The following is a 115,343-nucleotide window of genomic DNA, read 5'->3' as shown; positions in this document are numbered from 1 at the left end:
GGCCGGGCCCTTGCCCGCGCCGAGGCCGAACGCGCCGCCGTCCGCCGGGGCCTGGCCGGCGCCCGGGCCGAGCGCGCGGCGCTGGGCGGCCTCGGCCTCCTCCTGCGCGCGCTTCAGCGGGTTGCCGCTCTTGCGCTTGCCCTTGGCCTGCGGGGCCTTCTTGGCGGACTTCTTCCCGCCGCCGCCCATGCCCGGGATCCCCGGCATGCCGGGAACGCCCTTGCCGGAGGCCATCGCGGACATCATCTTGCGGGCCTCGAAGAACCGCTCGACGAGGTTCTTCACCTCGCCGACCTGGACACCGGAGCCCTTGGCGATGCGGGCCCGGCGGGAGCCGTTGATCAGCTCCGGCTCGGCGCGCTCGGTCGGGGTCATCGACTTGATGATCGCGCCGACCCGGTTGACGTCCTTGTCGTCGATGTTGTTGATCTGGTCCCGGATCTGGCCCATGCCGGGCAGCATGCCGAGCAGCTTGGAGATCGAGCCCATCTTCTGGACCTGCTCCAGCTGGGACAGGAAGTCGTCCAGGGTGAACTGCTTCGGGCCGCCGCGCAGCTTGGCGGCGATCTTCTCCGCCTCGGCCTGCGAGAAGGTCTGCTCGGCCTTCTCGATCAGCGAGAGGACGTCACCCATGCCGAGGATGCGCGAGGCCATCCGGTCCGGGTGGAAGGCGTCGAAGTCGTCGACCTTCTCGCCGTTGGAGGCGAACATGATCTGCCGGCCGGTGACGTGCGCGACCGACAGGGCCGCACCGCCGCGGGCGTCGCCGTCGAGCTTGGAAAGCACCACACCGGTGAAGTCGACGCCGTCGAGGAAGGCCTGCGCGGTGGTGACCGCGTCCTGGCCGATCATCGCGTCGACGACGAACAGGACCTCGTCCGGGTTCACCGCGGCGCGGATGTCGGCGGCCTGCTGCATCAGCTCGGCGTCGATGCCCAGGCGGCCGGCGGTGTCGACGACGACGACGTCGTACTGCTTCTGCTTGGCGTACTCGATCGAGTCCTTGGCCACCTGCACCGGGTCGCCGACGCCGTTGCCCGGCTGCGGGCCGTAGAAGGCCACGCCGGCGCGCTCGGCGACCACCTGGAGCTGGTTGACCGCGTTGGGGCGCTGGAGGTCGCAGGCGACCAGCAGCGGGGTGTGCTTCTGCTGCTTCAGCCAGTGGCCGAGCTTGCCCGCGAGGGTGGTCTTACCGGCGCCCTGGAGGCCGGCGAGCATGATCACCGTCGGGCCGCTCTTGGCGAACCGCACCCGGCGGGTCTCGCCACCGAGGATCGCGATGAGCTCCTCGTTGACGATCTTGATGATCTGCTGCGCCGGGTTCAGCGCACCGGAGACCTCGGCACCGAGCGCCCGCTCCTTGACCTGCTTGATGAAGGCCCGGACGACCGGCAGCGCGACGTCCGCCTCCAGCAGCGCGATGCGGATCTCGCGGGCGGTGGCGTCGATGTCCGCCTCGCTCAGGCGGCCCTTGCCCCGGAGGTTCTTGAACGTCGCTGCGAGGCGATCGGAAAGGGTGTCGAACACGTCGTCGCGGGTCCTCTGCGGCATCGGTATCGGTACGGTCGTCGCCCCCCAGGGTATCCGGCCGCCCCGGGTACGGTCTCCACCCCCGTGCGGAACCCGTCTCCGCGGCCCCCGCCCGGGTCCCGTCCACGGCCCCGGGCCCGGCCCGGACCGGCGCTCGGACCGGCCCGGACCGGCCCGCTCAGCCCAGCGCGGCCCGGACCGCCGCCGCCACCTCGCCGGCCCGCCCGGCGGTCAGCGGGCGGCCCGCCTCGTCGGTCAGGTAGAACGAGTCGACGGCCTCCGCGCCCAGCGTGGAGACGTGCGCGGTGCGCACCCGGACGCCCGCCCCGTCCAGCGCCCGGCCGATCCGGTGCAGCAGCCCGGGGGCGTCGTGCGCGCGGACCTCCAGCACGGTCGCGGTCGCCGAGGCCACCGCGGGCGCCACCGCGACCAGCGGCGGCGGGGTGGGGATGCCCCGGCGGCGCGGGGCGGCGGCGTCCCGCTCGGCGAGGCGGCGGGCGACGTCCAGCGAGCCGTCCAGCGCCCGGCGCAGGTCGGCCCGCAGCCGGGCCGCCTCGGGCAGCTCGCCGTACTCGGCCGCCACCCGCCAGGACAGCAGCAGCACCGGCCCGGCGCCCACCGGGTCCAGCTCGCGCAGCCCGGCCGAGCGGACGGCCAGCCGGTGCAGCGCGAGCACCCCGGCGGCGGTGCCGAGCAGCCCGGGACGGTTCGGGACCGCCAGGTTCAGCTCGACGCCCATCGGCTCGGTGCCCGGCTCCGCCCCCTCCGCCCGGGCCAGCAGCGACAGCGCCGGCTGCCCGGTCCGGGCGGCCTCGACCGCGAGCCGCTCCTGCTCGGCGGTCGGCGCCGCCTCCACCGGCGGGACGGCCGCCCCGGCCAGCCGGTCCGCCACCCGGGCCACCAGGCCGTCCACCAGCGAGGCCCGCCAGCCGCTCCACGCGGCCGGGCCGGTGGCCAGCGCGTCCGCCTCGGTGAGCGCGTGCAGCAGCTCCAGCTCCGGCACGGTGGTGACCACCTTGGTGATCGCCTCGACGGTGGCCGGGTCGTCCGGATCGCGCCGGGTCGCGGTGTCCACCAGGGTCAGGTGGTGGCGGACCAGCACCGCCAGGGTCTCGGTGTCCTCGGGGCCGAAGCCCATCCGGGGGCCGAGGTCGCGGACGATCACCTCGCCGGCCTCGCTGTGGTCCCCCGGCCAGCCCTTGCCGATGTCGTGCAGCAGCGCGGCGACCAGCAGCAGGTCCGGCCGGGCCACCCGGCGGGTCATCGCGGCGGCCCGCACCGCCGTCTCCACCAGGTGCCGGTCCACCGTCCAGCGGTGCACCGCGTTGCGCTGCGGACGGCAGCGCACCCGTTCCCAGTCCGGCAGCAGCCGGCGGACCAGCCCCTCCGCCTCCAGGGCCTCCCACACCGGGACGGCCGACTCCCCCGCACCCAGCAGGGTGACCAGCTGCTCGCGCGCCTCGTCCGGCCAGGGCACCGGCAGCGGACGGCACTCGGCGGCCAGCCGGCGCACCGTGGCGTACGAGACGGTCAGCCCGTTCTGCGCGGCGGCCGCCGCGGCGCGCAGCGGCAGCACCGGGTCGGCGGCCGGGCGGGCGCCCTGGGCGAGCACCGCCTCGCCGTCCTGCTCGACCACGCCCTCGGCGAGCGGCCGCCGCTCGACCGCGCCCCGGGCCACCGCGCCGGTGCCGCGTCCGGCGCCGGCGAACGGGATGCCCAGCCGGCGCACCCGCCGGCCCCGGTCGCCGCGGGCCGCGAGCACCCGGTCCACCGCCCGCCAGGTGACGTCACCCGCGTACGCGATGGTGCGGGCGGCCTCGTAGACCTGGCGCAGCAGGGTGTCGGCGTCCAGCACCCCGAGCCGCTCGGCGACCTGGTCCTGGTCCTGGAGGCTGAGCCGGTCGGTGGCCCGGCCGGTGGCCAGGTGGAGGGCGTCGCGCACGTCGGCCAGCCGCTGGGTGGCGGCGTCCAGGCCGTCCCGGGGCGCGTCGGCCAGCCAGGTGGCGGCGATCGCATCCAGCGCCACGACGTCGCGCAGGCCGCCGCGGGCCTCCTTGAGGTCGGGTTCCAGCAGGAAGGACAGCTCACCGTGCCGCTCGGCCCGCTCGCGGCACAGCTCGCGCAGCTCGGGGAGGCGCGCGGGGGCGCTCGCGCGCCAGTCAGTGAGCACCGCGGAGCGCAGCGCGTCGGTGAGCGCCCGGTCCCCGGCGAGGTGGCGGGCGTCCAGCAGGCCGAGCTGGGCCTTGAGGTCGGCGGCGGCGACCGAGCGGGCCTCCGCGACGGTGCGCACCGCGTGGTCGAGCTTGGCGCCCGAGTCCCAGACCGGGTACCAGATCCGCTCGGGCAGCTCCCGGGCGATCGGGCCGTCGTGCAGCAGCAGGACGTCCAGGTCGCTGCGCGGGGACAGCTCGCCGCGCCCGTAGCCGCCGACCGCGACCAGCGCGACGCCGGGCGGGGCTCCGGCGGCCGCGAGCAGCCCGGCCAGCCAGTCGTCGGTGAGCCGGGCCAGCGCCCGGCGGCGGGGTCGGCCGCCCGGGCCGGGGCCGGCGAGCAGCGCGGCCCGGGCGGCGGAGTGGCCGGAGGGGTCGGAGGGGTCGGAGGGGTCGGCGGGGGCGGTCTCGGTGGTCATGCGCATGGGTCCCGTCCGTCGTGCTGGTGAACCGTCCTGCTGGTGGGCCGTCCCACGGGGTGGAGCGGCCGGGGTGTGGCGGCCGGGTGTGAACGGAAGGCGGGCGCACCGTTCGGCCGGCCGGACGACGCCGGTACGCCGTCGGGCGGACCCGCACCCTCCGGGGTGAACGGGCCCGCCGTCCGGTGCGGGGTGTCGGCTGTTCGGGCTACCGGGCCAGGGCTGCCGGGCTACAGGGCGTCCGGGCCGCGCTCGCCGGTGCGGACCCGTACCGCGGTGTCGACCGGCACGCTCCACACCTTGCCGTCGCCGATCTTCCCGGTCCGGGCCGCCTTCACCAGGACGTCGATCAGGTCCTCGGCGTCCTCGTCCTCGACCAGGACCTCGATCCTGACCTTCGGCACGAGGTCCACGGTGTACTCGGCCCCCCGGTAGACCTCGGTGTGGCCGCGCTGGCGGCCGTAGCCGCTGGCCTCGGTGACGGTCAGGCCGTGCACCCCGAAGGCCTGCAGCGCGGCCTTCACCTCGTCGAGACGGTACGGCTTGATCACGGCGGTGATGAGCTTCATCGGGCGTCGACCTCGGTCTTCTTCTCGGCGGGCTTCACGGCGGACCCGGTGGTGGCGGGCCGCTCGGCGGCGGGCGTCGCGGCGACCGGCTCCGCGGCGGCGGGCCGCTCGGCGGCGGACGTCGCGGCAGCGGCGGCCAGGCCCGGGAGGGCCCGGGCCAGACCCGCCCCCACGGCGCTGAAATCGTAGGCGGACTCGGCGTGTTCGGCCTGGTCGATGCCGGCCACCTCGACCTCCGCGGCGACCCGGAAGCCGATCAGCCGGTCGACCGCCTTGGCCAGCAGCCAGGACAGCACGAAGGAGTACGCCGCGACCACCGCCACGCCCATCGCCTGCTTGCCCAGCTGCCCGATCCCGCCCCCGTAGAACAGGCCCTTGACCTCCTGGCCGACCCCGCCGGTGGCGAACAGGCCGACCAGCAGCGAGCCGACCGCCCCGCCGACCGCGTGCACGCCCACCACGTCGAGCGAGTCGTCGAAGCCCCAGCGGTACTTGAGCGACACGGCGGCGCAGCAGACCGCGCCCGCGACCAGCCCGATCGCCACCGCGCCGAGCGGGCTGACCGAGCCGCAGGCCGGGGTGATCGCGACCAGTCCGGCCACCGCGCCGGAGGCGGCGCCCAGCGTGGTGAAGGCGCCGTGCTTGAACCTCTCGTAGACCAGCCAGCCGACCAGGGCCGCTCCGGTGGCGACCTGGGTGTTGACCATCGCCATCGCGGCGACGCCGTTGGCGGCCAGCGCCGAGCCCGCGTTGAACCCGAACCAGCCGAACCAGAGCAGCCCCGAGCCGAGCATCACCAGCGGCAGGCTGTGCGGGCGCATCGGGTCCTTCTTGAAGCCGATCCGCTTGCCCAGCACCAGGCAGAGCGCGAGCCCGGCGACGCCCGCGTTGATGTGCACGGCGGTGCCGCCGGCGAAGTCGATCACGCCGTTGCGGTCGCCCAGCCAGCCGCCCCGGCCGCCGTCGAAGAAGAAGACCCAGTGCGCGACCGGGAAGTAGACGATCGTCACCCAGAGCGCGATGAACAGCCCCCAGGCGGCGAATCTCGCCCGGTCCGCGACGGCGCCGCTGATCAGCGCCGGGGTGATGACCGCGAACATCAGCTGGAAGAGCGCGAAGGCGGTGACCGGGATGGTGCCGGTCAGCTCGTTGAGGCCGAGACCGCGCATCCCGAGGTGGTCCAGGTCGCCGATCAGGCCGGCGAAGGAGTCGGACCCGAAGCTGAGCGAGTAGCCGTAGAGGACCCACAGCACGCTGACGATGCCGAGCGAGAGGAAGCTCATCGCCAGCATGTTCAGCGTGCTCTTGGCCCTGACCATGCCCCCGTAGAAGAAGGCCAGCCCTGGGGTCATCAGCATGACCAGGGCCGCACTGATGAGTACGAAGGCGGTGTCGCCCGCGCTGAAGCCGTCCGGCATCGGCGTCTCCTCTGCGTCCAGGCCGATCCGCACCCGGGGACCCGTCCCGTGGTGTCACCCGGGGTGTCGGCGTTGAGGAGGAGCGTGCCGAAGGCTGGTTTCGGCCAGTGCGGCCGGTTGTTTCACCGCCGTGACGCGTGCGACGCGCGGGTTACGGCTGCGTGAACCACTGCCGCCACCGCCGCGGCCGCCACCGGCGCCGGACAGGCCACCGACCGTGGCGGCGGCGGCCGCCACGGTCGGTGGAGCTTTCCTCGGAGGGCCCCGGCCGGGCCGGTCAGACCACCGAGACGAACTCCGGGATGTCCTGGACCACCCGCTCCTTGAGCCGGCTCACCGCGTCCACGCCCTTGAACCGGGCCGCCGCGGCTTCCGTGGTCTTGCGCACCCGGGAGTTCAGCCGCTCCGAGCGCACCTTGGTGGCGATGTCCACCGCCTGCTCGGCCATCACCGCGGCCTGCTCGGCCTCCTTCTGCAACAGGTGGACGCTGGCCATGCCGATCAGGTTGAAGGCGTACGAGCGCACGTGGTCGGCGTCCTGGCGGAACAGGTCGACCGCGCGCTCCATCACCGGCGCGGACATCGAGGCGTAGAGCTCGGAGTTGTCCGAGTGGTACGCGAGGTCACGGAAGGAGTGCGCGTTCTCGGCGTTCAGCTCGGCCGGCGAGAAGAACTTCAGCCAGTCCGGATCCTGGTCCCCGTCCCGGATGTCGGTGAAGGTGTCCTCGGCCAGCCGGACCGCCCGGGCGCAGCGGTTGACCTCGCCGATGGTGGCGTAGGCGCGCGCCTCCATCGCGTACAGCAGGGACTGCTGGCGCGGGGTGGCGGCGTCGCGGCTGCCGTACTGGGCGAGGTGGATGAGCTCCAGGGCGTCCTCGCCCCGGTTGAGGTGGATCATCTGGCGGCTCATGTCGGTGAGGATCAGCGCGCCGAACGGGCGGTCGCCGGCCTCCTTGGCCGCGTGCAGGGCGAGCACGTAGTACTTCTGCGCGCTCGGGTGCATCCCGACGTCGTACGACATCCACCCGGCCAGGTGGGCGAGTTCGGCGGTGAGCCGGAACAGCCGCTTGGTGGTGTCCTCGCTGTACGTCTCCTGGAGCAGGTCGGTGACCTCGTGCAGCTGGCCGACGACGGCCTTGCGGCGCAGCCCGCCGCCGTTCTGCGCGTCCCACTGCCGGAACATGACCGTGGTCTGCTCGAGCAGTTCGAGCTCGGGTTCGGAGAGCCGGCCGGTGAACGCCTCGCCGCCGTTGGCCGCGGTGAGGATCGGGGTGGGCACGCCGGTCGGGCCGGGGGCGAGCCAGCGCTGCATCGGCTCGATCAGCGCGGCGCCCGCGGTCAGCGCCAGCGAGGTGCCGAGGAAGCCCCGGCGGTTGAGCATGAGGTCGCTGCGGGAGTAGTCGCTGATCAGCTGGACGGTCTGCGGGCCGCTCCACGGCAGGTCGACGCCGCCGCCCACGGTCGAGACCGGGATCGCGGCGCGCAGGCCGAGGTCCTCGATCGAGACCACCGAGCCGAACCGTTCGGAGAAGAGTTCCGACATGATCTTGGGGATCGGCTCGCGGGGCTGCTCGCCGTCGAGCCAGCGGCGCACCCGCGAGGTGTCGGTGGACACGTGGTGGGCACCGATCTGCCGGGCCCGGCGGTTGACCTGGCGGGCCAACTCGCCCTTGGACCAGCCGCTGCGGGCGAACCACGTGGTCAGCTTCTCATTCGGTTGCTTCTCTGCCATGGGTAACGTCCCCATCCCGCCCGGCCCCTAGCGGGGCCCCCGATCGTGACCGCCCGACGGTTGCGGGCTCTTGCCAGACGTGCCGTACCTGAGGTGCTGCCGTGCCGCGGAGCTGCCGGACCCGCGGCACCCTCGCACTGGTGTGCCATCGTTACGGACGATCCGTCAGATTCCCAACTCCCGCTCCTCGACGGCCCGGGACGGACTCCTCGACGACATCCGCCTGCTGAACGTAGTGCCCCGCGAGGGGCCGGTGGGAGCGGCCCTGGCGAAACGCCACCTTTCGCCACCCCCAGGAGTGAACCGAAGCCCGGGGGCACACGCTTCACTTAGGGAGTCCCGACGGCCCGGCATATGCGGGCCGCCAAGTCCCCCGGTGCATCCCGGAGGACCCGGCGGAATCCGCAACCCCCCGCAGCCACACGCGAGTTCACCGTCCACTCGGGACGGCGGCAGTCTCACGAACACGACGATCCGGCATCGGCGCCGCCCCCACAAGGCGGCGCCCGAGGCGCACCGGCGGAACAGGCGCACATCGCGCGCTGCGCGCCGCCACCGCACTACGCACCACGCAGCTGACAATCAACACACAGTCACCGTCCCGTAACCATCGGCAACGAGAACCTGTTGGGGGAGGCATGGACAACCTGTTCGGCGAACTTCGACTGGGGCACCTGCGGCTGGCACCGCTGGGCGCGCGCCGCCGCACCAAGGTCACCGCGTCCCAGGCCGCCGCGGAGTACACCGGCCGCTGGGGCTGGGCGGTCACGACCGGCGACCCGGTCACCGGCACCCCGGCCACCGGCGCCACCACCCCGACCCGCTGTCCCTGCGGCTCCCCCCGCTGCGCCGCGCCCGGCCTGCACCCCGTGCCGGGCGGCGGCGGAGGGGCCCGCGCCGCCCGCGCCGACGGCTCGGTGCTGTTCCCCACCGGCCGCGCCTTCGACGTGCTGGACGTCCCCGAGCAGGCCGGCCTCCAGGCGCTGGTCCGGCTGGAGCGGATGGGCACCCAGGTCGGCCCGGTGCTCGCCGCCCCCACCGGCCGGCTCCAGTTCCTGGTCGCCGCCGGCACCGCCCGGCGCCTGCCCGACCTGCTGTACCGGATGGGCTGGGACGACGCCGCGCTCGACCTGACCTGCCACGGCGAGGGCAGCTACGTCGCCGCTCCGCCCACCGTCCTCGACGGCCTCGGCCCGGTCCGCTGGCTGCGCCGCCCCACCCGCGACAACGCGGGCTGCCCGCCGGAGGCCCGGCTGCTGCTCGGCACCCTCGCCTACGCCTGCCACCGCAGCCGGGAGCGCACCGCCGAGCCGGCCTGGCTGGCCTCCTGACCCGCCCGCCCATCCGCCGGGGCGCACCGACCCACCCGGTCTCGGGTACGCGAAAGGGCCCGCCCCCGGCAGGGAGCGGGCCCTTCGCACGCCCTTCGTGCGCGGGGTGCGTCAGTCCCCGATCAGCGCGTCCACGAACGCCCCCGGCTCGAACGGAGCCAGGTCGTCCGCGCCCTCGCCCAGGCCGATCAGCTTGACCGGTACGCCCAGCTCGCGCTGGACCGCGACCACGATGCCGCCCTTGGCGGTGCCGTCCAGCTTGGTCAGCACGATGCCGGTGATGTCGACCACCTCGGCGAACACCCGGGCCTGGATCAGGCCGTTCTGGCCGGTGGTGGCGTCCAGCACCAGCAGCACCTCGTCCACCGGGCCGTGCTTCTCGACGACCCGCTTGACCTTGCCCAGCTCGTCCATCAGGCCGGTCTTGGTGTGCAGACGGCCGGCGGTGTCGACCAGCACGGTGTCCACGCCCTCGGCGATGCCCTCCTTGACCGCGTCGAAGGCGATCGAGGCCGGGTCGCCGCCCTCCGGGCCGCGCACGGTGCGCGCCCCGACCCGCTCGCCCCAGGTCTGGAGCTGGTCGGCGGCGGCGGCACGGAAGGTGTCGGCGGCGCCGAGCACCACCTTGCGGCCGTCGGCGACCAGGACGCGGGCCAGCTTGCCGGTGGTGGTGGTCTTGCCGACGCCGTTGACGCCGACCACCAGGACCACCGCCGGGCCCTCCTCGTGCTTGGTGGAGCGCACGGCGCGGTCGGAGTCCTTGCCGACCAGCTCGACCAGCTCCTCGCGCAGCAGCGCGCGCAGCTCGTCGGGCGTCCGGGTGCCGAGCACCTTCACCCGGGTGCGCAGCCGCTCGACCAGCTCCTGGGTGGGGGCGACGCCGACGTCCGCGGTGAGCAGCGTCTCCTCGATCTCCTCCCAGGTGTCCTCGTCCAGGTGCTCCCGGGAGAGCAGCGAGAGCAGGCCCTTGCCGAGCGAGTTCTGCGAGCGGGAGAGCCGCGAGCGCAGCCGGACCAGCCGGCCGGCGGTGGGCTCGGGGACCTCGACGGCGGGCGCCGCCTCGGCCTCGGCGGGCGCGACCTCGACGGCCTCGGGGGCCTCGGGGGCCTCTGCCTCCGCCGGGAGTTCCACCTCCTCGATGGTGCGGCGGGGTGCCTCGGTCGGCGGCGCGGACTCCTCGCCGACCTGGGGCTCCTGCGGGGTGGGCTTCGGCGCCGTGATGACCGGCGCCTGCGACTTCGGGGGCAGCTGCTGGCGTCGTCTGCCGGAAACGACGAGGCCCGCGATCGCGCCGACGGCGAGCACGGCGATGACTACGGCAAGAATCACGTATTCCATAACCGCTCCAGTATCCGTGACCGGAGCCCGGATGGACCGCCGCCGCTCTACACCGATGCGGTTCGCGCGGTCCGGGGCGGCCGTTCCCGGTGCGCCTCGCGCAGCCGCTGGCTGATCACCTGCGAGATGCCGTCGCCCTTCATGGTCACGCCGTAGAGGGCGTCGGCCGACTCCATGGTGAGCTTCTGGTGGGTGATCACGATCAGCTGGGAGCTCTCCCGCAGCTCCTCCATGATCCCGATCAGCCGGCGCAGGTTGGTCTCGTCCAGCGCCGCCTCCACCTCGTCCATCACGTAGAACGGGCTGGGCCGGGCCTTGAAGATCGCCACCAGCAGCGCCACCGCGGTCAGCGAGCGCTCGCCGCCGGACAGCAGCGACAGCCGCTTGACCTTCTTGCCCGGTGGGCGGGCCTCCACCTCGACCCCGGTGGTGAGCATGTCGTCCGGATCGGTCAGCACCAGCCGGCCCTCCCCGCCCGGGAAGAGCCGGGCGAAGACGCTCTCGAACTGGGCGGCGGTGTCGTGGTACGCCGAGGTGAACAGCTGCTCGACCCGCTGGTCCACGTCCCGGACGATGTCCAGCAGGTCGCGCCGGCTGCGCTTGAGGTCGTCCAGCTGCTCGCCGAGGAACCGGTGGCGCTCCTCCAGCGCGGTGAACTCCTCCAGCGCCAGCGGGTTGACCTTGCCGAGCTGCTGGTACGCCTTCTCGGCCGCCCGCAGCCGCTTCTCCTGCTCGGCCCGGACGTACGGGTACGGCTCCCCCGGCTCTCCGCCGTCCTCGGGCGCGGACGGCGGGACGGGCTGGTCCGGGCCGTACGCGGCGATCAGCTCGCCGCCGTCGATGCCGAACTCCTCCAGCGCGCGGGCTTCCAGCTGCTCGATCCGCAGCCGCTTCTCGGCGCGCAGCACCTCGTCCCGGTGCCCGGCGTCGACCAGCTTGTCCAGCTCCTCCTTGAGCCCGCGGCCGTGTTCCCGGTGCTCGCGCAGCTCGTGCTCGCGCTCGGTGCGCGCCTGTTCGACGGCCGCCCGCCCGGCGTCCGCGCGGGCCAGCGACACCTCCAGGCAGGCCAGCAGCTGCCGGGCGCCCGCCGCGACGGCGTTCGCCACCGTGGCGTCGTGCTCGGCGCGCCGGCGGCGCTCGGCGGCCCGGGCGCGCGCCTCGCGCTCGGCGCGGGCGGCCCGGTCCAGCTGGTCGGCCCGGCCGGTCAGGGCGCGGACCCGCTCCTCGTGGGTGCGCACCGCGAGCCGGGCCTCCAGTTCGGCCTGCCGGGCGGCGCCGGCAGCCTCGGCCAGCCGCTGCTGCTCGGCGGTGTCCGGCTCGTCCTCCCCCGCCTGCGCCGACTCCTCGGCGGCGGCCAGGCGCCGCGCCAACTCCTCGGCACTGTCGAGCAGTTCGGTCAGTCCCTGCTCGGCGCGCGCGGCGGCGGCCGACAGCCGCCCGGCCTCCGCGGCGGCGGCCCGGGCCTGCCCGCCGAGCCGGCCGAGCGCCCCGGCGACCTGGGCCCGCTCCCGCTCCTCCTGCCGTCGCTGCTCGGCCAGTCGCTCCACCTCGGCGGCCGACTCGCGCCGCCGCTCGGCGAGTTCGGCCAGCCGCTCGGCCGACTCGGCGCAGCGGGCGGTGAGTTCACCGATCGCCCGGGCCGCCTCGTCCACCGCCGCCTGGGTCTCCAGCAGGCTCGGCGCGCCGCCGGAGCCGCCCTGGGCGAAGCCGGCGCCGAGCCGGTCCCCGTCGGCGGTGACGGCGCAGAGCCCGGGGTGCGAGTCGACCAGCCGCAGCGCCCAGTCGAGGTCGGCGACCACCGCCACCCCGGCCAGCAGCCGCCGGACGGAACCGATCAACTCGGCCGGTCCGTCGACCAGTTCGGCCGCCCACCGGGCGCCGTCCGGCAGCCCCCCGGCCGTCTCCGCCAGGTCGGCGACACCGGCGATCAGCAGCGCGGCCCGGCCGGCCTCCTCGGCCCGCAGCAGCCGCACCGCCCCGGCGGCGGCGGACGGCGAGTCGACGGCCACCGCGTCGGCCGCCGCACCGAGCGCCGCGGCGAGCGGCACCTCGTACCCGGCCTCGATCCGCAGCAGCGCGGCCGCCGGGCCGAGCAGTCCGCCCAGTCGCTCCCCCGCGTCGAGCAGCGCGCCGGTGCCGTCCTTGCGGCGCAGCCCGAGCGAGAGCGCCTCGTGCCGCGCGGTCAGCCCGGCCCGCTCGCGCTCGGCGGCGCCCGCCGTCTCCCGGGCCGCGGCGAGCTCCGCCTCGACGGCGGCCAGCCGCTCGCGCGCCCGCTGGTACCCGGCCTCGGCCTGTTCGTCGTCCCCCGCCAGGCCGTCCACCTGCCGCTGGAGTTCGTCCAGTTCGCCCTGGGCGGCCTCGGCGCGCAGCAGCGCCTCGTCCCTGGCCTCGGTGAGCCGGCCGGTCTCGGCCTGCGCCGCGGCGGCCTTGGAGCCGGCGGCGGCGGCCTGTCCCTGGAGCCGGGCCAGGCCCTCCCGGCGGTCGGCGATCGCCCGGGCGGCGTCCCGCAGCCGGCGCTCCTCGGCGGCCAGCTCCCGCTCCACGCCGTCCTTGCGCTCGACCGCCTCGGCCAGCGCGTACCGCGCCTCCTCCAGTGCCTCGGTCAGCGCGGCCTCCTCCTCGCGGACCCGTTCGGCCTCCCGTTCCAGCTCCTCCGGGTCGCGCCCGCGCCGCTCCTCGCCCCGGCCCCCGGCGACGGCGTGCCGGGCGCGGGCCTCGGCCAGCCCGATGGTGCCGCGGGTGCGCTCGGCGAGCGCGGAGAGCCGGTACCAGGTCTGCCGGGCGGTCTCCAGGCCGGGCCCGAGCTGCTGGACCTGCGCCTCCAGGACGCGTTCGCGCTGCACCGCGCGGGCCAGCTCCTGTTCGACGGTGGTACGGCGCAGCCGCAGCGCCAGTTCGTCCGCGATCTCGGCCTCGACCGCCCGGCGGAGCGTGCACAGGTCGTCGGCGAGCAGCCGCAGCCGGGCGTCGCGCAGGTCGGCCTGGATGCCGGCGGCCCGGCGGGCGATCCGGGCCTGTCGGCCGAGCGGTCCGAGCTGGCGGCGCAGTTCCGCCACCAGGTCCTGGACCCGGTTGAGGTTGGCCTGCATCGCGTCCAGCTTCCGCAGCGCCTTCTCCTTGCGCTTGCGGTGCTTGAGGACGCCGGCCGCCTCCTCGATGAAGGCGCGGCGGCCCATCGGGTCGGCGTGCAGGACGGAGTCCAGTTGCCCCTGCCCGACGATGACGTGCATCTCGCGGCCGATGCCGGAGTCGGAGAGCAGTTCCTGGATGTCCAGCAGGCGGCAGGTCTCGCCGTTGAGGGCGTACTCGCTGCCGCCGTTGCGGAACATGGTCCGGGTGATCGTCACCTCGGAGTAGTCGATCGGCAGGGCGCCGTCACCGTTGTCGATGGTGAGGCTGACCTCGGCCCGGCCGAGCGGGGCGCGCCCGCTGGTCCCGGCGAAGATGACGTCCTCCATCTTGCCGCCGCGCAGCGACTTGGCCCCCTGCTCGCCCATCACCCAGGACAGCGCGTCGACCACGTTCGACTTGCCGGAGCCGTTCGGACCGACGACGCAGGTGATGCCGGGCTCGAAGCGCAGGGTGGTGCTGGAGGCGAAGGACTTGAACCCGCGCAGCGTCAGGCTCTTCAGGTGCACGCGGCCGATCCCCTCTGTCGCTCACGACGGGAACCGACTGTATCGGGAGTCCGACACGACGAAGGGACGCCACATCCGGGCGTCCCTTGCAAGCTGCGTCCCTTGCGGGGCGGCTCAGTGCACAGCGGCGTCGATCTGCGAGGACCGGGCGGGACTCAGGTGAGAGCCGGCTCCCGCTGATCCAGATCGATGCTGTTGAGCAGCGAGTGCTCGCCAGCGACAGCGGTCAGTGCGTCGTTCTCAGCCTGCATCCGAAGGAGCTCGGCTTCAAGATCCTGGACGCGCTGCTGAAGCCGTCGCATCTCGGAGAGCATTCGCGGGTCGGGGCCGCCGACGTACCCGAGAAGCGCCTTTGCCATGATGAATGGTCCTCCACGCTGAGTGACCGAACCGGAACGGTCCAGGTCTAGGGGGAAGGGGGACGCACGCGCGGCGCGCCACCCGAAGTGCTGGCTGGGCACTACGGCACAACCACCGTGAGCTGGGCTCACGAGGGCATGCGCCTACCGGGAGAACGCGGTCGTGTGCGCGGGCTTCCAGCGTCTCACCAAAGACGGAAAGGGTCAACACGATCACCGCACGCTACCGCGCCCCTGTCACCTGCCCGGCGGTGTCGTCACGCCTGGGGGGTTCCGGGACGGGTCCACCACGTGCTCGTGGATCATCGTTCGATGCGGAGTCAACCACGAGTCTGCCCGGATGGCAACCTCGTGACACCGCCGGTTCCCGATCTTTTCGCGGAAGCCCGCGCGGCGGGCCGCCGGTGGGGCGCCGACAGGTGTCCTCCGGGCCGGCCCGGAGGCGGTTCAGCGGATCTCGAAACCCTCGTAACCGGCACCGACGGCCGTCCAGATCTCGGTGACCCCGCTGACGTTCCCCGGGGTCCCCGGCCCGCGCAGCCGGGCCAGCAGCTGTTCGCAGTCGGGGGCGAGCCCCTCGGCCACCACCTGCACCCGGCCGTCACCCAGATTGCTGGCGTAGCCGGTCAGTCCGATCTCCAGCGCCCGCGCCCTGGTCCACCAGCGGAAGCCGACCTGCTGGACCTTCCCTCGGACCCAGGCGGTCACCCGGACCGGTTCCTCACTGTGGGCGTCGCGACCGTGCATGCCCCGACCCTAGGACACGCCCCGACCGCCCGCGCGCCCGACCGCCCGACCGCCCGACCGCCCGACCGCCCGACCGCCCGGAGGAACGGGAGCGGCCCCGCCGGAGCACCGGCGGGGCCGCTGGGCGGACGGTCGGGCCGGCGGACTACCAGTCCCCGCCGCCGAAGTCGCCGCCACCGCCGAAGTCGCCACCGCCACCGAAGTCGCCGCCACCGAACCCGCCGAAGTCGCCACCGTTGAAGTCCGCGCCGGTGAAGTCACCGCCCTCGTTCTGGTCCTGGTAGCCGTGGCCACCGTCCATCATCGGCGCGGCCGCGTAGGCCGGGGAGCTCATCACCGAGCCGAGCATGGTGCCGACCAGCAGGGCCGGCAGCAGCCCGCCGCCGAAGCCGCCGTAGTAGCCGCCCGCGTACGGGGCGTACGCCGGGCCGGCGTTCCAGTACGGCTGCGGGCCGTGCTCGGTGTCCACGGTGCGGACGGCCGGGTCGAGGCCGGCCGCCACCCGGTCCGCGTCGGCCTGGCAGACCGGCACGGAACGGGCCGAGCCGCCCGCCGGGGACCAGTCCACGTCCTTGACGGACGGGCCGTGCCGCGGGTCCATGAAGCACGGGGGACGGCGCTCGGGCAGCGGGCTCTTGTCCCGCCGGGCGCTCAGGGTGGCCAGCGCGAACCGGCCGTCCTCGATCGCCTCGGTGACCTGCTTGACGTCCTCCGGCCGCTTGGCCTCGTCCATCAGCCGCTTGGACTTCTCGTACGAGTCCAGGGCGTGGGTGTAGTCGGTGCGCTGGGCGTCGTCGGCGTCGGCCGCGGCCGGGTTGAAGTCGAGCCGGTCCAGCTCCTCGCCGAAGGCGGTGATGTCCTCGTCCACCACCCGGCGCAGCTGCTCCAGCTCGGCCCGGGCTTGCTCCTCCTTGCGCTTCTTGGCGCGGCGGAAGAGCAGGAAGACACCGGCGCCGGCCAGCGCGACCAGCACCACCGGGACGACCACCCAGGCGATCGAGGTGCTGTGGTTGACGCCGGTGCCCTTGGTCTGCGGGGCGGCCTGGTCGACGAACTCGTTCAGGGTGGCGTTGATGTCGCCGTTGTTCGAGCGGAAGGCCGCGCCGGCGATCCGCTCCGGGAGGCCGGCGCCCAGCGCGCCCCGGTCGGCCCGGGCGGTGAACTGGTCACCGCGCCAGACCGCGTACACCCCGTCGATGCCGACCTTGGTGCGGAGGTCCTTGAAGACCGTGTCCTTGGCATAGGAGGGCGAGTCGGGGACCACCGCGACGAAGATCGGCTTGTCGTCCTCGTCGATCTTCTTGGTCAGGGCGTCGGCCTGGGCCTGGCTGAAGCGGCCCGTCATCGCCGGGTCGACGTAGACCTGGCCCTTCTTCAGGGTGGCCGCGGCATCGCTCAGCCCGGCCGCCGAGGCCGCCGGCGCCAGCAGGAGCAGCAGCCCGAGCAGCGCCGCCACCAGGGCCAGCGGCCCGGCGCCCCGGGAAGGTCGTGCAAGGGTTCTCATGCCCCCGACGCTACCGCGACCGGCCCCCGAGCACGCCATACCCTTCGCATACTGGTGTTGACAAGGGTCCCCGCCGACCGCCGGGGCCGCTCCCCTCCTCGGGGATGATGTTTCCCCCGGCCATCCCTGAACCGGGAACCGCCCGGGAACCACGGAAGGCCCCCGGACGTACGTTCCGGCAGGCCCGGCCCGGTTCCGGGGTACTCCGGGGGGCGTGCCGACCGTACCGTGCGAACCGGCATAGTGGTCCCGGACCACCGGTCCCATTGCCTTTTCTTTACTCAGCCCGTTCCTGACCCAACTCCCGATCGGAGCGCTCGGTGATCATCGGCCTCGTCACCGCCGTGGCGGCATCCGCCTGCTACGGCACCGGCTCGGTCCTCCAGGCCGTCGGCTCCCGCCGCTCCGCCCGGGAGGAGGCGGCCAAGGGCGCCACCAGCTCGACCACCGAGCACGGCGGCCCGAGCCTCTCCTCGACCGCGAAGGCCGCCGTCACCTGGGAGTTCATCCTCGGCACGGTGCTCGACCTGATCGGTTTCGGGCTCGGCGCGCTGGCCGCCCGGCTGCTGCCGCTGTTCCTCTCCCAGACCATCATCAGCGCCAACCTGGTGATCACCGCGGTGCTCAGCATCAAGCTGCTGGGCATCCGCCTCAAGCAGCTGGAGTGGGCCTCGATCGCGGTGCTCTGCTCGGCGCTGGTGCTGCTGGCCGTGTCGGCCGGGCCGGAGGGCGGCCACCACGCGGCGATGTCCTTCCACTGGTTGCTGCTGATCGTCACCACCGTGCTGTTGGTCGGCGGCAGCCTGGTGGTGCGGCGGATGGGCGCCAACGGCGCGATCGTCGCCGGTCTGCTCTCCGGCCTCGGCTTCGGCGCCCTGGGCGTGGGGGTGCGCGTCCTCAACGGCATCGAGCCGTTCGACCTCGGCTCGCTGCTCACCGACCCGGCGCTCTACGCGGTCCTGGTCGGCGGCATCGGCGGCATGTACATCCACACCGTGGCGCTCCAGATCGGCTCGGTGAACGGCGCGACCGCCGCCCTGGTGGTCGGCGAGACGGTGCTGCCCGGCGCGGCCGGCGTGCTCTGGCTCGGGGACTCCACCAAGGCCGGCCTCGGCTGGCTCGGCGTGATCGGCTTCCTGCTGGCGGTGGTCGCCGCGGTGGGGGTCGCCTACTTCGGCCAGGACACCCACGGCACCCCCGGGGAGGCGTCCGCGGAGGAGCCCGAACTCGCCCGCAAGTAGCCCTGGGTGCGGCCCGTGGGTCCCCGTCGGATTCCGGAGGGGCCCACGGGCCGCACCCTGTCTCAGGCCCCGCCGCGGGTGCGCGGCACGGGCTGGCAGCGGGGGCAGAAGTAGCTGGAGCGGTTCATCCAGGCCGCCCGACGGATGGGGGTGCCGCAGCGGCGGCAGGGCTCCTGCTCGCGGCCGTAGGCGTCGAGGTCCCGGGAGAAGTAGCCGCTCTCGCCGTTCACGTTGACGTAGAGGCTGTCGAAGCTGGTCCCGCCGACGGCGAGCGCCGCGGTCATCACGTCCCGGGCGTTGGCCAGCAGCAGCAGGGCCTGCGGGCGGGTGAGCGTCGCGGTCGGACGGTCGTAGTGCAGCTTCGAGCGCCACAGCGCCTCGTCGGCGTAGATGTTGCCGACGCCGCTGATCAGGGTCTGGTCGAGCAGGGCGCGCTTGACGGTGGTCCGCCTGGCGCGCAGCGCGGCCGCGAAGGCGGGGTCGTCGAAGCGGGGGTCGAGCGGGTCGCGGGCGATGTGCGCGATGGAGACCGGGGTGCCCTCCGGGTCCCCGTCCTCGGCCTCCTCGACCGCCAGGCCGCCGAAGGTCCGCTGGTCGACGAAGCGCAGTTCGCGCCCGCCGTCGGCGAAGCGCAGCCGCACCCGCAGGTGCTTCTCGTCGGGGACGGACGGGTCCTGGACGAGCAGCTGGCCGCTCATCCCGAGGTGGCCGATCAGCGAGAACCCCGCCCCGGTACCGGCCAGCGGCACCCACAGGTACTTGCCGCGCCGCTGCGCGGTGCCGAGGGTGGTGCCGTTCAGCCGGGCCGCGAAGTCCGCCGCGCCGGCCGGCTGGCGGCGCACCGCGCGCGGGTGCAGCACCTGGACGTCGGCGACGGTCCGTCCGGCCACCCAGTTGGCCAGACCACGGCGGACGACCTCGACCTCGGGAAGTTCGGGCACGGGAACACGCCTCCTGCTCGGTAAGGATCAGCAGGAGTGAAGGCTACTCGGACGCGTCGTTGCCCGGTGGGGTGCCCACCGGGCCCGCGCTACGCCCCGGCGGGCAGCCGGTCGGCGTACTTCTCCTTGATCGCGCGCCAGGCGCTCTCGGCGGCCTTCTGCTCGGCTTCCTTCTTCGAGCGGCCGACGCCGCTGCCGAAGTCCTCGCCGGCCACCCGGGCCGCTGCGGTGAAGGTCTTCTCGTGGTCCGGACCGGACTCCATGACCACGTACTCCGGCACTCCGATGCCCACCGAGGCGGTGAGCTCCTGGAGGCTGGTCTTCCAGTCCAGGCCGGCGCCCAGCTGAGAGGACTCCTCGATCAGCGGGTCGAACAGCCGGTGGACGAACTCGGTGGCCGCGTCCAGTCCCTGGTCCAGGTAGACGGCGCCGATCACGGCCTCGACGGTGTCGGCGAGGATCGACGACTTGTCGCGGCCGCCGGTACCCTCCTCGCCCTTGCCGAGGCGGATGAACGCGCCGAGTTCCAGGCCGCGGCCGACGTCCGCGAGCGCGCGGGAGTTGACCACCGCGGCGCGCAGCTTGGCGAGCGTGCCCTCCGGGACGTCCGGGTGGACGCGGTAGAGGGTGTCCGTCACCACCAGGCCCAGCACCGAGTCGCCGAGGAACTCCAGGCGCTCGTTGGTGGGCAGCCCGCCGTTCTCGTACGCGTACGAGCGGTGGGTCAGGGCACGTACCAGAAGGGCGCGCTCGAGTGTGTACCCGAGGCGCCCTTCCAGGACGTCGTATTCGGTCGAAGCCGGCCCGCCGGCCTTGCCACCGCCTGAAGAGGAACCCTTCGGGGCGGGGGACGCCTTGCGGGTGGAGTTACCGTCCGACATCGATCCGTACACCCCGCCGATCAGACCGAGAGGACCTGGCGACGGTTGTACGTGCCGCAGCTCGGGCACGCGATGTGGCCGAGCTTCGGCTCGTGGCAGCGGTCGCACGCCACGAGGGCCGGAACGACGGCCTTCCAGTTGGAACGGCGGTGGCGCGTGTTGCTGCGCGACATCTTCCGCTTCGGAACAGCCACGGCTACTTCTCCTGGTTCTCGGCGAGACCCTCACGGGTGTCGCTGTTCTTGGATCCGTCACCCTCGTCGCCGGGGGCGGCGGAGAGTCCCTGCAGAGCCGCCCACCGGGGGTCGACGGCATCGTGGTGGTGCGCCGGGTCGTCACTCAGGCGCGCTCCGCACTCGGAACACAGGCCCAGGCAGTCTTCCTGGCACACCGGCTGCAACGGCAGTGCGAGCACCACCGCGTCACGCAGCACCGGCCGGAGGTCGAAGAAGTCGCCCTCCAGACGGTAAGTCTCTTCTTCCGAGTCCTCGTCGAGGTCCTCGGCCCCGGCGGTCCGGGCGCGGTGGCGCTCGTCGGACTCCGGGTAGTAGTACAGCTCCTGGAAGTCCACGTCGAGGTCGAACTCGACGGGCTCCAGGCACCGGACGCACTCGCCCTCGACGTGGGTCTCGGCGGTGCCGGTGACCAGCACGCCCTCGACCACGGACTCCAGGCGGAGCTCCAGCTCGATCGGGCTCTTCTCCGGCACGCCGATCACGTCGATGATCCCGAAGCCCTCAGGGGCCTCCAGGGTCCGGCTCACCTTGCGCATCGAGCCCGGGCGACGTCCGAGCTCGTGCGTGTCGAACACGAGGGGGTCGCGGTGGTCGAGGCGGTTCACGGTGTCCTGACTTCCATGGGGAATCTTCGATTGCGTCTCCGTCCGGACGGCGTTGCGCGGGCAAGCCGACAGCCGGACAGGGAGAGGCCGGAGTGGTCAGACTACCGGAGTCTCCCGCCAGGCCCAACTTCGGTCCCGTCAGGAGACTCCCCGACGTGCTGCTCAGCGCCCGCCGAGCTCCCGCAGCCTGGTCATGTCGATCATGCTGGTGTCGAAGAAGCTGGTCTCGTCCAGGCCCTGGGCCTGCCCCTGCCCCTGCTGGCCCTGGCCCTGCCCCTGCTGCTGATGCGGCACGGCCGGCGGGGTGGCGGGCGGCTGGGGGTAGGTGTAGCCGTCGTACGACTGCGTGGCGTAGGCCGGCGGCTGCTGCTGCTCGGGATAGCCGTAGCCGCCCTGCTGCTGGTCCGGGTAGCCCTGCTGCTGGTAGCCGCCCTGCTGCTGGCCCCACTGGGTGTTGTACGGGTCCCCCTGGCCGGCCGGGTCGTAGCCGCCGCCGTACACCTCGGCGTACTGCCCGCCCTGCTGCTGGGCGGCCGCGTACTGGTCGGCGCCGGGGGCCTGCCAGCCCGCCGCGGCCGGGGTCTGCTCCGGCCAGGTCTGCTGCTGCGGGACGTCCTCGCGGTACCAGGCGATGTCCGCGCCGTCGGCGTCGTGGGCGAAGCCCGCCGCCACCGCCTCGGCCCGCTCCTTGGCCTCCTGGGCCTGGTCGGCGGCGGCCAGGTAGGCGCCCAGCTCGTCGATGGGCCGCTTGCCGAGCAGCTTGTCGCGGCCCTTGCCGACCGCCTCCAGAGTGGCGCCGAGCACGTTCTCCAGGGTGGCGAGCTTCACATCGACGTACTCGTCGACCTCGGGGCTCGGGCTGATCCGCTGCGGGCGGAACTCCTCGCCGTCGGTCTCGCCGTCGGCCTCGGTCTCGAAGACGCTGGAGTCGCCGCGCAGCTTGGTGCGCCCGCGGCCGACCGCGCCGAGCGTCTTGGTCAGCACGACCTCGAAGTTGGCGAGCTTGCTGTCCACGTAGTCGTCGGCCTCGGCCAGCTTGGCGTCGACCTCGGCGCGCGCCTCGGCGAGGATCCGGTCGGCCTGGGCCCGGGCCTGGCGGACCACCTCGGTGTCCGAGATCAGCGAGCCGCGCTCGGCGTGCGCGCCCTGGATGATCCGCTCGGCCTCGGCCTGGGCGCCGGCCACCACCTGCTCGTGGTCGGCCATCACCGACTGGGCCTGGGCGAGTTCGGCGGGCAGGGCCGACCTGAGGTCGTTCAGCAGGCCGATCAGCTCGGCCCGGTTCACCACGCAGGAGGCCGACATCGGCATCGAGCGGGCGTTCTCGACCGCCGCCACGATCTCGTCGACCTTGTTCTGCACGTCCACGGGGCTTCGTCTTTCCGTGTGCCGCCGACGGTCCGGCGGAGGCAGGCCCGACGCGGTGGACCTCACCGCGGGGCAGGAATACAGACTGTACGGCCAGTGCGCTGCGGGGTCACAACGCCCGAGCCGAACCGGTCTCCCGCCCCCGGGACAATCCATGACGAACCGGCAGAAAGGGACAGGCAGCGGACTACTGCTGGGCCTTGCGCTCCGCGATCCGCTCGACCAGCCGGCGGTGCACCGTCTCCGGCAGCAGGTGCGAGACGTCGCCGCCGTACGAGGCGACCTCCTTGACCAGCGTCGAGGAGAGGAAGCTGTACGTCGGCGAGGTCGGCAGGAAGAGCGTCTCGACGCCGGTCAGGCCGTGGTTCATCTGGGCCATCTGCAGCTCGTAGTCGAAGTCGCTGACCGCGCGCAGGCCCTTGACGATGGCCGGGATGTCCCGCTCGCGGCAGAAGTCCACCAGCAGGCCGAGGTGCGCCTCGACCACCACGTTCCCGTACTGGGCGGTGGTCTCCTCGATCAGCTCGATCCGCTCCTCGACGGTGAACATGCCCTGCTTGTTGCGGTTGATCGCCACCGCGACGTGCACGACGTCGTACAGCTTCGAGGCCCGCTCGATGATGTCGAGGTGGCCGTTGGTGATCGGGTCGAACGATCCGGGACAGACGGCTCGGCGCATGGCGTTTGTGCTCCCTCGTGGGGTGACGACTGCAGCGGGCCGCGGCCCGCTATTCCTGCTCACCGGCCGCGGCGGCGGCGCGACCGTACCAGAGCGTGCCCTCGCCGTAGCGGCGGGAGCGCAGCCCCTCGAAACCCTCGGGCCAGTCGAACTCGCCGCCACGGGTGCTGCGCTCCACGGTGACGAGTGCGTCCTCCGCGAGCCAGCCCGTGGCCAGGAGTGTGATCAGCATCTCGCGCAGTTCCGCGTCCGTCACGGCGTACGGCGGGTCGAGGAACACCAGGTCGTACGGGGTCTGCGGAGGCGGGCCGACGATCACCTTCTCCGCCCTGGCGGCCCGCACCTCGGCCCCCGGCAGGCCGATCGTCCGGACGTTCTCCCGGATCACCCGGGCCGCCTGGCCGTCCGCCTCGACCAGCAGGACGTGCTCGGCGCCGCGCGACAGCGCCTCCAGCCCGACCGCGCCCGATCCGCCGAACAGGTCCAGCATCCGGGCCCCGTGCACGGTGCCGCGCAGCGCCTCCAGGGTGGAGAACATCGCCTCACGGGCCTTGTCGGAGGTCGGTCGGGTGCCCCGGCCGGGCGGTACGGCCAGCCGGCGGCCACCGGCCGCCCCGGCGATCACGCGGGTCATGGTGGTGGAACGTCCTTTCGTCGCTGCCCGACCACGCTATCCCGCCCCGAGCCGAAGGGGCGCGCCGGTGTCGAGAGGGAGAAGCGAGGGAGCGAGGAACGAACGAGGGAGCGCCGACCGTCGGCACCGGGCCGGAGCGCCCCGGAGGCGAGCGGGCGAGTCACAGCCCCGAGCCGAAGGGGTGCGCCGGTGTCGAGAGGGAGAAGCGAGGGAGCGAGGAACGAGCGAGGGAGCGCCGACCGTCGGCACCGGGCCGGAGCGCCCCGGAGGCGAGCGGGCGAGTCACAGCCCCGAGCCGAAGGGGTGCGCCGGTGCCGAGAGGGAGAAGCGAGGGAGCGCCGGCGGGTCACAGCCGCGGCCCGGCGGGATGCTCCCGCCGGGCCGCGTGCTCGCACTCGGGTGGTCAGCTCGCCTCGGAGCCCGCCGCCGGGGCCGGGGTGCCCGCGCCGAGCAGGGCCGGCGAGGCGTAGCGGGACCAGGACAGGCAGCCGTCGGGCGGGCAGAACTCGGGGCGGCGCGGGTCGTGCCCGAGCTCGCGCAGCTTGGTCCGGACGGAGTCGGGCGTGCGGCCGAAGCGGGCGGCGATCCGGGCGATGGTCTCGCCGTCGTGGAAGCGCCGGACCAGTTCCTCCTCGTGCTGCGGCACCCAGGGGGCGCCGTGGCCGGGGTACAGCTCGCGCAGCACGTCGCGGTCGGGGATGGGCTCGGAGACATCGGCGACGATCGCCAGCGCCCGCAGCGCGCGGTTGAGCGCGATCCGCAGCGAGGCGACGTCCTCGACCGGCAGGCGGAGCTTGCCCGAGGCGAGCGGCGCGGCGGCCGCCCCCTCGCGCCAGCCGGTCAGGGTGAGGGTGACCTCGCGGTCGTCGTCGCTGGCGAGTTCGATCCGGAAGACCTTGTCGCCCAGCGGGAGCTCGTTGAGATGACGGAATGCCATGGCTTGACCCCCAAGTGTCGTGCCAGGTACGCACCTTGGGGGTGCGCCCTGAACACCTTCATTCTCTCCCGGGGGTCTGACAATCCGACCTGTCCGGGACCGCTCAGCCCTTCTCCATGTAGGCCGCGCGGTCCTCGTCGAGCAGGCTCTCCAACGCGGTGCGCAGCTCCGGGTGGGCGGCCAGCTCCGGGTCCTCGGCGACCAGCCGGGTGGCCTCGGTGCGGGCGGTGAGGATGACCTCCTCGTCCTCCAGCACCGAGAGCACCTTGAGCGAGGACTTCACCCCGGACTGGGCCTGGCCCAGCACGTCGCCCTCGCGGCGCTGTTCGAGGTCGATCCGGGACAGCTCGAAGCCGTCCAGGGTGCCCGCCACCGCGTCCAGCCGGGCCCTTGCGGCGCTGCCCCCGGGCATCTCGCTGACCAGCAGGCACAGGCCCGCCGCGCTGCCGCGGCCGACCCGGCCGCGCAGCTGGTGGAGCTGGGAGACGCCGAAGCGGTCGGCGTCCATGATGACCATCGCGGTGGAGTTGGGGACGTTGACGCCGACCTCGATGACCGTGGTGGCGACCAGCACGTCCACCTCGCCGGCCGCGAACCGGCGCATCACCTCGTCCTTGGCGTCCGGCGCGAGCCGGCCGTGCAGGATCTCCACCCGCAGGCCGCTCAGCGGGCCCTCGACCAGCTTCTCGGCCGTCTCCACCACCGAGAGCGGAGGCCGCCGTTCGTCGCTCTCGGCGCCCGCGTCGGCGACCTCCTCGAAGCCGTCCTCGGCGGCCCTGCGGCGCTTCTTCTTCGGGTCCGCGGCGGGCTCCTCGTCCCCGATCCGGGGGCAGACCACGTACGCCTGGTGGCCCTTGGCGACCTCCTCGCGGACCCTTTCCCAGGCCCGGGTGAGGAAGTTGGGCTTCTCCAGCGCCGGGACGACGTGGGTGGAGATCGGCGAGCGGCCGGCCGGCAGCTGGTCCAGGACGGAGGTCTCCAGGTCCCCGAAGACCGTCATCGCGACGGTGCGCGGGATCGGGGTGGCCGTCATCACCAGCAGGTGCGGCGGCTGTTCGCCCTTGGCGCGCAGCGCGTCCCGCTGCTCGACGCCGAAGCGGTGCTGCTCGTCCACCACGACCAGCCCGAGGTCCTGGAACTGGACCTTGTCCTCGATCAGCGCATGGGTGCCGATGGCGATCCCGGCGTCCCCGCAGGCCATGTCGAGCAGCGCCTGGCGGCGGGCGGCGACGCCCATCGAGCCGGTCAGCAGCACCACCCGGGTGCCGAGGTCGGAGCCGCCGATCATGCCGCCCTCGGCGAGGTCCCCCATCATCTCGACGATCGAGCGGTGGTGCTGCTGGGCGAGCACCTCGGTGGGCGCCAGCAGCACCGCCTGGCCGCCCGCGTCCACCACGGCGAGCATGGCGCGCAACGCGACCAGGGTCTTCCCGGAGCCGACCTCGCCCTGGAGCAGCCGGTGCATCGGGTGGTCGGTGGCGAGGTCGGCGGCGATCTCGGCGGAGACCTTCCGCTGGCCCTCGGTGAGGGTGAACGGCAGCCGGGCGTCGAAGGCGTCCAGCAGGCCGCCCTCGCGGGCCCGGCGCGGCTTGGCGGGCAGGGCGGAGTCGGCGGCCCGGCGCTGCGCGAGGGCGACCTGGAGCACGAAGGCCTCGTCCCAGCGCAGCCGGCTCTGGGCGCGCTCGCGGTCGGCGTGGCCGCGCGGGCGGTGGATCAGCTCCAGCGCCTCGGGCAGCGGGATCAGGTCGTGCCGCTCGCGCAGTTCGGCGGGCAGCGGTTCGCCGACGTCGCCGAGGTGCTTGGTGAGCGCGGTCTCGATGCAGATCGACAGCTTCCAGCTGGGCATCTGCGCGCTGGCGCCGTACACCGGGATGAGCCGGCCGGCGAACTGCTTCGCGGCGTCCGACCCGGCGTCCTCGTCGAGCAGCTGGTAGTCCGGCGAGACCAGCTGGCGGGTCCGGTTGAAGACCCCGACCTTGCCGGCGAACAGGCCCTGGGCGCCGGCCCTGAGCTCCTTCTGCCGCCAGCCCTGGTTGAAGAAGACCAGCGAGAGCCGGCTGCGGCCGTCGGTGACGACGACCTCCAGCCGGTCGCCCTTGCGGCCGCGGAACGGGATCAGGGTGACCTTCTCGATCCGGGCCAGCACGGTGACGTGCTCGTCGACCTCCAGCTCGTCCAGGCTGGTGAGCTGGCCGCGTTCGACGTAGCGGCGCGGGTAGTGGTGCAGCAGGTCCCCGACCGTGCGCAGCTTGAGGCTGTCGGCGAGCACCTTCGCGGTGCGGTCGCCGACGAGCTTGGTCAGTGGTTCATCGAGAGCGCCCATCAGGCCCCTGTTTACACCAAGGCACCGACGAACCGGTTCCACTCCACCCCGATGGGACGGACCGGCCCTACTCCACCCCGATGAGCAGCGGCGCCGGTTCCTGTCCGCCGTGGAAGACCACCGCGTCCACCTCGGGCCGCCGGTGCCGGACGTGGGCGACCAGCCGGTCGGCGAGTTCCTCGTCGGCGCCCTCGCCGAGGACGAGGGTGACGAGCTCGCCGCCCGCCCCCAGCATCCGGTCCAGCACGCTCTCGCCGACCTCGGCGAGGCCGGTGCCGATCACCGCGACGTCGCCGTCGATCAGCCCGAGCACGTCCCCGGCCTGGCAGACCCCGGCCATCGTCCAGGACTCCCCCTCGGCGACGGCCAGTTCGGCGTACCGGGTGGCCCCGGCGGCGGAGGTCATGGCGACCACGTCCTCGTCGAAGCGGCGGCCGCCCTCGTGCACCGCGAGCGCCGCCAGCCCCTGCACCGGCGAGCGGGTGGGCAGGACGGCGATCCGCACCCCCTCCTCGCGCAGCTGGTCGGCGGCGGCCCCGGCGGCGGCGCGCAGCTCGGGGTCGTTGAGCAGCAGGACGACCTCGTGGGCGGCCGAGCGGCGCACCGCGGCGGCGAGTTCGGCGCTGGACGGCGGGCGGTCCGGGTCGGCGTGCAGGACGAGGGAGCCGGCCTGCTCGCAGAGCTCGGCCAGGCCCCCGCCGGAGACCACCGAGAGCACCGCGCGGGCCCGGTCCTCGCGCTCGCCGGTCTCGGCGGCGGTGCCGGCCCGGGCCGCGGCCTCGGCGAAGTGGGTGATCCGGATCTGGTGCGGGCGGCCGGCCCCGACCCCGGCCTCCACGGCGGCGCCCGCGTCGTCCACGTGGACGTGCACGTTCCACAGGCCGTCGCCACCGCCGATCACCAGGGAGTCGCCGAGCCCGGCGAGCCGCTCGCGCAGCGCGGGCAGCGCCTCGTCGGGGGCGTCCAGCAGGTAGATGACCTCGAAGGCGGGGTGGCCGGGGCCGGGCGGCCTGAGGTGGGTCTCGCAGCTCTCGACGGCCCGGACGTCCCCGCGCAGCGCGACCGGCCCCATCGGCTGCTGTCCGGCGACGGCGTCGGCGAGCGCGCCGAGGACGGCCACCAGGCCGCGCCCGCCGGCGTCCACCACCCCGTTCTCGGCCAGGACGGCGAGCTGCTCGGGGGTGTGCCGCAGCGCGTCCCGGGCGGCCCGGTAGGCGGTGTCGGCGACCTGCGCGAGCCCGTCCCCGGCGCGGACGGCCTCCCGGGCGGCGACCCGGGCGACGGTCAGCAGGGTGCCCTCGACGGGCTCCGCGACGGCCTGGTAGGCGGAGTCGGCGGCCCGTTGCAGGGCGGCCCGCAGCTGTTCGGCGCCTCCGCCCTCGGCCAGCGTCTCGGCGGTGCCGCGCAGCCACTGGGCGAGGATCACCCCGGAGTTCCCGCGGGCGCCGACCAGCGCGCCGCGGGCCATCGCCCGGACCGTGTCGGCCAGCCCGGGGGCCGGGTCGACGGTGGGGTCGGCGAAGCGGCTCTCCACCTCGGCGGCGGCGGACTCGACGGTCAGGTAGAGGTTGGTGCCGGTGTCGCCGTCCGGGACGGGATAGACGTTGAGCGCGTCGATCTCCTCGCGGGCCTGGCCGAGCGCGCGCAGGGCGAGCTGGCACCAGGTGCGCACGGCCGGGGCGTCGAGCGTGTGCAGCACCAGGTCTCCTCCGGATGTGACGCCGCGGTCGCCCGAGGGGCAGCGGCACATTGCGGGGCCGACGGCGAGGGGTGATACCGGCAGGTTATCGGGGGCCGGGGAGGGCCGTCCGGACCGGCGACCGGAGCGATCACTCGGCCGGTCATGGTAGTTTCGTGGGACGGAAGCAAGCGTTGTATGCTCTTCCGGTTGCCTGGAACCGTCCAGGCTCACCCCCCTTGACCGGTCTGGTTCACGTGAGTGTTCCGGTGGCTGAGCGGGGTTTTCGAAAGTATCTGATCTGAAGTCTTGGAGTGACTCCTGTGGCTGCCAACTGCGACGTCTGCGGCAAGGGGCCGGGCTTCGGCAACAGCATCTCCCACTCTCACCGCCGTACCCCCCGTCGTTGGAACCCCAACATCCAGACGGTGCGCGCTGTGATTGGGCGGACGCCGAAGCGGCTCAACGTCTGCACCTCGTGCATCAAGGCCGGTAAGGTCTCGCGCTGACGCGCAGACCGGCAAGCCGGTCCTCCAGTGAGCCGGTTCATCCTCGGATGAACCGGCTTCGCTGTTTCCGTGGCCGGCTACGCCGCTTTCCGGACTCACCAGTGGTGGGCGGACTCCTCCCAGGAGCCCGCCCACCACTGTTCTTCCCGGCCCTCCGGCCTTCCGGCCGTGCGGCGCCGGTGGCCGCTCAGCGCCAGCGCCAGGCGTGGTCGACCGGGCCGATGCCGGCGCCCAGGGCGAAGCCCCCGGCGATCGCGCCGGTGACGTACTCCTTGGCCGAGGCCACGGCCCGCGGCAGCGGCTCGCCCTTGGCCAGGCCGGCCGCGATCGCGCTGGCCAGGGTGCAGCCGGTGCCGTGGGTGTGCCGGTTGTCGTAGCGCGGCGCCCGGAACCAGTGCACCTCGTCCGGCCCGCCGTACAGCAGGTCGGCGGCCTCGCCCGGCAGGTGGCCGCCCTTGACCAGCGCCCAGCGCGGCCCGAGGTCGACCAGCGCCCTGGCGGCGTCCAGCATCTGCGACTCGTCCTCGACGGTCAGCCCGGTGAGCTGGGTCACCTCGTGGAGGTTGGGGGTGGCCAGGGTGGCGACCGGCAGCAGCTTCTCCCGGACGGTGGCGACGGCCTCGGCGACCAGCAGCGCGTCCCCGTGCTTGGAGACCCCGACCGGGTCGACCACCACCGGGGCGTCCACCCCGGCGAGCAGTTCGGCGACGGTCTCGACGAGTTCGACCGAGGCGAGCATGCCGGTCTTCACGGCCTGCACCCCGATGTCGTCCACCACGCTGCGGAACTGCGCCCGGACGGCTTCGGCGGGCAGTTCCCAGTAGCCCTGGACGCCGAGCGAGTTCTGCGCGGTGACGGCGGTGATCACGCTCATGCCGTGGACGCCGAGGGCGAGCATCGCCTTGAGGTCGGCCTGGATGCCGGCGCCGCCGCCGGAGTCGGAGCCGGCGACGGTGAGCACGCGGGGAGGTGCGGTGGTGGACATGGTCCCCAACCTACCCGCGGTGGTTCAGAGCACCGCCTCGGACTCCACCCAGCGGTCCCGCGGCACCGTCTTCAGCCGGGTCACCGCGTCGCCGATCGGCAGCAGTTCGATGCCGGTCCGGCGCAGCGCGGTGAAGTGCCCGAACGCCCCCTGGTGGACGGCCTCCACCGCGTGCCAGCCGAACCGGGTGGCGAGCACCCGGTCCCGGGCGGTCGGGGTGCCGCCGCGCTGGACGTGGCCGAGGATGACCGGGCGGGCCTCCTTGCCGAGCAGGTTCTCCAGCTCGTGGGCGAGCCGGTTGCCGATCCCGCCGAACGTCCGGTGGCCGTACTGGTCGACCTCGCCGTGGTCGAAGCGCATGGTGCCGGGCACCGGGGAGGCGCCCTCGGCGACGGCGATGATGGCGAACTTCTTGCCGCGCGCGAAGCGGTCCTCGATTATCCGGGCCACCGCCTCGATGTCGAAGGGCTTCTCCGGGATCAGGATGCCGTGCGCACCGCCCGCCATGCCCGCGGTGAGGGTGATCCAGCCGGTGTGCCGTCCCATCAACTCGACCACCATGACGCGCTGGTGGGACTCGGCGGTGGTCTTCAGCCGGTCGATCGCCTCGGTCGCGACGTGCACCGCGGTGTCGAAGCCGAAGGTCACGTCGGTGGCGGCGATGTCGTTGTCGATGGTCTTCGGCACCCCGACCACGGGCAGTCCGGCGTCGCTGAACAGCTTGGCGGCGGTCAGCGTCCCCTCGCCGCCGATCGCGATCAGCGCGTCGATGCCGATCTCCCGGGCCAGCGCCTTGGCGTTCTCCACCGCCCAGGCGATCCGGTCCCGCCGCACCCGGGCCGAGCCCAGGACGGTGCCGCCGAGGGTGAGCAGGCCGGTGACGTCGTCGTGGGTGACCGTCCTGGCACGGCCCTCGATCAGCCCGAGGAAGCCGTCCAGGATGCCGACGATCTCGTCCCCGTGGACGTCGGTGCCCCGGTGCACCACCGAGCGGATCACCGCGTTGAGGCCGGGGCAGTCGCCGCCGCTGGTCAGTACACCGATGCGCATGTCTGGTGTGCTCCCGCTCGCAGGGTTCGGACCACCCGCGTCGGACGGGCGGGGCCGGGATGCCGCAAAGCCTACGCACAACGCACCCGCGACGCCCGTCCCCCGCACGCACCGGAGCGTCACGCGCCGCCCGCCGTACGGGGATCCGCGCGGGCCGCGCGCTACTCGGCGAAGTGGTCCCAGCCGCCGACCCGGTCCCAGGGTGCGCCGTCGACCGTCACCCGGCCGCCGCGGCTGCCCGTCGGGCGGCCGGTCACCTCACCCACCACCCGCCAGCGGGCCGGGAGTTGGACCCCGCGCGGGAAGGTGGCCACGATCGCGTGGTCCTCGCCGCCGGAGAGCACCCAGACCAACGGGTCCACTCCGACCGCCTGGCCGATGTCGGCCATCTGCGCCGGGACGTCGAAGTCGGCGGCCTTGAGGTCGATGTCCACCTCGCTGGCCCGGGCCACGTGGCCGAGGTCGGCGACCAGCCCGTCGCTCACGTCGATCATCGAGGTCGCGCCCAACTCGGCCGCCGCCGGGCCCGCGTGGTACGGCGGTTCGGGCCGGCGGTGCGCCTCGACGAAGGCGCGCGGGGAGCGGAAGCCGCGCTGGAGGACGGTGAGGCCGGCGGCCGACCAGCCGAGCCAGCCGGTCACCGCGACCACGTCGCCGACCTGCGCGCCGGCGCGTGTCACCGCCGCACGCCCCTGGAGGTCGCCGAGCGCCGTGATGGCGAGCGTGACGGTGTCGCCGCGCACCACGTCGCCGCCGACCACCGTCGCCCCGGCCACCTGGCACTCGTCGCGCAGCCCGTCCATCAACTCGGTGGCCCAGGTGGTCGGCAGGTCCGCGGGGGCGACCAGGCCGAGCAGTATGGCGGTCGGCACCGCCCCCATCGCGGCCACGTCGGCGAGGTTCTGGGCGGCGGCCTTGCGGCCCACGTCGTAGGCGGTGGACCAGTCCCGGCGGAAGTGCCGGTTCTCGATCAGGACGTCCGTGGTCGCCACCACCCGGCCGTCCGGAGCCCGCACCACCGCGGCGTCGTCACCCGGGCCGAGGTCGACCGCGTCGGTGAGCGGTACCCGGGCGGTCAGCTCCCTGATGAGGCCGAACTCGCCGAGCTCGCCCACGGTCCCCTGCATCTGCCGTCCTCTCGCGTTTCCATCCGGTTGGGCCCCCGTCGCGCTCCCCCGCGCGCAGCGTACGCCCTTCCGGGGCCCCGGGGTCTCCCCTCCCCGGCCCGCTGCGCGGTAGCGTGGTGATCAGACTGCCGGTGAGCCCGTCCCACCCACGCGCCTGACCCGGGCGATCACGGCGGCGATCCCCTAACCGCCCGCCGGGAGGTCCCCGTGGTACAGGCATACATCCTGATCCAGACCGAGGTCGGGAAGGCCACCGCCGTGGCCCGGACCATCTCCGAGATCCCCGGCGTGCTCAGCGCCGAGGACGTCACCGGTCCCTACGACGTGATCGTCAAGGCCGAGGCCGAGACGGTGGACGAGCTGGGCCGCATGGTGGTGGCCCGGGTCCAGAAGGTCGAGGGCATCACCCGCACCCTCACCTGCCCCGTGGTGCACCTCTGAGTCGGCGCACCGGTAAGTCCCGGGCGCCAGGGCCCCGGTTACCATCGGCGGGTGGCCAGAGAACTGCGCGTCCCCAAGGCGCTCACCGCCCTGCCGGCCCCGGTCCGCTGGCTGGCCCTGCCCGTCGCGCTGACCTGCACGGTCGTGGTGCTGCTCGGCAGCTGGGGCCCGGCCGACCCGAAGGTCGAGGTCCCGCGGCCGAGCGGCCGGGCGGCCGGGTACTGCCGGGCGCTCGCCGCCGCGCTGCCCGCCGAACTGCTCGGGCAGGCCCGCCGGGACCCGTCGCCCGCCTCGCCGTACGTGGCCGCCTGGGGCGGTTCGCCCCGGACGGTGCTGCGCTGCGGCATCGACCGGCCGGAGGAGCTGGACGGCGACCACGCCGCGGACTGGTCCCCGAGCGTCGACGACGTCACCTGGTGGTCGCAGAAGCTCGCCGACGGCGGCTACCGCTTCGTGACGACCATGCGTGCCGCCTACGTCGAGGTGACCGTCCCGGCCGGGGCCGCGCGGAACCCCTTCGATCCGGCGGCCGCCCTGAGCGGCGCGGTCAAGGCCAACGTCCCTGGCTGAGCCGGGCGTCGGCCACCGGCGACGTACCGAGGGCGGGCCGGGAGCTTCCCGGCCCGCCCTCCGTCGCAGTGCCCGTCAGCGCAGTCCGGTCGAGCGCCGCAGCGCCGTCCCGAGCAGCCGGTCGATCAGTTCCGGGTACGAGACGCCGCTGGCCTCCCACATCTTCGGGTAGGCCGAGATCGGGGTGAAGCCGGGCATGGTGTTGATCTCGTTGATCATCCAGGTGCCGTCCTCCAGCAGGAAGAAGTCCACCCGGGCCAGGCCCTCGCAGCCGAGCGCCTCGAAGGCCTCGACCGCCTGGCGCTGGATCTCGGCGAGCTCCCCGGCGGTCAGGTCCGCGGGGATCCTCACGTCCGAGGAGTCGATGTACTTGGCCTCGAAGTCGTAGAAGTCGAAGCCGTCGCCGACCAGGATCTCGCCGGCCACGCTGGCCCGCGGGCCGTCCTCGAACTCCAGCACCCCGCACTCGATCTCGCGGCCGGTGACGCCCGCCTCGATGATCAGCTTGGGGTCGTGCCGACGGGCCTCCTCGATCGCGGCGTCGAGGTCGGCCAGGTCCTTCACCTTGGTGATGCCGATGCTGGAGCCGGCCCGGCAGGGCTTCACGAACAGCGGCAGGCCCAGCTCGGCGGCCCGCTCGCGCACCGCCGCGCGGCCCGCCTCGGACTCCCACTCGCGCGGTCGCACGATGGTGTAGCGGCCGACGTCCAGACCGTGCGAGGCCAGGATCCGCTTGGCGAACTCCTTGTCCATGCCGGCCGCGCTGGCCAGCACGCCGTTGCCGACGTACGGGACGCCGGAGAGCTCCAGCAGGCCCTGGAGCGTGCCGTCCTCGCCCCACGGGCCGTGCAGCAGCGGGAACACCACGTCGACCTCGCCGAGCGCCTTGGGGGCGCTGCCCGGCTCGGTCAGGACCACCTCGCGGTTGCCCGGGGCGACCGGCAGCGCGACCTGGCCGTCGACGCCCTCGGCGACGTGCGCCACGTCCGGCAGCCTGCCGTCGGTGATGGCCATCCGGGCCGGCTCGTCGCTGGTCAGCGCCCAGCGGCCCTCGTGCGTGATGCCGATCGGCAGCACGTCGTACTTGTCGCGGTCGATCGCCCTGAGCACACTGCCCGCGGTGGAGACCGAGATCGCGTGCTCGGAGCTGCGCCCGCCGAAGACCAGCGCGACGCGCGGCTTCCGGTCAGGCCGGTTCGGGGAGGTCTGTTCGATGCTCATATCGGGTTTGAGACTACCGTGCGGGATGTTTCCGGAAAGTCAGCGGCGCCGGGCAACCGGCCGTGCGCCGCCCGGTCCGGTCGGCCCGCGACCCGCCGGACTCAGCGCCGCTCCGCCTTCGCCGAACGCGACATCAGCGCCCGCAGCACCTCCTGGGTCGGCCGCCCGTTGTGCACCACGTCCACCACGGCCTCGACGATCGGCATGTCGACCCCGCTGCGCCGGGCCAGGTCCAGCACCGACTCGCAGGACTTGACGCCCTCGGCGGTCTGCCGGGTGGCCGCGATGGTCTCCGCCAGCGACATGCCCCGGCCCAGGTTCATGCCGAAGGTGTTGTTGCGCGACAGCGGCGAGGAGCAGGTGGCCACCAGGTCGCCCATCCCGGCGAGGCCCGCGAAGGTGTGCGGGTCCGCGCCCAGCACCTCGCCGAGCCGGGTGGTCTCGGCCAGCCCGCGGGTGATCAGGGTCGCCTTGGTGTTGTCGCCGAGCCCCATGCCGGCCGCCATGCCGACCGCCAGGCCGATCACGTTCTTGACCGCGCCGCCGAGTTCGCAGCCCACCACGTCGGTGTTGGTGTACGGCCGGAAGTACGGCGTGTGGCAGGCCGCCTGGAGCCGCTTGGCGACCGCCTCGTCCGAGCAGGCGACCACGCTGGCCGCGGGCTGCCGGTTGGCGATCTCCTTGGCCAGGTTGGGCCCGCTGACCACCGCGACGCGCTCCGGACCGACCCCGGTGACCTCGTCGATCACCTCGCTCATCCGCTTGGCGGTGCCGAGTTCGATGCCCTTCATCAGGCTCACCAGCACGGTCTGCGGCTCGATCAGCGGCGTCCAGGCGGCCAGGTTGTCGCGCAGCGTCTGCGAGGGCACCACCAGCACCGCGAAGTCGGCGCCGGCCAGCGCCTCGGCGGCGTCGGTGGTGGCCCGCACGGTGTCGGGCAGCCGGACGCCGGGCAGGTAGTCCGGGTTCTCGTGGGTGGAGTTGACGGCGTCCACCAGCTCCTGGCGGCGGGCCCACAGCACGACCTCGCAGCCCGCGTCGGCGAGCACCATCGCGAACGCGGTGCCCCAGGAGCCGGTCCCCATCACGGCGCAGCGGGTCACTTGCCGGCCTCCTCGGTGCCCTTGCCCCGCTCGCCCTTGGCGTGCCGGCGCTCGGCCAGCGCGGCGGCGGCCCGCTCCCGGGCGGCCCTGCGCATGTCGTAGCGCTCGGCCGGCGGCTCCTCGCCCCGGACCTCGGCCAGCACGGCGGTGATCGCCGCCATGATGTCCTCGGTCGCGTCGGCGAGCACCTGGGCGGTGAGCTCCTGCCCCCGGTACCTGCTCAGGTCCACCGCGGGCCCGGCCGCGACCGTGACCCGGTGCCGCGGGAAGAGGTTGAACCTGCCCTTCCCGAAACCGGGCCGGCCGTACGGCGGGATGATCTCGTGGGCGCCCCAGTGCGCCACCGGGATGACCGGCGCACCGGTCATCAGCGCGACCCGGGCGACCCCGCTCTTGCCGGTCATCGGCCACAGGTCCGGGTCCCGGGTGAGCGTGCCCTCCGGGTAGAACTGCACGCACTGGCCGCCGTTGACCGCGTCGATCGCGGCCCGGAACGCCTGCGCGGCGTCGGTGGACTCGCGGAACACCGGAATCTGGCCGGTCTTGCGCAGCATGAATCCGATGAAGGGGATCGAGAACAGCGAGGACTTGCCGAGAATCCGCGGCGGACGTCCGCTGTTGTACTGCCAGTGCGCGTAGATCACCGGATCGATGATCGAATTGTGGTTCACCGCGGCGATGAAGCCGCCGTTCTTCGGAATGTGCTCCCAGCCCCGCCAGTCGGGCTTCACCAGGGCGGTTGTCACCGGTTTCACCAGCACGGCCGCGAAGCGGTACCAGATGCCGTAGTCGGCGTTGCCGAACTTGGCGTACGAGCGGCGGGCCACCCCAGCTCCTTCTCATCCGATGCGGCACGGATTACCGCGGTCATGCGTCCCGGCGCCGCGCACCGTGTCGAACGGTGCCCGGGCCACGGGCGCGGAACAGTGTCGCCCGCCCGCTCACCGGCTGTCGAGCAACCGCGCCAACCCGCCCGGCGGGCGTGATCAAACGCACGTCCGCACAGCTCGGACGGCCTGGCGAGGGCTCCGGCACCGGCGACACAATGACGCCGATGACCCAGGACACCGTACGCCCCAGCGGGCCCGTCGCGCCCCCCGCACCCACGGCCGGCTGGTCGCTGGTGCTTCCGCTCAAGCCGCTCGCCCTGGCCAAGAGCAGACTGGCCCCGTACGCCGGGCCGCACCGGGCTGACCTGGCACTGTCCTTCGCCCTCGACACCGTCACCGCCGCCCTGGCCACCCCGGGCGTCGACCGGGTCCTGGTGGTCACCCGCGATGCCGCGGCCGGCGCCCGGCTGGCCGCGCTGGGCGCCCTGGTGGTCGCCGACGAGCCCGGCGGCGGCCTCAACCGGGCGCTGGCGCACGGCGCCGCGAGCGCCCTGGCGCTGGCTCCGCGGTCCCCGCTGGCGGCGCTCTCGGCGGACCTCCCGGCGCTGCGCGCGGCCGAACTGGCCCGGGTGCTGGGCGCGGTGCCCCCGGACGGCCGGGCCTTCCTGGCGGACTCCCCCGGCCTCGGCACCACCCTGCTCGCCTGCGCCCCGGGCCGCCCGCTCTCCCCCGCCTTCGGGGACGGCTCGCGGGCCCGGCACGCGGCCGGCGGGGCGCTCGAACTGCGGCTCGCGGACGTGGAGTCGGTGCGCCGGGACGTGGACACCGGGACGGACCTCGACGAGGCCGCGGCGCTCGGCCTCGGCCCGCACACCAGCACGCTGTTCGCCCGCCTGAGCCTGTCCTGAGCCTGTCCGGAACTCGTCCTGAGCGCGTCCTGAGCCCGCCCCGGCCCGACCTCGGCCTGCTCCCCGGTCCGGACCGGCCCGCTCGCTATGCTGCTCGCATGCAGGCCACCGCGTTCACCTTCGACCCCGCCACCCGGGCCGGCTCCGTGCTGCTCGACGACGGGACCCCGGTGCCGTTCGACGCGGCCGCCTTCGACGCCGGGGGCCTGCGGCTGCTGCGCCCCGGCCAGCGGGTGCGGATCCGCACCGAGGGCGCCGGCGAGGCCCGCCGGGTGGTCTTCGTGACGCTGCAGACCTTCCCCGATCCCGCCGAGGGCTGACGGCCCACCCGCGCCGCGCCGTACGGGCCCGCCCCCGCACCGCCGCGCGCCGTCGAATCCTGACTAAGCGCCCGGAAATCGAAAGAGCCGCGGCGACCGGTCTCCGTGAATTCACGGGAGGGGGTGCCGCGGCTCTGTGCCGAAGGCCGTCCTGGGACGGTCGCGCGGGGACCTTACTTGGCAGAGGTCTTGCGCGCGGTGGTCTTGCGGGTGGCGGTCTTCTTCGCCGGCGCCGTCTTCTTGGCCGTGGCGGTCGCCTTCTTGGCGGTGGCCGTGGTCTTCTTGGCGGCGGCCGTGGTGGTCGCCTTCTTCGCCGCGGCCGTCTTCTTGGTCGCGGCGGCCTTGGTCGCGGTCGCCGTGGTCTTCTTGGCGGCGGTGGTCTTCGCGGCCGTGGTCTTCGCGGCGCTCTTCTTGGCGGTGGCCGTGGTCTTCTTGGCGGCGGCCGGGGTGGCCGTCTTCTTGGCGGCGGCCGTGGTCGCCGTCTTCTTGGCGGCGGCCTTCTTGGTGGCCGGAGCGGCGGCGGCAGCGGCGGAGCGCTTGGTGGCGGCGCGCTTGGCGGCCGGGGTGGCGGCGACGCCGCTCTTGCCCGGGGTGAGGGAGCCCTTGGGGGCCTTCTTCACCGAGGGGCCTTCCTTCGGCAGCTTCTTGCTGCCGCTGACCAGGTCCTTGAAGCCCTGGCCGGGACGGAAGCGCGGGACCGAGGTCTTCTTGACCTTGACCCGCTCGCCGGTCTGCGGGTTGCGGGCGAAGCGCGCGGAGCGCTCCACCTTCTCGAAGGTGCCGAACCCGGTGACCGAAACCCGGTCACCGGCCACAACGGCACGGACCATGGTGTCGAGCACTGCGTCGACGGCCTCTGCGGCAGCCTTGCGACCGCCCAGCTGCTCGGCCACCGCTTCGACAAGCTGAGCCTTGTTCACGTCTTCCCCTTCGGAAACGGGCGCCGGATGATTCCATCCGTTCTTTTCGCACGTTAGGTATGTATCTGCGGACTTTCAATTACCAAACGCGCGAATCACCCTAGTGTCGCAATGGATTTGCGCGTCGGCGACCTCAGTCGAGCGGCGGGGGCCCCTCGTCGAGGTCATGTACAAAGCGACTCAACCGCCTTGCCGCCTCCGGAAGATCGCGCTTGGCGGCCTCGGTGACGATGAGGAGTTGACGGGTGAGAGCGGTCTTTGCATCGGCAGACACGTTCAGCGCATGCACGCGGTCGTGAGCTTGCTTCAACCGCTCGGCCACGAGCGCGTAGAGCGCTGCGACTTCCTGGTCGTCCGGCCCCTCAGCTGGCGCGGAGGTGACGTCCGGCCGATCGTCAATTCGGCGTTCGGATGGCCGGCCCATGGAGTCCTCAGCCGCGGGTTCGCCGCCCGCGTACGGAGGTTCATGGTGCCGGTGCATGTACTGATTGTGCCATCTACCCGCAGTTGTACTTGCGCGGGGCCCTCTTCCGCAAAGCCAAATGGGCAATCCGGGGCGGCCCCCGGCGCTAACTCGTGCTCCGGAACGACGGATGGCCCGGCCCCCCCGAGGGGGGCGCGGGCCATCCGGCGGATCGTCAGAATGCTTGTTCTGAAGGGAACTCAGGGGACGGGCAGAGTACGGGGCTTGAACGCCGGACGGGTCGCCTCGAAGGCCGCGATGTCGGCCTCGTTCCGCAGCGTGATGCTGATGTCGTCCAGGCCGTTGAGCAGCCGCCACCGGACGTTGTCGTCCAGTTCGAAGGCCGCCGTGACGCCCTCGGCACGCACTTCGCGCGCCTCCAGGTCGACGGTGATCTCGGCCGAGGGGTCACTCTCAGTGATCACCCAGAGCCGCTCGACGGTCTCCTGCGGCAGGACGACCGTCAGCAGGCCGTTCTTCAGGGAGTTGCCCCGGAAGATGTCGGCGAAGCGCGACGAGATGACCGCGTGGAAGCCGTAGTTCTGGAGCGCCCAGACGGCGTGCTCCCGGGAGGACCCGGTACCGAACTCGGGGCCGGCCACCAGGACCGTGGCGCCCTGCCGCTCGGGCCGGTTGAGGATGAACGACTCGTCCTTGCGCCAGGCCTCGAACAGGCCGCCCTCGAAACCGGATCGGGTGACCTTCTTGAGCCAGTGGGCGGGGATGATCTGGTCGGTGTCCACGTTGCTGCGGCGCAGCGGGACGGCCCGGCCGGTGTGGGTGGTGAACTTCTCCATGGCTCAGGCCTCCACGGCAGCGACGTCGGCGGTCAGGTCGGCGGGGGCCGCGAGACGGCCCAGGACGGCGGTCGCGGCGGCGACCTGCGGGGAGACCAGGTGGGTGCGGCCGCCCTTGCCCTGCCGGCCCTCGAAGTTGCGGTTCGAGGTGGAGGCGCAGCGCTCCCCGGGGGCGAGCTGGTCGGGGTTCATGCCCAGGCACATCGAGCAGCCCGCGTGGCGCCACTCGGCGCCGGCCGCGGTGAACACCTTGTCCAGGCCCTCCTCGACGGCCTGGAGGGCGACCCGGACGGACCCGGGGACCACCAGCATCCGTACGCCGTCGGCGATCCGGCGGCCCTCCACGACGGCCGCGGCGGCCCGCAGGTCCTCGATCCGGCCGTTGGTGCAGGAGCCGACGAAGACCGCGTCGACCTTCACCTCGCGCAGCGGGGTGCCGGCCTCCAGGCCCATGTACGTCAGGGCGTTCTCGGCGGCCAGGCGCTCCTGCGGGTCGGCGAAGGAGGCCGGGTCCGGCACGTTCGCGCCCAGCGGGGCACCCTGGCCGGGGTTGGTGCCCCAGGTGACGAACGGGGTCAGCTCGCTCGCGTCGATGAAGATCTCGTGGTCGAAGACCGCGTCCTCGTCGGTGCCCAGGGTCTTCCAGTACGCGACGGCGGCGTCCCAGTCCTCGCCCTTCGGGGCGTGCGGGCGGCCCTCCAGGTACGCGAAGGTGGTCTCGTCCGGGGCGATCATGCCGGCCCGGGCGCCGGCCTCGATCGACATGTTGCAGACGGTCATCCGGGCCTCCATGGACAGGCTCCGGATCGCCGAACCGCGGTACTCCAGGACGTAGCCCTGGCCGCCGCCGGTGCCGATCTTCGTGATGACGGCCAGGATCAGGTCCTTGGCGGTGACGCCCTCGGGCAGTTCGCCCTCGACGGTGACCGCCATCGTCCGGAACGGCGCCAGCGGCAGGGTCTGGGTGGCCAGCACGTGCTCGACCTGGCTGGTGCCGATGCCGAACGCCAGCGCGCCGAAGGCGCCGTGGGTCGAGGTGTGGGAGTCACCGCAGACCACGGTCATGCCGGGCTGGGTCAGGCCGAGCTGGGGGCCGACGACGTGCACGACGCCCTGCTCGACGTCGCCGAGCGAGTGGATCCGGACGCCGAACTCGGCGGCGTTCCTGCGCAGGGTCTCCAGCTGCACCTTGGAGACCGGGTCGGCGATCGGCTTGTCGATGTCCAGGGTGGGGGTGTTGTGGTCCTCGGTGGCGATCGTCAGGTCGGTGCGGCGGACCGTGCGGCCGGCCAGCCGCAGCCCGTCGAAGGCCTGCGGGCTGGTGACCTCGTGGAGCAGGTGCAGGTCGATGAAGAGGAGGTCGGGTTCGCCCTCCGCACGCCGCACGACGTGGTCGTCCCAGACCTTCTCTGCGAGTGTCCGTCCCATCGGATTCCCTCCAGCCGGCCGCGTTGCCGGCCTTCTCGTGTGTCGAGGTCAAAGCGTGTGCGCCGCCCTGAGACTCCCGGGCCGCTCCCGTCCAGGGTGGCGCTTTTCGCCGGAGATTGAACTTGTGTCTCGCGGAGTGAGACCGCAGTCTTAGCGCATGGACAGCGCGGGGGCGGTGCAAGGGCCGGCGCAGGAGCGGTGCAAGGGCCGGCGCAGGGGCAGTGCGGGGACGGCGCCGGCCCCCGGCCGACCGCTCCCGCAGCAGGCCCCGGGAACGCCGAAAGGGCCCCACCCGCGACCGGGTGGGGCCCTTTCGAGGACCTTCGACGCAAAACGAAAAAGACCCCGGAACCGGGGTCTTTCCATTTTCTGGCTGGGGTACCAGGACTCGAACCTAGACTAAATGAACCAGAATCACTCGTGCTGCCAATTACACCATACCCCAACACAAAGCAAGGGCCGATGGGCGAGCCCACCGGCTTCCTGCTCTGAAGTACCCCCGACCGGATTCGAACCGGCGCTACTGCCGTGAGAGGGCAGCGTGCTAGGCCGCTACACAACGGGGGCTTCCTGGCGATCCCTTGCGGGACCAGTACCCCCGACCGGATTCGAACCGGCGCTACTGCCGTGAGAGGGCAGCGTGCTAGGCCGCTACACAACGGGGGCTTTCCAGGTGATCCCTTGCGGGACCAGTACCCCCGACCGGATTCGAACCGGCGCTACTGCCGTGAGAGGGCAGCGTGCTAGGCCGCTACACAACGGGGGCTTGATCTTCTTTTGTGTGCCGTACTGACGTACTGCGCTGGGGTACCAGGACTCGAACCTAGACTAAATGAACCAGAATCACTCGTGCTGCCAATTACACCATACCCCACCAGAGTTGAGCCCCTGCGGGCCTTCCTCAGGCGTTGCGCCTCTCGGTCGGTCCCTTCCGAGGGGCTTTCGCTCCCTCGTCCGTTCCCTCCCGGGCGGCGCAGAAAGAACATTACCCGACGTCGGCCCAGGCTCCAAAATCGATAACCCCAGGCAGCGGCCGGGGGGCCCGCGGGTGACGTCCGGGTACGCCGCGGGCCCGGCACGAAGCCGGGCCCGCGGCCTGCTCGGCGGCCCGCTCAGGCGGCCGGCAGGGCGTCCAGGGCGGCCCGCAGCCTGCGCAGCGTCTCCGGGCGTCCCAGCAGCTCCATGGACTCGAACAGCGGCGGGGAGACCCGGCGGCCGGTGACGGCCACCCGCAGCGGCGTGAAGGCGAACTTGGGCTTGATGCCCAGCCCGTCCACCAGCGCCTCCCGCAGCGCCGCCTGGATCGGCTCCGGGGTGAAGTCCGCGAGCTCCTCCAGCGCCTTGATGCTGGCCTCCAGCACCGGGCGGGCGTCCGCGGTGAGCACCTTGGCCGCGTCGTCCGGGTCCAGGGCGAACTTCTCCGGCGCCACGAACAGGAAGCCGGCCATGTTCACGATCTCGCTCAGCACGACCATCCGCTCCTGGGTGAGCGGCGCCACCTTGGCGAGCAGGTCCAGCTGCTCGGCGGTGGGCTCGGCCGGCAGCAGCTCGGCACCCTGGAGGAACGGCACCAGGCGGCGGACGAAGTCCTCCGGGGCCAGCCGGCGGACGTGCTCGGCGTTGATCGCCTCGCACTTCTTCAGGTCGAAGCGGGCCGGGTTGGCGTTCACCTTGGTGACGTCGAAGGCGGCGACCATCTCGTCCATGTCGAACAGGTCGCGGTCGTCGGTCAGCGACCAGCCCAGCAGGGACAGGTAGTTGAGCAGGCCCTCGCGGATGAAGCCGCGCTCGCGGTACATGTTGAGCGAGGACTGCGGGTCGCGCTTGGAGAGCTTCTTGTTGCCCTCCCCCATCACGTACGGCAGGTGGCCGAAGCGCGGGGTGGTGCCGTTGCCGACGCCGATCTCGGCGAGCGCGGCGTACAGCGCGATCTGCCGCGGGGTGGAGGACAGCAGGTCCTCGCCGCGCAGCACGTGGGTGATGCCCATCAGGGCGTCGTCCACCGGGTTGACCAGGGTGTACAGCGGGGCGCCGTTGGCCCGGACGATGCCGTAGTCCGGCACGTTCTCGGGCTCGAAGGTGAGCGTGCCGCGGACCAGGTCGTCGAAGCTGATGGTCTTGTCGGGCATCCGGAAGCGCAGGATCGGCTCGCGCTTCTCCAGCTTGTAGACCGCCACCTGCTCGTCCGTCAGCTCACGGCAGTGGCCGTCGTAGCCGGAGGGCTTGCCGGCCGCGCGGGCGGCCTCCCGGCGGGCGTCCAGCTCCTCGGTGGAGCAGTAGCAGTGGTAGGCGTGGCCGGCCTCGTGGAGGCGGCGGGCGACATCGGCGTAGATGTCCATCCGCTGCGACTGGCGGTACGGCGCGTGCGGCCCGCCGACCTCCGGGCCCTCGTCCCAGTCCAGGCCGAGCCAGCTCATGGCGTCGAGCAGCTGGTCGTACGACTCCTCGGAGTCGCGGGCGGAGTCGGTGTCCTCGATCCGGAAGACCAGCGTGCCGCCGTTGTGGCGGGCGTAGGCCCAGTTGAAGAGGGCCGTGCGGACCATCCCCACGTGGGGGTTGCCGGTCGGGGACGGACAGAAGCGAACCCGGACGGCCGGGTCAGTGTTAGCCACGCTTGATCACCTTGTTGGTGAGAGTGCCGATGCCTTCGATGGAGACGGCGACCTCGTCGCCGACGTTGAGCGGGCCCACCCCTGCGGGCGTGCCGGTGAGGATGACGTCGCCGGGCAGCAGCGTCATGGCCTCGGAGATGTGGACGATCAGCTCGGCGACCGAGCGGATCATCAGGGAGGTGCGGCCGGTCTGGCGGAGCTCGCCGTTGACCGTGCAGGTGATCGCGAGGTCGCCCGGGTCGAGGTCGGTCTCGATCCACGGGCCCAGCGGGCAGGCCGTGTCGAAGCCCTTGGCCCGGGCCCACTGGCCCTCGCGCTGCTGGACGTCCCGGGCGGTGACGTCGTTGGCGCAGGTGTAGCCGAGGATCACCTCGGGCACCCGGTCCAGCGGCACCTCGCGGCACATCCGGCCGATCACCACGGCGAGTTCCGCCTCGTGGTGGACGTCCGAGGAGAACGGCGGGTAGGCGATGCTCTCGGTCGGGCCGATCACCGAGGTGGACGGCTTGAAGAAGGTGAGCGGGACGTCCGGGACGTCGTTGCCCAGCTCCGCCGCGTGCGCCGCGTAGTTGCGGCCGACCGCCACGATCTTGTTCGGGAGCATCGGGCTGAGCAGCCGGACGTCCTGGAAGCGGTAACTCTCACCGGTGGGCTGGGGCTGGCCGAACGGGTGGCCGGCCAGCGCGTGGACGACCAGCGAGTCGGGCTGGGAAGGGTCTCCCTCCACCACGCCGAAGGAGACGCTGCCGGCGGCAGGGCTCCCTTCCCGGACGGAAAACCTGGCAATGCGCACGGCTGGGCTACCCCTCGCTTCGTCGGCCGCCCGGGGCGCGCCCGGGCGCTGGTGGGGGCGCCGCCCGCAGTGGGCGCGGCCCCGTCAATCGGCCTCCAGGCTATCGCGTGGGGCCCCGGCTGACCGCTTTGCCCCTGTTCAGGACGGTCGGGGCGAATACGCGCCCTCCCACTCGCAGCGCCCCGGAGGGCGGCGTGGTACACCCCCGCGCCGGTGCCGAGAGGGAGAAGCGAGGAACGAGCGAGGGAGCGCCGACCGTCGGCACCGGGCCGGAGCGCCCCGGAGGCGAGCGGGCGAGTCACAGCGGGCGAGTCACAGCGGGCGCCGCCGCCACCGGTGTGTGACGACGGCGCCCTCGGTGGAACGCTGCGGGGTCAGTCCCGCACGACGACGACCGGGGCCACCATCAGCTGGGTGCGGCGCGGGTTGGCGGTGGCGGCCGGCAGCTCGGTGCCGTAGGTCACGACGTCCTCGGGCTTGCGGGCGCCCGGGATCTTGCTGAAGTCCTCGACCGAGGCCAGCGTCGTCCGGCGCGGGTTCGCCGTGGGGCGGCAGGACAGCGTGGACTTGGTGGCGTTCTTCGCCTGGGACATCGAGAGCACCTCGTGGTCATGGGCCGGGCTGATCGCGGCGGATCGGCACCGGCCTGATGGATTCCGATTGATTCGGAGGGGTTCTGGGCAGGCTGATCGGGGCCGTGCTCCGGAGACAGCCAGGTTACGAGATCTCATTCCACAGAGACCGTGACCAAAGCTACACATTGGGCTGTGATTTTGCTCACAAAATACAGAGCAAAGCGCAGATATCCGACATATCGCCGCACCGGGATTTTCCGACATTCCGCCGATAAGGGGCATTCCGTAAGGTCTGTGACTCTTCCCGACCCCCGGCCCGCTTGGCATGTCTCCGGCGAGTGTCCGAAAAGGGCGGTATTCCGGTCCGGTTACCGCACAGTCCGTAAGATCGCGCAAGCGGTCGGTAGCGCCGGGGGCCTGGTTCCTGCGGCCCTTGTTGGGATTCCCCGGCTGTGCTGGAATGCGACGGACCGTGGGTAGGGAGTGGTCCACCCCGGTGCCCGCTCTCCCGGACCGGCCGGGGTGCGGATGGAAACTCGACACCGTCCAGGCCGTGGCGACGCGGCGGGACGCCCGGTCCAGAGGTTGCGACGCCAGTGCAGGGACGTTTCAAAAGGGGTAGCGGCGCCGCGGGAAACCCGGAGTCGCGTGAGCCTGTGGCAGCCCCTCAACAGGCGGCGGCCCCCGGCGGCCCGGCCGAGCCTGTGACACCCGAGGCCCCCGGCCGTCCGGAGGAGGACGGCCAGGAGCGCAAGACCGCCCGGGACAAACTCCGGACGTCCCTGACCCGGCGCCGCGCCACCGGTCTGAACCGGCTCGCGATGCGCAACTGGCGCATCCGGACCCGTCTGATCGCGCTGCTCGCCCTCCCCGTGATGGTCTCGCTGGTCCTCGGTGGCCTGCGCATCCAGAGCTCGATGGAGAACTCGCAGCAACTCGCCCAGATGGCCAACCTGTCGGACCTGGCCAAGAAGGCGACCAACCTCGCGGACGCGCTCCAGACCGAGCGCGACATCAGCGCCGGCCCGATCACCCACGACCCGACCGCCCCGCTGGACGACGACATCGTCGCGGCGCGCAAGTCCACCGACGACCTGAGCCGCACCTTCACCGCGTCCTCCGACAAGTTCGAGAACCTCGAACTGTCCGGCGGCAAGGCGCTGTTGCTCCAGATCCGCAAGGACCTGAACTCGATCGCGGACACCCGCAGCCTGCCGTACCAGAACAACCAGAACATCCAGTCGACGATCACCGCCTACGACGTGATCATCCGCGACCTGCTGTCCATCACCCAGGACATCGCGCTCGCGTCGAACAACAAGGACCTGGTCGTCTCCACCCGCGCGCTCCAGCAGTTCTCGCTGGCGAAGAACGCGACCTCGCAGCAGCGGGCCCTGATCAGCGCCGCGCTCGCCAACCCGAAGACCCCCGACCTCAGCCCCAGCGACGAGTCCTTCGGTATCCGTCTGCGCAGCTCGTACGACAACGCGATCGCGAGCTTCAACAACATCTACACCGCGCACGACCTGGACAACCTTCGCAGCCAGCTGAGCTACAACTCGGTGGTCGCCGACGCCGACCGCTACGCCTCCACGATCCTCACCCAGAGCGGCATCCGCCAGACCGAGGCGGTCAGCTACAAGGACTGGTTCGAGAAGGCCAGCGCCAAGATCACCGCCGAGCGCCGGATCGAGTCCAAGCTCATCGAGAACCTGGACGGCAAGGCCCAGGACCTCCAGGCCCAGGCCGACGCCGACGCCCTGATCATCGGTGTCGCGGTCGCCCTGGTGCTGCTCGTCGCCCTCGGTGGCGCCGGTCTGATCGCCCGCTCGATGGTGCGCTCGCTGACCCGCCTCCAGGCCGCGGCCGAGGACGTCGCCGAGCGCCGTCTGCCCGAGCTGGTCAAGACCCTCTCCGAGGCCGACCCGCACGACGTCGACACCACGGTGGAGCCGGTCGCCGTCGACTCCACCGACGAGATCGGCCACGTGGCCCACGCGTTCGACATGGTGCACAGCGAGGCCGTCCGCCTCGCCGCCGAGCAGGCCCTCCTGCGCGGCAACATCAACGCGATGTTCACCAACCTCTCGCGCCGCAGCCAGGGCCTCATCCAGCGCCAGCTGTCGCTCATCTCCGAGTTGGAGAGCCGCGAGGCGGACCCGGACCAGCTGGCCAACCTCTTCAAGCTGGACCACCTCGCGACCCGCATGCGCCGCAACGGCGAGAACCTCCTCGTCCTCGCCGGTGAGGACCCGGGCCGCCGCTGGACCCGTCCCGTCCCGCTGGTCGACGTGCTCCGCGCCGCCGCCTCCGAGGTGGAGCAGTACGAGCGCATCGAACTCGCCGCCGTGCCGTCGGCCGAGGTCGCCGGCCGCGTCGTCAACGACCTCGTCCACCTGCTCGCCGAGCTGCTGGAGAACGCCACCTCGTTCTCCAGCCCGCAGACCCGCGTCCGGGTCACCGGCCACGCGCTGCCGGACGGCCGCGTGCTGGTCGAGATCCACGACACCGGCATCGGCCTGAGCCCCGACGACCTCGCCGAGATCAACGAGCGCCTCGCCAACCCGCCGACGGTGGACGTCTCCGTCTCCCGCCGCATGGGCCTGTTCGTGGTCGGCCGCCTGTCGCTGCGCCACGGCATCCGGATCCAGCTGCGCCCCAGCGACTCCGGCGGCACCACCGCGCTGGTCATGCTCCCGGTGGACGTCACCAACTCCGGCGACCGCCGCGGCTCCGGCCCGGCCGGTTCCGCCCAGGGCAAGCAGCAGCGCGGGGCCGCCCCGACGCCGCGCCAGCAGCGCCAGATGCCGGCCGGCCGCCAGGGCGGTCAGGCCGCGCTCGGCCAGGGCCCGGCGGCCGGTGCCCCGCAGGGCGGCCGTCCGCAGCTCGGTCAGGGCGGTCCGGGCCAGGGCGGTCCGGCCGCCTCCGGTCCGCAGGCTGGCCCGGGTGCGCCCGGCGGCGGTCTGCCGACCCGCCAGGTCGGCAAGTCGCTGCGGGAGAACCCCGTCGTCCCGCAGGGCGGCGGTCAGCAGGGCCAGGGCCGCAAGCCCGCCCAGCCGCAGCAGCAGCCGGCCCCGCAGCAGCAGCCCCAGCAGCAGGCTCCGCAGCAGTCCCAGCAGGGTGGTCTGCCGCAGCGCGCCCCGGGCCGCCAGGGCCCGCCGCAGAGCGGCCCGAACGGCCTGCCCCGCCGCGGCCGTCAGCAGCAGCCCGGCCAGCCCGGTCAGCCGCAGGCCGGTCAGCCCCAGCCGGGCCGACCCGGCCAGGAGCGGCCGCGTCCCGCCGGCGGGTTCGACGGCGGTCCGGGTGCCCGGACCGGCGAGCAGCCCCAGCACGGCCGCCCCGGTGGTCCCGGCGCGCCGCAGCAGGGCGCCCGTCCGGGCAACCGTCCGCAGGACGGCCTGCCGCAGCGCCGTCCGGCCCCGCAGGGCCCCGGCGCCCCCGGCCGTCCCGCGGCCCAGGGCCCGCGCGGTCCGCAGCGCCCCGGCCCGGACGCCCCACAGCGCGACCGCCAGCCCCAGCCGCTGCCGCCGCAGGCCCAGCAGCAGCCCCAGCCGCTGCCGTCGGCCGAACCGGCGCCGGTCGAGAGCACCCAGCAGTTCGCCCGCCCGCGCTTCGAGGCCAGCCAGATCGACCCGCGCGACCCGCTGGGCCTCGGCCTGGTCGAGCCGGTGCTGCCGAACGTGCCGAACCCGCCGCGTCCGGAGCCGGTGCGTCAGGAGCAGGCCCCGCAGCAGCGGCAGCCGCTGCCGCACCAGGAGCCGATGGCGCTGCCGACCGGCCCGTCCGAGGCCGGCGGTCCGCAGGGCGCCGGTGAGCAGCCGTGGTACCCGCAGGCCGAGGGCCAGTACCAGGTGCGGCCGCAGTCGTACCAGCCGCGCCGCCCGGGCACCTCCGCGCCGGAGTTCCAGCAGCCGGCCCCGGAGCAGCGGGCTCCGCAGCAGGCCCACCAGCAGCCGCAGGCCCACCAACCGGAGCCGCAGCAGCAGGGCCAGCCGCAGCCGGGTACCGGCGACGCACCGTGGCGTCCGTCCGCGAACGACGAGCGCTGGCGCCGGGCCGAGCAGGTCCGCGAGCCCTCGACCAGCGGTGTCACCATGTCGGGCCTGCCCCGGCGGACCCCGCAGGCCAACCTGGTCTCCGGCACCGCCGAGGCCTCGCCGCTGACCGGTCCGCAGGTCTCCCGGGCCCCTGAGGAGGTCCGCGGCCGGCTGACCAACCTGCGCCGCGGCATCCAGCAGGGCCGGCGTGCCGGGGCCGAACAGGCCGCCAACCAGCCGGGCTTCCAGCATGGTGCCCAGCAGCCCGGATTCGATAGTTTCGGTGGCCGGAGCGACGGCAACGGCGCAGATCACCAGGAGCGTTGAGTTGAACCAGATGAGCCAGGCCGCACAGAACCTGAACTGGCTGGTCACCAACTTCGTGGACAACACCCCCGGGGTGTCCCACACCGTGGTGGTCTCCGCCGATGGCCTCCTGCTGTGCATGTCCGAGGGCTTCCCCCGGGACCGTGCCGACCAGCTCGCCGCCGTCGCCTCCGGCCTCACCTCGCTGACCAACGGGGCGAGCCGGATCTTCGAGGGCGGCGAGGTCAACCAGACCGTGGTCGAGATGGAACGGGGCTTCCTGTTCCTGATGGCCGTCAGCGACGGCTCGTCACTCGCCGTCCTGGCCGCGCCGGACTCCGACATCGGTCTGGTGGGTTACGAGATGGCGTTGCTCGTCGACCGCGCCGGTGCCGTCCTCACCCCCGCTCTCCGCGCGGAACTCCAGGGCAGTCTCCTGCACTGAGCCGGGCCCCGGGCGGATCCGCCCACCCGTCCCACCTGCCTCGCCGGGTCCGACCCGACCGGACCCGGCGCGACCCCCTCAGCTACCCTCAGGCAGCTGATCCCGCCTCAGCTGGCACCGCCCCAGCTGGAACCGGCTGCTCAAGGCTGCAGCACTAGGAGGACCCATGACCCCGCCCTCGACACCCGCCGGCTCGTACGGCAACGGGTACGGCAGCGGCTACGGCGGGCAGCAGTCCGACGGCTACGAGCAGCAGCCGCTGGTCCGCCCGTACGCGATGACCGGTGGCCGGACCCGTCCCCGGTACCAGCTCGCCATCGAGGCCCTGATCTCCACCACCGGCTCGGCCGACCGGACCACCGGGCTGCTGCCCGAGCACGCCCGGATCGTCGGCCTCTGCCGCGAGGTCAAGTCCATCGCGGAGATCTCCGCACTGGCAGGCGTGCCGCTCGGTGTCGCCCGCATCCTCGTCGCCGACCTTGCCGAGGCCGGTCTCGTCGCCATCCACCAGCCCGCCGCCGCGGGCGAGTCGGGCGGAACGCCCGATGTCACGCTGCTCGAAAGGGTCCTCAGTGGACTTCGCAAGCTCTAACGCGGCCGCCCCCACCCGCGCCACCACCTCCGCGAAGATCGTCGTCGCGGGCGGCTTCGGCGTCGGCAAGACCACGCTCGTCGGCGCCGTCTCCGAGATCAACCCCCTGCGCACCGAAGCCGTCATGACCTCGGCCTCCGCCGGCATCGACGACCTCAGCCACGTCTCCGGCAAGACGACCACCACCGTCGCCATGGACTTCGGCCGCATCACCCTCGACGAAGACCTCATCCTCTACCTCTTCGGCACCCCCGGACAGGACCGCTTCTGGTTCATGTGGGACGACCTCGTCCGCGGCGCCATCGGAGCCATCGTCCTCGTCGACACCCGCCGCCTCGCCGACTGCTTCCCCGCCCTCGACTACTTCGAGAACAGCGGACTGCCCTTCGTCGTCGCCCTCAACGGCTTCGACGGACACCAGCCCCACACCCCCGACGAAGTCCGCGAAGCACTCCAACTCGGCGCCGACACCCCCGTCATCACCCTCGACGCCCGCCGCCGCGACAGCGCCAAGAGCGCCCTCATCACCCTCGTCGAACACGCCCTCCTCGCCCGACTCCGCTGAACGGGAACCACGGGTCCACGAGCAGCCGCACAGCCCCGGCGGCCCGTCCCGACGACGGGCCGCCGGGGCCGCGGCGCTTACCGGCCGGTGTCCTCCGGGGGCCCCGCGCAAGACCCGTGTATAAGCAGCGGATAACAGTTCGGTAGGCATTTTGTGATCAACAATGACTCAGCGTGGCGAAACAGCGCCACTCAGCGCCAGGTGACCACGGTTTTGCTCCGTCATGTCGGTGATTGTCCGGATTGTGCCGACGCGGGTGCCGGACGGCGGCTGTTTGTCCCCCATCCCTGCACGTGCTGAAATTCCAGCTACCCCTGGATGTCTCCTGCGCCGGCCCGTCCGGCGGCCAGATCGGAGCCCCGGGGTAGCGCTGGATTGATCCATGGCCGGCAGTCGGCCGAGAGGTAGTTGTCGAGTGAGGCGTAAGCAGCAACCCGCCCCGCAGCGGCGCTCCGAGCCCCGCCAGAGCGAGCCGAACGGTACCCCGGGGGACCCGGCCGGGTTCTCCGCGTTCACTCCCACCGAGGAACGCGGCCCGACCCCCGTCCCGGCCGCCGGGCCCCGGCCCGCGCCCACGACGCCCCGCAGCGGCGGCTCGTCGGGCGACGACGGCGGCTCCAGCCGGTACGACTTCCTCCGCCCGCGCAACTGGCGCGTGCCGACCCGCCTGATCGCGATCCTGCTGATCCCCGTGATCATCAGTCTCGTCTTCGGCGGTCTGCGCGTGAACACCTCGGTCGACGGCTACATCAAGGCCTCCCGCGCCGAGAAGACCGCGGAGCTGGCCAAGGCGGCGACCGAACTCGCCGAGGCGCTGGAGAACGAGCGCGACAAGACGCTCATACCCCTGCTGACCAAGCAGGACCCGAACAACGAGGTCACCAAGCGCCGCAACGACACCGACGCCGCGCTGAAGGCCTACAACGCCGCCTACGAGGCCTCCGACAAGTCCGGCGAGCTGCCCCGCCGCCACGACGCCTTCCAGTCCCTGGTCGTCGACCTGCCGCACCTGCGGGCCAACGCGTACGGACCCGAGCTGTTCATCAGCGCGACCGCCAATGCCTATTCGACGATGTTCGCGCCGCTGCTGGCCTACGACAACTCGGTCGGCCTGGGCTCCACCAACGCCACCAGCAAGGGCCGCGCGATCTACGCGATGTCGCTGGCCAAGGCGTCCGCCTCGACCCAGCGCTCGCTGATGCTGAGCCTGCTGGTCGGCATCGCCCAGAACGGCACCACCCGGTACGAGAACGTCGACGCGACCCAGCAGATCGTGCTCGCGGAGAAGCTGGAGCAGGTCTCCCTCAACGAGTTCAAGACCGGTAGCGCCCCCGAGGACGCCAAGAAGTACTCGGACGCGCAGGTCGCCCTGGCCACCTCCCAGGAGCGCTCGGCCTACAAGATGCCCAACGGCGCGGCGCCCACCATGCAGGGCCTGCTGGCCCTGGCCGCCTCGTACAGCCAGGCCGCCTCGGAGGGCCAGCTGAAGGGCAAGGCCGCCGCCGACGCCGCGTTCGCCGAGGCGAAGAGCGCCGGTCTGACCCCGGACAACTGGAACCAGGCCGCCAACACCCACATCCAGGCCCTGCGGAACACCGAGGTCGCGCTGCTGGAGGACGTCCTCACCGACTCCCGCGCCCTGAAGGACAACGCGCTCTACGACGCCATCCTCAACACGATCATCGTCGTCGCGGCGCTGATCCTGGCCGGTCTGCTCACCGGCTACGTGGCCCGCTCGATGATCCTCGGCATGCGCACCCTGCGCAGCGCCGCCCTGGAGATCGCCGACCACCGCCTGCCGGACCTGGTCGAGAAGCTCTCCAAGACCGACCCCGACCGGGTCGACACCTCGGTGACCCCGATCCCGCTGCACGGCAAGGACGAGATCGGCGAGGTCGCCCGGGCGTTCGACCAGGTCCACCAGCAGGCCGTGGCGCTCGCCGCCGAGCAGGCCCTGCTGCGAGGGAACGTCAACGCGATCTTCACCAACCTGTCGCGCCGCAGCCAGAGCCTGATCCAGCGCCAGCTGGCGCTGATCACCGACCTGGAGAACAACGAGGCCGACCCGGACCAGCTGGAGAACCTCTTCAAGCTGGACCACCTCGCCACCCGCATGCGCCGCAACGGTGAGAACCTCCTCGTCCTCGCGGGCGAGGAGGCCGGCCGCCGCTGGAACACCCCGGTCCCGCTGGTCGACGTGCTCCGCGCCGCCGCCTCCGAGGTGGAGCAGTACGAGCGCGTCGAGCTCTCCGGCATCCCGGAGGTCGAGGTCGTCGGCGCCGCCGTGACCGACCTCGTCCACCTGCTCGCCGAGCTGCTGGAGAACGCCACCTCGTTCTCCAGCCCGCAGACCCGGGTGCTGGTCAACGCCACCCGCCTGCCGGACGGCCGGGTGCTGGTCGAGATCCACGACAAGGGCATCGGCCTCACCGCCGAGGACTTCGCGGAGATCAACGAGAAGCTGGCCGAGCCGCCCACGGTGGACGCCACCATCTCCCGCCGCATGGGCCTGTTCGTGGTCGGCCGGCTGTCCCAGCGGCACGACGTCCGCGTCCAGCTCCGCCCCTCCGGCGAGTCCGCCGGCACCACCTCGCTGGTCATGCTCCCGCCGTTCGTCACCCAGTCGGGTCCGGCGCCGGAGCCCGACGAGCAGTTCACCGTCTCCCGGATCTTCGCCGAGCAGGAGCCGACCGCCGAGTGGGCGCCGGACTCCCGTGCCCGCAGCGCGGCCGAGCTCGGCTTCGACGACCACCTCACCGGCGCCGGCAACGCCGGCTCCAGCGGGTTCAGCCCGGCCCTGGAGGCCGTCCAGCGCTCGCAGCGCCTCGACCAGGTCCGCCGCGCGGCCCTGGAGAGCGGCCCGCACACGCCGGTGGTGGACGCCGAGGTCGAGGAGGACTACCAGCAGGGCTACGACCAGTACGCCCCGCAGGGCTACGAGCAGCAGCAGGGCTACGCCGACGACCAGTACGGCTACGACCAGGGCGGCTACCAGCAGGACGAGTACGCCCAGGACGGCTACGACCAGTACGCCCAGCAGGGCTACGACCAGCAGCAGGGGTTCGCCGACGACCAGTACGGCTACGACCAGGGCGGCTACCGGCAGGACGAGTACGCCGACCAGTACGGTCGGCCCGCCGAGGAGTCCCCGGCCGGCCACCCGTACTCCCCGGAGCCGCCCGCGCTGCCCGCCGCCGAGGCGCCGCACACCACCCTGCCGTCCGGGCTGCCGCAGCGCCGCCCCGGCGAGCAGCTGGCCGGCGGCGGCCTCCCCGCCGCTCCGGCCGGCGGCAGCCCGGCCGGCGACAGCCCGAACTGGTTCGCCGGCGCCAAGGACACCTCCTCGACGCCTTCGAACCAGCGCGGCCACGACGTGTCCTCGCTCGGCGGATACGGCCCGACCGGCCCGACCGCCAGCCCCTGGCAGTCGCCGAACGACGGCGACTGGCAGCGGGCCGAGCAGCTGCGCGAGCCCACCTCCGGCGGCACCACCGGCTCCGGTCTGCCGCGCCGCGTGCCCAAGCAGAACCTGGTGCCCGGCAACGCCAAGTCCACCTCGCAGGACGGGCCGCAGGTCTCCCGCAGCCCGGAGGAGGTCCGTGGCCGCCTCACCAACCTGCGCCGCGGCGTGGAGCAGGGCCGCAGCGCCGGTAACACCGGAAGCTTCCGGATCGACCCCGATCAGGTAGACCAGTCCGGCAACGGACAGAACCGGAGCACCGATCTCTTCGGCGGCTCGAACCACCAGGAGCGTTGAGTTGACTCAGATGAGCCAGGCCGCACAGAACCTGAACTGGCTGATCACCAATTTCGTGGACAACACCCCCGGGGTGTCCCACACCGTGGTGGTCTCCGCGGACGGCCTCCTGCTGTGCATGTCCGAGGGCTTCCCGCGCGACCGTGCCGACCAGCTCGCCGCCGTCGCCTCCGGCCTCACCTCCCTCACCTCCGGCGCCAGCCGGATCTTCGAGGGCGGCGAGGTCAACCAGACCGTCGTCGAGATGGAGCGGGGCTTCCTGTTCCTGATGGCCGTCAGCGACGGCTCGGCGCTCGCCGTCCTGGCCGCGCCGGACTCCGACATCGGCCTCGTCGGCTACGAGATGGCCCTGCTCGTCGACCGCGCCGGCGCCGTCCTCACCCCCGCTCTCCGCGCGGAACTCCAGGGCAGTCTCCTGCACTGACGGTTCGTCGGATACCGTCCAGGTATTCGAAGTACCTCCGCGTCCTTCCCGGGCCCGCTTCGGCGGGCTCGGGTTCGGACGTTGTACGGCCTTCGCACCACCGGCTCCGGACCTGCGCCGAAGCTCGCACCGCACCGCCGCACCCTGTGAGGAGAGGAACCGTGACACCGCCCGACGACCGCAGCGGCCAGTACGGCGTTCCGTACCCTGGCACAGGCCATGACGCCTTCGGAGCACCCGGCGTCGGCCACGGTCAGCAGTACGGCCGGCACCAGTACGGACAGCCCCAGAACCCGTACCCCCGGCCCGAGGAGCAGTACGGCCAGTACGACCAGTACGCCCGGCAGCCCTCGTACGGCGCCCCGGCACCCGGCTACCCGGCCCCGGCGCCCGAGCCGGCCCCCGGCTACCTGCCCGCCCAGGAGCCCGGCCACGTCGAGGAGTTCGAGGACGAACCCGACTCCGGCCCGCTGATCCGCCCGTTCGCGATGACCGGTGGCCGGACCCGGCCGCGCTACGAACTCGCGCTGGAGGCCCTGGTCTCCGCCGACGTCGACCCGCAGCGCCTGGCCACCCTGCTCCCCGAGCACCAGCGGATCTGCACGCTGTGCACGGAGGTCAAATCCGTCGCCGAGGTGTCGGCGCTGCTCTCCCTTCCCCTGGGGGTGGCCCGCATCCTCGTGGCCGACCTGGCCGAGGCCGGCCTGGTCGCCATCCACCAGCCCGCTTCCGGCGGCGAATCCGGAAACCAGCCCGACGTCACGCTGCTCGAAAGGGTCCTCAGTGGACTTCGCAAGCTCTAACGCGGCCGCCCCCACCCGCGCCACCACCTCCGCGAAGATCGTCGTCGCGGGCGGCTTCGGCGTCGGCAAGACCACGCTCGTCGGCGCCGTCTCCGAGATCAACCCCCTGCGCACCGAAGCCGTCATGACCTCGGCCTCCGCCGGCATCGACGACCTCAGCCACGTCTCCGGCAAGACGACCACCACCGTCGCCATGGACTTCGGCCGCATCACCCTCGACGAAGACCTCATCCTCTACCTCTTCGGCACCCCCGGACAGGACCGCTTCTGGTTCATGTGGGACGACCTCGTCCGCGGCGCCATCGGAGCCATCGTCCTCGTCGACACCCGCCGCCTCGCCGACTGCTTCCCCGCCCTCGACTACTTCGAGAACAGCGGACTGCCCTTCGTCGTCGCCCTCAACGGCTTCGACGGACACCAGCCCCACACCCCCGACGAAGTCCGCGAAGCACTCCAACTCGGCGCCGACACCCCCGTCATCACCCTCGACGCCCGCCGCCGCGACAGCGCCAAGAGCGCCCTCATCACCCTCGTCGAACACGCCCTCCTCGCCCGACTCCGCTGAACGGGAACCACGCCGGGCGGCACCGGACGGGGAGCGTCCCGGAACCGGGCGCGCGAATAGCAGTGGCCCGCGGGACCTCGGGCGAGGTCCCGCGGGCCACCGGCGTGCCGGGCGCCGGCTACTCGGTGGGCTCCAGGCCGGCCCGGATCAGGCCGTAGGTGTACGCGTCCTCCAGCGCCAGCCAGGAGGCGGCGACCACGTTGTCCGCCACGCCCACCGTCGACCAGGTGGCGACGCCGTCGGTGGACTCGATCAGCACCCGGGTCTTGGAGCCGGTGCCGTGCTGGCCCTCCAGGATGCGGACCTTGTAGTCCACCAGCTCGAAGGTGGCCAGCGGCGGGTAGATGCCCTCCAGGGCCGTGCGCAGCGCCTGGTCCAGGGCGTTGACCGGGCCGTTGCCCTCGCCGGTGGCGATCCGGCGCTCGCCCTTGGCCCACAGCTTCACGGTGGCCTCGTTGCCCGTGAAGCCCTTCGGGCCCTGCTCGCTGATGGTCCGCCAGGACTCCAGGGTGTAGAAGCGGTCCCGGCGGCCGCGCACCTCGTCGCGCAGGAGCAGCTCGAAGGAGGCGTCGGCGGACTCGTAGGTGTAGCCGAGGTTCTCCTGCTCCTTCACCTTGGCCACCACCCGGCCGGCCAGGTCCCGGTCGCTGGAGAGGTCGTAGCCGAGCTCCTTGCCCTTGAGCTCGACGGAGGCCCGGCCGGCCATGTCGGAGACCAGCATCCGCATGGTGTTGCCGACCCGCTCGGGGTCGATGTGCTGGTACAGGTCCGGGTCGACCTTGATCGCCGAGGCGTGCAGGCCCGCCTTGTGGGCGAAGGCCGAGAAGCCGACGTACGGCTGGTGGGTGGAGGGGGCCAGGTTGACCAGCTCGGCGATCGCGTGCGAGATCCGGGTCATCTCGGCCAGCCGGCCCGCGGGCAGCACCCGGCGGTCGTACTTGATCTCCAGCGCGCCGACCACCGGGAACAGGTTGGCGTTGCCGACCCGCTCGCCGTAGCCGTTGGCGGTGCACTGCACGTGGGTCGCCCCGGCGTCCACCGCGGCCAGGGTGTTGGCCACCGCGCAGCCGGTGTCGTCCTGGGCGTGGATGCCCAGCCGGGCGCCCGTCCGGGCGAGCACGTCGGCGACGGTCTCCCGGACGCCGGCCGGCAGCATCCCGCCGTTGGTGTCGCAGAGCACCACCACGTCCGCGCCGGCCCGGTGCGCGGTGCGGACCACCGACACGGCGTACTCGGGGTTCGCCCGGTACCCGTCGAAGAAGTGCTCGCAGTCGATGAACACCCGCCGGCCCTTGGAGCGCAGGAACTCGACGCTGTCCCGGACCATCTCCAGGTTCTCGTCCAGGGTGGTGCGCAGCGCGAGCTCCACGTGCCGGTCGTGCGCCTTGGCCACCAGGGTGATCACCGGGGCGCCGGAGGCGACCAGCGCGGCCAGCTGCGGGTCGTCCGCCGCCTTGCCGCCGGCCCGGCGGGTGGCGCCGAAGGCGACCAGCTGGGCGTGCTCCAGCTCCAGTTCGGCGGCGGCGCGGGCGAAGAACTCGGTGTCGCGCGGGTTGGCTCCGGGCCAGCCGCCCTCGATGAAGCCGACCCCGAACTCGTCCAGGTGCCGGGCGATGGCCAGCTTGTCCGCCACCGTCAGGTTGATGCCCTCCCGCTGTGCTCCGTCGCGCAGCGTGGTGTCGAACACGTGGAAACTGTCGTCGGTACGGGTGACCTCGGTCATGACCCCTGGTTCTCCGTTTCGGGGAGGTTGGTACTGCTCTGCCGGACTTTCCGTCCCGGCTCCACTGTCCAGGATCCCGCGCGCGGTCCCGGTGTCCCCGAGCCCCTCGTGAGGGCCCTCGGCCGGTCCGGGAGAAACAAAAAGACCCCTCGCGGGTGCGAGAGGTCTGCGCGCGGGTCTGGACGCTCGTGGTCGCTCCGCATCGGGTCGTGCGGGAAGCGGTCACTGCGGACCGGCGCGCCTGCCGCTAATAATCAGCGAAAGCGAGGACACGCTCGCAGTCTGGCACAGCCGCCCGGGATCCGGCCCGCCCGTCTCGGGATGCGGAACGGCTCGGACGAGGCGACCGGTCGACGGCCCGAAGAACGCTTCGGGGGTACGGTCCGGGCGCCCCGGTCGCGGGGCGCCCGGACCTCGTCATCAGACGATCTTGTGCAGCCAGTGGTGGGTGTCCGGGGTCTGGCCGCCCTGGATCGACAGCAGCGCCTTGCGCAGCTCCATGGTGACCGGGCCGGGCTCGCCGGTGCCGACGGTCCAGTCCGCGGCGGCGGACTTCACCGAGCCGACCGGGGTGATGACGGCGGCGGTGCCGCAGGCGAAGACCTCGGTGAGGGTGCCGTCGGCGTTGGCCTGCTGCCACTCGTCGGTGGAGATCCGGCGCTCCTCGACCGCGTAGCCGAGGTCGGCGGCCAGCTGGAGCAGCGAGTCGCGGGTGATGCCGGGCAGCAGGGCGCCGGACAGCTCCGGAGTGACGATCTTCGCGTCCCTGCCCTCGCCGAAGACGAAGTACAGGTTCATGCCGCCCATCTCCTCGACCCACCGGTGCTCGGCGGCGTCGAGCCAGACCACCTGGTCGCAGCCCTTCTCGGCGGCCTGGGCCTGGGCGACCAGCGAGGCGGCGTAGTTGCCGGCGCACTTGGCGGCGCCGGTGCCGCCGGGCGCGGCCCGGACGTACTCCTTGGACAGCCAGACCGAGACCGGCTTGATGCCGCCCTGGAAGTAGGCGCCGGCCGGCGAGGCGATGATCATGAAGAGGTAGGAGTTGGCCGGGCGGACGCCCAGGCCGACCTCGGTGGCGAACATGAACGGGCGCAGGTAGAGGCTCTGCTCCGGCTCGTTCGGCACCCAGTCCTGCTCCTGGCGGACCAGCAGCTCGACGGCCTCGACGAAGGCCTCCACCGGCAGCTCCGGCATCGCCAGGCGGCGGGCCGAGGCCTGGAAGCGGGCGGCGTTGGCCTCCGGGCGGAAGGTGGCGATGGAGCCGTCGGCCTGGCGGTAGGCCTTCAGGCCCTCGAAGATCGCCTGGCCGTAGTGCAGGGTCATGTTCGCCGGGTCGATCTCCAGCGGCGCGTACGGCACCAGCTGGGCGTCGTGCCAGCCCACGCCCTCGGTCCAGCGGATGGTGACCATGTGGTCGGTGAAGACCCGGCCGAAGCCCGGGTTGGCCAGCCGGGCCCCGCGCTCCGCTGCGGGCAGCGGGTGGGCGGAGGGCTTGAGGTCGAACGTGATGGGCGCCTGGGTGGCCGTGCTCATGGCTGTTTCCTTCACCGTGGGGTTGGTCCGGGCCGCCACCGCTGCGGAAACGTTTCGGTGAAAATCACCGGAATGAACGCACAACGGCACGGCCCACTGTCGATACTCGCATCCAGAGGGCCGTGCCGAACAGCTGTCCACCCTCATTGAGGGCGGCAGGCCGCGGTTGTGCGGTCCGGCCCGCCGGGCCGGAAACCTTGTCGGATCCGGCCCGCCGGCCGGAACCCCGCTCTTGGATCCGGCCCGTCAGCCGGAACCCCGCTCTTGGATCCGGCCCGTCAGCCGGATACTCGGCCGGCGAGCGCGTCGCCGACCTCGGAGGTGCTGCGGGCGCCGGAGCGCTCGGCCAGGTCCGCCGCGACGGCGGCCTCGACCTTGGCGGCCTCGGCGGCGAAGCCGAGGTGCTCCAGCAGCATCGCGACCGACAGCACGGTGGCCGTCGGGTCGGCCTTGCCCTGGCCCGCGATGTCCGGCGCCGAGCCGTGCACCGGCTCGAACATGGACGGGAAGTCGCCGCTCGGGTTGATGTTGCCGCTCGCGGCCAGGCCGATCCCGCCGGTGACGGCGGCGGCCAGGTCGGTCAGGATGTCGCCGAACAGGTTGTCGGTGACGATGACGTCGAACCGCTCCGGCTGGGTGACGAAGAAGATCGTCGCCGCGTCCACGTGCAGGTAGTCGGTGGTGACCTCGGGGAACTCCCGGCCGACCTCGGCGAAGATCCGCGTCCACAGGTGCCCGGCGTGCACCAGGACGTTGTTCTTGTGCACCAGGGTGAGCTTCTTGCGCGGCCGCGCCTGCGCCCGGCGGTAGGCGTCGCGCACCACGCGCTCGATGCCGTACGCCGTGTTCAGGCTGACCTCGGTGGCCACCTCCTGGGGCGTCCCGGCGCGCAGCGTGCCGCCGTTGCCGACGTACGGGCCCTCGGTGCCCTCGCGGACGACCACGAAGTCGATCTCCGGCTGACCGGCCAGCGGGGACGCCACCCCGGGGAAGAGCCGGCCCGGGCGCAGGTTGATGTGGTGGTCGAAGGCGAACCGCAGCTTGAGCAGCAGCCCCCGCTCCAGCACGCCCGACGGCACGCTCGGGTCGCCGATGGCGCCCAGCAGGATCGCGTCGTGGGACTTCAGCTCCGCCAGGACGTCGTCCGGCAGCGTCTCCCCGGTCCGGTGGTAGCGCCGGGCCCCGAGGTCGTACTCGGTGGTCTCCAGCTTCACGTCGGCGGGAAGCGCGGCACCCAGGACCTTGAGGCCTTCGGCCACCACTTCCTGGCCGATTCCGTCACCGGGGACAACTGCGAGACGAATGGTGCGAGACATGCTCGGACCCTACTCCGCCGTCCCAGCCACTGACACCTGCCGTCCACCATGCGGACGACCAGGTCAGGTCGATCTCGATCCCGAACGGCTGATCGACCTTCAACTGCTTGGGGCGGACACCGGTCGGGCGGTATCGCTTGGACGCCGGCTCCAGCTCGAACGTGCAGACGACCGGACGCCCCTCATCGCACTCGACACGCCGGAAGTGGCGGATCCCCGCTGCCGCGTACCTGCGCGGCGCCGAATCCAGGCGGGGTACGGCGCGATGCTCATGGTTCCTCCCGTGCGGGCATCCTGACGGCCATCCCGGGCTGCTCGGCGAAGCCTCCTCAGGCTTCACTCCTTCGAGGGGACGGGTGTGACGCGGGGGCGCCGGGGGCGTGCTTAGGGTGGCGGGGTCGGGAGCGGGCCGGTGCGGCGGGGGTGCGGATGGGCAGGCGGCGGGAGGTGCTGGTCTGCGGGGGTGCGGCGGGGCTGGCGACGGGCGGGTACGGGCTGGCGGCGGCGGTGCGCGGGCAGTGGCCGGCCGGGGCGGAGGCGGTCGCCGTGCCGTACCACGCGCACCTGTGGGACCTGCTGCACGGACAGGCCGCCGGGGACCTGCTGGTCAACTGGAACAGCGGCTACGGCGCCCCGTTCCTGGCGGACTTCTTCGCCTACCTGATGAACCCCTTCTCCTGGCCCACCGCGCTCCTCCCCCGCGACCAGGGCCGGCTCGCCGTCCTGCTGGTCACCCTGGCCACCATCGGCCTCGGCACCGCCCTGATGACCCACCTGCTGGGCCGCCTCCACCCCGGCCCGCGCCCGCTGCGGGCGCTCGCCGCCGTCGGGTACGGGCTGTGCGCCTGGGTGCTGGACGTCGGCGGGGCCGCCCCGATGTGGCTCTGGGGCCTGGTCTCGCTGCCCCTGCTCGGCCTGGCCGCCGACTGGTGCCTGCGCGAGCGGCACTGGGTGGCCGGCGCGCTGTGCGTCGCGCTGGCCTGGGCGGGCAACCTGTACACCGCCGCGCCGGCCACCCTGGCCGCCGGGCTGCTGTTCGCCGTCCGGCTGTTCGCCGCCCCTCGCCCGTTCCGCCACCGGGTCCGGGCCACCGGCCGGGCCGTCACCATGGCCACCGCCGGGGTGCTGCTCGCCTCCCCGGTGCTGTTCGTCGCGGTCCTGGCCGCCCGGCGGGCCCAGCCGGAGTCCCCGGTGGATCCGCTCGGCCCGTCCGGCGTCGGCGTGCACCTCGCCCGGCTGCTGCCCGCCACCCACGGCGGGCAGCGGCTGCCGGACGTGGCCATCGGCGTCTTCGGGCTGCTGGTGGTCTGCGGGCTGCCGTTCAACCGGCGGGTGCGGCCGCGGGAGCGCGCCCTGTGGTGCGCGGCGCTGGTGCTGGTGACCGCCGGTTTCGTCTGGACCCCGACCCTGCTGGTCTGGCACGGCCTGGCGATCCCGGTCGGCGGGCCGTACCGGGTGGCCTTCGTGCTCAGCGGGCTGCTGGTGCTGGCGGGCTGGGCGTCGCTGGCGCACCGCCCGGACCTGCTCACCGTGCTGGGCGGCGCCGCCGTGGTCGCGGTGGTCGCCGGTCTGGCGGCGGGCCGGCACCCGGTCCGCCCGGCCACCTGGGTGCTGCTGGCCGTCGGCGGCGCCGTGCTGTCGGCCGCGCTGTGGCTGTTGAACCGCCGGCCCGCGGACCGGCGGGCGTACGCGCTCGCCACCTGGGCGATCGGCGGCGCGGTGCTGGGCAACGCCGTCTGGTCCGGGTACGCGGCGCTCGGCGCGGCCCCCGCGGACGGCTTCTCCCCGGCGGCCGTCCGGGCCGGGCACGCGGCGCTGCGCGCGGCCGCCGACTGGCCGCGCGGCCGCAGCGACCCCGGGCCGCACGCCTTCACCCCCAACGACCCGCTGCTGCTGAACGGCCAGGGCGGCGGCTACTTCAGCAGCTACCTGCCGACCGTCACCGCCCTGCTGCTGCACGACCTCGGCGCGGGCTGGACGGCCGGCGGGCGGCAGACCGCGAGCGTCACCGACCCGGTCGGGCAGGCGCTGTTCGGCGTCCGCACCCACCTCGACGGGGCCGAGCCGGACGCGTCGCCGCCCGCCTTCACCCCGGTCCGGGCGACCGCCGCACCGCCGCTGGTCACCGTGCTGCCCCCGGGCGCCCGGACGGAGACCTCCTCGGTCTGGGCCCGCCAGGAGTCGCTGCTCGGCAGCCAGGTGTACGACGCCCCGCTGCCCGTCCCGGCGGGCGGACCGGCACCCTTCCTGCACGGCACCAGCGGCTGGTCGGTGCCGAGCGGCGAGGAGGGCACGGTGTTCACCGCCGCCTGCACGCCGGGCGGGACGGCCTTCTTCCACGGGGTCTGGTACCGGGGCACGGTCAGCGGTCTCGGCACCAGCTTCCGCAGCGACGGCGAGCAGCCCACCACGGCCGTGCCGATCCACCGGCTGGGGACCGTCCCGGCGGACGGGGTGGTCCGGGTGACCCTGCGGTCGGACGTGGTGAGCCAGGTCCCGGCCCGCCCGATCGGCTGCCTGCGGGCCGGCGCGCTGGAGGCCGCCGTCGCCCGGCTCACCGCGACCGGCGCCACCCGGGTGGAGGCCGGCGGGCACACCGTCACCGCGGCCCTTCCGGCGGGGTCCACCGGCACCGCGCTGCTCTCCGTCCCGGCCACCGAGGGCTGGACCTGCGCGGTGGACGGCGGGCGCCGCACCGCGCCCACCCCGGTGCTCGGCATGATCGGCGTCCCGCTGGGCGGCGGGGCCTCCCGGATCGACTGCGCCTTCCGCCCGCCCGGCCTCACCGAGGGCCTCACCGTCGCCTCCGCCAGCGCCGCGGTGCTCGCCCTGGTGGCCGTGTTCGCCCGGCTCTCCCGCCGCGCGGCCCGCCGCCCGGCCCGTCTCCCGCGCCGCGACCGCCGCCGGGCGGCCGGAGACCGGCCCCTGCCCGCCGGAACCTGACCGCCGGGCCTCGTGGCAGAGGGCGGCCCACCGGAGTCCCGGTGGGCCGCCCTCGGGCCGAAGGCCCCGCGATCAGGGCAGGTCGACCACCTGGGCCCGCCGCTCGGCCGGGTTGAGGTGGTACAGCAGCAGGAGCCGCGAGGTGTCGCCCGGCGCCCGGTGTACGGAGAGGACGCTGCCCGGGCCGGCCGGGACCACCACCGCCGCCGGGCCGTCGAGGCCGACGCTCGCGGTGAGCGCCGGGTGCAGCACGTCCAGCGGGACGGACGGGGTGGTGCCGTTCAGCCCGATGGCGGAGAGCGCCTCGGCCACGTCCGGGGTCCCGCCCCCGGCGTAGCCGGTCCAGACGCCGTAGCGAACGGTGCTGTGCCCGGGCCCGACGCCGGGCAGGGCGCTCAGCCGGACGGGCAGCACCAGGACGTCGCTGTCCAGCAGGGCGGTGTCGGTGTCGCCCCAGTGGGTGTTGAGCGGCTGGACGTCCAGTTCGGCGCCGGTGCGGGCGTCCAGGGCACGGGAGACCAGGACGTCGCTGCCGCGCTGCCGGTCGGCCTTGAGGACGACGTCGGTGCTGCCGTCCCCGTCGGTGTCCAGCGCCACCCGCACTCCGTACAGCCCCACCGGGGTGGCCGCAGGCGCCCACAACTGCGCGCCCACATACAGCAGTTCGGAGTCGACGGCGGCACCGGCCGCGCGCAGGTCGGCGGACCGCTCGCCGGGGTGCTCGACGCAGAGCTCGTCCGCCGGGTCCGTCCCCTCCGTCGCGGCCCCGGGCCGGACGCCCGCACCCGGCGCGACCTCCGAGCCGCTGCCGCCGGGCGGGCAGTCGGGCCAGCGGGGCCCTTCCCCGCCGAGGGCGAAGGCGCCGACCAGCCCGGGTCGTCCGCCTGGCGCGGCCCTGCCGCCGAGGGCGACCAGGGTGCCGTCCCGGGCGGTGCGGACGGCGGCCGCCACCGCGAGCTCGCCGGTCGGGTGCGGGGCGGCCAGCACGGGGACCCGCAACTGCGGCAGCGCGTCGCCGCCGAGCGGGGTGAGCAGCACCCGGCCGGAGAGCTCGCCCCGGTAGGTGCGGGCGCGGCCGCCCTGCACGGTGTCGATGGTCGGGTCGGGCGCGCGCCCCAGCTCCCCCGGTACGGACAGGGTCACCCGCACCCGCGCGGTGCCGCCCGCCGGGACGTCGACCCGGGCCGGTGCCACCCGGTAGGAGGCGCCGGGCAGTTCGGTGGCCGCCGCGTACGAGGTGCGGTAGGCCAGCGGCGCGTCCGAGGTGTTGCGCACCTCGATCTCCCGGGTGACCGCCGTCGGCCCGTCGACCTCGACCGGCCCGAAGGAGACCCCGACGCCGCCCTCCGCCGCGCCCTCCCCCGCCGCGTAGGCGACGGCGGGCGTGCGGACCGCCTGGTCTACCCGGACCCGCCCGGCCCCGGTGCGCTCGGGCCCGTAGACCGGCCCACTGCGGTCGTCGCCGAGGAAGGTGTCCACGGTGGTGTTCATCAGCGCGGCCTTGACCTGCTCGACCGGCCAGTCCGGGTGCGCGGCGCGGACCAGCGCGGCGAGCCCGGCCACGTGCGGGGCGGCCATCGAGGTGCCGCTCTCGCGCTGGCCGCCGGCGCCGCTGCCGACCAGGGTGGACCAGATGCTCTCGCCCGGGGCGGCCAGGTCGGGCTTGACCACGCCCGGCACCCCGATGCCGCGCGAGGTGAAGTCGGTCAGGGTGTCGACCCGGGCCGGCTGGTCCTGGGCGACGGAGCCGTGCAGGGTGTTGCCGGGCGCGGCGAGCCGCACCATGACCGGCCCGGCGGCCGCGGCCCGCCGCAGCCGCTCGCCGTCGGCGTGCGCCAGCAGCGCGGCCGGGATCCGGTCGTCGCCGGAGATCTCGGCGAGGTGGTCGGAGTCGGCGGCGTACAGCGCGCCGATCGCGCCCGCGTCGGCGGCGTGGTCGGCGCGCGGGCCGGAGTTGCAGGCCCGGTCGGCCTCCCGGGTGCGCCAGGTGAGCAGCGCGATCCGCCCGGCCAGCCGCTGCCGGTCGGCCTCGCTGAACGCGGTGCAGCCGTCCGACTGGTCGGCGGGCAGGGCGAGTTCGCCGCTGACGTCGACGGTGGACCAACCCTTGTAGCGCTCGCTCCAGTGCGCCGGGACGACCCCGGCCTGATCGGCGGGGGCGAGCACGGTGATGCCGTCCACGTCGGCGTGCCCGTGCACCGAGGCGGCGACGGTGATCGCCCGGGCGGCGGTGCCGGGGCTGCCGCCGATGCCGTACACGTCGCCGTCGTTGCCCGCCGCCGCGACCACGGCGGTGCCCAGTTCCACGAGCCGGTCGACGGCCAGGGCGTCGGTGTCGTCGGTGCTGCCGAAGTGGCTGCCGAGCGAGAGGTTGACGACGTCCAGCCGGTCGCTCAGGTCGCCGTCCCCGTCCGGGTCGGCGGCCAGGTCGAGTGCCTCGGTGACCCGGTCGGTGGAGCCGTCGCAGCCGAACACCCGGATCGCGTAGAGCTGCGCGCCCGGGGCGGTGCCGGGGCCGATCCGGAAACCGGCCGGGTCCAGTCCGGGCCCGTACGGGCCGGTGTACGGGCGGCCGTCGGCGGTGACACCGTACCCGGCCGCGGTGCCGGCCACGTGGGTGCCGTGTCCGTTGCGCACGCAGTCGATCGGGTTGTCGCTGGGGTGCGGCACGGGCTGGTGGTGCGGGGAGGCCGGGTCGGGGTCGTAGTCGTCGCCGACCAGGTCCCTGCCGCCGACCACCTTGGCGTTGGGGAACAGCGCGGGCGGCGCGGGCCGGCCGCGCTCGACCGAGCGGAAGGCCTCCTCGGTGCCGGGACCGCCGAAGTCGGCGTGGGTGTAGTCGATGCCGCTGTCGATGATCCCGATCCGGATGCCCCGGCCGGTGCCGGCCGCCTGGTCGCCGGCCCAGACCCGGGGGGCGCCGGTCAGCGGGACGGAGTGGGCGTTGACCCGCCGTTTGGCGACGATCGGGTGGACGGCCCGGACGCCCGGCAGCGCCCGCAGTGCGGGCAGCCGGTCGGCGGGCGCGCTGACCGCGAGGCCGGCGAGCACGGTCCGGGTCCGGTAGAGCTCGCGGGCGGTGGGTGCGGCCCGGTGGACGGCCCCGGCGAGCCGGTCGAGCGCGTCCCCGGCCCGGGCCCGCTGCGCCGCGCCGGCCTGCGCGGCCTCCCGGCGGACGGCCTCCGGGGAGCGCCGGGCCCGCCGGGCCCCGTCGGCGGCGCGCTGCCAGGCGGAGCCGGCCGTCTCGGTGCCGAGTTCGAGCAGGACGGAGGCCGTTCGGCCCGGCCCCGGCGGTCCGGCGGTCGGTGGTCCCGCCGCTGGTGGTCCCGCGGTCGGTGGGCCGCCGGCCGCCGGGGTGGCGGCGAGGACGGCGCTTCCGGCCAGCAGGACCAGGGTGAGGCCGATCCGGGCGGCGGGTCGGCGGACGGATGGCAGACGCACTGGGCCCTCTCCCCCGGCAGGGGGACTGATCCGCACTCCGTGTCGCTGACGCTCGCCCACGCGAACGTCGATCACCCCTCCGAGGGCCCCGAATTTAGGATGATCGCGCCGACGGGGACGGGCAACTTCCCTCGGACGGAACGAGGTTGCACTCTACTGGGTGACGTCCTGACGACCCGTACGGCTCATTCGGCGGATGAACGCCACCGACCGAACGCCGCGGCCGGCCCGACCCGGCCCGGCCCGGCAGCGGAGCCGCTCAGTGGTGGCCGGTCAGGCCGCCGTTGTCCCGGCGGTCCAGCGCGCGCTGCAGCGCGGCGGCCGCGAAGGGGTTCCGCTCGGCGGCCCGGCGGCGGCGCGGGGCGCGGACGGGGGTGGCGGCGGGGGCGGAAGTGGCGTGACGGTCGGCGGTCGGCGACATACCGGGCTCCTTGGGAACGGCGCCGCGACGGGCGGCGCGAAGAGGGGAGGGGAGCGCGGGAGCGGGGGTCACCCGCTCGTGAGGGCGCACGCGCACACGGGCCGCAGACCCTGGCTACAGGGGCGGCACACCGTATGGCCCTTCCACGGTACGGCCACGCCCGGGCCGTGTCTGCACGAATACTTGGATTTCCTAGTATCTGAGACGGGTGTCACCCGGGAGAACGCAGCAGGGCCCGGACCGCCGTTCGAACGGCGGTCCGGGCCCCGAGGCCGTGTGCTAACCGGGAGGATCAGCCCAGGTCGACCGAGCGCGCGAAGCGGGCGCCGATCTCCGCGGCGATGGCCGACAGCACCTCCTGCGGGATCTCGGTGTCCACGGTGATGGAGGCCAGCGCGCTGCCGCCGTCACGGGCGACCTGCATGCCGGCGATGTTGATGCCCGCGTCGCCGAGGTGGCGGCCGAGCACGCCGACCACGCCGGGGCGGTCCTCGTACTTGAAGAAGGCCATGTGGTCGGTGAGCGCCACGTCCACGTCGAAGGCGTCCACGCCGACGATCTTCTGGATCTGCTTGGGGCCCGCCAGCGTACCGGAGACGGCGATCTCCTCGCCGTTCCCGAGCGTGCCGCGGACGGTGATCACGTTGCGGTGGTCGGGGCTCTCGCTGGAGGTGGTCAGGCGGACCTCGACGCCGCGCTCCTGGGCGAACAGCGGGGCGTTGACGTAGGACACCGTCTCCGCCACGACGTCCTCGAACACGCCCTTCAGCGCGGACAGTTCGAGCACCTTCACATCGTGCTGGGTGATCTCGCCGCGGACCTCGACGTCGAGGCGGACGGCCACCTCGCCGGCCAGCGCGGTGAAGATCCGGCCGAGCTTCTCGGCCAGCGGCAGGCCCGGGCGGACGTCCTCGGCGATCACGCCGCCCTGGACGTTCACCGCGTCCGGCACCAGCTCGCCGGCCAGCGCGAGGCGCACCGACCGGGCGACCGCGATGCCGGCCTTCTCCTGCGCCTCGTCGGTGGAGGCGCCCAGGTGCGGGGTGGCGACCACGTTGTCGAAGGCGAACAGCGGGGAGTCGGTGCACGGCTCCTTGGCGTACACGTCCAGGCCCGCGCCGGCCACCCGGCCCTCGCGCAGCGCGCTGGCGAGCGCCTCCTCGTCCACGATGCCGCCGCGGGCGGCGTTCACGATGCGGACGGTCGGCTTGACCTTGTGCAGCGCCTCGTCGCCGATCAGGCCGATCGTCTCCGGGGTCTTGGGGAGGTGGACGGTGATGAAGTCCGAGACCTCCAGCAGCTCCTCCAGGGAAACCAGCTTGACGCCCATCTGCGCGGCGCGGGCGGCCTGGATGTAGGGGTCGTACGCGACGATCTTCATCCCGAACGCGGACATCCGCTGGGCGACCAGGACGCCGATCCGGCCGAGGCCGACGACGCCGAGGGTCTTCTCGCTCAGCTCGACGCCGGTGTACTTGTTGCGCTTCCACTCGCCCTGCTTGAGCGCGGCGTTGGCCGGCGCGATGTTGCGGGCGACGGAGATCAGCAGGCCGCAGGCGAGCTCGGCGGCGGTGACGATGTTGGAGGTCGGCGCGTTGACGACCATCACGCCGGCCTTGGTGGCGGCGGCGACGTCCACGTTGTCCAGGCCGACGCCGGCCCGGGCGACCACCTTGAGCTTGCGGGCGACGGCCAGCGCCTCCGCGTCGACCTTGGTGGCGGAGCGGATCAGGATCGCGTCGACGTCGGCGATCGCGGTGAGCAGCTCGGTGCGGTCGGCGCCGTTGCAGTGCCGGATCTCGAAGTCGGGGCCGAGGGCGTCGACGGTGGCGGGCGAGAGCTCTTCGGCGATCAGAACTACGCCGGTCTTCACAGTGTTCACAGTGCTCACGACAGTGGGTCCTTAACTGTCCGGTCCCCCCGGGCACGTAGGTGGCGTGGAGGGCGGGGGAAGGTGGCATGCCGCGTGAGTAGACGCACGACGCTGTGGGCCTGACGCGCACTCGGAGTGTATCGACGGGCTGGACAGCGGGCTGCTCCCGTCCGGCGAAATCACTCGGACGAGAGCAGCCTACTTGTACAAGGAAGTTACGGAATCGGGGCCGGAACGGCCCTGACGGGGTCAGGCCTTCTCGTTGACCCAGCTCATCAGCGAGCGCAGCTTCTTGCCGGTGGTCTCCAGCAGGTGGTCCTCGTCGGCCTTCTTGTACTCGTTGTACTTGGGCAGACCCGCCTTGTACTCGGCGATCCAGGTGTTGGCGAAGGTGCCGTCCTGGATCTCGGCGAGGACCTTCTTCATCTCGGCCTTGGTGGCGTCGGTGATGATCCGCGGGCCGGTGACGTAGTCGCCCCACTCGGCGGTCTCGGAGACCGACCAGCGCATCTTCTCCAGGCCGCCCTCGTACATCAGGTCGACGATGAGCTTCAGCTCGTGCAGGCACTCGAAGTAGGCGATCTCCGGCTGGTAGCCGGCCTCGACCAGGGTCTCGAAACCGGCCTTCACCAGGGCGGCGGTGCCACCGCAGAGGACGGCCTGCTCACCGAACAGGTCGGTCTCGGTCTCCTCGGTGAAGGTGGTCTTGATGACGCCGGCCTTGGTGGCGCCCAGGCCCTTGGCGTACGACAGCGCCAGCGCGAAGGCCTGGCCCGAGGCGTCCTGCTCGACGGCGACGATCGCGGGGACGCCGCGGCCCTCCTCGTACTGGCGGCGGACCAGGTGGCCCGGGCCCTTCGGGGCGACCATGCAGACGTCGACGTCCGCCGGGGGCTTGATGAAGCCGAAGCGGATGTTCAGGCCGTGGCCGAAGAACAGGGCGTCGCCGGCCTTCAGGTGCGGGGCGATGTCGGCCTCGTAGACGTCGGCCTGGATCGGGTCCGGCACCAGGATCATGATGACGTCGGCCTCGGCCGCCGCCTCGGCCGGGGTGACGACGCGCAGGCCGGCCTCCTCCGCCTTGGCGCGGGACTTGGACTCCGGCTTCAGGCCGACCCGGACGTCGGCGCCGGAGTCGCGCAGCGACAGCGCGTGGGCGTGGCCCTGACTGCCGTAGCCGATGACCGCGACCTTGCGGCCCTGGATGATGGACAGGTCGGCGTCGTCTTCGTAGAACAGCTCGGCCACGGGGGCACATCTCCTTGCGTGATGGTTGCCGGGTACGCGGTACTCACCGTATGCGCACCGGCGGGGGGTGTGGGTCTTTGCTTCGAGGTTTGAGACGGGGTCTCGCGCTGTTTACGCGCTGCGGTCCAGGGCGCGCAGCGAGCGGTCCGTGATGGAGCGCGCGCCGCGGCCGATGGCGACCAGGCCGGACTGGACCAACTCCTTGATGCCGTAAGGCTCCAGCATCCGGAGCATGGCCTCCAGCTTGTCCGAACTGCCGGTGGCCTCGATGGTCACCGCTTCGGGCGACACGTCGACGGTCTTGGCACGGAACAGCTGGACGATCTCGACGATCTGCGACCGGGTCTCGTTGTCGGCGCGGACCTTCACCAGGACCAGTTCCCGCTGGATCGCAGCGGACTGGTCGAGTTCGACGATCTTTATCACGTTCACGAGCTTGTTGAGCTGCTTGGTGACCTGTTCCAGCGGGAGGTCCTCGACGTTGACCACGATCGTCATCCGGGACACGTCCGGGTGCTCGGTCGAGCCGACGGCGAGGGAGTCGATGTTGAAGCCCCGACGGGAGAACAGCGCGGCGATGCGGGCGAGCACGCCGGGCTTGTTCTCGACCAGGACGGAGAGGGTGTGCTTGGACATGGGATTCCTCAGTCGTTCTGGAAGGGGCCGGTCAGTCGAGGTCGTCGCCGAAGTCGGGGCGCACGCCCTTGGCGAACTGGATCTCGTCGTTGCTGGTGCCGGCCGCGACCATCGGCCAGACCATGGCGTCCTGGTGGACGATGAAGTCGATGACCACCGGGCGGTCGTTGATCTCCATCGCCTGCTTGATGACCGCGTCGAGGTCCTCGGGGCGCTCGCAGCGCAGGCCCACGCAGCCCATCGCCTCGGACAGCAGGACGAAGTCGGGGATCCGGGTGCCCTGGGCCGGCGGCTCGATGCCGTCGTGGCCGGGGCCGGAGTGCAGCACGGTGTTGGAGTAGCGCTGGTTGTAGAACAGCGTCTGCCACTGCCGGACCATGCCCAGCGAGCCGTTGTTGATGACCGCGACCTTGATCGGGATGTCGTTCAGGGCGCAGGTGACCAGCTCCTGGTTGGTCATCTGGAAGCAGCCGTCGCCGTCGATCGCCCAGACCGCGCTCTCCGGGCGGCCGGCCTTGGCGCCCATCGCCGCGGGGACGGCGTAGCCCATCGTCCCGGCGCCGCCCGAGTTGAGCCAGGTGCCCGGCTTCTCGAACTGGATGAACTGCGAGCTCCACATCTGGTGCTGGCCCACGCCCGCGGCGTAGATCGCGTCGGGGCCGACCAGCCGGCCGATCCGCTCGATGACCTGCTGCGGCGAGAGCTGTCCGTTCGGGGCGGGCTCGTAGCCGAGCGGGTAGGTGCGCTTCCACTCGTCGAGCCGCTCCCACCACTCGGCGTAGTCGCCCTTGTGGCCGGCGTCGAACTCGGCCTGGACGGCGACGATCAGGTCGGCGAGCACCTCGCGGGCGTCGCCGACGATCGGCACGTCGGCCGGGCGGTTCTTGCCGATCTCGGCCGGGTCGATGTCGGCGTGGACGACCTTGGCGTGGGGGGCGAAGCCGTCCAGCTTGCCGGTGACGCGGTCGTCGAAGCGGGCGCCGAGGGTGAACAGCAGGTCGGACTTCTGGAGCGCGGTGACGGCCGGGACGGAGCCGTGCATGCCGGGCATGCCCAGGTGCTGCGGGTGGCTGTCCGGGAAGGCGCCGAGCGCCATCAGGGTGGTGACGACCGGGGCGCCGGTCAGCTCGGCGAGGATCCGCAGTTCGGCGGTGGCCCGCGCCTTGAGCACGCCGCCGCCGACGTACAGCACCGGGCGCTTGGCGCCGACCAGCATCTTCGCGGCCTCGCGGATCTGCTTGGCGTGCGGCTTGGTCACCGGCCGGTAGCCGGGCAGCGCGGTCTCGACCGGCCAGCGGAAGGTGGTGGTCGCCTGGAGCGCGTCCTTGGCGATGTCGACCAGGACCGGGCCGGGGCGGCCGGTGGCGGCGATGTGGAAGGCCTCGGCGATCACCCGGGGGATCTCGGCCGGGTCGGTGACCAGGTAGTTGTGCTTGGTGATCGGCATCGTGATGCCGCAGATGTCCGCCTCCTGGAAGGCGTCGGTGCCGATCGCCTTGGAGGAGACCTGGCCGGTGATGGCGACGACCGGCACCGAGTCCATGTAGGCGTCGGCGATCGGGGTGACCAGGTTGGTCGCCCCCGGGCCCGAGGTCGCCATGCAGACCCCGACCCGGCCGGTGGCCTGGGCGTAGCCGGTGGCGGCGTGACCGGCGCCCTGCTCGTGCCGGACGAGGATGTGGCGCACCTTGACGGAGTCCATCAGGGGGTCGTACGCGGGAAGGATGGCCCCGCCCGGAATGCCGAAGACGGTGTCCGCGCCCACGGCCTCCAGGGAGCGGATGAGCGACTGGGCGCCGGTCATGGTCTCGACGACGTGCTGGGGAGCGGGAGCGTTGGCGGCCGGGTTGTCCCCGCGGCGGGGGGATGCGGCGTGCTCAGTCATCTGCCTGTCTCTTCTCGGGTTTTGCCGGCCCGGTGCTGCGGGCCCCGGTGCTGCGAGGGTGGGGTCCCGGTCCGGGCCGATCGCCGGCTCTGCCTCAATCGTCCCGCTCGCTCCGACGGAAGTCGGACCGGATCGGGCGGTCGGGGCCAGGGGTCTTGCGGGGGTGGAACAGCGTCAGTGCAACAAAAAACCCCTCGTGCCCAAGGGCATGCGAGGGGTGGCGCGTCGGTCTGTCACGAGCAGGGCGTACGAGCCCACTCAGCCGACGCGCCCGCCAAGTACGAGAATTCGGGTGCGCATGGCAACGACCATCCTCCCGTGCGGGGCGGCGTGTCAAGCAGGTGGGACGACCGTCTCGCCATGCGGACCCCCCTGCGGACCGGCGGCGGCCCGGTGTCCGGGCAGGTCAGGGCCGCCGTGGTGATGTGCGCCACGTCCCGGCGCGGCGTCCGTCCGGCTGTCCGTCCGGCCACCCGTCCGGGTGTCGTCCGCGGCGGCGGGGTACGGCCGGCGGGCCGGGAGCGGGCCTCCCGGGGCGGGCAGCGGGTAGTCGCGGCGGGCCAGCGCCCGGCGCAGCCGGGGCTCGTCCAGCGGCGGGGCGAAGGCCGAGCCCTGGCCCTGCCCGCAGCCCAGCTCCCGCAGCGCGGCGACCTGGCGGGGCAGGTCCACCCCCTCGGCGGCGGTGGCCATCCCGAGGTCGCGGCCCAGCCGCAGCGCGTGCCCGGCGAGGGTGCGGCTCAGCGGGGACTCGCCGAGGTCCTGGACGAGCGTGCGGTCCAGCTTGAGCCCGTCCAGCGGCAGCCGGGCGAGGGCGCCCAGCGAGCCGCCGCCGGCGCCGTACCCGGCCAGCCAGGTGGAGACGCCGAGGCCGCGCAGGGCGGAGAGCCGGCGGCCGAGTTCGTCGGCGAGCGAGTCCGGGCCCATCCGGGCCACCTCGATCACCAGCTCGTCGGCCGGCAGCCCGCTGTCGCGCAGCGCCGCGGCCACCGTCTCGTACAGGCCGGGCGAGCAGAGCCGCTCCACCGAGAGCCGGACGGCCACCGGGACGGGGTCCGGCGCGCCGCGGCCCCTGCCGGGCAGGCCGCGGCGCTCGACGGCCGCGCTGACCGCCTCCAGGACCAGCCAGCGGGAGAACCGGGTGGCCGCGTCGCCGTGCTCGGTCGAGCGCAGGAACTCGGCCGGGGTGAGCAGCAGGCCGCCCACCGAGCGCCAGCGGGCCTGCGCCTCGACGCCGGTCACCGCGCCGCTGCCGAGGTCCACCACGGGCTGGTGGAGCAGTGTGAAGCCGCCCTCCCTGACCGCCAGCCGCAGCCGTTCCTCCAGCTCGGTGCGGCGCTCCAGGTCGGCCCGCATCGCGGGGGTGTAGAGCACCACCCGGCCCTTGCCCTCGGACTTGGCCCGGTACATCGCGAGGTCGGCGTTGCGCATCAGCTCGTCGGCGGCGGCCCTGGGGTCGCCCGCCGGGCCGCGTTCGGGGGTGCCGAAGGCGATGCCGATGCTGGCGGCGACGCTGAGTTCGGCGCCTCCGATCCAGTACGGCTCGGAGAGCGCGAGGCGCAGCCGCTCGGCCAGCTCCTGGACCTGGAGGCGGCCGAGCGGGCCGCAGACCAGCGCGGCGAACTCGTCGCCGCCGAACCGGGCGACGGTGTCCCCGCAGCGGACGGCGCTCTGGAGCCGTCGGGCGGCCTGCACCAGCAGTTCGTCGCCGACCTGGTGCCCGGCGGTGTCGTTGACCGCCTTGAAGCCGTCCAGGTCGAGGAAGAGCACCGCGATCCCGGAGCCCGTCCCGTCCTGCTGGCCGCGGGAGCCGAGGGCGGCCCGCAGCCGCTGGGTGAACAGCGCCCGGTTGGGCAGGTCGGTGAGCGGGTCGTGGAAGGCGTTGTGCTGCAACTGGGCCTGGAGCATGACGCGTTCGGTGACGTCCCGGCTGTTGAGCAGCAGGCCGTCGCGATGTCTGCTGACGGTGGACTCGACGTGCAGCCACTCGCCGGCGCCGGAGCTGATCCGGCACTCGACCCGGGCGGAGGGCTCGGCGGCGCCGGGGCTGCGGTGGGCGGTGAGCCGGACCCTGGCGAGGTAGCGGCGGACCTCGGAGAGCACCCGGCCGACGTCCTCGGGGTGGACCAGGTCCAGCAGGTTGCCGCCGACCAGTTCCTCCGGGTCCCGCCCGTAGACGCCGAGCGCGGCCGGGGAGACGTAGGAGAGCACGCCGTTGGCGCCGGCGATCATGATGACGTCGCTGGACCCCTGCACCAGCGAGCGGAAGTGCGCCTCCTTGTGGGCGAGTTCCTGGGCGAGCGACAGGTTGTCGAGCAGCATCACGCCCTGCCGGAGGATCAGCGCCAGCCCGACGGTGCAGGCCGCCGCGGCCACCACCCGGTCCAGCTCCCGGCCGCCGAGGGCGTTGTAGAGGATGCCGGCGGTACAGACCGCGGCGGCCGCGTACGGGGTCAGGGCGCTGAAGGTGGTGGCCACCCGGCGGTGCGGCAGGCCGCCGGCCGAGGGGTGCTCGCGCAGCGGACGGCGCCAGCGCGGCGACCACGGCGCCCAGGCCAGCAGCAGGCTGCCGGAGAACCAGCCGGCGTCCAGCAGTTCGCCCGAGTGGTAGTTGCTGCGCAGCTCCGGGGAGGTGAACAGGGCGTCGCAGGTGACGGTGACGGCGAGCGCCAGCATCGCGGTGTGCACCGCCGCCCGGTTGCCGTCCCGGCCGCCGAAGCGCAGCCCGACCACCAGGCTGACCAGCAGGATGTCCAGCACCGGGTAGGCCAGGTTGAGCGCCAGGCGCAGGGGTGAGCCGTCCTCGCCGGCCGCGATCCGGCCGAGCGCCAGGCTCCAGCTGAGGGTGAACAGCGAGCCGGCGATCAGCCAGCCGTCGAGCAGCAGGCAGAGCCAGCCGGCCGCCGAGCGAGGGTGCTGGGCCAGCACCAGGACGCCGGTGATGGCGAGCGGGGCGAACAGCAGGAAGGCGTACTCGGCGAGCGAGTCCTGGGGCAGCGGGGTGCGCACGACCAGCTCGTACCAGCCCCAGGTGCCGTTGCCGAAGGCCACCATGAGCGAGGAGAGGCCGAACAGCAGCCAGGCCGGACGGGCGTGCCCGCCGACCGTGCAGCCGTACACCAGGCAGGACAGCGCGGCCGCCAGTGCCGCCGCCGCCAGCCCGAAGTCGCCCATGAAGACGGACAGTTGGCGTGAACCCCAGCCCGCGGCGGCGCCCGTGGCGTAGGCCAGGCAGAGCCCGCCCAGGACGAACCCGGGCAGCGCGCGGCTCTCCCGGAGCCGGCGCAGCGGGCCGCGGCGGACGGGTGCGGGCACGTCGGCGGCGGACGTGTCGGTGTGCGGTGCTTCCGGCCGTCCGGTTCCGGGCAGCACCGTTTCGGTGGAGCTCACTCGGCCTCTCCCCCTCCGGCCCGGGGCCTCGCGCCCCGGCCACGGGCCACCGGCCGCGCACTTCTCGGACGTGCGCGGTGGGCCGGCGCCCCGTCAGGACGGCGGCCCAGGGGGTGGGCGGCCTGCCGGTCGCCGCACCGTACCGATGCTCCCAAAAGGGACCCTACACCAATTCCGTCACTCAATGACACGCACACTCAACTTAGAGTAATGGCGAAAGGGTGGGGAAATGCCCCTGATTCCTATGGATCGACCCGGTTGGCGGCGGCGCACGGGCGGGGGCTCACGCGGCGCGCACGGGAGCACGGGGCGGCGCCCGAACACCGGTGCCAGGACGGACGAACAGCGGACGAACAGCGGACGGGCCACGACGAACGGCGGACCCGGACCGGCCGAAGCCGGTCCGGGTCCGCGGTGGTGCCCTGCTCAGCGGCCGGAGGCGGCCAGATCGTCCGGGAACAGCCGCAGCCGGTGCGCCAGCGCGGCGGCCTCGCCGCGGCCGCCGACCGCGAGCTTCCCCAGGATGTTGGAGACGTGCACGCTGGCGGTCTTCGGAGAGATGTACAGCTCCTCGGCGATCTGCCGGTTGGTCCAGCCCCGGGCGAGCAGCCGGAGCACGTCCCGCTCACGGGGGGTGAGGTTGAAGGAGTCCCCGGCGGCCGGGGCCGGCACGGTGGCCGTCCGCTCGGCCGGGGCGAGGCTCAGCCCGGCCCGTTCGGCCAGCGCGGCGATCTGCCCGCCGAGCAGCCGGTCGTCCCGGACGGCCGCCAGTTCGGCCGCCTCGCGCAGCAGTTCGGCACCGGCCTCGCGCCGCCCGGCCTGCACCTCGGCCTCGCCGGCCCGCAGTAGGGCGAGCGCCAGCGGGTACGGCAGGCCGGTCGGGCGCAGCGCCTCGACGGCGGCGGCCCACCGCTGCGGAGTGTCCGAGCCCTCGGCGCGGGCCAGTTCGGCCTCCAGCAGCCGGGCCCAGCCGTGGTGCAGCGGCGCCCGGGGCCGCAGGACGGCGGCGGCCGCGGTGATCGCGGCCAGCGCCTCGGCCCGGCCCGCCCCGGCCTGCGGCAGCCCCCGGCTGTCCGCCTCCACCGCGGCGGCCTCGGCCAGCAGCGGGTAGACGTCGGACTCGTGGCCGAGCCGGCCGCCGTCCTCCAGCGCGGCGAGCAGTTCGGCCCGGGCCTCCAGCGGCCGGCCGCCGAGCGCCGCGAGCCGCACCGCCAGCCGGCTGATCGGCACGCTGTGCTGGACCTGGCCGACCCGGTTGGCCGACCGGGCCTGCGCCAGCATGGTCGCCGCGGTGGCCAGGTCCCCCTTGAGCAGGGCGAGTTCGCCGCGCATCCGGTCCAGGAACTCGGCGTGGGTGCCGCTCAGGCTGGTCAGTTCGCAGGCGGCGAGCACCTCGGCCGCCTCCCGGACCCGCCCGAGGTCGGTCAGCGCCTCGACCAGGTTGCCGGTCAGGATGGTGCCGATGTTGCGCAGCAGACCGTTGCCGTCCGCGAACTCCAGGCCCTCCCGCGCCAGTCGGACCGCCTCCTCGGGCCGCCCCAACCCGCGCTGCATGCTGGCCAGGTTGTTGATGCCGCGCAGCAGCAGGTCGGGCACGCCCAGCCGACGGGCCCGCTCGACGGCCCCGGCCAGCTCGGCCAGCCCGCCCTCGGCGTCACCGTGCACGTCGTAGCGCAGGCCGCCGAGCGTCATCCGGGCGTGCACCTCGACCGAGTGGGCGCCCACCTCCTGGGCGATCCGGATCGCCCGCTCGGCCAGCTCGATGGCCTCGGGGGTGGGCCTCTTGAGCATCGCCGTCCCCGCGCCGAGCGCGAGCACCTCGGCCTGGACGGCGGTCGGCGGCAGGTGCTCCACCAGCCGCAGCGCGTGGGCGATCTCCTCCTCGTCGCCGGAGCGGCGCAGGCTGCCCAGCATCCGGGCGCGGTTGATCCGGAACCAGGCCGCGCGCACCGGGTGCTCCGCCTCGTCGACCAGCCGCAGCCCGCGCTTGGCCAGGCTCAGGCCGCGCTCGCGGTCGCCGCAGCGCCGGGCCGCGACCACCGCCTCGGCCAGCACGTCGACCAGCTGGATCCGGTCGCAGTCCTCGTCCGCGGCGTTGTGGTCGCAGGAGCCGGGCGGGTAGGTCTCGGCCCAGTCGTACGGGCGCAGGGTGTGCGCCAGCACCTCCTCGGAGACCAGGTCCCACAACTCCAGGGCCCGTTCCAGCATGCCGAGTTGCTCGGCGAAGGCGTTGCGCCGGCGGGCCGCGCGGGCGGCGTCCAGGGCGGTCGGCAGGGCGCGGGCCGGATCGTGCGCGTGGTACCAGTAGTTGGCCAGCCGGGCGGCCAGCGCGTCGCCGGGGACCAGCTGCGGCTGGGCCTCCACCGCGAGCGCGAACCTGCGGTTGATCCGGTGCCGTTCGCCGGGCAGCAGGTCGTCCGAGACCGCCTCGCGGACCAGCGCGTGGCGGAACCGGTAGCCCTCGCCCTCGCTGTCCGGGCGCAGGATGTTGGCGCCGACGGCGGCCCGCAGCGCCTCGATCAGCGCCTCCTCGTCGTCGTCCAGGACGGCGGCCAGCAGGGCGTGTTCGACGTGCGAGCCGCCCTCGGCGGCGATCCGCACGACCCGCTGGGCCTCCTCGCCCAGGCCCTCGACCCGCACCAGCAGGATGTCCCGCAGCGAGTCGGTCAGCCCGGCGCCGCAGCCGTCCTCGAACGCGGTGGCCAGCTCCTCGACGAAGAACGGGTTGCCCTCCGAGCGGCGGTGGATGCGGTCCACCAGCTGGCGGTCGGGGACGGTGGTGCCGAGGATGCCGGCCAGCTGGGCGGCCACCTCGCGGCGGTCGAACCGGGCCAGCTCCAGCCGCTGGACGGTGCGCAGCCGTTCGAGCTCGGCCAGGAAGGGGCGCAGCGGGTGCCGGCGGTGCAGGTCGTCGGTGCGGTAGGTGGCGACCAGCAGCACCCGGGAGCGGTGCAGGGTGCGCACCAGGAAGGCGAGCAGTTCGCGGGTGGAGCGGTCGGACCAGTGCAGGTCCTCGACGGCGAGGACGAGGGTACGCTCCGCGCCGAGCCGCTCGAACAGCCTCGCGGTGTGCTCGAACAGCCGGGCTCGGCTGTACTCGTCGTTGGGCTCGCCGTCCACCTCGCCGAACTCGGAGAGCAGCAGGGCGAGATGGCCCTCGCTGCCGGCCGCGGCGGCCCCCAGTTCGGGGCCCAGCGAGCGGTGCAGCCGGCGCAGCGCGGTGGCCAGCGGCGCGTACGGCAGGCCCTCGGCGCCGACCTCCAGGCAGCTGCCGAGCGTGGTGACCGCTCCCTGGGCGGCGGCGCGCTCCAGGAACTCCTCCAGCAGCCGGGTCTTGCCGACCCCCGCCTCGCCACCGATCAGGACGGCCTGGGGGCTTCCGGTGCCCGCTCGGCGCAGCGCGTCGGTCAGCTCGGTGATCTCGCTGCCGCGGCCGACGAAGACGGGGCTGACCGATGTCTGCTGCATGGAGGCGAGCATGCCATAGCCGGTGGGGCCCGGCCGAGGGGTTATCTCCCCTGGCGAACGGGGTTCCGGCCGCGAACGCCCGGAGGGGGAGACGCTCACTCGCGGCGTCTCCCCCTCCGAAGCTCCCTCGGCACCGTCGTGGTGCCGTTCCGTCAGCATTCGGGCCGACGCACGGGGCGCCGCTGGAAGCGGGCGGCCACCGGACGCCGACGGCGGGCCTCCTTGGCCTCGCGCACCAGGCGCTCGTGCTCGGCGCGGGCCACGAGCTCGTGGGCCTGTTGCTGGAAGGTCTGGTACTCGATCATTTCCGGTTCCCCCTGGGGTTTTCCGCTCCGTCTTGCTGACAGGTAAGAGCTTCCTCCCCCAGCGGGGGGTGCCACATCGGGAGCGTGCCCCATCTTCCGGGGCCGGGACGCCTTAGATCGGGCGCCGAAAAAGGTTTAAGGCCCCATCCCACCTAGATGTATAGGTGAGACAGGGCCTTAGGCCTTACTTAGAGGGCCTTAGATGCCTTAGTTGCCTTAGGAAGCCAGCTTCTCCAGGATCAGGTCCTTCACCCGGGCCGCGTCGGCCTGGCCCCGGGTGGCCTTCATGACCGCGCCGACCAGCGCGCCCACGGCCTGGACCTTGCCGTCGCGGATCTTGGCGGCGATCCCCTCGTTCTCGGCGATGGCCTGGTCGACGGCGGCGCCCAGCGCGGAGTCGTCCGAGACCACGGCCAGACCGCGCTTCTCGACGATCGCGTCCGGCTCGCCCTCGCCGGCCAGCACGCCCTCGATGACCTGGCGGGCCAGCTTGTCGTTCAGCTTTCCCTCGGCGACCAGCGCGGCGACCCGGGCGACCTGCACCGGGGTGATCGGCTGCTCGCTCAGCTCGGTGCCGGTCTCGTTCGCACGGCGGGCCAGCTCGCCCATCCACCACTTGCGGGCCTGGTCGGCCGGGGCACCGGCCGCGATGGTCTCCTGGATCGGCCCCACCGCACCGGCGTTGAGGACGGACTGCATGTCCTTGTCGGACAGGCCCCACTCGGCCTGGAGCCGGGCGCGGCGCACCCGCGGCAGCTCGGGCAGGGCGGCGCGCAGTTCCTCGACCCACTCGCGGGCGGGGGCCACCGGCACCAGGTCCGGCTCGGGGAAGTAGCGGTAGTCCTCGGCGTTGTCCTTGATCCGGCCCGAGGTGGTGGTGCCGTTGTCCTCGTGGAAGTGGCGGGTCTCCTGGACGATGGTGCCGCCGTCGGTCAGCACCGTGGCGTGCCGCTGGATCTCGAACCGGGCGGCCCGCTCCACGCTGCGCAGCGAGTTGACGTTCTTGGTCTCCGAGCGGGTGCCGAAGGTCTCGGTGCCGTTCGGGCGCAGCGACAGGTTGACGTCGCAGCGCATCTGGCCCTTGTCCATCCGGGCCTCGGAGACACCGAGCGAACGGATGAGCTCGCGCAGCTCGGCGACGTACGCCTTGGCGACCTCGGGGGCCCGCTCGCCGGCGCCCTCGATCGGCTTGGTGACGATCTCGATCAGCGGGATGCCGGCCCGGTTGTAGTCGAGCAGCGAGTGGGTGGCGCCGTGGATGCGGCCGGTGGCGCCACCGACGTGGCTGGACTTGCCGGTGTCCTCCTCCATGTGGGCGCGCTCGATCTCCACCCGGAAGGTCGAGCCGTCCTCCAGCTGCACGTCGAGGTAGCCGTTGAAGGCGATCGGCTCGTCGTACTGCGAGGTCTGGAAGTTCTTGGGCATGTCCGGGTAGAAGTAGTTCTTCCGCGCGAACCGGCACCACTCGGCGATCTCGCAGTTCAGCGCCAGGCCGATCTTGACCGCCGACTCCACGCCGACCGCGTTGACCACCGGCAGCGAACCCGGCAGGCCCAGGCAGGTCGGGCAGGTCTGGCTGTTCGGCTCGGCACCCAGCTCGGTCGAGCAACCGCAGAACATCTTGGTCTTGGTGCCCAGCTCGACGTGGACCTCAAGGCCCATCACCGGGTCGTACGACGCGAGAGCGTCCTCGTAGGAGACCAGGTTCATGACGCTCACAGCGTCCCTTCGTTCAAAAAGACTTGGGAGGTACGGGCCCGGCCGCCGCTCGCGCGGGGCCGGGCCGGGGCGCTCAGCCCAGCAGCACGTCGTCGGAGCCCAGCTGACGCAGCTCGCGCACCAGCAGGGCGGTGCCGGTGACCAGCGCGGCCGCGCCGACCAGGGCGTTGACCAGCTTGAGGGTGTCGCTCTCCTCGCGGGCCCTGCGGACGTCCTTGGCGATGGAGATCGCGCCGAACGCGCTGGTGCCGATGGACAGCCACAGGCCGGGCTTCGAGTGCTTCCACCCCTTGAGCGAAGCGGACTGGGCCTTCGCCTTCTCGATCTTGCTCACAGTGCCGGTGCCTCCTCCAGCAGGGTGTGCCCCCACTTGTCGTTGAGTGCGGCCTCGACGGCGCCGCCCACGCGGTACAGGCGGTCGTCCGCCATCGCGGGTGCGATGATCTGGAGGCCGACCGGGAGATTGTCCTCCGGGGCCAGGCCCACCGGCAGCGACATGGCCGCGTTGCCCGCCAGGTTGGACGGAATCGTGCACAGGTCGGCCAGGTACATCGCCATCGGGTCGTCGGCGCGCTCGCCGATCGGGAAGGCGGTGGTCGGCGTGGTCGGCGAGACCAGCACGTCCACGCCCGCGAAGGCGGCGTCGAAGTCGCGCGAGATGAGCGTGCGGACCTTCTGGGCCGAGCCGTAGTAGGCGTCGTAGTAGCCCGAGGACAGCGCGTAGGTGCCCAGGATGATGCGGCGCTTGACCTCGGGGCCGAAGCCGGCCTCGCGGGTCAGGGCGGTGACCTCCTCGGCCGAGCGGCTGCCGTCGTCGCCGACCCGCAGGCCGTAGCGCATCGCGTCGAAGCGGGCCAGGTTGGAGGAGCACTCGCTGGGCGCGATCAGGTAGTACGCCGGCAGCGCCAGGGTGAAGGACGGGCAGGAGACCTCGACGACCTCGGCGCCCAGCTCGCGCAGCAGCTCCACCGACTCGTTGAAGCGCTGCATCACGCCGGCCTGGTAGCCCTCGCCGGCGAACTCCTTGACCACGCCGATCCGCATGCCGCGGACGTCGCGCATCTTCGCGGCCTCGACCACGGCCGGGACCGGCGCGTCGATCGAGGTGGAGTCCAGCGGGTCGTGCCCGGCGATGGCCTCGTGCAGCAGCGCCGCGTCCAGCACGGTGCGGGCGCACGGGCCGCCCTGGTCCAGGCTGCTGGAGAACGCCACCAGGCCGTAGCGGGACACCGAGCCGTAGGTCGGCTTGACGCCGACGGTGCCGGTGACGGCGCCGGGCTGGCGGATCGAGCCGCCAGTGTCGGTGCCGATCGCCAGCGGGGCCTCGAAGGCGGCCAGCGCGGCGGCCGAACCGCCGCCGGAGCCGCCGGGGATGCGGGAGAGGTCCCACGGGTTCCCGGTCACGCCGTACGCGGAGTTCTCGGTGGAGGAGCCCATCGCGAACTCGTCCATGTTGGTCTTGCCGAGGATGACGACGTCGGCGCTCTTGAGACGGCTGGTCAGCGTGGCGTCGTACGGCGGGATCCAGCCCTCGAGCATCTTCGAGCCACAGGTGGTCGGGATGCCCTTGGTGGTGAAGACGTCCTTGAGCGCGAGCGGGACGCCGGCCAGCGGGCCCAGCTCCTCGCCCTTGGCGCGCTTCTCGTCGACGGCCCGGGCCGCGGCCAGCGCGCCCTCGGTGTCGACGTGCAGGAAGGCGTTGACCTTCTTGTCGACGGCGTCGATGCGGTCCAGGTGGGCCTGCGCGACCTCGACGGCGGACACCTCGCCCTTGGCGATGGCGCCCGCGGTCTCGGCGGCGGTGAAACGGATCAGCTCGGTCATCTCGGTCAGTCCTCCCCGAGGATCTGCGGCACACGGAAACGCTGCTCCTCGGCGGCGGGGGCGCCGGACAGCGCCTGCTCCGGGGTGAGCGACGGCCGTACCTCGTCGGCACGCATGACGTTGGTCAGCGGCAGCGGGTGGGAGGTCGGCGGGACGTCCTGTCCGGCGACCTCGGAAACGCGGGCGACCGCGCCGATGATCACGTCGAGCTGCTCGGCGAAGTGGTCCAGCTCTTCGGGCTTCAGCTCAAGACGCGACAGCCGGGCGAGGTGGGCGACCTCCTCGCGCGTGATGCCAGGCATGCAGCGATCCTCAGGGTGAGTTCTGGTGAGGCCCGGCGGTGCCTTGCGGGCGGTGCCGGGCCCGGGCAGGAGCAGCCGGTCCGGCGCTCCGTCCTCATGGTCTTTGGACCCCATCCTATGGGGCCCGTCCCCCACCCCGACCAACGAGTGATCCGCCGCGCCCGTCGCCGGCCCGGCCGCGGCGTCCGGCGGGCGTCGGCCCCGGTGCCCGGCAGGCGTCCGGCGGGGCGCTACTGCGGCTGGGTGCGGGCCCAGCCCTGCGGCTTGATCTCCAGGTGCGCGGCCTGCACCACCTGGGCCACCGGCGGCAGCGTCGGCGGGATGACCGGCGGGAGAGTCGGGAGCGTCGGCGGCCGGACCGGCTGGGCGATCGGCTTGGCGATCGGCTTGGCGCTCTGGACCGGCTGGAAGCCGGCGTGCAGCTGGGGCGGCACGCCCAGCCGCTCCACCGGCGGGGCGCCGATGCGGTGCACCCGCAGCCAGGCGGTGGCCTGCTCGGCCGGCAGCGCGGCCGACACCAGCCAGCCCTGGACGGCGTCCACGCCCATGCAGTGCAGCCGCTCCCAGGTCTCGTCGTCCTCGACGCCCTCGGCGACCACGGTCAGGCCCAGCGAGTGGGCGAGCTCCACCGAGCAGCGGACCACCGCCGCGTCGTGGTCGTCGGCGACCATCCGGGAGACGAAGGAGCGGTCGATCTTCAGCTCGCCGACCGGCAGGCTGCGCAGCCGCACCAGCGAGGAGTGCCCGGTGCCGAAGTCGTCCAGCGACATCCCGACGCCGTAGCCGCGCAGCTCGGCCAGGGTGTCGGCGGCCCGCCGGGAGTCGTCCAGCAGCAGCCGCTCGGTGATCTCCAGCTGGAGCGCATGGGCCGGCACCTGGTGGCGCACCAGGTGGCCGGCCACCCGCTGGGCGAAGCCGGGGTTGAGCACGTCGCGCGGCGAGACGTTCACCGCGACCTGCACCTGGAGGCCCTGCTCGCGCCAGTACGCGAGCTGGCCGACGGCCGCCTCCAGCACGTAGTCGGTGAGCCGGGGCATCAGGCCGCTGGACTCGGCGAGCCCGACGAACTCGTCCGGCGAGACCTTCCCCTGGCCGGGCCGCTCCCAGCGCAGCAGCGCCTCCAGGCCGACCACCCGGCCGTCGAAGGCCACCTTCGGCTGGTAGTGCAGCTGCACCTCGCCGGTCTCCAGTGCCCGGCGCAGGTCCCCCAGCAGCCCGATCCGGTACGGGGTGTCGGCGTCCTGGGCCTCGTCGTACTGGGCGACCCCGCTGCATCCGCGCTGGGCGTGGCCCATCGCGACGTCGGCGCGGCGCAGCAGCGACTCGGCGTCCTGGGCGTGCTGCGGGTAGACGCAGACGCCGCCGCTGGCCTCCAGGACGAGCAACAGCCCGTCCAGCCGGATCGGGGCGGCCAGTTCGGCGATCAGCGCCTTGGCGACCCGCTCCAGGCTGTCCGGGCAGTTGATGCCGGGCAGCAGGACGGCGAACTCGTCGCCGCCCATCCTGGCCACCATCGGGCGGCCGCGGCGGTAGTGCCGGGGAAGCCCGGCGAAGACGTCGTCGATGGACTCCCGGGTGGCGCTGCCGGCCGGGCCTCCGGAGCGCAGTGCCCGGTGCAGCCGGCGGGCGATGTGAACCAGTAAGCGGTCACCGGCCGTATGACCAAGCGTGTCGTTGAGTGACCGGAAGCGATCGAGATCGAGCAGGATGAGACCGACGCTGTACCCCTGCGCACACTCCGCGATCGCCTCCTGGGCGGCCAGCAGCAGGGCCTGACGGTTGGGCAGGTCCGTCAGCGGGTCGGTGAGTTGGTCACGGGCGCGGTCCCGGGCGATCCGCCAGGCCGCCACCAGCACCGCCAGGGGCACGGCGAACAGCGGCAGCAACTCGGGTTCGTACCGGTAGACCAGGACGGCCAGCGGGATGAGCGGCGCGGCTCCGGCCAGCAGCACGCCGAGCAGCAGGACCGCACCTGCCACCCCCTGCGGCGGGCGTGTGGGCGCACCGCCGGTCGTACGATCCATAAGCCCTGTCCTCCGTCGGGCCCGCCCCGTCAGGCCGCCTTACGGTGAGGCACCGTGCCGGTACCGACAGCTGTCGGGCATGGAGCGACCCCGAGGAGCACCGGCCCAGCCGGTGCCCCCACCCCTGCTGACACTCTGTTGCGCTCCAGGGTAAGCCGGGGTCCACCCGGTGGGCAGACTTTCGGACAACCGGAAACGCGCCACCGCGCCCGGGTGTCGCACAGTGACACAATGCCCGCTTTCACCGCCCGACACCCGGTGACGCCGCATCAGGACGATAACAACACCGATCCGGTCACCGGCCGCTCGGGTCGGGTCCGGGCCAGTCCTCGACGGGCTCCTTCTTCGGCTCCCCGGCCTCCTCCGGCTCCGGAAGTCCCAGGTGGGCACGGGCGGCGGACGGCCCGTCGGCGAGCAGGACGGCGAACCCGGCGTCGTCCAGGACCGGCAGGCCGAGCTGAACAGCCTTGTCGTATTTGGACCCAGGGTTGTCCCCTGCGACCACAAAATCGGTCTTTTTCGAAACCGAGCCGGTCACCTTCGCTCCGCGGGAGGTCAGCGCCTCCTTGGCGCCGTCCCGGGTGTGGCCGGCCAGGGTGCCGGTCACCACGACGGTCAGGCCCTCCAGCGGGCGCTCCGCCCCGTCCTCGTCCGCGAACTCCTCGGTGAAGCGGACGCCGTCGGCCTTCCAGTTCTCCAGGATCTTCCGGTGCCACTCCTCCGCGTGCCACTCCCGGATCGAGCGGGCGATGGTCGGGCCGACCCCCTCGACGGCCGCCAGCTGTTCCTCGCTCGCCTCGAAGATCTTCTCCAGGTCGCGGAACTCCCTGGCCAGCGCCTGGGCGGCGACCGGGCCGACGTGCCGGATGGACAGGCCGTTGACGAACCTCCAGAGCGGCCGCTCCTTCGCCGCCTCCAGGTTGTCGATCAGGACCTGGAGCGACTTCTTCGGCTCGCCCTTGGTGGTGGCGAAGAAGAAGACCTCCTTCTCCTTGCCCGTCCGGTCGTCCGGCTTCGGCATGCCGGTCTTCGGGTCCCGGACCAGCACCTTGATCGGCAGCAGCTTCTCCGGCGTCAGCCGGAAGATGTCGGCCTCGTTCCGCACCGGCGCCTCGGCCGGCTCCAGCGGCTGGGTCAGCGCGGTGGCCGCGACGTAGCCGAGCCCCTCGACGTCCAGGCAGGAGCGCCCGCCCAGGAAGGCGATCCGCTCCCGGATCTGGGCCGGGCAGAACTGCGCGTTGGGGCAGCGCAGGTCGATGTCCCCCTCGGACATCGGCCGCAGCTCGCTGTCGCACTCCGGGCAGTGCGAGGGCATCACGAAGGCCTGCTCGGTGCCGTCCCGCAGGTCGTAGACCGGGCCGAGGATCTCCGGGATGACGTCGCCGGCCTTGCGCAGCACGACGGTGTCGCCGAGCAGCACGTCCTTGGCCTTGACGACCTCCTGGTTGTGCAGCGTCGCGTACTGCACCATCGAGCCGGCCACCTTCACCGGCTCGGCCAGCACCGCGTACGGGGTGGCCCGGCCGGTGCGGCCGATGCCGACCTTGATCTCGGCCAGCTTGCCGGTGACCTCCTCCGGCGGGTACTTCCAGGCGATCGCCCAGCGCGGCGACTTGGAGGTGGTACCGAGCCGGCCCTGGAGGGCGATCTCGTCCACCTTGACGACCACGCCGTCGATCTCGTGCTCGACCGAGTGCCGCTGCTCGCCGAAGTGCTTGATGAAGTCCCGCACCTCGGCGAGCGTCCCCACCACCTTGTTGTGCCGGGCGGTGGGCAGGCCCCAGTCGTGCAGCAGCTGGTAGGCGTGCGACTGGTTGTCGATGTCGAGGCCGACCCGGGCGCCGATGCCGTGCACCACCATGTGCAGCGGACGGGAGGCGGTGATGTGCGGGTCCTTCTGGCGCAGCGACCCGGCGGCGGCGTTGCGGGGGTTCATGAACAGCCGGATCATCGCCCGGGGCCGCTTGCCCTCCTTGGCGCGCTCCTCGTTCTCCTGCCGGCGGCGCTCGTTCTCCTCCGCGAAGGAGGCGTTGAGGGCGTCGAAGGCCTCGGTCGGGAAGTAGACCTCACCGCGGATCTCGACCAGCTCCGGGACGTCGTCGCCCTTGAGCCGGTGCGGGATCTCCTTGATGGTGCGGACGTTGGCGGTGATGTCCTCGCCGACCCGGCCGTCGCCGCGCGTCGCCGCCTGTACCAACTGGCCGTTCTCGTAGGTGAGGTTGACGGCCAGACCGTCCACCTTGAGCTCGCACAGGTAGTGGTAGTCGATGCCGTGCAGCTCGGTGGCGACCCGCTCGGCCCAGGCGGCCAGCTCCTCGTCGTCCATCGCGTTGTCCAGGCTGAGCAGCCGCTCGCGGTGCTCGACCTCGGCGAACAGCGCGGTGGGCGCGCCGCCGACCCGCTGCGTCGGCGAGTCCGGGGTGACCAGGGCCGGGTGCTCGGCCTCGATCCCCTCCAGCTCCCGCATCAGCGCGTCGAACTCGGCGTCGCTGATGGTCGGCGCGTCCTGCTCGTAGTACCGGGCGCGGTGGTCGGTGATCTCCTGCGCCAGCTCGGCGTGCCGCCTGCGCACCTCCGCCGGGACGTCCTCCCAGCCCTCGACAGCCGTCACCGCAAGCCCTCCTGCATTCTCATTCCGGGTTGTCCACCAGGCTCTGCGCCGCCCGCGCCGCAAGCGACAGCGCCGTACGCGCGTACGCCGGGGAGGCCCCGGCCAGCCCGCAGGTCGGCGTCACCAGCACGCGGCGGCCCAGCAGCTCCGGGGCGAACCCGAGCCTGCGCCACAAGGTCCTGACACCCTGGACACTACCGGCAGGGTCGGACACCGCCTGGTCAGTGGAGGGGACGACACCGGCGAGGATCGTCGTGCCGCCCTCCACCGCCTCGCCCAGGTCGTCGTCCTGGCGCTCGGTGAGGAGCGAGAAGTCGAGGGAGATCCCGGCCACCCCGGCGCGGCGCAGCAGCGGGACGGGGACGTCCGGCGCGCAGCTGTGCACGACGACGGGCGCGTCCAGGCTCCGGACCACCTCGCGCAGCACCTCCTCGGCGACCTGCCGGTCGACGGAGCGCAGCCGCTGGAAGCCGCTGGCGGTCTTCACCGACCCGGCCAGCACGGCGGGCAGCGAGGGCTCGTCCAGTTGCAGCACGACCTCGGCGCCGGGCACCCGCTTGCGGACGTCCGCGAGGTGGCGGCGCAGGCCCTCGGTGAGCGAGCCGGCGATGTCGCGGCAGGCGCCGGGGTCGGAGAGCGCCTTCTCGCCGTGCTTGAGCTCGATGCTCGCCGCCAGCGTCCACGGGCCGACGGCCTGGACCTTGAGCGCGCCCTGGTGGCCCTGGGTGAACTCCTCCAGCGCGTCCAGGTCCTCGCCGAGCCAGGAGTGGGCCCGCCGGGTGTCGCGGCCGGGGCGGTCGGTGAACCGCCAGCCGCTCGGCTCGGTCTGCGCGAACAGCTCGACCAGCAGGCCGGCGCCGCGCCCGATCATGTCGGCGCCGGGGCCACGGGCGGGCAGCTCGGGCAGGAACGGCAGGTGCTCCAGGGCGCCGGTGGAGGTCTTGGCGGCCTCCCGGGCGTCGGTGCCGGGCAGCGAGCCGACGCCGGTGGCGGCGCCGCGCAGGTCAGGGAAGGGGTGTCCGGTGCTCACCTGCCCGAGCCTACTCAGCCGGACGGCGCCCGCTCACCCGGACCGTGCGCGGACGTGCGCGGACGGCCCCCGGTGCGTGCGTGGGAAGTCGGCCGGGCCGACTCCCCACGCGGCGCGCTACCGCCCGGGGCGGACGGTGATGTCGGTGATCTCCGCGTCGCGGGAGGCGTCGAGGGCGGCGAGGACCGCCCGGGCGACGGACTCCGGCTCGATCCAGCGGTCGGCGTCGTACTCCCTGCCCTCCTGCTGGTGCACCTTGACCTGCATCGCGGTGGCGGTGCGGCCGGGGTAGACGGAGGTGACCCGGACGCCGTTGGCGTGCTCCTCCTGGCGCAGCGCGTCGGCGAGCGCCTTCAGCCCGTGCTTGCTGGCCGCGTACGCCGACCACTCGGCGTGGGCGTTGAGGCCGGCGCCGGAGTTGACGAAGAGCACGTGGCCCTTGACCAGCCGGACGGACGGCAGCAGCAGCCGGGTCAGCTCGGCGGGGGCGACGAGGTTGACGTTGAGCGTCTCCTGCCAGGCCTTGGGGGTGAGGTCGCCGACCGTGCCCAGCTCGACCACGCCCGCGACGTGCAGCAGCGAGTCCAGCTCGACGGGCAGCTGCTGGTGGCCGAAGGCCCAGGAGAGCTTGCCCGGGTCGCCGAGGTCCCCGACGAGCGTCCTCGCCCCGGGGAAGCGCTCGCGCAGTTCGGCGGCCCGCCGGGCGTCGCGGGCCAGCAGCCAGAGTTCGTCCCCGCGCTCGGCGAGCTTCGCGGCCAGGACGGCGCCGATGCCGGAGCCGGCGCCGGTGATCAGATGGGTAGCCATGGCCCTGATCCAATCAGGCCTTGAGCTGGGCGAACACCTCGGCGGGCGTGTCCGCGAAAGTGATCAGCTCGGTGAGCGGGCGCGGCAGGAACCCTTCGGCGTCCATCCGCTCCATCTGGGTGCGCAGGCCCGAGTAGAAGCCCTCGGTGTCCAGGACGACCACCGGCTTCTCGAACATCCCGTGCTTCTTGAGCTCCAGCACGTCGGTGACCTCGTCCAGCGTGCCCAGCCCGCCGACCAGCACGACGATGGCGTCGGCCCGCAAGGCCAGCTCCGCCTTCCGCTCCCCGAGGTCGGCCGTCCACACCAGCTCGTCGGCGCCGACGTACGCCTTGTGCCGCAGCATCTCGACCATCACACCGACCAGTCGGCCCCCGGCGGCCTTCACCTCGTCGGCGAGCAGCCCCATCAGCCCGGCGTTCGAGCCGCCCCACACCAGGGTGTGCCCGCCCTCCCCCAGCAGCCGGGCGAACTCCGCGGCGGGGGCGGAGTAACGGTCGTCGAGCGAGTACGCGGAGCAGAAGACGGAGATGTTCATAGTGCCGTCTGGTCTATCACGCCCCACGGGTCGGGCTCACCGGTATTACGGCCTCGGGCCCGGTGGCCGCCGGACCCGTCACGCGGGTGAACGCCCGGCGGTAGGCGCGCGGCGGCACTCCCCGGCGGCGGACGAACCGTTCGCGCAGGACGGCGGCGCTGCCGTAGCCGACCCGGCGGGCGATCTCCTCGACCGGCAGGTCCGTCGTCTCCAGGAGCTCCTCCGCGCCGCTCAGCCGCAGGTCCCGCAGCCAGGCGTGCGGGGTGGTGCCGGTGGCGGCGGCGAAGCGGCGGAGGAAGGAGCGCTTGCTCATCATCGCCCGCCGCGCCAACTCGGCGACCGGCAGCGGCTCGTGGAGGTGCTCGCGGGCCCAGGCCAGCACCTCGGCGAGGCGCTCGTCCTGGCCGTCCCCGGGGACGGGCACGGCCAGGTACTGGGCCTGCCCGCCGTCACGGTGCGACGGCAGCACCATGTCCCGCGCGATGTGGTTGGCCAGGGCGGTGCCGTGCTCCCGCCGGATCAGGTGCAGGCACAGGTCGAAGCCCGCGGCGGCTCCCGCGCCCGTGGTGATCCGTCCCGCGTCGAGGTAGAGCGCGTCGGGCTCGACGACGACCTCCGGGTACGTACTGGCCAGCAGGGCGGCGAACCGCCAGTGCGTGGTGGCCCGGCGGCCGTCGAGCAGCCCGGCGGCGGCGAGCGCGAACGATCCGACGCAGTGGGCCGCCACCCGCGCGCCGCGCTCGTGCGCGGCCGACAGCGCGTCCAGCACGGCGGGCGGAGGCGGCGTACGGAAGCCCGCCCCCGGCAGGGCGAGGACGAGGTCGGCGGAGGCCAGCCGGTCCAGGCCGTGCTCGACCGCGATCGGCACGCCGAGGTCGGTCGGCACGCTCCCCGTCCGGTCCGCGCACAGCGCGAAGTCGAAGCCCGGCGCCGCCTGCCCGTGCGGGCCGAACACCTCGGCGACGATGCCGACGGCCAGCATGCCGACGCCGGGCGGGACGTAGGCGGCGACGGTGGTGAAGGGAGCCATGCGGGGATCGTGGCACATTTCCTGCGGTCAGTGGCATCCGTGCCACTCGTCGGAGTCCGGCCGGCACGACAGGATCGGGGCATGAACGACGCACCGCTCGGCCGCAGCGCCGGCTACCAGGTCCTGACCACCGGCTACGTCGGCTCCACCGGCCCCGGAGTCGCCGCCACCGTCTCCTACATCGCGGACGCCGGACGGCACGTGATCTTCGACCCGGGCATGGTCGCCCACCACGACGACATCCTCGCCCCGCTCGCGGAGTTGGGCCTCGGCCCCGAGGACATCACCGACGTCGTCCTCAGCCACCACCACCCGGACAACACCATGAACGTCGGCCTCTTCGGGCGGGCCCGGGTCCATGACCACAAGGTCGAGTACCAGGGCCACCACTGGACCAACCGCGACGCGGAGGGCTACGAACTCACCCCGTCCCTGCGGCTCATCCGCACCCCGGGCCACAGCAACGAGGACATCACCCTGCTGGCGGGGACCGAGTCGGGCGTCGTCGCCTTCGCCGGCGACCTGTGGTGGCACCAGCACGGCCCCGCCGACGACCCGGTCGCCCCCGACCGCGAGGTCCTGCGCGCCTCCCGCCGCCGGGTGCTGGCCGCGGCCGACGTGATCGTCCCCGGCCACGGCGCCCCGTTCGACGCCGACGACAACGCGCCGCTCTAGCGGGTCCGTCGGCGGACGGGCTACGCGGTGACGGCCGGGCGCTCCGTCGTCGCGATGGTGGCCGAGCCGACGACGCGGGTGCCGTCGTAGAGGACCACGGCCTGGCCGGGGGCGATGCCCCGCACGGGGGTGTCCAGTCGCACCCGCAGCTCGCCGTCCACCACCGAGGCCGAGACCGGCACCTCCTCGCCGTGGGCGCGGAGCTGGGCGGTGTAGCGGCCGTCGGCGAGCGGCTCGGTGCCGCACCAGCGGGGGCGGATCGCGGTCAGCCCGGTGACGTCCAGGCCCTCGACCGGGCCGACCGTCACGGTGTTGTTCACCGGGGAGATGTCCAGCACGTAGCGGGGCTTGCCGTCGGCCGCCGGGCGGCCGATCCGCAGGCCCTTGCGCTGGCCGATGGTGAAGCCGTACGCGCCGTCGTGCTCGCCGAGCTTGGTGCCGTCGACGTCGAGGATGTCACCGGTCGCGGTGCCGAGGTGCTTGGCCAGGAAGCCCTGGGTGTCACCGTCGGCGATGAAGCAGATGTCATGGCTGTCGGGCTTCTTGGCGACGGCCAGGCCGCGGCGCTCGGCCTCCTCGCGGATGGCGTCCTTGGTGGTGTCGCCGAGCGGGAAGAGCGAGTGGGCGAGCTGGTCGGCGTCGAGCACCCCGAGGACGTAGGACTGGTCCTTGGCCGCGTCGACGGCCCGGTGCAGCTCGCGCGAGCCGTCCGGCAGGTCGACGATCCGGGCGTAGTGGCCGGTGCAGACGGCGTCGAAGCCCAGCGCGACGGCCTTGTCCAGCAGCGCGGCGAACTTGATCTTCTCGTTGCAGCGCAGGCACGGGTTGGGCGTGCGCCCGGCCGCGTACTCGGCGACGAAGTCGTCGATCACGTCCTCGCGGAAGCGCTCGGCGAGGTCCCAGACGTAGAACGGGATGCCGATCACGTCGGCCGCGCGCCACGCGTCCCGGGAGTCCTCGATGGTGCAGCAGCCGCGCGCGCCGGTCCGGAAGGACTGCGGGTTGGCGGAGAGCGCCAGGTGGACGCCGGTCACCTCGTGCCCCGCTTCGACGGCGCGGGCGGCGGCGACGGCGGAATCGACTCCGCCGGACATCGCCGCGAGCACGCGCAGACGGCCGGTGGACGGAGTGGTCGGGGCACCCGGGAAGTCAGTCATGGTGAGTACAAGCCTACGGGGCCGCCGGACATGCCCTACCGCGCGCGGGGATCTACCGCCCACCGCGCGCGGGGACCTACCGCCGTACGGAGGCCAGCCCCGCGTTGCGCGCCCGCTGCACCACCGGCCCGATGGCCTCGCCCAGCGCCGCCACGTCCCCCCGCACCGAGGTGTGCCCGAGCGAGAACCGCAGCGACGCGCGCGCCAGCAGCGGGTCGACACCCATCGCCAGCAGCACGTGGCTGGGCTGCGGCACCCCGGCGGAGCAGGCGGAGCCCGTCGAGCACTCGATGCCGGCCGCGTCCAGCAGCATCAGCAGCGCGTCGCCCTCGCAGCCGGGGAAGGAGAAGTGGGCGTTGGCGGGCAGCCGGCCCCCGGGCGACGGGTCGCCGTTGAGGACCGCGTCCGGGACGGCGGCCAGCACGGAGGCCACCAGCTCGTCCCGCAGCGCGCCCAGGGCGGCCGCGTGCCCGGCCCGCCGCTCCACGGCGAGCGCCGCGGCGGCCGCGAAGCCGGCCGAGCCGGGGGCGTCCAGGGTTCCGGATCGCACGTCGCGCTCCTGCCCGCCGCCGTGCAGCAGCGGTACGGGCGTGGCACCCCGGGAGAGCAGCAGCGCGCCGATGCCGAACGGGCCGCCGATCTTGTGCCCGGTGACGGTGAGCGCGGTGAGCCCCGACTCGGCGAAGGAGACCGGGACCTGACCGAGCGCCTGCACCGCGTCGGCGTGCACCGGGATGCCGTACTCGGCCGCCACCGCGGTCAGTTCGCGCACCGGCTGGACGGTGCCGACCTCGTTGTTGGCCCACATCACGGTGATCAGCGCGACCGCGGAAGGGTCCCGTTCGATCGCCTCGCGCAGCGCTTCGGGGTGCACCCGGCCGTAGCCGTCCACCGGCAGGTAGTCGACCCGGGCGCCCTCGTGCTCGGAGAGCCAGTGCACCGCGTCCAGCACCGCGTGGTGCTCGACCGGGCTGCACAGCACCCGGGTGCGGGCCGGGTCGGCGTCCCGGCGGGCCCAGTACAGGCCCTTGACCGCCAGGTTGTCGGACTCGGTGCCGCCGCCGGTGAGCACGATCTCGCTGGGGCGGGCGTCCAGCGACTCGGCCAGCGACTCCCGGGACTCCTCGACCACCCGGCGGGCCCGGCGGCCGGCCGCGTGCAGGGCCGAGGCGTTGCCGACCACCCCCAGGTGCGCCGTCATCGCGGCGATCGCCTCGGGCAGCATCGGCGTGGTCGCCGCATGGTCCAGGTATGGCATAACCCCCCGATTGTAGAGCGCGGAGCCGCCCGGCCCTCCAGGTCTGTGCCCCGATCCGGCCACCGGCCGCGGGACCGTCGGCGCACCGCCGCCGGACGGCCGCGTCCGGCACCGGTTTGCACCACTGCGCCACCCAGCGGTTAGCCTGACGCCACCAGTCAGCCGGATCCACGGGAAAACGCCATGTCGCAGTCGGTCGACCGCGCGCTGACCCTGCTCGACGCACTCGGCGACGCGCCGCTCTCGCTGGAGCAGGCCGCCAGCAGCCTCGGGGTGCACAAGTCCACCGCCCTGCGGCTGCTGCGCACCCTGGAGGAGCACGGCTTCGCCCGCCGCCAGCCGGACCTGCGCTACCGGATCGGCGGCCGGGTGCTCTCGCTGGCCCACCGCGCGCTGGAGGACTTCGACGTCCGGCAGGTCGCCGCGCCGTACCTGGCCGCGCTCAACGCCCGCTGCGGCTACACCGTCCGGCTCGCCGTGCTGCACGACGGCGAGGTGCTCTACCTGGACGAGGTGGCCGGGCTGCCGGGCACGGAGCCGTCCCGGATCGGGCGCCGGGCGCCGGTGGACGGCACGGCGGTCGGCCGGGTGCTGCTCGCCGGGCTGTCCGCGGACGGCGCCCGCGAGGAGGACCTGCCGAACGAGCTGGCGGCGGTGCGCCGCCGGGGCTGGGCGGCCGAGTCCCACGAGCACCGGGAGCCGGTGACCTGCGTGGCCGCGCCGGTCGCGGGCAGCGGCGGACGGACGGTCGCGGCCTGCGCGCTGAGCGCCCCGGCGAGCGAGGTGCCGCCGGCCGAACTGGCCCGAATGGTGCCGGAACTGCTCTGCACCGCCGAGGCGATCTCGCTCGCGTACGGTGGCTCGCCTACTCCTCGCTGGTGCGAGAACCGTTGCGGTGCCAGGCCCGCGGGGCCCGCCAGCCGTACTTCAGGGCGAGCATCCGCAGCCCGAAGGCGGTGAGCGCGGCGGCGGTGCCGGTCACGCCGGTGAGGCGGTCCGCGCCGATCAGCAGCGCGACCACGGTGGCGCCGACCAGGGCCGGGACGGCGTAGATCTCCCGGTCCCAGCGCAGCAGCGAGGGGATCTCCCCGGCCAGCACGTCGCGGATCACACCGCCGCCGGCCGCGGTGACCATGCCGAGCGCGATCGCCGCGACCGCGCCGAGTCCGAAGTCGTGCGCCTTGGCGGTGCCGGTCACGCAGAACAGCCCGAGCCCGAGCGCGTCCAGGGTCTGCACCGCCCGGTTGATCCGTTCGACCTCCGGGTGCAGGAAGAACACCACCAACGCGGCGGCCAGCGGGGTCACGAAGTAGCCGAGGTTGGTGAAAGCGGCGACCGGGGTGGCGCCGATCACCAGGTCGCGCATCACCCCGCCGCCCAGCGCGGTGGCTTCCGCCAGCACGCAGATACCGAAGATGTCCATGTTCTTGCGGACGGCGAGCAGGCCCCCGGAGAGGGCGAAGACGAAGATGCCGACGAGGTCCAGCGACTGCTGCACGTCGGTCGGGAAGAGCTGGGATGTCACCGTCCATGTGTACCCGATGCGCACGGGTGCTCCGGACGCGCCGGGTGCGCCGTACCGCCCGCCGGATTCCGCCGGCCTCCGCTCGTGGAGCTCGTGGAGCTCGTGAAGCTCGACAAGATCCCGCATTCACCCGCCCCGGAGCTCGCCACCACCCCGGCAGCGGAACCGGTGCCGAGCGGCGGCGGCTGACCACCCGCACGACGAGGAGGCCGCCACCCCGCGAACGGGGGTGGCGGCCTCCTGCGTACGGACGGAGCCTCAGGCCGAGACGGCCTCCGGGGCGTTCTCGGGGAAGTGGCAAGCCACCTGGTGCCCGGTCTTCAGCGCCGTCAGCGGCGGTTCCTGGCTCGCGCACACGTCCTGCGCCTTCCAGCACCGGGTGCGGAAGCGGCAGCCGCTGGGCGGGTTGATCGGCGAGGGGACGTCGCCCTTGAGCAGGATCCGCTCGCGGCCCGCGCGCTGGCGGCGGCGCGGGTCCGGGACCGGCACGGCGGACATCAGCGCGTTGGTGTACGGGTGCATCGGGCTGCGGTAGAGCGAGTTCCGGTCGGCGATCTCCACGATCTTGCCGAGGTACATCACCGCGACCCGGTCCGAGACGTGCCGGACCACCGAGAGGTCGTGCGCGATGATCAGGTAGGTCAGCCCGAGCTCCTGCTGGAGGTCGTCCAGCAGGTTGACGACCTGCGCCTGGATGGAGACGTCCAGCGCGGAGACCGGCTCGTCCGCGACGATCATCTTCGGCTTGAGCGCGAGCGCCCGGGCGATGCCGATGCGCTGGCGCTGGCCACCGGAGAACTCGTGCGGGTAGCGGTTGTAGTGCTCGGGGCTGAGCCCGCACAGCTCCAGCAGCTCCTGGACGGCCTTCTTGAGCCCGCCGGCCGGCACCGCGTCCTGGAGCTTGAACGGCGCGCCGACGATGGTGCCGACGGTGTGCCGGGGGTTCAGCGAGGAGTACGGGTCCTGGAAGATCATCTGGATGTCGCGGCGCAGCGGCCGCATCGCCCCGACGCCCAGGTGGGTGATGTCGGTGCCCTCGAACTCGATGGTCCCGCCGGTCGGTTCGTCGAGCCGGGTGACCAGTCGGCCCATGGTCGACTTGCCGCAGCCGGACTCGCCCACGACGCCCAGCGTCTCACCGGCGTTGACCGTGAAGTCGATGCCGTCGACGGCCCGCACCGCGCCGGTCTGGCGCAGCAGCAGCCCGCTGCGGATCGGGAAGTGCCGGGTCAGGCCGGCCACCTTCAGCAGCGGCTCGCGCCCGGGGGCGGCGGCCGGCGACGGGGTCGCCGCCGCCTGAGTGTCCGTCATCGGTTCTCTCCAGAAAGGTGGTACGAGGCCGGGCTCACAGCAGGGGCGCGATCTCTTCGGCGAAGATGCGGTGCCGCTCACCGGTCGCCAGGTGGCAGGCCGCGAAGTGTCCGGACGCGGCCTCGGTCAGCACCGGGACCTCGCTCGCGGAGCGCCCGTCGGTCAGGGCGGCGTACGGGCAGCGCGGGTGGAAGGCGCAGCCGGACGGCACGTTGATCAGGCTGGGCGGGGTGCCCTTCACCGGCACCAGCCGGTCCTGGAGTTCCCGGTCCAGTCGCGGCATCGAGCCCAGCAGGCCCCAGGTGTAGGGGTGTTCGGGCGAGTCGAAGAGGGTCTCGGCCGGGCCGCGCTCGACGCACTTGCCGCCGTACATGACCAGGATGTCGTCGGCCAGTTCGGCGACCACCCCGAGGTCGTGGGTGATGATGATGACGGCGGAGCCGAACTCCTCCTGGAGGTCGCGGATGAGGTCCAGGATCTGCGCCTGGACGGTGACGTCCAGGGCGGTGGTGGGCTCGTCGGCGATCAGCAGCGAGGGGTCGTTGACCAGGGCCATGGCGATCATCGCGCGCTGGCGCATGCCGCCGGAGAACTGGTGCGGGTAGTCGTCCACCCGGCGGTCGGGCTGCGGGATGCCGACCCGGTCGAGCATCTCGATCGCGCGGGCCCGGGCCTCCTTCTTGGTGGCCTGCGGGTGGTGCACCCGGTACGCCTCGACGATCTGCTGCCCCACCGTGTAGTAGGGGTGCATCGCGGTCAGCGGGTCCTGGAAGATCATCGCCAGTTCGCGGCCGCGCAGCTGGCGCACCCGGTCCGGGCCGGCCGCGATCAGGTCCTCGCCGTTCAGCCGGATCTCGCCGCTGATCCGGGCCCGCTTGGAGCGGTGCAGGCCCATGATGCCCAGCGAGGTGACGGACTTGCCGGAGCCGGACTCGCCGACGATGCCGAGGGTGCGGCCCTTGTGCAGGTCGAAGCTGACTCCGTCCACCGAGCGGACCAGGCCGTCGTCGGTGTCGAAGTGGATCCGCAGGTCGCGCACGGAGAGGAAGGGCTCGCCGGACTGGGTCCGCGCGGCGTCCGCCGGGTTCTTCTGGAGGTCGGTCACGAGAGCCTCACCCGGGGGTCGACGAGCGCGTACAGGAGGTCGACCACGAGGTTGCAGACGACGATGAAGAAGGCGGCGAGCAGGGTGACGCCGAGGATCTTGGGCAGGTCGTTGTCGGAGATCGCCTGGACGGCGAACTGGCCGACGCCCTGGAGCGAGAAGACCTGCTCGGTGATCAGCGCGCCGCCGAGCAGCAGGCCGAGGTCCATGCCGAAGATCGTGACGATCGGGGTGAGCGCGGCGCGCAGCCCGTGCCGGGCGACGACCTTGCGCTCGACCAGGCCCTTGGCCCGGGCGGTGCGGATGTAGTCCTCGCTCATGGTCTCCAGCATCCCGGCGCGGGTGAGCCGGGCGTAGAGCGCGGAGTAGAGGAAGGCCAGCGAGATCCACGGCAGGATCAGGTTGCGGGCCCACATCAGCGGGTTGTCCGTGAAGTCCACGTACTGCAGGTTGTCCAGGATGGGCCACTCGTAGCTGAACAGCGTGAGCAGCAGCGCGCCGGTGAAGAAGACCGGCAGCGAGACGCCGGCGAGCGCGACGCCCATGGAGAGCCGGTCGAAGATCGAGCGCGGCTTCAGGGCGGAGACGACGCCGGTGGCGACGCCGGAGACCAGCCAGAGCACGGCCGCGCCGGCGGCGAGCGAGATGGTCGTCGGGATCCGCTTGGAGAGCTCGGGCCAGACCTCGAGGTGGTTCTTGAAGGAGTAGCCGAAGCAGGGCACGTGGCAGGTGGCCGGTTCCGGCCCGAAGTTGTACTCGGCGCCGGCGACCAGGCCCTTGAGGAACTTCCAGTACTGGGCGTACAGCGGCTGGTCGAGGCCGAGGTTCTGCTTGACCGCCGCGATCGTCTCGGGGGACGGGCTCTTCCCGATGAACTGGGCGGCCAGTTGGTCGGCCGTCTCGCCGGCGAGACGCGGCAGCAGGAAGAAGATCGCGAAGGTGACCGCGCTGACGACCAGCAGCAGAATCACGGCCGCGAAGGTCCTGCGGATGATGTAGGCAAACACAGTAGGGCGGCTCCGGCGGTCCGCCGCCGTCCGGGATCCTCCGGACGGCGGCGGACGCCGCTGCCTTCACCTGCCTTCAGGGATGCGAGCCAGGCTCTTACTTGGTGGTGCCGATGTTCAGGTAGTCGTACTCACCCGAGAACGCCGAGGTGGAGACCAGGTTGGTGGCGTTGGACGGGCGGTACAGGAAGACCTTGAAGTAGGTGAGCGGGACGTAGACCGCCTGCTCCATGGTCTTCTTGTCGATGTCGGCGTAGATCTTCTCGCGGGCCTTCTGGTCCGGGTTGACCGCGGCGTCGTCGATCAGCTTGTTGACCGCCGGGTCGTCCAGCTGGGCCAGGTTGTTGTTGCCGGTCTCCTTGACCGCGCGGCCGTCGACGATCTGCTGGAGGAAGCCGTAGCCGGTCGGCCAGTCAGCGCCCCACTGCATCATCATCAGGCCGATGTTGTGGTCGGCGGTGAACTTCGGCGAACCGGCGTTGTCGGTCAGGTACTTGGACTGCGGGTACTGCTGGATCTCGGCGGTGATGCCGATCTTCTTCAGCGCGGCCTGGATCGAGGTCGCGGCGGCGATCTCGGTGGCGCGCTCGGTGCGGGCCGAGATGACGGTGTTGAAGCCGCCCTCCTTGCCGCAGGCCTTCAGGTGCTCCTTGGCCTTGGCCTCGTCGCCCTTGTTGTCCTTGGTCTCGTACAGGTTGAAGTCCTGGTGGCCCGGGACGTCCGGCGGGAGCACCGTGTTGGCGATCTGGCCGCGGATCGGGCCGCCCTGGGCGGTCTGCACCGAGACCTTGTCGATGGCGAACTGGACGGCCTTGCGGCACTCGACGTTGTCGAACGGCGCGAGCTTGGAGTTGATCGCCATGTAGACCAGGCGACCGCCGTAGGCGTTGTCGGTGCTGGCCTTCAGCTTCGGGTCCTGCAGGATCTGCGCCTGGGTCTGCGGGTCGACGCCGGCGCCCACCAGGTCGACCTGGGCGTTGCCGGCCAGCAGGTCCTTGTCGATGGTGGCCTGGTCGATGTTGAACCGGAGCACGATCTTGTCCGCGAGCTGCTTGCGGATCGGGTCGGTGCTCTTGTCCCAGTTGGTGTTCGGCACCAGGACGGCCTGCTTGCCGTCCTCGTAGGACTCGAACTTGTAGGCGCCCGAGGACATGACGTGCTTGACGTACTCGGCGCCGTTGTCCTTCGCCTGCGGGACCGGCGCGGTCTGCGGGGCGCTGACCAGGTAGTCGAAGTCCGCGAACGGGTGCTGGAGGTGGAAGACCACCGTGGTGTCGTCCGGCGTCTCGATCGAGTTCAGGCCGCCGGCCTTGTCCTTGTACGGACCCTCGTAGGGCGTCGGGTTGTCGACCAGCAGGTTGCGGAAGTACGTCGGGCCGTTGGTGAGCACGTCCGTGTAGTTGGAGCGCTCGACGGCGTACTTGACGTCCTTCGAGGTGATCGGGGTGCCGTCGTCGTACTTCAGGCCGGCGCGCAGCTTGTACGTCCAGGTCAGGCCGTCCGCGCTCGGCTGGCCCATCGACTCGGCGAGGTCCGGGACGAGCTTGTTGCCCTCCTCGCCCGGCGCCGGGTTGAAGGTGGTCAGCGCGCGGGAGTACAGCCGCGAGAAGTTGTAGATGTACGCGTAGTACGTGTTGCCCGGGTCGAGCGAGTCCGGGGTGCCCTTCATCTCGTAGGTCACCGTCCCGCCCTTCTTGTCCGAGGCGTTGACGATGCTCTTGGTGGCCGCGTTGGCACCGCCGCCGGCGGAGCCGGAGGCCGAGGAGGAGCCGCCGCTCTTCGACGAGCTGGTGCAACCGGTCACGACCAGGACCGCGGCGGCAGCCGCCGCGGTCAGGGCGACGGTACGGGACCTACGCATGGGTGAGATCAACCCCTTGGGGATGTGGAGACGGTGGAGGGTCCTGACGCAGGGTCATGTGATGACTCGGGGCCAGTTGATGACGCGAGGTCAGTTGCTCTTGGGATCGAGGGCGTCGCGCAGGCCGTCGCCGAGCAGGTTGAAGGCGAGCACGGTGACGAAGATCGCCAGCCCGGGGACCACCATGTACTGGGGGTCCACCTGGTAGTAGCGGATGGCGTCCTGGAGCATCCCGCCCCAGGAGGCCTGCGGGGGCTGGATGCCGACGCCGAGGAAGCTCAGCCCGGCCTCGAAGAGGATGTTGGTCGGGATCAGCAGGGTCGAGTAGACCAGGATCGGACCGACCAGGTTGGGCAGCAGTTCCTTGAACAGGATGAACGGGCCGCGCGCGCCCAGGCTGCGGGCCGCGTGGACGAACTCCCGCTCGCGCAGCGAGAGCGTCTGGCCGCGCACGATCCGGCCCATGTAGGGCCAGTTGAAGAAGCCGATCACGAAGATCAGCACCATGATGTGCAGCGGCAGGCCGTGCAGGCCGAACGCGCCGCCCTGGAGCGAGGTCGAGATCGCGATGGCGAAGAGCAGCAGCGGAAACGCCAGGAAGACGTCCATCACCCGGCTGATCAGGGTGTCCACCCAGCCGCCGTAGTAGCCGGCCATGATGCCGAGCACGGTGCCGATGGTGTTGGACAGCACGGTCGCGCCGAAGGCGACCAGCAGGGAGACCCAGGAGCCCTCGATGACGCGGGTGAGCAGGTCACGGCCCTGCAGCGGGTCGACGCCGAGCGGGTGTTCCCAGCTCATGCCGCCCCAGTCGCCGAACGGCAGACCGCCGAGGTCGGCGTCCAGCAGGTCCTGGTTGAGGGCGTCCGGATCCAGTCCGAACAGCGACTCGATCGGCTTGGCCAGCACGGCGAGCAGGATCAGCAGGATCACCACGACGCCGCCGACGACGGCGGCCTTGTCCCGCTTGAAGCGGGTCCAGGCGATCTGGCCGAGGGAGCGGCCCTCGATCTTCTTGGCCGGGCTTGCGGCGGCGGGTGCCTCCGGATCGTTGCCGGCGGTGGTCACGGATGCGGTCATGGTCAGTAGGTCCCCTCGCCGACGGTGGCCGGCCCACGGGTGCCGGTCGCCGGCTTCGGCGGTGCGGCTGCGGACGTGCGGAAGTGCTTAGGAGGAGCGGGTGCTGACGGCAGTGCTTCGTGCACAGGCACTGCCACCACGCGGGATTGGGCGTCGCGTGGCCGGGCTGTCGGCGTGCGCGCTCACCTTTGTGGGGTTCCAGCACGCGCGGTGCGTTGCGCAGAACTCTCTGCCATCCGAACTGGCTTGCGCCAGCCCTGACAACCGACAGATGCCCAACTGTGATCTGCGCGCATGCACCTCCCCGATCTTCGGCATATACCTCTTCACATGGCTGTAACTGCCATGTCAAGATGACCGGGCCGCACATCCGGAAATTCGTCCGGAAAGCAACGAAGCCGACTTGACGGACAATCAAGTCGGCTTCGGGGAATGGGTTCCGGGAATCAGCGCCCGGGGTAGCCGGGCCACGGCCGCTGCGGCGCCTGCTGCTGCCAGCCCGGCGCCGGCGGCTGGGTGCCGTACGCGTAGCCCGGCATCGACTGCCCTGGGTACGGCGGCGGGGGCACCGGCGGGTACGGGCCGGTCTGCGGGCGGCCGGACTCCCGGTCGAAGAACGGCCGGGCGTTGGCGCGCATCCACAGCGCCACCGGGTCGTACTCGTCCGACATCGCCACCGTGGACACCGCGAGCCCCTCCGGGGCCACCGCGATCGCGCGCTGCATCAGCGCCCGCACCGCCTCCACCGCCGGCGGCGAGCTCTCGTACAGGTCGAGGCCGATCGCCAGGTACGGCTCCCCCACCGCGGGCTGCACCCAGGCCCGGCGCAGCGCCCGTACCGCGCGCACCTCGCCGGCCTGCCGCTCCAGCAGCGCGAAGAACGGCTGGGCGTTGAGCTGCGGCTCGCTCAGCTTCAACGGCCCGGCCGGCAGCCGGTCCAGGCCCGCGGCGACCCGCCGCAGGTCCGCCCACGGCACCCCGACGCCCCCGCCGGGCGCGTGCGGGTTGAGCCACAGGCCCCAGCGGGTGCGGTACAGCGAGGCCGCGATCTCCCGGCCGGAGATGACCTCGTGGGCCCGCGCCCAGCCGGAGGAGGTCAGTTGTTCGGGCGAGGTGACGGCCGGCGCGTAGCCGTGGCCGCTGATCTCCATGTTCCCGTACTGCGCGTCCGGGCTGCCCGGCGTGCCGTGCCACAGCAGCATCCAGACCTGGCCGTCCGCCAGCGCGTGCAGCAGCCGCTCGTACGCGTCGTAGCGCTCCGGCGCGACATCGCGCAGGGCGCGCTCCAACGCGCCGGGATCAGCTCCCGGGCGCCCGGCGGCCGGTGCCTGGCCCCAGGCCCCCGGCACACCGCCCGCTCCCGTTCCCGCACTCATGCGCCCACCTCGCCGCGCCTCTTTCCCTCAACCCGCCGGCCCGTCGGCCGTCTGCACGCACCCTATGGCGCGGCACCGGCCACCGCCACGGCGACGTGCCTCTGATACGAACCCGCTCACGCCCGCGTGTAGAAGGGCAGTACCCGGGTGAGCAGCCACTCGACCACCGGGTCGTCGGCGAGGTCGAGCAGTACGAGGTGGACGCCGCCGGGCAGCGGCGCGGTTCCCAGCGCTCGGCCGAGCGCGTCGTTCACCGCGGCGGGATCGGCCGGTGCCGCCGGGTCCAACTGGACGCCCACGAACATCACGGTCGGCTCGCCCTCGATGCTGGCCAGTGCCCTGCGGGCGGTCAGCACCCCCGGCAGCGCCGAGAGTTCGGCCCGGCAGGCGGCCAGGAAGTGCTCCGGGTCCTCCCCCGGCACCGGCTCGCGCAGCGCCACCCGCCCGCCGGTCGGCGCCTGGGCGTCGTCGGCGCCGTCCCAGCGGTCCCCGCAGGGGCCGCGGCGCAGCTCGGCGACGCCCTGCGGCGGGACCGGCAGGCCCACCGCCGCTTCCGGGTTCACCGCGATGCCCACGCCCAGCGGCAGCCCGCGGGCGAACTCCCACACCGGCGCGATCGCGAAGGCCATCCCGGGCGCCTGCTGGAGGAACACCTCCTGCGAGGAGAACACCGGTACGTACGGGTCGCCGCCCAGCTCGATCGTCGGCAGGTCCAGCGACTGCCCCTGCGGGTCGCCCCCGGCCGGCAGCGGCACCCACACCTGGCTGCGCGCCAGCACCTCGATCACCCGCGGCGTCGCGCCCGGGTCGCCCAGGGCCGCGGTCAGCACCTGCTCCAGCTCGTTGGCCGGCCAGGAGCCGCCCGCCGGCGCCTCCTCCGGTCCGCCCCACCCCTGCTGCTGCTCCACCGGGTACCCCATGCGCCGCCGATTCCGCCCTCTGCCGTTCGGCCGCCCTCTGCTGCGCCGACGCGCAGCAGTCTAGAGGCGCGCGGGGGCGGGGTCAGGACTCGTGTTCGGGTCCCGCGCGGTGTGACCGGGTCCCCCCTCCCCTCGTCGTCCGGGACGTGCCATGATGTGCGCGTCCGACGGCATGCGCCGCGGGCCCCCAACAACTCCACACCGGCCGCTCGAACCCGCGCGGGAGAGCCCGGAGTGCCGTCAGGCACAGCCGGCGCCGAAGGAGCAAGTCCTCCCCGGAATCTCTCAGGCACCCCTACCGCACGGGTTAGGCACATCTGGAAAGCGGCGCCCGGCCCTGTCGTGCGCCCACCCACGGTGCAAGCCGCCATGCTGTCCCCCAAGCTGGAAACAGCTGCGGGCAGGTGGGCGGTGAAGCTCTCAGGTTCGACGACAGATGGGGAGACCCACGCCGCCGCATGCCCGCGCGCAGGGTCGGCCCCCGAGCGGGTCCGGTCCGGCGCGCGCACCCCTGAGTGCCCCGACCGAGGAGTTCCTGGCCATGTCGTCCCTCCGCCTGACCGCGCTCGACGCGCTGCACCGCGCCCTCGGCGCGACCATGACCGACTTCGCCGGCTGGGACATGCCGCTGCGCTACGGCAGCGAGCGCGAGGAGCACCTCGCGGTCCGCACCAAGGCCGGTCTGTTCGACCTCTCGCACATGGGCGAGATCACCGTCACCGGCCCGCAGGCGGGCGAGATGCTGGACCACGCGCTGGTCGGCTTCGTCTCCGCGCTGGGCGTGCTGCGCGCCCGCTACACCATGATCTGCGCCGAGGACGGCGGCATCCTGGACGACCTGATCGTCTACCGCCTGCGCGAGGACGCCTTCCTGGTCGTCGCCAACGCCTCCAACGCCCAGCTGGTCCTCGACGAGCTGATCGCCCGCGCCAAGGGCTTCGACGCCGTCGTCACCGACGACCGCGACACCTACGCGCTGATCGCCGTCCAGGGCCCGGAGGCCACCGGCATCCTGGCGAAGACCACCGACGCCGACCTGCCCGGCCTGAAGTACTACGCGATCCTCCCGGCCCAGGTGGCCGGCCGCGACGTGCTGCTCGCCCGTACCGGCTACACCGGCGAGGACGGCTTCGAGATCTTCTGCCACCCGGTCGACGCCGAGCCGGTCTGGCAGGCGCTGACCGCCGCGGGCGAGGGCCACGGCCTGGTCCCGTGCGGCCTGTCCTGCCGCGACACGCTGCGCCTGGAGGCCGGCATGCCGCTGTACGGGCACGAGCTGTCCACCGACCTCACCCCGTTCGACGCCGGCCTGGGCCGGGTCGTCCGCTTCGACAAGACCACCAACGAGGGCGCCTTCATCGGCCGCAAGGCGCTGGAGCAGGCCGCCGCCGCGGCCGAGACCAACCCGCCGAAGGTGCTGGTCGGCCTGGTCTCCGAGGGCAAGCGGGTGCCGCGCGCCGAGTACACCGTGGTCTCCACCGACGGCGAGCCGATCGGCCGGATCACCTCGGGCGCGCCGTCCCCGACCCTGGGCCGGCCGATCGCGATGGCCTACGTCGACGCCGCCCACGCCGCCCCCGGCACCACCGTCGCGGTGGACGTGCGCGGCCGGCACGAGCCCGTCCAGGTCGTGGCGCTGCCGTTCTACAAGCGCGCCCGCTGAGCCCCGCCGGGCCCCCGGTTTTCCCCATACACGCACGTCGCGGCCGTCCGCGCGGCGGCCCGCTTCGTCGTACCCGCTTCCCATCCTGGAGAATGACGCCATGAGCAACCCCCAGCACCTGCAGTACACCAAGGAGCACGAGTGGCTGACCGCCGCGGACGCGGAGGGTGTCTCCACGGTCGGCATCACCGCGCACGCCGCCGACGCGCTCGGTGACATCGTCTACGTGCAGCTCCCCGAGGTCGGTGAGACCGTGACCGCCGGCGAGACCTGCGGCGAGCTGGAGTCCACCAAGTCGGTCAGCGACCTGTACTCCCCGGTGACCGGCGAGGTCACCGAGGTCAACCAGGACGTCCTGGACGACAACGCCCTGGTCAACAGCGCCCCGTTCGAGGGCGGCTGGCTGTTCAAGGTGCGCGTCGAGGCCACCGACGAGCTGCTCAGCGCCGACGAGTACGACGCGCTCACCAACCCCCAGGGCTGATCCCCCGCCAGGGGCGGTCGCGCGGCGGCCGCCCCGCCCCGGCCCCTTTCCCTCCTCCTCCCGGGAAGACCACACCATGACGGTTCTCAACCAGTCCCTGCACGCCCTCGACCCGGAGATCGCCGCCGCGGTCGACGCCGAGCTGCACCGCCAGCAGACCACCCTGGAGATGATCGCCTCCGAGAACTTCGCCCCGGTGGCGGTCATGGAGGCCCAGGGCTCGGTGCTCACCAACAAGTACGCGGAGGGCTACCCCGGCCGCCGCTACTACGGCGGCTGCGAGCACGTCGACGTGGTCGAGCAGATCGCGATCGACCGCATCAAGGAGCTGTTCGGCGCCGAGCACGCCAACGTCCAGCCGCACTCGGGCGCGCAGGCCAACGCCGCCGCGATGTTCGCGCTGATCCAGCCGGGCGACACCATCCTGGGCCTGTCGCTGGCCCACGGCGGTCACCTGACCCACGGCATGAAGATCAACTTCTCCGGCAAGCTCTACAACGTGGCCGCGTACCACGTGGACGAGAAGACCGGCCAGGTCGACATGGCCGAGGTCGAGCGCCTCGCCAAGGAGCACCAGCCGAAGCTGATCATCGCCGGCTGGTCGGCCTACCCCCGCCAGCTCGACTTCGCCGCGTTCCGCCGGATCGCCGACGAGGTCGGCGCGCTGCTCATGGTGGACATGGCGCACTTCGCCGGCCTGGTGGCCGCCGGGCTGCACCCGAACCCGGTGCCCTACGCGGACGTGGTCACCACCACCACCCACAAGACCCTGGGCGGCCCGCGCGGCGGCGTCATCCTGTCCAAGGCCGAGTTCGCCAAGAAGATCAACTCCGCGGTCTTCCCCGGCCAGCAGGGCGGCCCGCTGGAGCACGTGATCGCCGGCAAGGCGGTCGCCTTCAAGGTCGCGGCCTCGGAGGAGTTCAAGGAGCGCCAGCAGCGCACCCTGGACGGTGCCCGCATCCTCGCCGAGCGCCTGCTCCAGGCCGACGTGGCCGAGGCCGGCGCGTCCGTGCTCTCCGGCGGCACCGACGTCCACCTGGTCCTGGTCGACCTGCGCAACAGCCAGCTCGACGGCCAGCAGGCCGAGGACCGGCTGCACGAGGTCGGCATCACCGTCAACCGCAACGCGATCCCGAACGACCCGCGCCCGCCGATGGTCACCTCGGGCCTGCGCATCGGCACCCCGGCCCTGGCCACCCGCGGCTTCCAGGCCGAGGACTTCCGCGAGGTCGCCGACATCATCGCCGAGGCGCTCAAGCCCGCCTTCGACGAGACCGTCGCCGACGCCCTGAAGGCCCGGGTCACCGCCCTGGCCGAGAAGTACCCGCTGTACCCGAACCTCTGATCACTCCGGTGATCGTTCGGGCGGGGTGACCGGCCTCACCCCTCCGGCGTACCAGGCACCCCGGGGCACCGCGCACACTGGACTGTGCGCGCGGTGCCCCGTCCCGTGTCGGCCCCTCCCTGCCCGCAAGTCCTTCCACGAGACCAGACAAGGACGTCCCCCGTGGCCATCAGCGTCTTCGACCTCTTCTCCATCGGCATCGGCCCCTCGAGCTCCCACACCGTGGGCCCGATGCGCGCCGCCCGGATGTTCGCCCGCCGACTGCGCTCCGAAGGCCTGCTGGACCGGGTGACGGGCGTGCGCGCGGAGCTGTACGGCTCGCTCGGCGCCACCGGCCACGGCCACGGGACCCCGAAGGCCGTCCTGCTGGGCCTGGAGGGCAACTCGCCCCGCACCGTCGACGTCGACCAGGCCGACAAGGACGTCGAGCGGATCCTCGCCGAGAAGCGGCTCAGCCTGCTCGGCGAGCGCCTCGTCGACTTCGACCCGGACTCCCAGCTGGTCCTGCACCGCCGCCGCTCGCTGCCGTACCACGCCAACGGGATGACCCTGTGGGCGTACGCGGCGGACGGCTCGGCCCTGCTGGAGAAGACCTACTACTCGGTCGGCGGCGGCTTCGTGGTGGACGAGGACGCGATCGGCGCGGACCGGGTCAAGCCCGACGACACCGTGCTGAAGTACCCGTTCCGTACCGGCGACGAGCTGCTGCGGCTCAGCCGGGAGACCGGGCTGTCGATCTCCGGCCTGATGCTGGAGAACGAGAAGGCCTGGCGCAGCGAGGAGGAGATCCGGACCGGGCTGCTGGAGATCTGGTCAGTGATGCAGGAGTGCGTGCGGGCCGGCATGTCCCGCGAGGGCATCCTGCCGGGCGGCCTCAAGGTCCGCCGCCGGGCGGCCGCCGGGGCGCGGGCGCTGCGCGCCGAGGGCATCGGGCCGGCCAACGCGATGGAGTGGGTGACCCTCTACGCGATGGCGGTCAACGAGGAGAACGCCTCCGGCCGCCGGGTGGTCACCGCGCCGACCAACGGCGCCGCCGGGATCATCCCGGCCACCCTGCACTACTACCTGAACTTCATCCCGGGCGCCGACGACGACGGCATCGTCCGCTTCCTGCTCGCGGCCGGCGCCATCGGCATGCTGTTCAAGGAGAACGCCTCCATCTCCGGCGCCGAGGTCGGCTGCCAGGGCGAGGTCGGCTCCGCCTGCTCGATGGCCGCGGGCGGCCTCGCCGAGGTCCTCGGCGGCACCCCCGAGCAGGTCGAGAACGCCGCCGAGATCGGCATCGAACACAACCTCGGCCTCACCTGCGACCCGGTCGGCGGCCTGGTCCAGATCCCCTGCATCGAGCGCAACGGCATGGCGTCGGTCAAGGCCGTCACGGCGGCCCGGATGGCGCTGCGCGGCGACGGCCGCCACCACGTCTCGCTGGACAAGGCGATCAAGACGATGAAGGAGACCGGCGCCGACATGAAGATCAAGTACAAGGAGACCTCGCGCGGCGGCCTCGCCGTGAACGTCATCGAGTGCTGATCGCGGCGCGCTGAAGGCCCCCGGGCGGACCCCCGTCCCGCCCGGGGGCCTTCACGTTCCCTCGGCCTCCCCGCTCCCTGGCTTCGCCCCCGGCTCAGGCCGCGAACGGGCGGGCCCGCCGGGCGTCCCGCAGCGCCCGCGCCCACCAGGTGAGCTGGTCGAGCATGGTCTTGGCGGCGGCGTCGGCGGCCGGGTCGACCGCCTTGCCGTCGGCGTCGAAGCACTGCGCGGCGCCGTGGAAGCTGACCGTGTTGCGGATCGTCGCGGCGTTCAGCTCGGCCAGCACCACCCGGAGCTGCTCGACGGCCCGCAGGCCCCCGGACAGACCACCGTACGAGACGAAGGCGACCGGCTTGCCGTGCCACTCGCGGTTGTGCCAGTCGATGGCGTTCTTCAGCGGGGCCGGGAAGCTGTGGTTGTACTCGGGCGTGACGATCACGAAGGCGTCGGCCGCCTCCAGTCGGGGCGACACGGCGGCCAGCAACTCGGCGTCGGCCGGTGCGAGTCCGCCCCCGAAGGACGGGAAGGTGACGGGCAGCGGGGTCTCCACCAGGTCGATCCGGTCGGCGGTCAGGTCGCCGCGGGCGGCCAGGTGGCCGAGCAGCCAGTCGGTGACCACCGGGCCGAAGCGGCCCTCGCGGGTGCTGCCGACGAGGACGGCGACCTTCAGGCTCTGCTCCGTGGACATGGGGATCCCCCTCCTGGATCTGGTGTACGGCGTATTCGCCGGATACAACGTACACAGCGAGGTGTACGGCGTCCACCACCGATACGCCGTACGCACGAGGGTGCTACGGTGGGCCCGCCCCCCGTCGGAAGGAGCCCGCCCCATGCCGCCCCAGCAGGCCCCCGCCGCAGGCGACGACAAGCCCCCGGCCTCGCTCTGGGAACGCCTGGCCCGCCCGGCCCCCGCGCCGCGCACGACCCTGAGTCCGCACCGGATCGCCGAGGCCGCGGTCGCCGTCGCCGACGCCGAGGGCCTGGACGCCGTCACCATGCGCCGGCTGGCCGCGGAGCTCGGCGTCGCCCCGATGGCCGCCTACCGGTACGTCTCCGGCAAGGACGAACTCATCGAGCTGATGGTCGACTTCGTCTACGGGCGGCTCCCCCTGGACGCCCCCGCCGAGGGCTGGCGGGAGACCATGCGCGCCCTGGCCGTCCACCTGCGGGCCATGCACCTGGCCCACCCGTGGACCGTTCGGGCGGCCACCCCGTTCGCCCTCAGCCCCCACCAGCTCGCCGTCCCCGAGCGCGCGTTCGCCGCCCTGGCCGACCACGGCCTGGACGCCGACACCACCATGGCGGTGTTCCGCACCGTCACCGGCTACGTCCACGGCTCGGTCACCACCGAGATCGCCCTGGAGGCCCTGCGCCGCGAGCACGGCTGGTCCGACGGCGACCAGACCCGGGCCGGCCTCGCCCCCCGGATGAGCTGGCTGATGGGCACCGGCCGCTACCCGAGCTACCAGCGCTACCTCCACGAGGCCACCCGCAAGGACGACCCCGACTGGCAGTTCGAGACCGGCCTCGACTGCGTCCTCGACGGCATCGCCACCCACTTCGCCCTCTGAGGCCTGGCCCCGCGGCGCGGGAAGTCGGCCCGGCCGACTTCCTGCGCACGCACCTACGACCCAGCCTCATCGCAGCAGCCCACCCGGCCCCCGCGACACCGGAAACGGGCGAGGAAACCCTCCCGATGGCGCCGCCCCACAGCCAGACATAGCCGCCCACCCCCGGTGCGCGAAAAGTCGACCAGAACGACTTCCTGTACCGGCCCCAGCCTCTGCCCCCAACCACACCCCTCGTAACCGCACCCCGGGCCACCCGGGCGCGCACCACACCGCGCAGAAAGTCGGCCCGGCCGACTTTCTGCGCAGACCCCGCACCTTTGCCGCCCCGACCGCACGCCCCACAGCCGCACCCCAGGCCACCACACCGCACAGGAAGTCGGGCCGGCCGACTTCCTGTGCAGGCACTGCAACCCCGACTGCAGCAGCCACTCACCGCTCGGCCCACGCGCGCAGCGCTAGGCCCGAGCGAAAGGCTCTCGTAAGAGCCGGGCACGGGACGGCATCGCTGTCTCCCCGGCACAGCCCGACAGGCCACCGCCAACGACCAGTCCAGCGGCACGAGAAGTCGGGCCGGCCGACTTCTCGCGCAGGCGCCCCTGTCCCAGCTGCCGGGCAGCTCACCACTCGGCGCGCGCACGCACTGCCAGGCACGATCACCAGCCACAGGCCCACGATGCGGCCCACCACAGGTCCGGCCACACTGCAGGAAAAGTCGGCCCGGCCGACTTCCTGTGCAGGCACCCCTGCCCCAGCTGCCGGGCGGCTCACCACTCGGCGCGCGCACGCACCGCCGGGCACAATCACCGGGCCCAGGCCCTCGGTACGGCCCACCACAGGTCCGGCCACACTGCACGAAAAGTCGGCCCGGCCGACTTCCTGTGCAGGCACCCCTGCCCCCGCCACCCGAAAGCTCACCACCCGACGCGGGCCTGCACTGGCAGGCACGAGTAACCAGCCCTCCCAATCACACGGGTCCGACCACCACTGCACGAAAAGTCGGGCCGGCCGACTTCTCGTGCAGTGGTGGTCGGCGCTACCTTCGCGCTGGAAGGGCCAGGACGGCCAGGGCGCCGGCCAGGACGGCGAGGCCGCACCAGGAGACGGCGGGCAGGCGCTCCCCCAGGGCCGCCACGCCGAGCACCGCCGCGACGGCCGGCTCGGCGAGGGTCAGGGTGGTGGCGGTCTGGGCGGTGGTGTGGCGCAGGCCCCGGCCGAACAGCCAGTACGCGAGGAAGGTGGTGACCACCGCGAGGTGCAGCACCACGCCCGCCCCGCGCGGCGAGGCCAGCCACGCCACGTCCCCGGCGAGCAGCACCGGCAGGACGATCAGCGCCCCGCCGCCGAACATCGCCCCCATCACCCCGCCCGACGGGTGCCCGTGCGCGATCAGCCGCCCGCCGATCAGCGAGTACAAGGCGTACGAGAGCCCGGAGAGCGCCGCCAGCAGCACACCCTGCGGGTCCACCGACCCGCCGCCGCCGGCGAGTTCGGGGCCCAGCACCAGCAGCGCGCAGCCGAGCACGGCCAGCGCCGTGGCCCCGGCCCACCGCCCGTCCGGCCGTCCCTGCCGGGACAGCCATCCGAGCAGCCCGGTGAACACCGGTGCGCTGCCGAGCGCGATCACCGTCGCGACCGCCACCCCGGTGCGGCTCACCGCCGGGTAGAAGGTGAGCGGGTACCCGGCTACCGCGACCGCGCCGGCCGCGAGCAGCCACCGCTCGCGCGGCCCGCAGGCCCGGGGCAGTGCCCGGGCGGAGCGGTCGGACAGGAACAGCAGCAGCCCGCCGAGGACCAGCCCGGCGGCCCCGATCCCGGCCGCCGGGGCACCGGCGGGCGCCAGCGAGCTGACCGTCCCGGTGGTGCCCCAGAGGGCGGAGGCGATCAGGATCGGCACCGCGCCACCGCGCGGACGGACGCGGCGGGGAGCCGGGGAACCGGCACGGGCAGGCAAGGACAAACGATTCGGCACAGTGGAGAACTTCCGTCGTCGAAGACCGTCAAGGCAACTGGTTTCGAGAACGGGCGCACGCCGTCAGCCCACGGCGGCCACCATCAGGCCGAGCCGGGGTCGCAGGGATCAAGCCACCGAAGCGCGCGCCCGGTCAGGCGCTGAGCGGTGGCAGCACGACGTGCCAGTACGGGTTCACGCGTCGATGGTAGCGACCGCCCCGCGCGAGAAGTCGGCCCGGCCGACTTCTCGCGCGGCCTGACCCACGGGTCCAGCACTCCTTACGCGGGGTATCGGCCCGTCGGAAGGACCCGCTCATGCGCCGCTCCCGCCTCCAACTGTCCCTGGCCGCGACGGCTATGGTCGCCTCCGAGGTCGTGCAGGACGAACCGTACCTGTGGCCCTGCCGGTGCTCCGCGACCCGCAGGCCCAGCCGGAGGACGCGAAGATCACCCGGCGGCCCTTCACTACCGCGCTTCACCACCTCCGATGGCGAGCGCGAGCTTCCACATCCCGGTGGACGGATTGACCTCGTGCTCCTTCCCCCATTCGGCCAGTTGCTCCGCCCGCCTCGCAGCCAGCCGCCAGTGCGGCGCGTAACGGTCGAACTTCATGCCGGTCTTGCCGTATCCGGCGGGGAACACTTCACCAAGGACCGGCATGAGCTCCTTGAAGGATCGAGCCGGACGGCGATAGTCCTTGAAGTGCAGCAGCAGCCACACCTCGAAGCAGGGGTTCGAGAACGCTACCTCGATGTTCTTCCGCCGCGCTTCGACTGCCGTCCGCTCCAGGTCGGGAAAGTCGTCAACGTCGAGAACGCACCACGTCGCGTCGTATTCGCCGCCCGCCTGGTCACGCAGGAGCACCGCGTGGTCAACGACCTGGGAGGGCGACCTCGGGTGTTCGACGATCCTCAGGGAAACGGCCGAATTCCGAACGCTCGACTTCAGCCCCTGAAGGTAGTCGCGCTCGGTCACCTTCGCGCCACAGACCACCAGA

91 protein-coding genes, 5 tRNA genes and 1 riboswitch (2 of these 97 cut by a window edge) are annotated in these 115,343 nt (G+C 73.1%); of the genes, 23 read left to right on the top strand and 73 right to left on the bottom strand.

The genetic code is table 11. The features are described 5' to 3' along the window. From ffh to nsdA, 5 genes are all read right to left on the bottom strand, one after another. Positions 1-1,527, bottom strand: the 5' portion of a protein-coding gene (ffh, locus tag ACZ7RU_RS06170) for a signal recognition particle protein (protein ID WP_470339775.1). 39 nt of this gene lie to the left of the window's left edge; only the first 1,527 of its 1,566 coding nucleotides appear in the window; it begins with the start codon at positions 1,525-1,527; the stop codon falls past the left edge of the window. 181 nt (positions 1,528-1,708) lie between these two features. Beyond that, positions 1,709-4,159, bottom strand: a complete 2,451-nt coding sequence (locus ACZ7RU_RS06165; protein WP_470339713.1) for a [protein-PII] uridylyltransferase — start codon at positions 4,157-4,159, stop codon at positions 1,709-1,711. A gap of 230 nt (positions 4,160-4,389) precedes the next feature. Further along, positions 4,390-4,728 carry a P-II family nitrogen regulator gene (locus tag ACZ7RU_RS06160; protein ID WP_359829808.1) on the bottom strand — a complete coding sequence of 113 codons (339 nt, stop codon included), beginning with the start codon at positions 4,726-4,728 and terminating at the stop codon, positions 4,390-4,392. Then, entirely contained in the window at positions 4,725-6,146 is a 1,422-nt protein-coding gene (locus tag ACZ7RU_RS06155; RefSeq protein WP_470339712.1) for an ammonium transporter, read from the bottom strand. Before ACZ7RU_RS06155 ends, ACZ7RU_RS06160 begins: the two co-directional genes overlap by 4 nt. Positions 6,147-6,423: 277 nt before the next feature. Then, a complete protein-coding gene (gene nsdA / locus ACZ7RU_RS06150) occupies positions 6,424-7,878 on the bottom strand; it encodes a transcriptional repressor NsdA (protein WP_470339711.1) in 1,455 nt (484 codons plus the stop codon). Positions 7,879-8,516: 638 nt separating this feature from the next. Here nsdA and ACZ7RU_RS06145 point away from each other — a divergent pair. Beyond that, on the top strand, positions 8,517-9,209 hold the full coding sequence (locus ACZ7RU_RS06145) for a bifunctional DNA primase/polymerase (RefSeq protein ID WP_470339710.1): 693 nt from the start codon (positions 8,517-8,519) through the stop codon (positions 9,207-9,209). A 111-nt stretch (positions 9,210-9,320) separates the two neighbouring features. Here the strand turns inward: ACZ7RU_RS06145 and ftsY are convergent, their stop codons facing one another. The 5 genes from ftsY to ACZ7RU_RS06120 form a co-directional block, all read right to left on the bottom strand. After that, complete coding sequence (gene ftsY / locus ACZ7RU_RS06140; protein ID WP_470339709.1) at positions 9,321-10,547, bottom strand: signal recognition particle-docking protein FtsY; 1,227 nt, start codon at positions 10,545-10,547, stop codon at positions 9,321-9,323. A gap of 47 nt (positions 10,548-10,594) precedes the next feature. Further along, positions 10,595-14,185, bottom strand: a complete 3,591-nt coding sequence (gene smc, locus ACZ7RU_RS06135) for a chromosome segregation protein SMC (protein WP_470339708.1) — start codon at positions 14,183-14,185, stop codon at positions 10,595-10,597. Between the two features lie 155 nt (positions 14,186-14,340). Beyond that, positions 14,341-14,544, bottom strand: a complete 204-nt coding sequence (locus tag ACZ7RU_RS06130) for a hypothetical protein (RefSeq protein ID WP_270143783.1) — start codon at positions 14,542-14,544, stop codon at positions 14,341-14,343. Between the two features lie 447 nt (positions 14,545-14,991). After that, positions 14,992-15,291 (bottom strand): acylphosphatase, encoded by a 300-nt coding sequence (locus tag ACZ7RU_RS06125; protein WP_387759354.1) that lies wholly within the window; start codon positions 15,289-15,291, stop codon positions 14,992-14,994. A gap of 145 nt (positions 15,292-15,436) precedes the next feature. Next, a complete protein-coding gene (locus ACZ7RU_RS06120; protein ID WP_470339707.1) occupies positions 15,437-16,795 on the bottom strand; it encodes a hypothetical protein in 1,359 nt (452 codons plus the stop codon). A 320-nt stretch (positions 16,796-17,115) separates the two neighbouring features. Here ACZ7RU_RS06120 and ACZ7RU_RS06115 point away from each other — a divergent pair, with 320 nt between their 5' ends. Then, positions 17,116-18,036 (top strand): DMT family protein, encoded by a 921-nt coding sequence (locus ACZ7RU_RS06115; RefSeq protein WP_470339706.1) that lies wholly within the window; start codon positions 17,116-17,118, stop codon positions 18,034-18,036. Between the two features lie 62 nt (positions 18,037-18,098). Here the strand turns inward: ACZ7RU_RS06115 and mutM are convergent, their stop codons facing one another. The 10 genes from mutM to ACZ7RU_RS06065 form a co-directional block, all read right to left on the bottom strand. Beyond that, positions 18,099-18,977: a bifunctional DNA-formamidopyrimidine glycosylase/DNA-(apurinic or apyrimidinic site) lyase gene (mutM, locus tag ACZ7RU_RS06110; RefSeq protein WP_470339705.1), complete on the bottom strand. Its 879-nt coding sequence runs from the start codon at positions 18,975-18,977 to the stop codon at positions 18,099-18,101. An 89-nt stretch (positions 18,978-19,066) separates the two neighbouring features. Further along, positions 19,067-19,858 carry a ribonuclease III gene (rnc, locus tag ACZ7RU_RS06105; RefSeq protein WP_470339704.1) on the bottom strand — a complete coding sequence of 264 codons (792 nt, stop codon included), beginning with the start codon at positions 19,856-19,858 and terminating at the stop codon, positions 19,067-19,069. Between the two features lie 20 nt (positions 19,859-19,878). After that, positions 19,879-20,052 (bottom strand): 50S ribosomal protein L32, encoded by a 174-nt coding sequence (gene rpmF, locus ACZ7RU_RS06100; protein WP_030056747.1) that lies wholly within the window; start codon positions 20,050-20,052, stop codon positions 19,879-19,881. A 2-nt stretch (positions 20,053-20,054) separates the two neighbouring features. Continuing rightward, entirely contained in the window at positions 20,055-20,699 is a 645-nt protein-coding gene (locus ACZ7RU_RS06095; protein ID WP_470339703.1) for a YceD family protein, read from the bottom strand. A gap of 162 nt (positions 20,700-20,861) precedes the next feature. After that, positions 20,862-22,067 carry an ATP synthase F0 subunit B gene (locus ACZ7RU_RS06090; RefSeq protein ID WP_470339702.1) on the bottom strand — a complete coding sequence of 402 codons (1,206 nt, stop codon included), beginning with the start codon at positions 22,065-22,067 and terminating at the stop codon, positions 20,862-20,864. A gap of 187 nt (positions 22,068-22,254) precedes the next feature. Continuing rightward, positions 22,255-22,746, bottom strand: coding sequence for a pantetheine-phosphate adenylyltransferase (gene coaD, locus ACZ7RU_RS06085; protein WP_387759340.1), 492 nt, complete (start codon positions 22,744-22,746; stop codon positions 22,255-22,257). A 49-nt stretch (positions 22,747-22,795) separates the two neighbouring features. Then, positions 22,796-23,380, bottom strand: coding sequence for a 16S rRNA (guanine(966)-N(2))-methyltransferase RsmD (gene rsmD / locus ACZ7RU_RS06080; protein ID WP_470339701.1), 585 nt, complete (start codon positions 23,378-23,380; stop codon positions 22,796-22,798). A 403-nt stretch (positions 23,381-23,783) separates the two neighbouring features. Then, on the bottom strand, positions 23,784-24,317 hold the full coding sequence (locus ACZ7RU_RS06075) for a hypothetical protein (protein WP_387759335.1): 534 nt from the start codon (positions 24,315-24,317) through the stop codon (positions 23,784-23,786). Positions 24,318-24,420: 103 nt separating this feature from the next. Further along, positions 24,421-26,640 carry an ATP-dependent DNA helicase RecG gene (gene recG / locus ACZ7RU_RS06070; protein WP_470339700.1) on the bottom strand — a complete coding sequence of 740 codons (2,220 nt, stop codon included), beginning with the start codon at positions 26,638-26,640 and terminating at the stop codon, positions 24,421-24,423. A 67-nt stretch (positions 26,641-26,707) separates the two neighbouring features. Next, positions 26,708-28,339 carry a DAK2 domain-containing protein gene (locus ACZ7RU_RS06065; protein WP_470339699.1) on the bottom strand — a complete coding sequence of 544 codons (1,632 nt, stop codon included), beginning with the start codon at positions 28,337-28,339 and terminating at the stop codon, positions 26,708-26,710. 302 nt (positions 28,340-28,641) lie between these two features. On the opposite strand from ACZ7RU_RS06065, the gene rpmB reads away from it, so the two are divergent. Then, positions 28,642-28,827, top strand: coding sequence for a 50S ribosomal protein L28 (gene rpmB, locus ACZ7RU_RS06060; RefSeq protein ID WP_014138233.1), 186 nt, complete (start codon positions 28,642-28,644; stop codon positions 28,825-28,827). Positions 28,828-29,014: 187 nt separating this feature from the next. Here rpmB and thiD read toward each other — a convergent pair whose 3' ends face one another. The 3 genes from thiD to ACZ7RU_RS06045 form a co-directional block, all read right to left on the bottom strand. Next, positions 29,015-29,812 (bottom strand): bifunctional hydroxymethylpyrimidine kinase/phosphomethylpyrimidine kinase, encoded by a 798-nt coding sequence (thiD, locus tag ACZ7RU_RS06055; protein ID WP_470339698.1) that lies wholly within the window; start codon positions 29,810-29,812, stop codon positions 29,015-29,017. A 24-nt stretch (positions 29,813-29,836) separates the two neighbouring features. Further along, the gene (locus ACZ7RU_RS06050) at positions 29,837-30,862 is read right to left on the bottom strand and encodes an ATP-dependent 6-phosphofructokinase (RefSeq protein WP_470339697.1); all 1,026 of its coding nucleotides are present in this window, start codon (positions 30,860-30,862) and stop codon (positions 29,837-29,839) included. A 161-nt stretch (positions 30,863-31,023) separates the two neighbouring features. Further along, positions 31,024-31,989, bottom strand: a complete 966-nt coding sequence (locus ACZ7RU_RS06045) for a thiamine-phosphate kinase (protein WP_470339696.1) — start codon at positions 31,987-31,989, stop codon at positions 31,024-31,026. A 207-nt stretch (positions 31,990-32,196) separates the two neighbouring features. Here ACZ7RU_RS06045 and ACZ7RU_RS06040 point away from each other — a divergent pair, with 207 nt between their 5' ends. Then, a complete protein-coding gene (locus tag ACZ7RU_RS06040) occupies positions 32,197-32,430 on the top strand; it encodes an Lrp/AsnC family transcriptional regulator (protein ID WP_387759322.1) in 234 nt (77 codons plus the stop codon). Between the two features lie 51 nt (positions 32,431-32,481). After that, the gene (locus tag ACZ7RU_RS06035) at positions 32,482-33,000 is read left to right on the top strand and encodes a DUF3515 family protein (RefSeq protein WP_470339695.1); all 519 of its coding nucleotides are present in this window, start codon (positions 32,482-32,484) and stop codon (positions 32,998-33,000) included. Between the two features lie 75 nt (positions 33,001-33,075). Here the strand turns inward: ACZ7RU_RS06035 and ACZ7RU_RS06030 are convergent, their stop codons facing one another. From ACZ7RU_RS06030 to ACZ7RU_RS06020, 3 genes are all read right to left on the bottom strand, one after another. Next, the gene (locus ACZ7RU_RS06030; protein WP_470339694.1) at positions 33,076-34,221 is read right to left on the bottom strand and encodes a D-alanine--D-alanine ligase family protein; all 1,146 of its coding nucleotides are present in this window, start codon (positions 34,219-34,221) and stop codon (positions 33,076-33,078) included. Positions 34,222-34,322: 101 nt separating this feature from the next. Next, positions 34,323-35,324, bottom strand: coding sequence for an NAD(P)H-dependent glycerol-3-phosphate dehydrogenase (locus ACZ7RU_RS06025; protein WP_470339693.1), 1,002 nt, complete (start codon positions 35,322-35,324; stop codon positions 34,323-34,325). After that, positions 35,321-36,151 (bottom strand): lysophospholipid acyltransferase family protein, encoded by an 831-nt coding sequence (locus ACZ7RU_RS06020; RefSeq protein WP_470339692.1) that lies wholly within the window; start codon positions 36,149-36,151, stop codon positions 35,321-35,323. Before ACZ7RU_RS06020 ends, ACZ7RU_RS06025 begins: the two co-directional genes overlap by 4 nt. 227 nt (positions 36,152-36,378) lie before the next feature. Between ACZ7RU_RS06020 and cofC the strand changes: the two genes are divergently transcribed. Together cofC and ACZ7RU_RS06010 are read left to right on the top strand one after the other, a co-directional pair. Continuing rightward, entirely contained in the window at positions 36,379-37,062 is a 684-nt protein-coding gene (cofC, locus tag ACZ7RU_RS06015) for a 2-phospho-L-lactate guanylyltransferase (protein WP_470339691.1), read from the top strand. 98 nt (positions 37,063-37,160) lie between these two features. Further along, on the top strand, positions 37,161-37,382 hold the full coding sequence (locus tag ACZ7RU_RS06010; RefSeq protein WP_189923473.1) for a hypothetical protein: 222 nt from the start codon (positions 37,161-37,163) through the stop codon (positions 37,380-37,382). 173 nt (positions 37,383-37,555) lie between these two features. Here the strand turns inward: ACZ7RU_RS06010 and ACZ7RU_RS06005 are convergent, their stop codons facing one another. From ACZ7RU_RS06005 to ACZ7RU_RS05950, 12 genes are all read right to left on the bottom strand, one after another. Next, positions 37,556-38,302: an HU family DNA-binding protein gene (locus tag ACZ7RU_RS06005; RefSeq protein WP_470339690.1), complete on the bottom strand. Its 747-nt coding sequence runs from the start codon at positions 38,300-38,302 to the stop codon at positions 37,556-37,558. A 133-nt stretch (positions 38,303-38,435) separates the two neighbouring features. Next, a complete protein-coding gene (locus ACZ7RU_RS06000) occupies positions 38,436-38,783 on the bottom strand; it encodes an SCO5555 family protein (RefSeq protein ID WP_470339689.1) in 348 nt (115 codons plus the stop codon). 182 nt (positions 38,784-38,965) lie between these two features. Continuing rightward, the gene (gene leuD, locus ACZ7RU_RS05995; protein WP_470339688.1) at positions 38,966-39,562 is read right to left on the bottom strand and encodes a 3-isopropylmalate dehydratase small subunit; all 597 of its coding nucleotides are present in this window, start codon (positions 39,560-39,562) and stop codon (positions 38,966-38,968) included. 3 nt (positions 39,563-39,565) lie between these two features. Beyond that, on the bottom strand, positions 39,566-40,990 hold the full coding sequence (leuC, locus tag ACZ7RU_RS05990) for a 3-isopropylmalate dehydratase large subunit (protein WP_470339687.1): 1,425 nt from the start codon (positions 40,988-40,990) through the stop codon (positions 39,566-39,568). Positions 40,991-41,360: 370 nt separating this feature from the next. Continuing rightward, positions 41,361-41,435, bottom strand: a tRNA-Gln gene (locus tag ACZ7RU_RS05985). 49 nt (positions 41,436-41,484) lie between these two features. Continuing rightward, positions 41,485-41,557: transfer RNA gene (locus ACZ7RU_RS05980), tRNA-Glu, on the bottom strand. Between the two features lie 26 nt (positions 41,558-41,583). Then, positions 41,584-41,656 (bottom strand) — tRNA-Glu (locus ACZ7RU_RS05975). A gap of 27 nt (positions 41,657-41,683) precedes the next feature. After that, positions 41,684-41,756: transfer RNA gene (locus ACZ7RU_RS05970), tRNA-Glu, on the bottom strand. 36 nt (positions 41,757-41,792) lie between these two features. Continuing rightward, positions 41,793-41,864 (bottom strand) — tRNA-Gln (locus ACZ7RU_RS05965). Positions 41,865-42,102: 238 nt separating this feature from the next. Continuing rightward, complete coding sequence (gene gltX / locus ACZ7RU_RS05960; RefSeq protein ID WP_470339774.1) at positions 42,103-43,533, bottom strand: glutamate--tRNA ligase; 1,431 nt, start codon at positions 43,531-43,533, stop codon at positions 42,103-42,105. Between the two features lie 61 nt (positions 43,534-43,594). Next, positions 43,595-44,395, bottom strand: coding sequence for a fumarylacetoacetate hydrolase family protein (locus ACZ7RU_RS05955; protein ID WP_470339686.1), 801 nt, complete (start codon positions 44,393-44,395; stop codon positions 43,595-43,597). Between the two features lie 374 nt (positions 44,396-44,769). Then, positions 44,770-44,988 (bottom strand): hypothetical protein, encoded by a 219-nt coding sequence (locus ACZ7RU_RS05950; RefSeq protein WP_360349040.1) that lies wholly within the window; start codon positions 44,986-44,988, stop codon positions 44,770-44,772. A gap of 638 nt (positions 44,989-45,626) precedes the next feature. Here ACZ7RU_RS05950 and ACZ7RU_RS05945 point away from each other — a divergent pair. The 8 genes from ACZ7RU_RS05945 to ACZ7RU_RS05910 all read left to right on the top strand — a co-directional run bounded on the left by ACZ7RU_RS05945 (position 45,627) and on the right by ACZ7RU_RS05910 (position 56,464). Then, the gene (locus tag ACZ7RU_RS05945) at positions 45,627-49,334 is read left to right on the top strand and encodes a nitrate- and nitrite sensing domain-containing protein (RefSeq protein ID WP_470339685.1); all 3,708 of its coding nucleotides are present in this window, start codon (positions 45,627-45,629) and stop codon (positions 49,332-49,334) included. Between the two features lie 10 nt (positions 49,335-49,344). After that, positions 49,345-49,758 carry a roadblock/LC7 domain-containing protein gene (locus ACZ7RU_RS05940; protein ID WP_470339773.1) on the top strand — a complete coding sequence of 138 codons (414 nt, stop codon included), beginning with the start codon at positions 49,345-49,347 and terminating at the stop codon, positions 49,756-49,758. Between the two features lie 166 nt (positions 49,759-49,924). Further along, complete coding sequence (locus ACZ7RU_RS05935) at positions 49,925-50,350, top strand: DUF742 domain-containing protein (protein WP_470339684.1); 426 nt, start codon at positions 49,925-49,927, stop codon at positions 50,348-50,350. Then, a complete protein-coding gene (locus ACZ7RU_RS05930; protein ID WP_380703124.1) occupies positions 50,331-50,915 on the top strand; it encodes a GTP-binding protein in 585 nt (194 codons plus the stop codon). Before ACZ7RU_RS05935 ends, ACZ7RU_RS05930 begins: the two co-directional genes overlap by 20 nt. A 415-nt stretch (positions 50,916-51,330) precedes the next feature. Further along, the gene (locus tag ACZ7RU_RS05925; RefSeq protein ID WP_470339683.1) at positions 51,331-54,672 is read left to right on the top strand and encodes a nitrate- and nitrite sensing domain-containing protein; all 3,342 of its coding nucleotides are present in this window, start codon (positions 51,331-51,333) and stop codon (positions 54,670-54,672) included. A 10-nt stretch (positions 54,673-54,682) separates the two neighbouring features. Then, positions 54,683-55,096, top strand: coding sequence for a roadblock/LC7 domain-containing protein (locus tag ACZ7RU_RS05920; protein ID WP_030248297.1), 414 nt, complete (start codon positions 54,683-54,685; stop codon positions 55,094-55,096). A 161-nt stretch (positions 55,097-55,257) separates the two neighbouring features. Further along, positions 55,258-55,899: a DUF742 domain-containing protein gene (locus ACZ7RU_RS05915; protein WP_470339682.1), complete on the top strand. Its 642-nt coding sequence runs from the start codon at positions 55,258-55,260 to the stop codon at positions 55,897-55,899. Then, positions 55,880-56,464, top strand: coding sequence for a GTP-binding protein (locus ACZ7RU_RS05910; RefSeq protein ID WP_380703124.1), 585 nt, complete (start codon positions 55,880-55,882; stop codon positions 56,462-56,464). Before ACZ7RU_RS05915 ends, ACZ7RU_RS05910 begins: the two co-directional genes overlap by 20 nt. Positions 56,465-56,582: 118 nt before the next feature. Here ACZ7RU_RS05910 and cimA read toward each other — a convergent pair whose 3' ends face one another. The 3 genes from cimA to ACZ7RU_RS05895 form a co-directional block, all read right to left on the bottom strand. Continuing rightward, a complete protein-coding gene (gene cimA, locus ACZ7RU_RS05905) occupies positions 56,583-58,187 on the bottom strand; it encodes a citramalate synthase (protein ID WP_470339681.1) in 1,605 nt (534 codons plus the stop codon). Between the two features lie 420 nt (positions 58,188-58,607). Then, positions 58,608-59,720 carry a branched-chain amino acid aminotransferase gene (locus ACZ7RU_RS05900; protein WP_470339680.1) on the bottom strand — a complete coding sequence of 371 codons (1,113 nt, stop codon included), beginning with the start codon at positions 59,718-59,720 and terminating at the stop codon, positions 58,608-58,610. Between the two features lie 278 nt (positions 59,721-59,998). Next, positions 59,999-61,036: a 3-isopropylmalate dehydrogenase gene (locus ACZ7RU_RS05895; RefSeq protein WP_470339679.1), complete on the bottom strand. Its 1,038-nt coding sequence runs from the start codon at positions 61,034-61,036 to the stop codon at positions 59,999-60,001. 429 nt (positions 61,037-61,465) lie between these two features. Here ACZ7RU_RS05895 and ACZ7RU_RS05890 point away from each other — a divergent pair, with 429 nt between their 5' ends. Then, positions 61,466-63,979 carry a YfhO family protein gene (locus ACZ7RU_RS05890; RefSeq protein ID WP_470339678.1) on the top strand — a complete coding sequence of 838 codons (2,514 nt, stop codon included), beginning with the start codon at positions 61,466-61,468 and terminating at the stop codon, positions 63,977-63,979. A gap of 72 nt (positions 63,980-64,051) precedes the next feature. Here the strand turns inward: ACZ7RU_RS05890 and ACZ7RU_RS05885 are convergent, their stop codons facing one another. From ACZ7RU_RS05885 to ACZ7RU_RS05795, 19 genes are all read right to left on the bottom strand, one after another. After that, positions 64,052-67,420 carry a S8 family serine peptidase gene (locus tag ACZ7RU_RS05885; protein ID WP_470339677.1) on the bottom strand — a complete coding sequence of 1,123 codons (3,369 nt, stop codon included), beginning with the start codon at positions 67,418-67,420 and terminating at the stop codon, positions 64,052-64,054. 259 nt (positions 67,421-67,679) lie between these two features. After that, entirely contained in the window at positions 67,680-67,841 is a 162-nt protein-coding gene (locus ACZ7RU_RS05880; RefSeq protein ID WP_470339676.1) for a hypothetical protein, read from the bottom strand. A 292-nt stretch (positions 67,842-68,133) separates the two neighbouring features. Next, positions 68,134-69,714, bottom strand: coding sequence for a phosphoglycerate dehydrogenase (gene serA, locus ACZ7RU_RS05875; protein WP_470339772.1), 1,581 nt, complete (start codon positions 69,712-69,714; stop codon positions 68,134-68,136). A gap of 249 nt (positions 69,715-69,963) precedes the next feature. After that, entirely contained in the window at positions 69,964-70,962 is a 999-nt protein-coding gene (ilvC, locus tag ACZ7RU_RS05870) for a ketol-acid reductoisomerase (protein WP_387750543.1), read from the bottom strand. A gap of 111 nt (positions 70,963-71,073) precedes the next feature. Continuing rightward, positions 71,074-71,598 (bottom strand): acetolactate synthase small subunit, encoded by a 525-nt coding sequence (gene ilvN, locus ACZ7RU_RS05865; RefSeq protein WP_049657946.1) that lies wholly within the window; start codon positions 71,596-71,598, stop codon positions 71,074-71,076. Positions 71,599-71,629: 31 nt separating this feature from the next. Next, entirely contained in the window at positions 71,630-73,483 is a 1,854-nt protein-coding gene (locus ACZ7RU_RS05860) for an acetolactate synthase large subunit (protein ID WP_470339675.1), read from the bottom strand. 333 nt (positions 73,484-73,816) lie between these two features. Next, positions 73,817-76,768, bottom strand: a complete 2,952-nt coding sequence (locus tag ACZ7RU_RS05855; RefSeq protein ID WP_470339771.1) for a putative bifunctional diguanylate cyclase/phosphodiesterase — start codon at positions 76,766-76,768, stop codon at positions 73,817-73,819. Between the two features lie 528 nt (positions 76,769-77,296). Continuing rightward, the gene (locus tag ACZ7RU_RS05850; RefSeq protein ID WP_470339674.1) at positions 77,297-80,338 is read right to left on the bottom strand and encodes a helix-turn-helix transcriptional regulator; all 3,042 of its coding nucleotides are present in this window, start codon (positions 80,336-80,338) and stop codon (positions 77,297-77,299) included. A gap of 152 nt (positions 80,339-80,490) precedes the next feature. Next, positions 80,491-80,643 (bottom strand): hypothetical protein, encoded by a 153-nt coding sequence (locus tag ACZ7RU_RS05845; RefSeq protein ID WP_470339673.1) that lies wholly within the window; start codon positions 80,641-80,643, stop codon positions 80,491-80,493. A gap of 216 nt (positions 80,644-80,859) precedes the next feature. Then, entirely contained in the window at positions 80,860-82,362 is a 1,503-nt protein-coding gene (gene gatB / locus ACZ7RU_RS05840; RefSeq protein ID WP_470339672.1) for an Asp-tRNA(Asn)/Glu-tRNA(Gln) amidotransferase subunit GatB, read from the bottom strand. Positions 82,363-82,435: 73 nt separating this feature from the next. Then, a complete protein-coding gene (locus ACZ7RU_RS05835; RefSeq protein ID WP_470339671.1) occupies positions 82,436-82,696 on the bottom strand; it encodes a hypothetical protein in 261 nt (86 codons plus the stop codon). Beyond that, positions 82,693-84,186: an Asp-tRNA(Asn)/Glu-tRNA(Gln) amidotransferase subunit GatA gene (gene gatA / locus ACZ7RU_RS05830; protein WP_470339670.1), complete on the bottom strand. Its 1,494-nt coding sequence runs from the start codon at positions 84,184-84,186 to the stop codon at positions 82,693-82,695. Before gatA ends, ACZ7RU_RS05835 begins: the two co-directional genes overlap by 4 nt. Before the next feature lie 5 nt (positions 84,187-84,191). Then, positions 84,192-84,488 (bottom strand): Asp-tRNA(Asn)/Glu-tRNA(Gln) amidotransferase subunit GatC, encoded by a 297-nt coding sequence (gene gatC / locus ACZ7RU_RS05825; protein WP_030057414.1) that lies wholly within the window; start codon positions 84,486-84,488, stop codon positions 84,192-84,194. Positions 84,489-84,718: 230 nt separating this feature from the next. Next, a complete protein-coding gene (locus ACZ7RU_RS05820) occupies positions 84,719-86,512 on the bottom strand; it encodes a putative bifunctional diguanylate cyclase/phosphodiesterase (RefSeq protein WP_470339669.1) in 1,794 nt (597 codons plus the stop codon). A gap of 295 nt (positions 86,513-86,807) precedes the next feature. Beyond that, entirely contained in the window at positions 86,808-89,123 is a 2,316-nt protein-coding gene (gene ligA, locus ACZ7RU_RS05815; RefSeq protein ID WP_470339668.1) for an NAD-dependent DNA ligase LigA, read from the bottom strand. A gap of 19 nt (positions 89,124-89,142) precedes the next feature. After that, positions 89,143-90,153 carry a methionine synthase gene (locus ACZ7RU_RS05810; RefSeq protein WP_470339667.1) on the bottom strand — a complete coding sequence of 337 codons (1,011 nt, stop codon included), beginning with the start codon at positions 90,151-90,153 and terminating at the stop codon, positions 89,143-89,145. Between the two features lie 117 nt (positions 90,154-90,270). After that, a complete protein-coding gene (locus ACZ7RU_RS05805) occupies positions 90,271-90,960 on the bottom strand; it encodes an SDR family oxidoreductase (protein WP_470339666.1) in 690 nt (229 codons plus the stop codon). A 13-nt stretch (positions 90,961-90,973) separates the two neighbouring features. Then, complete coding sequence (locus ACZ7RU_RS05800; RefSeq protein ID WP_470339665.1) at positions 90,974-91,498, bottom strand: LOG family protein; 525 nt, start codon at positions 91,496-91,498, stop codon at positions 90,974-90,976. A gap of 16 nt (positions 91,499-91,514) precedes the next feature. After that, complete coding sequence (locus tag ACZ7RU_RS05795) at positions 91,515-92,528, bottom strand: GlxA family transcriptional regulator (RefSeq protein WP_470339664.1); 1,014 nt, start codon at positions 92,526-92,528, stop codon at positions 91,515-91,517. Positions 92,529-92,609: 81 nt separating this feature from the next. Here ACZ7RU_RS05795 and ACZ7RU_RS05790 point away from each other — a divergent pair, with 81 nt between their 5' ends. Next, entirely contained in the window at positions 92,610-93,203 is a 594-nt protein-coding gene (locus tag ACZ7RU_RS05790) for an MBL fold metallo-hydrolase (RefSeq protein ID WP_470339663.1), read from the top strand. 20 nt (positions 93,204-93,223) lie between these two features. On the opposite strand, the gene mnmA is transcribed toward ACZ7RU_RS05790, so the two are convergent. Together mnmA and ACZ7RU_RS05780 are read right to left on the bottom strand one after the other, a co-directional pair. Next, entirely contained in the window at positions 93,224-94,360 is a 1,137-nt protein-coding gene (gene mnmA / locus ACZ7RU_RS05785) for a tRNA 2-thiouridine(34) synthase MnmA (protein WP_470339662.1), read from the bottom strand. 76 nt (positions 94,361-94,436) lie between these two features. Beyond that, positions 94,437-95,618: a cysteine desulfurase family protein gene (locus ACZ7RU_RS05780; RefSeq protein WP_470339661.1), complete on the bottom strand. Its 1,182-nt coding sequence runs from the start codon at positions 95,616-95,618 to the stop codon at positions 94,437-94,439. 183 nt (positions 95,619-95,801) lie between these two features. On the opposite strand from ACZ7RU_RS05780, the gene ACZ7RU_RS05775 reads away from it, so the two are divergent. After that, positions 95,802-96,578 (top strand): IclR family transcriptional regulator, encoded by a 777-nt coding sequence (locus ACZ7RU_RS05775; RefSeq protein WP_470339660.1) that lies wholly within the window; start codon positions 95,802-95,804, stop codon positions 96,576-96,578. On the opposite strand, the gene ACZ7RU_RS05770 is transcribed toward ACZ7RU_RS05775, so the two are convergent. From ACZ7RU_RS05770 to ACZ7RU_RS05735, 8 genes are all read right to left on the bottom strand, one after another. Beyond that, entirely contained in the window at positions 96,484-97,143 is a 660-nt protein-coding gene (locus tag ACZ7RU_RS05770) for a trimeric intracellular cation channel family protein (protein ID WP_387750506.1), read from the bottom strand. The genes ACZ7RU_RS05775 and ACZ7RU_RS05770 overlap by 95 nt on opposite strands. A gap of 258 nt (positions 97,144-97,401) precedes the next feature. Then, positions 97,402-98,454, bottom strand: coding sequence for an ABC transporter ATP-binding protein (locus tag ACZ7RU_RS05765; RefSeq protein ID WP_470339659.1), 1,053 nt, complete (start codon positions 98,452-98,454; stop codon positions 97,402-97,404). Positions 98,455-98,488: 34 nt separating this feature from the next. Then, a complete protein-coding gene (locus ACZ7RU_RS05760) occupies positions 98,489-99,559 on the bottom strand; it encodes an ABC transporter ATP-binding protein (protein WP_470339658.1) in 1,071 nt (356 codons plus the stop codon). Beyond that, positions 99,556-100,566, bottom strand: a complete 1,011-nt coding sequence (locus tag ACZ7RU_RS05755) for an ABC transporter permease (RefSeq protein WP_470339657.1) — start codon at positions 100,564-100,566, stop codon at positions 99,556-99,558. Before ACZ7RU_RS05755 ends, ACZ7RU_RS05760 begins: the two co-directional genes overlap by 4 nt. 97 nt (positions 100,567-100,663) lie before the next feature. Then, positions 100,664-102,427 (bottom strand): ABC transporter substrate-binding protein, encoded by a 1,764-nt coding sequence (locus ACZ7RU_RS05750; protein ID WP_470339656.1) that lies wholly within the window; start codon positions 102,425-102,427, stop codon positions 100,664-100,666. A gap of 90 nt (positions 102,428-102,517) precedes the next feature. Beyond that, on the bottom strand, positions 102,518-103,507 hold the full coding sequence (locus ACZ7RU_RS05745) for an ABC transporter permease (protein ID WP_470339655.1): 990 nt from the start codon (positions 103,505-103,507) through the stop codon (positions 102,518-102,520). 446 nt (positions 103,508-103,953) lie between these two features. After that, on the bottom strand, positions 103,954-104,883 hold the full coding sequence (locus tag ACZ7RU_RS05740; RefSeq protein WP_470339654.1) for an enhanced serine sensitivity protein SseB C-terminal domain-containing protein: 930 nt from the start codon (positions 104,881-104,883) through the stop codon (positions 103,954-103,956). A 116-nt stretch (positions 104,884-104,999) separates the two neighbouring features. Then, entirely contained in the window at positions 105,000-105,803 is an 804-nt protein-coding gene (locus ACZ7RU_RS05735) for an enhanced serine sensitivity protein SseB C-terminal domain-containing protein (RefSeq protein ID WP_470339653.1), read from the bottom strand. Between the two features lie 210 nt (positions 105,804-106,013). After that, a riboswitch (glycine riboswitch) is annotated at positions 106,014-106,114 on the top strand. Positions 106,115-106,344: 230 nt separating this feature from the next. Between ACZ7RU_RS05735 and gcvT the strand changes: the two genes are divergently transcribed. The 4 genes from gcvT (at position 106,345) to ACZ7RU_RS05715 (ending at position 110,825) form a co-directional block, all read left to right on the top strand. Further along, the gene (gcvT, locus tag ACZ7RU_RS05730; RefSeq protein ID WP_470339652.1) at positions 106,345-107,466 is read left to right on the top strand and encodes a glycine cleavage system aminomethyltransferase GcvT; all 1,122 of its coding nucleotides are present in this window, start codon (positions 106,345-106,347) and stop codon (positions 107,464-107,466) included. 100 nt (positions 107,467-107,566) lie between these two features. Continuing rightward, positions 107,567-107,950 (top strand): glycine cleavage system protein GcvH, encoded by a 384-nt coding sequence (gene gcvH / locus ACZ7RU_RS05725; RefSeq protein ID WP_470339651.1) that lies wholly within the window; start codon positions 107,567-107,569, stop codon positions 107,948-107,950. 76 nt (positions 107,951-108,026) lie between these two features. Further along, on the top strand, positions 108,027-109,295 hold the full coding sequence (gene glyA / locus ACZ7RU_RS05720) for a serine hydroxymethyltransferase (protein ID WP_470339650.1): 1,269 nt from the start codon (positions 108,027-108,029) through the stop codon (positions 109,293-109,295). Between the two features lie 162 nt (positions 109,296-109,457). Next, positions 109,458-110,825, top strand: a complete 1,368-nt coding sequence (locus tag ACZ7RU_RS05715; protein WP_470339649.1) for an L-serine ammonia-lyase — start codon at positions 109,458-109,460, stop codon at positions 110,823-110,825. A gap of 94 nt (positions 110,826-110,919) precedes the next feature. On the opposite strand, the gene ACZ7RU_RS05710 is transcribed toward ACZ7RU_RS05715, so the two are convergent. Next, positions 110,920-111,513: an NADPH-dependent FMN reductase gene (locus tag ACZ7RU_RS05710; RefSeq protein WP_470339648.1), complete on the bottom strand. Its 594-nt coding sequence runs from the start codon at positions 111,511-111,513 to the stop codon at positions 110,920-110,922. 142 nt (positions 111,514-111,655) lie between these two features. Here ACZ7RU_RS05710 and ACZ7RU_RS05705 point away from each other — a divergent pair, with 142 nt between their 5' ends. Further along, positions 111,656-112,396 (top strand): TetR/AcrR family transcriptional regulator, encoded by a 741-nt coding sequence (locus ACZ7RU_RS05705; RefSeq protein ID WP_470339647.1) that lies wholly within the window; start codon positions 111,656-111,658, stop codon positions 112,394-112,396. Between the two features lie 1,033 nt (positions 112,397-113,429). Here the strand turns inward: ACZ7RU_RS05705 and ACZ7RU_RS05700 are convergent. Then, the gene (locus ACZ7RU_RS05700) at positions 113,430-114,290 is read right to left on the bottom strand and encodes an EamA family transporter (RefSeq protein ID WP_470339646.1); all 861 of its coding nucleotides are present in this window, start codon (positions 114,288-114,290) and stop codon (positions 113,430-113,432) included. Between the two features lie 521 nt (positions 114,291-114,811). Continuing rightward, on the bottom strand, positions 114,812-115,343 hold the 3' portion of the coding sequence (locus tag ACZ7RU_RS05695) for an RloB family protein (RefSeq protein WP_470339645.1). It continues 95 nt past the right edge of the window; 532 of the gene's 627 nt are visible here — the last part of the coding sequence; its start codon lies beyond the right edge, outside the window — the gene reads right to left on this strand; its stop codon occupies positions 114,812-114,814.

Source organism: Kitasatospora sp. NPDC114501 (genome assembly GCF_055633695.1).
The sequence above is the reverse complement of the archived record's forward strand: the minus strand, read 5'-3'. Positions and strand labels throughout refer to the sequence as shown.

Bases quoted from the DNA above. Each gene is read 5' to 3' on its own strand.
- ACZ7RU_RS06165 (WP_470339713.1), bottom strand. From the start codon at position 4,159: ATGACCACCGAGACCGCCCCCGCCGACCCCTCCGACCCCTCCGACCCC.
- ACZ7RU_RS06160 (WP_359829808.1), bottom strand. From the start codon at position 4,728: ATGAAGCTCATCACCGCCGTGATCAAGCCGTACCGTCTCGACGAGGTG.
- ACZ7RU_RS06155 (WP_470339712.1), bottom strand. From the start codon at position 6,146: ATGCCGGACGGCTTCAGCGCGGGCGACACCGCCTTCGTACTCATCAGT.
- nsdA (WP_470339711.1), bottom strand. From the start codon at position 7,878: ATGGCAGAGAAGCAACCGAATGAGAAGCTGACCACGTGGTTCGCCCGC.
- ACZ7RU_RS06145 (WP_470339710.1), top strand. From the start codon at position 8,517: ATGGACAACCTGTTCGGCGAACTTCGACTGGGGCACCTGCGGCTGGCA.
- ftsY (WP_470339709.1), bottom strand. From the start codon at position 10,547: ATGGAATACGTGATTCTTGCCGTAGTCATCGCCGTGCTCGCCGTCGGC.
- ACZ7RU_RS06130 (WP_270143783.1), bottom strand. From the start codon at position 14,544: ATGGCAAAGGCGCTTCTCGGGTACGTCGGCGGCCCCGACCCGCGAATG.
- ACZ7RU_RS06125 (WP_387759354.1), bottom strand. From the start codon at position 15,291: ATGCACGGTCGCGACGCCCACAGTGAGGAACCGGTCCGGGTGACCGCC.
- ACZ7RU_RS06120 (WP_470339707.1), bottom strand. From the start codon at position 16,795: ATGAGAACCCTTGCACGACCTTCCCGGGGCGCCGGGCCGCTGGCCCTG.
- rnc (WP_470339704.1), bottom strand. From the start codon at position 19,858: ATGTCGGACGGTAACTCCACCCGCAAGGCGTCCCCCGCCCCGAAGGGT.
- coaD (WP_387759340.1), bottom strand. From the start codon at position 22,746: ATGCGCCGAGCCGTCTGTCCCGGATCGTTCGACCCGATCACCAACGGC.
- rsmD (WP_470339701.1), bottom strand. From the start codon at position 23,380: ATGACCCGCGTGATCGCCGGGGCGGCCGGTGGCCGCCGGCTGGCCGTA.
- ACZ7RU_RS06075 (WP_387759335.1), bottom strand. From the start codon at position 24,317: ATGGCATTCCGTCATCTCAACGAGCTCCCGCTGGGCGACAAGGTCTTC.
- recG (WP_470339700.1), bottom strand. From the start codon at position 26,640: ATGGGCGCTCTCGATGAACCACTGACCAAGCTCGTCGGCGACCGCACC.
- thiD (WP_470339698.1), bottom strand. From the start codon at position 29,812: ATGTCCACCACCGCACCTCCCCGCGTGCTCACCGTCGCCGGCTCCGAC.
- ACZ7RU_RS06050 (WP_470339697.1), bottom strand. From the start codon at position 30,862: ATGCGCATCGGTGTACTGACCAGCGGCGGCGACTGCCCCGGCCTCAAC.
- ACZ7RU_RS06045 (WP_470339696.1), bottom strand. From the start codon at position 31,989: ATGCAGGGGACCGTGGGCGAGCTCGGCGAGTTCGGCCTCATCAGGGAG.
- ACZ7RU_RS06030 (WP_470339694.1), bottom strand. From the start codon at position 34,221: ATGAGCATCGAACAGACCTCCCCGAACCGGCCTGACCGGAAGCCGCGC.
- cofC (WP_470339691.1), top strand. From the start codon at position 36,379: ATGACCCAGGACACCGTACGCCCCAGCGGGCCCGTCGCGCCCCCCGCA.
- ACZ7RU_RS06010 (WP_189923473.1), top strand. From the start codon at position 37,161: ATGCAGGCCACCGCGTTCACCTTCGACCCCGCCACCCGGGCCGGCTCC.
- ACZ7RU_RS06000 (WP_470339689.1), bottom strand. From the start codon at position 38,783: ATGCACCGGCACCATGAACCTCCGTACGCGGGCGGCGAACCCGCGGCT.
- leuD (WP_470339688.1), bottom strand. From the start codon at position 39,562: ATGGAGAAGTTCACCACCCACACCGGCCGGGCCGTCCCGCTGCGCCGC.
- leuC (WP_470339687.1), bottom strand. From the start codon at position 40,990: ATGGGACGGACACTCGCAGAGAAGGTCTGGGACGACCACGTCGTGCGG.
- gltX (WP_470339774.1), bottom strand. From the start codon at position 43,533: ATGGTCCGCACGGCCCTCTTCAACTGGGCCTACGCCCGCCACAACGGC.
- ACZ7RU_RS05950 (WP_360349040.1), bottom strand. From the start codon at position 44,988: ATGTCCCAGGCGAAGAACGCCACCAAGTCCACGCTGTCCTGCCGCCCC.
- ACZ7RU_RS05940 (WP_470339773.1), top strand. From the start codon at position 49,345: ATGAGCCAGGCCGCACAGAACCTGAACTGGCTGGTCACCAACTTCGTG.
- ACZ7RU_RS05935 (WP_470339684.1), top strand. From the start codon at position 49,925: ATGACCCCGCCCTCGACACCCGCCGGCTCGTACGGCAACGGGTACGGC.
- ACZ7RU_RS05920 (WP_030248297.1), top strand. From the start codon at position 54,683: ATGAGCCAGGCCGCACAGAACCTGAACTGGCTGATCACCAATTTCGTG.
- cimA (WP_470339681.1), bottom strand. From the start codon at position 58,187: ATGACCGAGGTCACCCGTACCGACGACAGTTTCCACGTGTTCGACACC.
- ACZ7RU_RS05900 (WP_470339680.1), bottom strand. From the start codon at position 59,720: ATGAGCACGGCCACCCAGGCGCCCATCACGTTCGACCTCAAGCCCTCC.
- ACZ7RU_RS05895 (WP_470339679.1), bottom strand. From the start codon at position 61,036: ATGTCTCGCACCATTCGTCTCGCAGTTGTCCCCGGTGACGGAATCGGC.
- ACZ7RU_RS05890 (WP_470339678.1), top strand. From the start codon at position 61,466: ATGGGCAGGCGGCGGGAGGTGCTGGTCTGCGGGGGTGCGGCGGGGCTG.
- ACZ7RU_RS05880 (WP_470339676.1), bottom strand. From the start codon at position 67,841: ATGTCGCCGACCGCCGACCGTCACGCCACTTCCGCCCCCGCCGCCACC.
- ilvN (WP_049657946.1), bottom strand. From the start codon at position 71,598: ATGTCCAAGCACACCCTCTCCGTCCTGGTCGAGAACAAGCCCGGCGTG.
- ACZ7RU_RS05860 (WP_470339675.1), bottom strand. From the start codon at position 73,483: ATGACTGAGCACGCCGCATCCCCCCGCCGCGGGGACAACCCGGCCGCC.
- ACZ7RU_RS05850 (WP_470339674.1), bottom strand. From the start codon at position 80,338: ATGCAGCAGACATCGGTCAGCCCCGTCTTCGTCGGCCGCGGCAGCGAG.
- ACZ7RU_RS05845 (WP_470339673.1), bottom strand. From the start codon at position 80,643: ATGATCGAGTACCAGACCTTCCAGCAACAGGCCCACGAGCTCGTGGCC.
- gatA (WP_470339670.1), bottom strand. From the start codon at position 84,186: ATGACCGAGCTGATCCGTTTCACCGCCGCCGAGACCGCGGGCGCCATC.
- gatC (WP_030057414.1), bottom strand. From the start codon at position 84,488: ATGCCTGGCATCACGCGCGAGGAGGTCGCCCACCTCGCCCGGCTGTCG.
- ACZ7RU_RS05820 (WP_470339669.1), bottom strand. From the start codon at position 86,512: ATGGATCGTACGACCGGCGGTGCGCCCACACGCCCGCCGCAGGGGGTG.
- ACZ7RU_RS05805 (WP_470339666.1), bottom strand. From the start codon at position 90,960: ATGGCTACCCATCTGATCACCGGCGCCGGCTCCGGCATCGGCGCCGTC.
- ACZ7RU_RS05800 (WP_470339665.1), bottom strand. From the start codon at position 91,498: ATGAACATCTCCGTCTTCTGCTCCGCGTACTCGCTCGACGACCGTTAC.
- ACZ7RU_RS05795 (WP_470339664.1), bottom strand. From the start codon at position 92,528: ATGGCTCCCTTCACCACCGTCGCCGCCTACGTCCCGCCCGGCGTCGGC.
- ACZ7RU_RS05790 (WP_470339663.1), top strand. From the start codon at position 92,610: ATGAACGACGCACCGCTCGGCCGCAGCGCCGGCTACCAGGTCCTGACC.
- mnmA (WP_470339662.1), bottom strand. From the start codon at position 94,360: ATGACTGACTTCCCGGGTGCCCCGACCACTCCGTCCACCGGCCGTCTG.
- ACZ7RU_RS05780 (WP_470339661.1), bottom strand. From the start codon at position 95,618: ATGCCATACCTGGACCATGCGGCGACCACGCCGATGCTGCCCGAGGCG.
- ACZ7RU_RS05775 (WP_470339660.1), top strand. From the start codon at position 95,802: ATGTCGCAGTCGGTCGACCGCGCGCTGACCCTGCTCGACGCACTCGGC.
- ACZ7RU_RS05765 (WP_470339659.1), bottom strand. From the start codon at position 98,454: ATGACGGACACTCAGGCGGCGGCGACCCCGTCGCCGGCCGCCGCCCCC.
- ACZ7RU_RS05750 (WP_470339656.1), bottom strand. From the start codon at position 102,427: ATGCGTAGGTCCCGTACCGTCGCCCTGACCGCGGCGGCTGCCGCCGCG.
- ACZ7RU_RS05745 (WP_470339655.1), bottom strand. From the start codon at position 103,507: ATGACCGCATCCGTGACCACCGCCGGCAACGATCCGGAGGCACCCGCC.
- ACZ7RU_RS05740 (WP_470339654.1), bottom strand. From the start codon at position 104,883: ATGAGTGCGGGAACGGGAGCGGGCGGTGTGCCGGGGGCCTGGGGCCAG.
- ACZ7RU_RS05735 (WP_470339653.1), bottom strand. From the start codon at position 105,803: ATGGGGTACCCGGTGGAGCAGCAGCAGGGGTGGGGCGGACCGGAGGAG.
- gcvT (WP_470339652.1), top strand. From the start codon at position 106,345: ATGTCGTCCCTCCGCCTGACCGCGCTCGACGCGCTGCACCGCGCCCTC.
- gcvH (WP_470339651.1), top strand. From the start codon at position 107,567: ATGAGCAACCCCCAGCACCTGCAGTACACCAAGGAGCACGAGTGGCTG.
- glyA (WP_470339650.1), top strand. From the start codon at position 108,027: ATGACGGTTCTCAACCAGTCCCTGCACGCCCTCGACCCGGAGATCGCC.
- ACZ7RU_RS05710 (WP_470339648.1), bottom strand. From the start codon at position 111,513: ATGTCCACGGAGCAGAGCCTGAAGGTCGCCGTCCTCGTCGGCAGCACC.
- ACZ7RU_RS05705 (WP_470339647.1), top strand. From the start codon at position 111,656: ATGCCGCCCCAGCAGGCCCCCGCCGCAGGCGACGACAAGCCCCCGGCC.